Here is a 115,343-nt window from a genome sequence, read left to right on the forward strand (position 1 = left end):
TACCGCGGCGCTCGCTGAGGTGGCCCACTATCCGCTGACCGACGCCAGCCTCCTGGCCGACGTCGCCGCCATCCGCGACCGGTTCGCCGGGCGCAGCACGGCCCTGATCGAAACCACCCTGCTGCGGCGCAAGGCCGCCACCAAACTCGGTGAGCTGGGTGACGTGTCCGCGTGGCTGTTCACCGATGACGCCCTGCAGCAGGCCACCGCGGCGCCGGTGGCCCGGCACCGGGCCGCCCGGCTGGCCGGCGCGGTGGTGCACGACGCGACCTGCTCGATCGGCACCGAGCTGGCCGCCCTGCGCTCGACCGCGGCCGTGGTCATCGGCAGCGATATCGACGAGGTCCGGCTCGCCATGGCCAGCCACAACGTGCCCGACGTGGCGCTGTGCCGCGCCGACGCGCTGCACCCGGTCAGCCGCGACGCGGTGGTGCTGCTCGACCCGGCCCGCCGATCGGGCGGGCGGCGCCGCTTCGACCCGCGCGACTACGTCCCACCCCTTGACGGGTTACTCGAGGCCTATCGCGGGCGGGCCACCGTGGTGAAATGCGCGCCGGGAATCGATTTCGATGCCGTTCGCGAATTGGGCTTCGATGGCGAGATCGAGGTGACCTCGGCCGGCGGCTCGGTGCGGGAGGCCTGCCTGTGGTCGGCGGAGCTGGCCGCACCGGGGGTGCGCCGCCGCGCCTGCGTCCTGGACCGCGACGAGGTCGTCACCGACGCCGACCCCGACGACTGCGCGGCCGGCCCTGCCGGACGGTGGATCGTGGACCCCGACGGCGCGATCGTGCGCGCGGGGCTGGTCCGGCATTACGCCGCGCGGCACGGGCTGTGGCAGCTCGACCCCGATATCGCCTACCTCAGTGGCGATCACGTGCCGGCCGGGGTCCGCGGGTTCGAAGTGCTCGAGGAGCTCCCGCTGCGGGAAAAGGTGTTGCGGCAAGCGCTCTCGCGGCACGACTGCGGGCAGCTGGAGATCCTGGTGCGCGGAGTCGACGTCGACCCCGACGCGCTGCGGCGGCGGCTGCGCCCCGCGGGGCATACATCGATCTCGCTGGTGATCACCCGGATCGGCTCGGGCGCAGGCGAACGCACTTGTGTGTTCCTCTGCAGACCCGCCGCCGCAGTGCGTTAGCCGCGGGTACGCTGGCGGCGACGGCGCCGGTGCCGTCTTCACAGCGCGAGGACGATCGACGAATGCGCATTCTCACCCTGACCGCAGTGCTGGCAGCGAGCGTGCTGCTGGGCGAGCACACCATCGCGGTTGCCGGCGCGCAGACCGACTGCGTGACGCTGGGTGGCGCCGTCGAGGCTGACAACATCTGCCACGTGCACAGCAGCGCAGCCAGCTACACGATGGACTTGCGTTTCCCCACCAACTACGCCGACGAGCAGGCCGTCATCGACTACGTGACACAGAACCGCGATGGGTTCACCAACGTCGCGCAGATGCCGGCCTCGCGCGCCATGCCGTACGAAATGGACGTCACCACACAGTCATTCACCTCAGGGCCGCCGCCAGGCGCCACCCAGAGTGTGGTGCTCAAACTGTTCCAGGACATCGGTGGCGCGCACCCGACGACCTGGTACAAGACGTTCACCTACGATGTGGCGCAACGCAAACCGGTCACCTTCGACACCCTCTTCGCGCCGGAGGCGAAGGCCGTCAACGCGATATTCCCTATCGTGCAACGCGATCTCGAGCGCCAGACCGGTCTGACCGGCGTCATCGCCACCAGCGACGGGCTCGATCCGTCGCACTATCAGAACTTCGCCGTCACCGACGACGCGGTGATCTTCTTCTTCAGCCAAGGGGAACTGCTCCCATCGGATGCGGGCGCTACATCGTCCTCGGTGCCGCGCGCTGCGCTGCCGCCGCTGCAACTGTGAGCTACTGAGGGTCGAAGCCGTACAGCTGGCCCGCGCTGGTCGCCACCACCACCCGGCGATCCAGACCCACCGACACCCCCACCGGGAAGCCGTCGGCCTCCGGGAGCGGATAGCTGTTGAGAGTGCGCCCGTTAGCCGGATCGAACGCCAGCAGCGCCAGGCCCGACGGCGGGTTGGCGACCACCGCGTACGCCACCGGACCGGCCTGGCTCGACGAGCTCAGTGGTGTGACGTCGTCGCGGCGCCAGGCCAGGTCGGCGTGGTTGCCGGCGTCCTTGAGGGCGACAAGGTGGGTGTTCGGCCCGCCGCCGACGACGATCAGTCCATCCGGTGACACCGACGGCGGGGTCTGGGGCAAAAAGTCAAGCGGCGCAGACCATTTCACCTTGCCATCGGAGGTGTTCAGCGCCCACAGCTTTTGGTCGCGTCCGGTGACGTAGACGGTGGCGCCGTCGGCAGAGGACACCGGCGCCGCCAACACCCCGGCGGCAATGGCCTCGGTGGTCCACTCCCGAGTGAGCTGTGGGGTCTGGCCGGGGTGGTACTGCAGGCCGACGAGCGTCGATGCCTTGGCGCCCGGCTGCCACAGGCTCACCACGATCGTGTGGGTGGCCGCGGCGTACGCCGGCGGCGCCGACACCGGGCACTGCGGCAGCGCGTTGGCGCAGTCGGCCAGCCCGCGGGTGGAATCGGTCGGGTCGAGCCCGTCGACGAGATCGAGCGGGGTGCCGGTCACGTCGCCGCGGTGCGAGTCGAAGACCAGCACCTGCCCCAGATGGGTGACCACCAAGAGTTGCCCGCCGCCGAGAAACCTTGCGGTGGTGGGCATTCCGATGACGTTTTGGCGCCAGCGGATCCACTGCGTTGGCGGGTAGGCCTGCATTGCGCCGGGCTGGCCGATGAACAGGTTGTCGAACTGGTCGAACAGCGGGCTGGCGAATCCGCCGCCGAGTACCTGGCGGATGCACCAGCGTTGCCGACCGTTGTTGTCGTTCTCCCACACCATCAGCGAGCATCCGCCTGCGGTCTGACCGTTCACCGCGAGGTAGCCGATGTCGCCCAATGCGGCTCCGGCGCCGAGTTCACCCTTGACCGACCGGCTCCACTTCAGCCGCAGCGCCGAGGCGCCGCCGGTGGCGGTGTAGCTGCTATTGGCGGCATCGCCGTATTGGGCGGACCAGCCGTGGGCCGCGGTGGAGTCGACCCAGGAGTCGGTGTTGCCGCATCCGGCCAAGCCGGTCACGACCAGCGCGGCCGACGCCGACGCCAGCAATCGCCGCAGCACCCGTGTCCTTCCCATCGCGCAACCAGACAGTACAGGCGAGGGTAACTCGTGGCGCTGCTGGCGTTAGGCTCTCAGCCCATGACGTCGATGTGGGGTTCGCCGATCCACAAGCGGTGGGTGGGCTCCCGCCTGCGTGATCCGCGCCAGGCCAAGTTCCTGACCAAGGACTCGCTGCGCTGGGTCATCGCCAATAAGGCGTATACGCCCTGGTACCTGGTGCGCTACTGGCGACTGCTGAAGTTCAAGCTGGCCAACCCGCACGTCATCACCCGCGGCATGGTGTTCCTCGGCAAGAACGTCGAGATCCACGCCACCCCGGAACTGGCGCAGCTGGAGATCGGCCGCTGGGTACATATCGGCGACAAGAACACCATCCGCGCCCATGAAGGCTCGCTGCGGTTCGGCGACAAGGTGGTGCTGGGCCGCGACAACGTCATCAACTGCTACCTCGACATCGAGCTGGGTGACTCGGCGCTGATGGCCGACTGGTGCTACGTCTGCGACTTCGACCACAAGATGGACAACATCGAGCTGCCGATCAAGGACCAGGGCATCGTCAAGGGCCCGGTGCGCATCGGCCCGGATACGTGGATCGCGGCCAAGGTGACCGTGCTGCGGGGCACCACGATTGGGCGCGGTTGCGTCCTCGGGGCGCACGCCGTGGTCAAGGGCGACATCCCGGATTACTCCATCGCCGTCGGCTCGCCGGCCAAAGTGGTCAAGAACCGCAAACTGGCCTGGGACACCTCCGCCGCGCAGCGCGCCGAGCTGGCCGCGGCGCTGGCGGACATCGAGCGCAAAAAAGCCTCTCGTCTCGAGGCTTAGCAGCCGGCGCTACCAGTCGATAGCGAACGACTCGGCCAGCACCGCCCGGCCGGCGGCAGTCACCGTCACCGCGCGATTGCGCGGACTGCGGGCCAGCCAGTCCGCAGAGATGAACCGGTCCAGCAGCCCACGGCCGAGGCCGCCGGCGAGGTGGTGGCGCGGGTCCAGTCCACGCAGTAAAGCGAGTCGAACATCGTTGGTGAGATGATCGGCACTGCCCTTCTCGGGCGTTCGTCGGTTCAGGCCGCGGGTGCGGTGTGAACGTCGGTTTCCGCGTCATCCGGGCTGGTTTCACCAACACGAGGGTGTTGGTCAGCGCCGTCCCGTCGGCGGACATTGGTGGCCCGGCCTCCTGCTTGGGGGTCCGGGGATCGGTGGGAGTCAGGATGGTGTTCGGCCCAACGGGCCAGATTGACCGCGGCGTTGGTGTCTCTGTCGCCAATATGTCCGCAAACACAGCTGAAGATGCGATCGGCCAGCGTCATCGCATGGTTGACGGCCCCGCATGCCGGGCATAGGCGGGTCGAGGGAAACCAGCGGTCGGCTTCGATGACCTGTCCGCCGCGCCACGCTTGCTTGTAGCGCAGCATCCGGGCGAATTCCGACCAGCTGGCATCTGAGATCGCTCGGGCCAAACGGTGATTGGCTAGCATGCCTGCCACGTTGAGGTTCTCGATGACGAGCCGGTCGTGGGTCTTGACCAGTTCGCCGGAAACCTGGTGCAGGAAATGGCGGCGCACATTGGCGACGCGGTGATGATGCCGGCCCAGTCGGGCGACGGCGTCCTTGCGGTTGCGTGATCCTTTCCTTTTGCGTGACAACGACTTCGACAGCAGCCGTTGCTGTTTCATTCCAGTGGACAGCGCCTTGGGGGCGTCAACGACTCGGAGGAGCGTGGTGCCGTCTGTGCTGGCCGCGACCACGAACGCCGACAGGCCACGGTCCACACCCACCCAGCCGGCACCGTCGTCCACGCGGGAGGGGTGCTGGTGGGCCGGGTGCAGGTCAGCGGCCTCGATATTCACGGAGCACCACCACCGACCCCCGCGGTGGCTGATGGTGGCGAACAGGATTCTCGCGCGGTCTTTGGAGAGCATGCGCCGTAACCGGCGAGTGTCGTCATGCACCGCGACCTGGCCGATGCCGGGCAGTGTGACCGATCGGGGCCTGTTGTTATCCCCGATCCGGATCGCGGCGGGTTTTCCCTTGTGGTGCTTGTTGCGCAGCCGAAACGAGGGGATCTGCTCGATCTTCTTCTTGAACCGCGGGAACCCGACCCGTTTCCCTTTGCGCTTGCCCGACCGTGAATCCGACCACGCCTTCAAGCCTTTGCCGAGGTCCACGGCGGCTTCTTCGAACACCTGCTGGCACACCTCGCCGCGCCACGCCAGGCCTGTCACCGTCGTCTCGGCGTGGCCGTCTGCGTCGACGGCGAAGATCCGGCCGGCGGCCTCGGTCTTTTTCCACGCGTTGAACGCGTTGATCAGGTCGAACCCGGTCCACGGCACGTCACCATTCGTGAGGTTCGTACGTCCGGTGAGGGCGGTTTTCACGATCCGCAGGCACTGATTGAACGCGAACCGGGACGCTCCGGCGTGCCGGGTCAGTACTTCGCACTGCTCGACGGTCGGATCGAGGCAGAAGCGGAATGTGGTGTGCCGGCTCATCAAACGACAGCGTCCCATACGACACCGACAACACCCGGCCCGCGCGAACGCGTCGGCACTTTGTCTACCGGGTGCCCCTGGGAGGCACCTGCCGCACAACTCCACCGTGTCCTGGTCCGCTGCGCACAAAACACCTCCTGCATTGGTGCCGCAATGGCGCCTGGGCGCGAATCCTCACCACCGCCACAGCTGGCACCGGTGTCAGCATTGAGGTCGTTTCAGGGCCGAAACGCCGCAACGGCTTCATCTTCCAACCCAACGCTGGGCAGTCGAACACACCAACGGCTGGATCACCCACTGCCGCCGTACCGACCAACAATACGAAATCTTCCTGGCCGCGCGCGAAGGCTTCGTGTGGCTCAGTCAAATCGCCCTACTGCCATAATGACGCGAGTAGTCATTGTTCCGAACACTAGGTGCGGAATGATTCGATGCCCGTCGAACTATGAGCGGCCTGGCAGTGCGTGCTCGACGATCGGCCGGCGCGGCAGCGGATCACGTTCGTGACGCTTGGCGGCCAGATAGACCTGAGCTGTCTCGACGGCCACGGTGTGCCAGTCGAAGTCGGCGGTCAGTCGGGCTCGTGCGGCGTCCGCCCGCTGTTGTGCGGCAACGGGATCGTCGAGAACGCGGCGCACCGCGGCGGCCAGTGCCGCCACGTCGCGCGGCGGGAAGGAGACACCGGTCTCGCCGTCGATGACCGCCTCGCCGAGCCCGCCCACGTTGGAGGTCACCAAGGGTGCGCCCGCCGCGGCCGCTTCGAGCGCGGCGATACCGAACGGCTCGTAATGGCTGGGCAGCACCGCAGCATCGGTGCGATGCAGCAGGTGCAGCAGCTCGTCATGATCGACCCGGCCGGCGAAGTGAACCGCCTTGAGCACCTTGTGCTTTCGCGCCACCTCGACGAGCCAGTCCTGCTGGGTGCCGTCGCCTGCGATCGTCAGCGTGGTCCCGGGGTGGGTGCGCCGGATGCGGGGGAGCGCGGCGATCGCCTCGTGCACACCCTTCTCGTATTCCAGCCGGCCGATGAACAACAGCTCCGGCGGCCCGGTGCGCTCCCGGCGCTGCGCGAACGGCCAACGGCTCGAATCGATTCCGTTGCGGATGACGGCGATCTCGGCCAGGTCGGGACCGAACAGATCGGAGATCTCGTCCGACATCGACGCCGAGCAGGCGATCAGCGAATCGGACTCGCGGACGAACCATGACTCCACGCCGTGCACCTGGCGACTGATCTGCCCGGACACCCAACCGGAATGGCGGCCGGCTTCGGTGGCATGCACGGTGGAAACCATTGGTACATCGAAGAATTCGGCCAGGGCGATCGACGGGTGGGCGACCAGCCAGTCGTGGGCGTGGACGACGTCTGGCTGCCAGACCTTCGCGTGCAGGGTCAGTCCGGCGCGGGTCATGGCATGACCCATGGCCAGCGTCCAGGCCATCAGGTCACGGCCGAAGTCGAACTCGTGCGGGTCCTGCGCGGCCGCGATCACCCGCACGCCCTCATGGACTTCGTCGGTGGTCGGGTGCGTACTGGGATCGGTGCCGGATGGCCGCCGCGACAGCACCACCACGTCGTGTCCGTCGGCGGCCAGCGCGGTCGCCAGTTGGTAGACGTGCCTGCCAAGGCCGCCGATGATCACCGGCGGGTACTCCCACGACACCATCAGGATTTTCATGGCAGCCGCCTGGCATCCAGCGCACCGAACAAGCCGTCGGCGCGGTTCCAGCCGGCGGCCAGCCGCTCGGCGGCGTCGCGACGCCCCGATGCCAGCGCGTCGGAGATCTCCCGGGCGGCATGGGCATGCAGATGGGCGCGGTAGCGGGCGTAATCGGCCGCGGAATCCTTGCTGACCATGAACGGCCAGTCACTGGACACGGTCAACAGCGTCTCGCGCAAGATCTGGTCGGCGACGAAATCCCGGCTGGGCGCGCTGTGCGCCAGCGCCTTGTCCACGGTGGCCAGGGCGGTGTCGACGACCTCGGCGTTGAGCTGGACCAGATCGGCGACCTGCTCCCCGGACCACACCTGCCAGTCCTTGCCGGATCCCCATGAGCTGGGCGGCAATTCGACGGGCGCGCCGACGTACCCGGCCGACAGTGCATCGCTCAGGGTGCCGACTTGCACACCGGCCTCCGGCAGCGCGCGCAGCAACCGTTCCAGCCAGACCGGTCCCTCGTACCACCAGTGCCCGAACAACTCGGTGTCGAAGGCGGCCACCACATGTGCGGGCCGGCCGATGCGCTCGGATTCGGAGATCAGCCGCTGACGCACCACCCCGACGAAGTCGGCGACGTGGGCGTCGATCGCCTTGTCGGCGCGCTCCGGGTCGTAGGGCGCCTTGGCGTCGGAGTCCACGTTGCGGCCGGTGACGCGCGCCGGCTTGAGACCGGTGATGTGGTCGTAGGTGTGGAAGTCGCGGTAGGCGGCGTGCCCGGGGTAGCCCGACTTCGGCGACCACACCCGGTAACTGACCTGAAGGTCGCGGCCGAACGCCACCACGTCCGTCGACCCGACCGGCCGGCCCAGGCTGGTGTCGCCGTGCAGCGAGGGGCCGTCGACCATGAAGTGCCCGACCCCGGCGGCGGCGTAGTCGTGCTCCATGCCTGGGGCGTAAGCACATTCGGGTGCCCAGATGCCCTTCGGCGTGTGAGCGAAGCGCTGGCCGGCGTCGGCGAGTCCCTCGCGCAACGCGAACTCGCGCAGCCGGGGATTGAGCAGCGGCTGGAACGGGTGCGCCAGCGGGCCGCCGAGCAGTTCCACGGTGCCGGCATCGATCAGCTCGCGCAGCAGCGGGCTGGCGCCGTGCCGCCAGAGTGTGCCGAACTCCTCCAGCGCCCGCCCGGCTTCGTCGTACTCCCGAATACCGAACTCGCGCAACGCTTCCGGGGTGGTGGCGGTACCGGGTTCGGCACCGGTCGGGGTGCGCAGGGTGGCGGCCTCCAGCGCCCGCAGCTGCCAGTTGGCCAGCCAGCGCTGCATGCCGTCCAGACAGTAGGGATCGTCGAGCTGAGCAGTGACCACCGGCGTCATGCCGAGGGTGAGCACTCCGCGGCGGCCTTCGGCGGCCAGCGTGCGCAGCACCCCGATCAACGGGAGGTAGGACGCCGACCACGATTGGTAGAGCCATTCCTCGCCGACTGGCCAGCGGCCGTGATGGGCCAGCCACGGGAGGTGGGTGTGCAGGACCAGGGTGAACTGGCCGGGGATTGGGCGCACGCTCATGCGCGCACCGCGATCGCCACCAGATCCAGGCTGTCGTCGATATTGCGTGCGGCGGAGTCGAGCAGGTCGAAGTCCTCGCAGCGCACGGCGGCCACGTCGGCCAGCAGGTCATCGGGCCACGCGGCGTCGGCCAGCGCCCGGACGATCTGGGCGTCGATGATCGAGCCCCCGTGGCGCTGGTCCATCGCGACCAGGCCCGCGCCGTGAAACACCCCGCTCATCGAGCGCATCTGGAAGCCGCCGTCGGTCAGCAGCTCGGCCAGCTCGCCGGCGTTGAGCTCGCGGGTGTGGAACGGGTTGATCGGGGTGTCCAGGCCAGGGGAGAAGGTGATCCGATTCGGCGTCGACATCAACAACAAACCGCCAGGTCGCAGCACGCGCGCGCATTCGGCGACAAACTGTGGCTGATCCCACAAATGCTCGATGACCTGGAAGTTCACCACAACGTCAACCGAAGCACCGGGCAGGGGAAGCGCGGCCAGGTTGCCCGCGAGCATGGTCACTCGGGGGTAGCGCGCCTGCACGTGCGCGACCGTCGCTTCGTCGTAGTCGACGGCCACGACTCGGTCGGCCACCGAGGCGATCAAGTCGGCCCCGTAGCCCTCGCCACAGCCCGCCTCGAGTACCTCACGACCTGCGCAAAGGTCCAGCAGGCGGCGATAGACCACCTCATGGCGGCGGAACCAGTAGTTCTCTTCCGCCAGCCCGGGGATGGTCCGCTCGCCGGTCAGCGGCAAACCGCTGTCACCTGCGTCAGTCACGAATGCGCTCATTGCAAGGCAGGCTAACCCGAAGTTGGCAGTTCGCGAACTGCTCGGTACCGATGGGCTGCTAGAACACGAACTTCGACCAGCTATGGTGTTTCTGCGAACCACTCTAAGTTACTCGTCAGTAACATGATGTGAGTTGCGGAATGACCAAAAGTCTTGCGACCTTCCCTGGTCGCAGGACGCCTGCCAGGAGGACGTAGAAGACTCATGACGAACATCGTGGTCCTGATCAAACAGGTCCCAGACACGTGGTCCGAGCGCAAGCTGTCCGACGGTGACTACACGCTCGATCGCGACGCCGCCGATGCCGTGCTGGACGAGATCAACGAGCGCGCCGTCGAAGAAGCACTGCTGATCAAGGAAAAAGAGGGTGGCGAGGGCACTGTCACCGTGCTGACCGCCGGCCCGGAGCGCGCCACCGAGGCGATCCGCAAGGCGCTGTCGATGGGTGCCGACAAGGCCGTGCACCTGCTCGACGCCGGCATCCACGGTTCCGACATGGTGCAGACCGGCTGGGCCCTGGCCCGCGCGCTGGGCGCCATCGAGGGCACCGAGCTGGTCATCGCCGGTAACGAGGCCACCGACGGCACCGGCGGTGCGGTCCCGGCCATCATCGCCGAGTACCTCGGCCTGCCCCAGTTGACGCACCTGCGCAAGGTGACCGTCGAGGGCGGCAAGATCACCGGCGAGCGGGAGACCGACGACGGCGTGTTCACCGTCGAGGCTTCACTGCCCGCGGTCATCAGCGTCACCGAGAAGATCAACGAGCCGCGCTTCCCGTCCTTCAAGGGCATCATGGCCGCAAAGAAGAAGGAAGTGACCACCCTGACGCTGGCCGAGATCGGCGTCGAGGGCGACGAGGTCGGGCTGGCCAACGCCGGTACGACGGTGACGGCGTCCACGCCGAAGCCGCCGAAGACCGCGGGCGAGAAGATCACCGACGAAGGCGAAGGCGGCAAGAAGATCGCCGAGTACCTGGTCGCCCAAAAAATCATCTAATTCCTTCCCCCGGACCTGAAAGATTAAGAGGCTGAACAGCTATGGCTGAAGTACTTGTGCTCGTTGAGCACGCCGAAGGTGCGGTGAAGAAAGTCACCGCCGAGCTCATCACCGCCGCCCGCGCGCTGGGCGAGCCCGCCGCGGTCGTGATCGGTGCCGCCGGCACCGCCGCGCCGCTGGTCGACGATCTCAAGGCTGCCGGTGCGGCCAAGATCTACGTCGCCGAGTCGGACGACGCCGCGGGCTACCTGATCACCCCGTTCGTCGACGTGCTGGCGTCGCTGGTGGAGTCGGCCACTCCGGCCGCCGTGCTGCTGGCTGCCAACGCCGACGGCAAGGAGATCGGCGGCCGGCTGGCCGCCCGCACCGGTGCGGGCGTGCTGTCCGACGTCATCGAGATCAAGGAGGGCGGCACTGGCGTCCACTCGATCTTCGGTGGCGCCTTCACCGTCGAGGCCAAGGCCAACGGTGACACCCCGGTGATCACCGTGCGACCCGGCGCCATTGACGCCGCGCCTGAAGCCGGTGCCGGCGAGCAGGTCAGCGTCGAGGTGCCCGCACAGGCCGAGAACGCCACCAAGATCACCAAGCGTGAGCCCGCCGTGGCCGGCGACCGCCCGGAGCTCACCGAGGCCACCGTCGTGGTCTCCGGTGGCCGTGGTGTCGGTAGCGCCGAGAAGTTCTCGGTCGTCGAGGACCTGGCGGACTCGCTGGGTGCCGCCGTCGGTGCATCACGTGCCGCCGTCGACTCCGGTTACTACCCGGGCCAGTTCCAGGTCGGCCAGACCGGCAAGACGGTCTCGCCGCAGCTGTACATCGCGCTGGGCATCTCCGGGGCGATCCAGCACCGCGCCGGCATGCAGACGTCGAAGACGATCATCGCGGTGAACAAAGACGAGGAAGCGCCGATCTTCGAGATCGCCGATTACGGCATCGTCGGCGACCTGTTCAACGTCGCACCGCAGCTCACCGACGCGGTCAAGGCCCGCAAGGGTTAATTCGCAGCTCAACGGCTGTAGCTTCCAGCGGCCCCCGCACGTCATTGCGACGTGTCGGGGGCCGTCGCTTTTGTTCGTCATCGAGAGTGCACGAACACGTCACGCTCGCGTTGACATCCCGCCGAACGGCTCAGCAACCGTGCAGCTATGAGCACTGCCTCCGTACTCATAGCCCCTGACCAGAACGAGACCGCCGCCCTGCGCGGCCCCCGCTACTCGCTGCTGCTGTCCACCGACCCCGCCCTGATCGAGGCGGCCCAGCGGCTGCGCCATCAGGTGTTCACCACCGAACCCGGTTATGCGCTGCCCGCCGGCGGTGACGGCCGTGACGCAGACCGGTTCGACGAATTCTGCGACCACCTCCTGGTCCGCGAGGACCTCTCCGGCGAGCTCGTCGGGTGCTACCGCATGCTGCCGCCGCCCGGTGCAATCGCCGCCGGAAGCCTCTACACCGCAACGGAATTCGACGTCAGCGCGCTCGACGGACTGCGGCCGTCGCTGGTGGAGATGGGCCGCGCGGTGGTGCGCGACGACCACCGCAACGGCGCCGTGGTGCTGCTCATGTGGGCCGGCATCCTGGCTTACCTGGACCGCTGCGGATACGACTACGTCGCCGGATGCGTCTCGGTGCCCACCCACTCAGAAGACCCGGCGGGTGCACCTCCAGGCTCTCAGATCCGCGGGGTGCGCGACGTCGTGCTGCGCCGTCACGCCGCCCCGGCCGAGCACACCGTGTACCCCTACCGCCCGGTCGTTCTCGACGGGGTCGGACTCGACGACATCCCGCCGCCGACCAGGCCCACCATGCCGCCGCTGATGCGCGGTTACCTGCGCCTGGGTGCCCGCGTCTGCGGCGAGCCGGCCCATGATCCCGAGTTCGGTGTCGGCGATTTCCCGGCCCTGCTGAGCAAGCGGCAAGCCGACACCCGCTATCTGACCCGGTTGCGATCGGTGTCGGCGGCCAGCGAGATGGCCGGCGGGATGGGGGAGACCGCATGACCGCCCCGGATCACGCCTGGCTGCCCCGGGCACTGTGTGACGACAGCTGCGTGCGCGCCGGCGGCGCCCCGCCGTCGCGGCGGGCGATCGCGACGCTGCGCGCGACGCTGCGCATCTCGGCCACGCTGCTGCTGCTGATGATGGTGCCGCTGCTGGCGGTCCCGATGCCGGGCCGCGGACGTGTCCAGCGGCTCTACTGCCGGACGTTCCTGCGCTGCCTTGGCGTGCGAATCACCGTGTCGGGCGGCCCGATTCGTAACCTGCGGGGCGTGCTGGTGGTCAGCGGCCACGTGTCCTGGATCGACATCTTCGTGGTCGGTTCGGTGCTGCCGGGCGCCTTCGTCGCGCGCGCCGACCTGATCGACTGGCCTGCCGTCGGGCTGGCCGCCCGGATCATGAAGGTCATCCCCATCGACCGCGCCAGCCTGCGCAGGCTGCCGCAGGTGGTCGCGCTAGTGGCCGACCGGCTGCGCAACGGGCAGACCGTCGTCGCGTTCCCGGAGGGCACCACCTGGTGCGGGCTGGCCTACGGGCAGTTCCGCCCGGCGATGTTCCAGGCGGCCGTGGACTCGGGCCGGCCGGTTCAGCCGCTGCGGTTGACCTATCACCACCGCGACGGACGGCCGTCGACCGTGGCGGCGTTTGTCGGCGATGACACGCTCTGGCAGTCGCTGAGCCGCACGGTCCGGGCCCGGCTGACCGTGGTCGACGTCGAGGTCAGCTCTCTGGAGCTGCCCGGAACTGACCGGCGCGAACTGGCCAAGCGCTGCGAGGTGGCGGTGCGCGGGCAGATCGCACCGCGCTTCGAGCACGCCCACGCACTGGCGGGCTGACCGCCCCTTCTGGCGTGGCAGGGAGCCCCGGCTGCGGCCGGTATCCTGGTTTGGCTATGAGCCCGACCACCGGCCCGGTGTATCTCGACCACGCTGCCACCACCCCGATGCATCCTGCTGCCATCGAGGCGATGACGGCTGCGCTGGCCACCGCCGGAAATGCCTCCTCGTTGCACACTGCGGGCCGCGACGCCCGGCGCCGGATGGAGGAGGCCAGGGAGAGCATCGCGGCACGGCTGGGTGCCCGCCCGTCCGAAGTGATCTTTACCGCCGGCGGCACCGAGAGCGACAACCTCGCGGTCAAGGGCATCTACTGGGCTCGCCGCGACGTGGAGCCGACCCGCCGTCGCATCGTCACCACCGCGGTCGAGCACCACGCGGTCCTCGACGCGGTCACCTGGCTGGCCGAGCACGAGGGCGCCGAGGTGACGTTCCTGCCCACCGAGCCCGACGGCTCGGTCACCGCCGCGGCGCTGCGCGACATCCTGCAAGAGCACGATGACGTCGCGCTGGTCTCGGTGATGTGGGCCAACAACGAAGTCGGCACGATCATGCCGATCGCCGATCTGGCCGCCGTGGCCGCCGAGTTCGACGTGCCGATCCACAGCGATGCTGTCCAGGTCGTCGGTCATCTCCCGGTCGACTTCGCCGGTTCTAATCTGTCGGCCATGAGCATGGCCGCCCACAAATTCGGCGGCCCCACCGGCGTCGGCGCCCTGCTGTTGCGCCGCACCACCGCCTGTGTCCCCCTGCTGCACGGTGGTGGGCAGGAACGGGACATCCGTTCCGGCACACCGGATGTCGCCGGTGCGGTGGCGATGGCGGCGGCGGCCGACATCGCCGTCGAATCGCTCGAGGTCACCGGCTCCCGGCTGCGTGCCCTGCGTGAGCGGCTCATCAACGGGGTTTTGGACTCCATCGCCGACACCCATCTCAACGGCGCACTCGGCGATCGGCGACTGCCGGGAAACACCCACTTCACCTTCCGCGGCTGTGAGGGCGACTCCCTACTGATGCTGTTGGACGCCAACGGAATTGAATGCTCCACCGGCTCGGCGTGCACGGCCGGCGTTGCTCAGCCGTCACACGTGCTGCTGGCGATGGGCGCTGATGCTGACGCCGCGCGGGGTTCACTGCGATTCTCGTTGGGCCACACCAGCACCGAGGCCGACGTCGACGCGGCGCTGCGGGCGCTGCCCGCTGTCGTTGAGCGGGCGCGGCAGGCCGCACTGGCCAGTTCGGCACTGGGAGCGCTGCGATGAGGGTGCTGGCCGCGATGAGCGGCGGCGTCGACTCGTCGGTGGCCGCGGCCCGGATGGTCGACGCCGGCCACGAGGTCGTCGGCGTGCACCTGGCATTGTCCAAGTCGCCGGGCACCCTGCGTACCGGCTCGCGCGGCTGCTGCTCGAAGGAGGACGCCGGCGACGCCCGGCGGGTTGCCGATGTGCTCGGAATCCCGTTCTACGTCTGGGATTTCGCCGACAAGTTCGCCGAGGACGTCATCGACGATTTCGTCTCATCCTACGAGCGCGGGGAGACGCCGAACCCCTGTGTGCGGTGCAACGAGAAGATCAAGTTCTCCGCGCTGGCCGTCAAGGCGCTGGCGTTGGGTTTCGACGTGGTGGCCACCGGCCACTACGCCCGGCTGTCCGAGGGTCGGCTGCGCCGCGCGGTCGATGCGGACAAGGACCAGTCCTACGTCCTGGGCGTCCTGACCGCCAATCAGCTTCGCCACGCCGCGTTCCCGATCGGTGACACACCCAAGCCGGCGATCCGCGAGGAGGCCGCCCGCCGTGGGCTCTCGGTGGCCGAAAAACCGGACAGCCACGACATCTGCTTCATCCCGTCCGGTGACACCCAGGCCTTCCTCGGCGCCCGGATCGGCGTGCGGCGCGGCACGGTGATCGACGACGCCAGCGGTGCCGTGCTCGCCGAACACGACGGTGTGCACGGGTTCACCATCGGGCAGCGAAAGGGCCTCGGCATCGCCGGGCCCGGTCCCGACGGGCAGCCGCGTTATGTCACCGCGATCGACGCCGACTCGCAGACGGTGCGGGTGGGCGCGGTCGAGAACCTCAATGTGCGCTCGCTGACCGGCACCCAACCGGTGTTCACCTCCGGCGTCACGCCGACAGGGCCGGTGGAATGCGAGGTCCAGGTTCGGGCGCACGGCGGCGTGGTTCCCGCCGTCGCCGAAGTCGTCGGCGATGAGCTGAGGGTGGCGCTGCGGACCCCACTGCGTGGTGTCGCGCCGGGCCAGACGCTGGTGCTCTACCGGCCCGACCCGGCCGGTGACGAGGTCATCGGCAGCGCGACGATCCTCAACCGGGAATCTTGCTGACGATATTGGCCATCACGATCTCGGGGACCGACTCGGGATACGTACAGAACGTCACCTCCACCAGCACCGAGGCCTTCAGCCGGTAGTCGCGGCCGCACCGGCCTGGGCGGGTGCGCAGCGAGTCGGTGTCGGCGCTGACCTCGCCGACCAGATACGAACCCATCGGACCGTCGGCGCAGCGATGCGCCGTGGTCGAGAGGATGTTGAACGCCTGCCGTGCCGCGGCGTCGTCGCGGTAGGCGGCCGCCCCCTCGGAGATCAGCGCCCGTCGGGCCGGGTGCTGAAAGCTGGTCTTGTGGAAGTCTTCGACGTCGGTGCCGAAGGTGTCCGTCTCGGCGAACAGGAAGCGGCAATCCTGGGGGACCGATTCGGCGAGTTGCTCGACGTCGACCAGTGACTTGCCGTCCATCGTCGGAATGATGGTCACCTCCTGGCCGCCACCGGTGATCGCCTGCACCTGCGCCTGGGTCAGCAGCACCTGGTCGACGTCGACGATGCCCGGCGGGTGGTACGGCGGCTCGCTCAAGGCGCGCAGCGGATCACCGTCGACCCACTGGGTGCAACCGGTCAGCAGGGCCGCCATCGCGCAACAGGCCAGCCCCGCGCGCACCGTCATATCGATCACGTTAGGCCCCCGGCCGTGGGGTGTGCCCGGGCTGTCCAATACGGTTGGCCGGTGAGTGATTTCGCTGCGGGCACCGGGATGGGTTCGTGGCCGGGTTCGGCGCCGCGGGAAGCCGCCGAGATCATCGTCGGGGAACTGCACCGGCTGCCGCACCTGGTTGAGCTACCGGCCCGCGGTGTGGGTGCGGACATGATCGGCCGCGCCGGTGCGCTGCTGGTCGACATCGCCATCGACACCGTGCCGCGCGGCTACCGGATCGTCGCCAGGCCGGGCGCGGTCACCCGCCGGGCGAAGAGCCTGCTCGACGAGGACATCGACGCCATCGAGGAAGCCTGGGAGAAGGCAGGCGGCCCCGGTTCAGGACGGTCGGTCAAGGTCCAGGCACCGGGTCCGATCACCCTGGCCGCGCAGCTGGAGCTGCCAGGAGGTCACCGCGCGCTCACCGACGCCGGCGCGGTTCGGGACCTGACGTCCTCACTGGCCGAGGGGGTGGCGCGACATCGGGCCGAGCTGGCACGGCGGCTGGGGACGACGGTGGTGGTGCAGTACGACGAGCCTGTGCTGTTTGCCGCACTGGCCGGCCGGCTGACCGGAGTGACGGCCATGAGCCCGGTGCATCCGGTCGACGAGGTGGTGGCGATCGGGTTGCTCGACGAGTGTGTTGCCCGCGTGGGCACGGAGGTATTGCTGCACACGTGTGCGGCCGACGTTCCTTGGAATGTTGTGCAGCGCAGTGCGATCAACGCGGTGTCGGTGGACGTGGGCACGCTCGGCGACGCTGATTTCGACGGGCTGGGGGAGTTCCTGGACTCGGGTCGCACGGTGGTGTTCGGCTTGGTGTCGACGAGTGCGCCGGCGAAGCGGCCGTCGGCCGAAGAGGTTGCTGCGGCAGCCGTCGCGATCACCGACCGAATTGGCTTCTCCCGCAGTTCGGTTCGCGATCGCGTCGGCATCAGCCCGGCGTGCGGGCTGGCGGGCGCCAGCGCCGAGTGGGCCCGTGTCGCGATCGGCTTGTGCCAGCGGGCCGGCGACGCCGTCACCGAGGACCCCGAAGCGATCTAGCGGTATGTCCTTGTCGCAGAAACTCTCCTCACGATGGTTCCCGCTATTCGTGGTGAGCACGGGCGTCGTGTACGTAATCGGCTGCCTGGACTTCGTGAACATCGAGATCGACGATGTCTTCGTCACCCTGCGCTACAGCCGCAATGTCCTCGCCGGAAATGGTCCGGTATTCAACCCCGGCGAGGCCGTCGAGGGCTATTCGAATCCGACTTGGCTGCTGCTGGTCACTGTCGTTGCGGCGGTCACCGGGCTGACCACTCACCTCGCACTGTTCTACCTGTCCAAGGTTTTGTGCATGGTGTTCGGCGCATTGACCTTGGTCGCGATCTGTCAGCTCGCCAAGCTGCACGGCAACGGGACGCCGGCGATCGCGCTGTTGGTGTTCGTCATGGCATCGAGTCCGTTCCTCAACGCGTACAACATCTCTGGCATGGAGACGTCGCTGGTCACCTTCCTGCTGGCGCTTTCCTTCTTGTTTTACTATCTGTGGCGCGCGCATCGAAAGCTAGGCTGTGCCATCGGCTTCGCCGTCACGCTCGGCATTTTGAGTATCTCGCGACCGGAGGCGATCATCTATCCGATCGCGATCTATGCCGCGATATTCGCGAGCCGAGCACGCAGCAAGAACGAACGGATACCGTTCGTCTATGTGACGTTGGGCATTGTGGCTGCAATCATTGCCGCGTTCATCGCATTCCGGCTGTCCTACTACGGCGAATTTCTTCCCAATACCCTGTTCGCCAAGAACAATCCGGAGTTTCCTGCTTTCAAGGAAGGGCTGCGTTACGTCGCACTCTTCCTGGCCGTCGCCGCAGGTCCGTACGTCCTGCTGACGTTGTTCAAGAAGGCTTCGTTGTCGGTGGCCGCCCACCTGCCGATCTACCTGGTCATCGTGGCGCAGTGCGCGTTCGCGGTCTACGCGGGCGGCGACTGGATGCCCGCTTTCCGCCTGGCGTTGCCGGTACTTCCCTTACTTCTGTTCGTGTTGATCGACCAGATCGATCTCGGCGGCTTGCTCAACCAAAAGCTGCTCGCCACCGTCGCGGTCCTGGTCGTCGCGGTCGGTTGCGCAGGATTCGTCCAACGCAACTACGTGAAAACCTATAAACCCCTCGCGTCGGGCTTGCGCCTCGAATTTCAGCCGTTCAACGAGGACTACTACGACATAGCGCGGAATCTCGGCCGACTGGCCGCCCCGCACCAATCCGTGTTGATCGGGGAAGCAGGAGTAATCCCTTATCTCAACGATCACCTCAGATTCACCGACCTGTACGGGTTGGTGGACAAACACATGGCGAAAGAAGTCGGGGGAAGACATTTCGCGCGCATCGACAACGATTACCTGCTCGCAGGGGAGTACGACTACGTCGTCGTCGTGATGTTGCGAAGCAAGCGCGCCCCCGAAGCCGGCGGTAAGTACGACACGGGATTCGTCGCGCTGGATGCTCTGTTGAATGACCCCCGCTTCAGTGCGACTTACACGCCGGTCTACTACGAAAAGCGGGGCATCATCTTCCAGCGGATGCACGTGCCCGCGTAGCCACGTGATGCGGAAATCGAGTACCGCTCTACTCGACCCGCTGTGGATTCGCGCTCCTAGCGTTCAATCCATGACGATTCTCGGGGAACGCGCTGTTGTGCTGGGGGCGAGCATGGCGGGAATGCTCGCCGCACGGGTGGCCGCTGAGCATTACCGGACGGTGGTGGTGATCGACCGCGATGAGCCGCCCGAGCGGCCGACCACTCGTCGCGGAGTGCCCCAGGGCAGTCATGGTCACGTTCTGCAGGGTGGCGGGGTGGCCGTCCTCGACGAATTGTTTCCCGGTGTCCTCGAGGAGATGGCCGCCGACGGCGCCCCGACGTGGAATGACGGTGACCTCGCCAGGGTGATCCTCGAGTACGGTGGCCACCCGTTCCTGCATTCGGGCCGGCTACCCAACGCGGTGACGTCGTATCTGCCGAGTCGTCCGTTTCTGGATTGGCATGTGCTGCAGCGTGTTTTGGCGATTCCGAACGTCACCATGCTCGGCGGTCATGACGTGGTCGGCCTGACATCGTCGCGGGACCGCCGGCGGGTGACCGGTGTGATGACGGCCCGGCGCGACGCCACCGAAGCCGTCGTGCTGAGTGCGGATCTGGTGATCGATGCCACCGGCCGCGGATCTCGCGCCCCGGTCTTCCTCGAGGACCTCGGCTATGACCGGCCGCGCGAAGACGAGCTGGTGATCAACCTCTGCTACACCAGCCAGTGGCTGGCGATGCCGTCGGACGCGATTCACGAACACATGGTGGCGACGTTTCCCAAAGCCGGCGACGCAACCACCGTCGCCCTGCTCGGGCACGAGGACGGCCGTTGGCTGATGACCGTCGGAGCGATGGCGGGCCAGGAGTCGGCGGTGGATTTCGCCGACATGCTGGCTCTTGCGCGGCGGCGCCTTCCCCGACGCATCTGCGAGGCGCTCGAGGCCGCCGAACCCGTTGGGAAAACGGCGCACTACCGGACTCCGTCGAGCCGTTGGCGCCGCTACGACGAGATGGTCCGGCTGCCTGACGGGTTGGTTGTCACCGGTGACGCGGTGTGCAGCTTCAATCCGATCTACGGACAGGGGATGACGGTGGCCGCATTGGACGCCATCGCCCTGCGGGATTGTCTGCGTCGCGGTGACAAGGATCTGACCCGCCGGTTCTTCCGCGCCTCCGCCAAAACCATTCGGGTGGCGTGGCGCAACGCGATCAGCGCGGACCTGTCGTTGCCCGAGGTCGCCGGTGATCGCCCGCTCGGAGTGCGCATCAACAACAAGTTTTCCGACTGGGTGCTCACCGCCGTCGAGACAGACCTGGCCGTCAACGACCAGTTCTTCCGGGTACTCGGCATGCTCGATTCGCCCACGCGGCTGATGCGGCCCTCGATCCTGGCCCGGGTGCTACGCGCCAACATCACACGGGCGCAACAGGTTCAGGCCCCGGAGATGTCGCCGGCCGGTTAGCTGTCGAGCTGCTTGACGGCAGCGCGTGGTTGCAGCGGGTCATCGGGCCGCTGGGGTTCTTCTGGCTGCCGCCGTAAACCGCCCGCACGTTGGGGTTCAATTGCCGATGTGGAGGGTGAGAAGAGTGCAGGGCGCCCGCGGGACGCGTCGATCGACGAACGGGTCTTCGCGGTGACTCGGGAGTTACTTGTCGAGGTGGGCTGGGAAGAGCTGAGCATGCGGTTGATAGCCGCCCGTTCCGGGGTCAGTCGATCGAGTCTCGACCGCCGCTGGCTGTCAAAGGCAGAGCTCGTTCTGCATGCGATCCTTGGGGCGACCCCCGATCTTGCCCCGTTCGCGGGTACCGATCGACTCGGGTGGGTGGACTGGGTGGTGCGGGGCAGCCATCAGCTGTTCGCGCGCGCCGAGGTGAAGGCTGCGGTGCCCGGACTGCTGCTTGCGATGGCAGAGAACGAGCAGTTACGCCGCCGGGTGTGGTCTGGCTTCAGCGGACCGGCGGTTGCGCTGTTCACCGGCGCCGACGTGCGCGACCCGGGTGAGGCCGAACGCGATGCCCGATCCGTGATCGCGATGGCGGCCGGTGCCGCGCTGTTTCTGACCACGATTGCCGTCGAGGACGACACCGAGGCGCTACGGGCCCGCATTGTCGGCATCCTCACTGCCGCGGTGACGTCGCGGGGAATGACGTGACGATGGCGTCGATCGGAGAACGCCACGTCATGTTGAGGTCGTGCAGGGTGGCAGTGTCATCGGTCGGCGTCGCCGCAGTGAGCAGCAAGGCCGCTTCGTAGGTCAGGCCGTCACCGATCGACACGACTCCGCCCAGCGCGTCACCGATCCGGCCGATACCGCGGAAAGTGCTTGGGCTTAACGAGATTCGTGTGAACCGCCGACCAGAACCCCGCTCCAACGCCGACACCATCTCGTCGAACGGGATCATTACTCCGCCGCACATGTACCGTCGAGGACCGCGACCGGGTGTCATCACTGCGGTGTGAACGTCTGCGACATCGTGGACGTCGATCATTTGCATACCGCCCCGTAACCGGGGCGCGACACCGAACCGCACGATCGGCGCCCAGCCCCGCTCGGTGACACCGGGTGCGGTGTGAAACGCCGGACCCACCACGCTCGACGGGTAGGTGATGACCACCGGTGCACCCTGCGATTGCAGTCGCCGGGCCACGCGGTCGGCGTAACCCTTGGTCCTGGCGTACGCGCTGCGGCCTTTCGCGGTGGGAGTGTCGGGGCCGATCACGCCCGTCGGCGGCGGGAACAGGGAGCTGTAACTGCTCACCGACACCACCGGGTCGAGCCCCTTGTCGACGGCGTGCGTCAGCAGCCTCTCAGTGGCGTACGCGTTGACCTGCCACATCAACTCGCTGCGGCGGTTGTCAGTCCCCACCACGCCCGCAGCGTGCAGCACCGCATCACAACCGTCGAGCAGGGCGTCGACTGTCACGTCGTCCCGGATATCGCCGGATAGCGAGTCGACGTCGCCGTATTCGGCGAAGCGGTCCAGCACCGGCGCGCCCTGCGCGTCCGGGCCGACCAGCAGTCGGACCCGATGTCCACCTGCGAGCATGGCGCGCACACAATGCGCACCCACGTACCCGGTTCCCCCGGTGACGCCGATCAGCATGTTCCCTCCAGCGATTGCCTGTTGGTCGAGTGGCCGCGCGTGCTACCTTACGATGCCAATGGCATCGAAACATGCAGGCGGTCGAGCGGTCGCCTCCTCGGCGGCGTTCACTCCGATGACGCTGGGACCGCTCACGCTGAAGAACCGGTTCATCAAGGCCGCGACCTTTGAGGGTCGTATGCCGCGCGGCGAGGTCACCGACGACCTCATCGATTTCCACGTCGAAGTCGCGCGCGGCGGCGCGGCGATGACCACCGTCGCCTACTGTGCGGTCTCACCCGGCGGCCGGGTCCACCGAGACACGATGGTGCTCGACAGTCGGCGGGCCGAGGCGTTGCGCCGCTTGACCGACGCGGTACATGCCGACGGCGCGCTGGTGTGCGCGCAGATCGGCCATGCGGGTCTAGTTGCCAACACTCGTTCCAACCGCATGAGAACACTGGCACCGTCGACCCGATTCAGCGCTCCGGCAATGGGATTGGTACGAGGCGCGACTGTCGGCCAACTCGAAGAGGTCATCGGCGACTTCGGCGCCGCCGCGCGTCACGCCGTTGAAGCGGGTTTCGACGCCATCGAGGTGCATTTGGGTCACGGCTACCTGGTGAGCTCGTTCTTCAGCCCGAACCTCAACAAGCGCAAAGACCGCTTCGGCGGTGACATGCTGCGCCGTGCCGAACTGGCGCGCAGGGTCGTCGAGCGGGTGCGTCGGGAAGCCGGTGACGCCGTCGCCGTCACCGCGAAGTTCAACATGGACGACGGTGTGCGCGGCGGCTTTTGGCTCACCGACAGCCTGCCGACCGCACAGCTTCTCCAATCCGACGGTCACCTCGACGCGCTGGAGTTGACCGGTGGCAGCTCGTTGTTCAACCCGATGTACTACTTCCGCGGCGATGTCCCCATGGCCGAATTCATCGCCGCCCAACCCGCGATCGTCGGTCTGGGGCTGCGAGTCATCGGCCCCCGCATGTTCCGCACCTACCCGTTTGAAGAAGCGTTCTTCCTGCCGCTGGCACGCCAATTCCGTGAGGCGCTCACGATGCCACTGATCCTGCTTGGCGGGGTGAACACGATGGACACCGTCGAATCTGCGCTGGAAGAAGGGTTCGAATTCGTCGCGATGGCCCGCGCGCTGCTGCGCGATCCTGCGCTGGTCAACAAGTTTCGTGCGAATACCACCCGCGAGGGGCTGTGCGTGCACTGCACGAAGTGCATGGCGACGATCTACGACGGCACCCGGTGCGTATTGCGAACGCAACCACCGGCGGTCGCGGCGCGGCAGGCATGACTGACGGTCAGATGTCGCCGGTCGGTTAGCCGTCGAGCTGCTTGATCAGTCGCGCCGGGGCCTGCAGCCGAAATGAGGCGTCCACCAGTTCGGCAACCTCGTCCCAGTCGATCTTGGCGGCGTCGAAGTCCAGGCCCAGCCAGCCGTACGGGCCCAGGTAGGCCGGGTAGAAGAAGCGGGGATCCTGCTGCAGGGCGGTGCGCTCGCTGTCGTCGACCTTGACCAGCAGCGCGTGGTTGTAGCGGATCATCGGACCGCTGGGGTTCTTCTGGCTGCCGCCGTAGATCGCGAACATCTTGGGTGCGGAGAACGTGGGGCGGCCGTGCGAGATCTTCTCGATCGTCTCGGGGAAGGCCAGCGCGATCGTGCGCACCTTGGCCAGGATCGGGTCCGCGTCGTCGAACATGATGGGGTGCCCCATGGCGTCCACCCTGCCACGGCGGCGGCGTCGGTGGCCTCAGATAATCTGCGAGGGTGGCTCCAGAGACGTCCGATCCCGCGGTTGACCCCATCGATCCGGATGTGCGCCGGCGCTGGCAGGACCTCGCCGAAGAGGTGCGTGCGCATCAGTTCCGGTACTACATCAAGGACGCGCCGATCGTTTCCGACGCGGACTTCGACACGCTCTTCAACGAACTGCTCGCCCTCGAGGAGCGCTACCCGGAACTGAGGGTCGCCGACTCGCCGACCCAGCTGGTCGGCGGCGCCGGGTTCGCGACCGACTTCGCCGAGGCCGCCCACCTGGAGCGGATGATGTCGCTGGACGACGTGTTCAACACCGACGAATTGGCGGCGTGGTCCAACCGGGTGGAGGCTGAGATCGGCCACGACCCGACGTATCTGTGCGAGCTCAAGATCGACGGTGTCGCGATCGGCCTCGTGTACCGCAACGGGCGGCTGGAGCGCGCGGCCACCCGCGGTGACGGCCGGGTCGGCGAGGACGTCACCAACAACGCCCGAACCATCGACGACATCCCCGAAACCCTCACCGCGTCAAAGGAATTCCCGATACCCGCGGTCCTCGAAGTTCGTGGTGAGGTCTACTTCCGGCTCGCCGACTTCGAGAACCTCAACGCCGGCCTTGTCGAGGAGGGCAAGGCGCCGTTCGCCAACCCGCGCAACAGCGCGGCAGGCTCACTGCGGCAGAAGAATCCGGCGGTGACCGCCAAGCGCCGGTTGCGAATGATCTGCCATGGGCTGGGCTATACCGAGGGGTTCACCCCAGACACGCTGCACGACACCTACTTCGCCCTGAAGTCCTGGGGGCTGCCGGTCTCCGACCACACCACGCAGGTCGCCGGACTGGCCGCCGTCGAGGAGAAGATCACGTACTGGGGCGAGCGGCGCCACGAGATCGAGCACGAGATCGACGGAATCGTCGTGAAAGTCGACGACTTCACACTGCAACGGCGTCTCGGCGCCACGTCGCGCACCCCGCGCTGGGCGGTGGCCTACAAATATCCGCCCGAGGAGGCCCAGACCACGCTGCTCGACATCAAGGTCAACGTGGGCCGCACCGGCCGGGTCACCCCCTTCGCGGTGATGACCCCGGTGAAAATCGCCGGATCCACCGTAGAAATGGCCACCCTGCACAACGGCTCCGAGGTCAAGCGCAAGGGCGTGCTGATCGGCGACACCGTGATGATCCGCAAGGCGGGTGACGTCATCCCCGAAGTACTCGGGCCGGTCATGGAGCTGCGGCCTGATGACGCGTACGCGTTCGAAATGCCCACCCACTGCCCGGAATGCGGCACCAAGCTGGCCCCGGCCAAGGAAGCCGACGTCGACATCCGCTGCCCGAACGCCCGGTCGTGCCCCGCGCAGCTGCGCGAGCGGGTCTTCCATCTGGCCGGCCGCGGCGGGCTGGACATCGAAGGGCTGGGTTATGAAGCGGCGACCGCGCTGCTCGCCGCCAAGGTCATCGGCGACGAGGGGGACCTGTTCAGCCTTACCAGCGCCGACCTGCTGACCTCGGAATTCTTCACGACCAAAGACGGGGCGCTGTCGGCCAATGGCGCGCGGTTCCTGATCAACCTGCAGCAGGCCAAGGACCGTCCGCTCTGGCGGATTCTGGTGTCGCTGTCCATCCGGCACGTGGGGCCGACCGCGGCGCGGGCACTGGCGGTCGCCTTCGGCAGCCTTGAGGCCATCATGGCGGCGTCCGAGGAGCAGCTCGCCGATGTCGAGGGTGTCGGTCCGACCATCGCCGCCGCGCTCGTCGAGTGGTTCGCCGTCGACTGGCACCGCGAAATCGTCGACAAGTGGAAAGCGGCCGGCGTGCGGATGGAGGACGCCCGCGATGCCGCGATAACCCCGACGCTGCAAGGACTTTCGATAGTGGTGACCGGATCGCTGCCCGGCTTCTCCCGCGACGAGGCCAAGGAAGCCATCATCATCCGCGGCGGCAAGGCCGTCGGCTCGGTGTCGAAGAAAACATCGTTCGTGGTGGCCGGGGATGCGCCCGGATCGAAGTACGACAAGGCCGTCGAGTTGGGTGTGCCGATCCTCGACGAGGACGGCTTCCGCGCCCTGCTGGCCAGCGGCCCCCCGGAGGCGGTCCAGACCGACGGAAGTCCACCTCCGCAGGAGTCGACGGACGGCTAAAGTGCCGCGTCCACGTTCTGGAAAGCGAAGTCGCTCAAATCGATTGACACCATCGGGTCCTCGGCGATGACCCGGCCATCGGCGTCGGCGCGGTACGCTCGGCGCCTGGTCGGCATCCTGAACCCCGCGATGTCCACCACATCGTCGATGTACTGGATGGCCGCGAACCCGCCGGCAACATCGACCCGATAGTCGTGGCGGCGAACCACATGCCGTTCGTCGACGTAGAACTCCTGCACTGTGCTGTGGCTGGGAAAATCCGCGGGGAACTCGACCCGCAGGCCCGGCCAGCGCCGGCCGCCGTCGTCGACCGGTTCGATCTCGGTGACCCTGAAGCCCGGCAGCGCCATCAGGAACGGGGTGTTCAGGTAAGTCCACAGCGCGTAGCCGTTGAAGTAGGCCCGCTGCAACGGATCCCACGGCGTGGCGAGTTCATGGCCGGTGAAGGATTCGCGCGGGTTGCGTCGCTCGGCGACGACGGGGCCATCGAGTTTCTCGATCGCGATCCGTGTCGCGGTGAAGTCGGTCTTCTGGTCGTCCGCGCCGAACGGCCGCACCGACGCCCACGATTGCCGCGTGGCGACGGTCATCCGGCGCGGTGTCGGGTCCTGCGGCTGGCCCTTGATGTCCCACAACTTGCCGCCGCTGACGATGGTCGCCGCGACGGTGGTGACGGCGTTCCAACGCTGCAGCCCGCCGTGGGCGTCGAACACTGTGTCCAGCAGCCCGGCCATGGCGACTCAGCGCAGGATCGTCGCGACGATGCCGGCCAAGTAGCCCAGCCGGGCCACTTCCGACGGGCGGAACAGCGGCCCGCCGGGGCGGCCGAGCATGATCGCGATGTTGGGATCACCCAGCGGCGCCGCGGCCAGCGTGGTGTCGATGTCCCGCCACACTTGCGGAACCCAGTCGGCGGTGCCGTCGAGCGCCTCGGCGTGGGCCAGCGGCAGCCAGGGCGCCGAGGTCGCCTGGGTCTCCGGTGCGCCGGAGCTGCCTGCGATGCGCCGCAGACCCGACTCGGAGATGCCGGCGACCGTGCACCACCCCACCCGCAGCACACGCGGCGCCTCGTCGGCCAGGACCTGCAACCTGTCATCGCGGTGGGCGGCGGCAACGTGGTCGATCAGCTCCAGCTCGCGATGAGCCTCCAGCAGACCAGTGTGCGGCCGGATTGTGTCCACCCGCACGCCCTCGAGCCGTTCGGCAGCCGTGATCAGTGTGTCGGGCATCGCGCCGTGCGGCAGGTCGACCACCAGATCGTCGATCGCGTATCCCGATCCGCGCTCGACGACGTCGAGCGACAGGATGTCAGCGCCGACCGAGCCCAGGGCAACGGCGAGCGAGCCGAGGCTACCGGGCCGATCGACCAGCTGGACCCGCAGCAGATACGAAGGCACGTCGCCACCCTTTCATAGCCGCCTGGACTCAGCATTCCGGCAGGTTCGCCCGCTCAGCGCCGCAGATAGACCGTGCAGGGCTCGGGGCCGCAGCCGAAAACCGGCCGAAACCGCACGTCAGTGCGTGCGATGCGACCCGTGACCGAGCTGTCGCCGACCATCAGGACAGCGATGTCGGGGTCGGCGAGCAAAACCCGTGCCTGCACGGGTGTGACGTCATCGGGAATCCGGATCGCGCGGTGCGACAGATCGGCCGGCCAGGCCAGGTAGGGCAGGTCCATCGTCCTGTCGAAGGCCGTGACCGCCCCCGGCGGTAGGTGGTCAATGGTGGCCACGACATCGCCCGGTGGGCCGGCGGCGCCGACCGCTGTGCGTCGCTGCTCGGGCGTCATGTGCACATAGGCGCTGAGCGGCGGCCCCTCGCCGGTCAGGCCGGGGTAGGCCACCCACAATCCATGGGCGGCGGCGAGCGCGACAACGGTGAACACGGCCTTCCGCCAGCGCCGGTCAAGACGGTCGAGAGCGGGCACCGCGAACGCCAGCACCAGGCCGGCGAAGCCCAACACGTAGCGGGCCACGGCGGGATCCGGGGTGGCCAGTGCCGCCGCGGAGCACAGCCACACCGCCGGCGACCGGGTCCGCACGGCTCGCACCAGCGCGAACGGCAGCGCCACCAGGAACACCAGCCCCAGCCCGCCGATGCGCATGTCGAATACCGGAAGCGGCGGCACGATCGTCGTCCACGACCGGAGCACCCGGCTCAGCAGCGACCCGTCGAGGTGCGGTGCGGACGCCCCTGATTCCAGGAGTGCCGACATGGCCTTGCTGCCGGGTAGATGCAGCGCGCCGACGTCGATGCGGACCGGCCACACCGGGTTGTGGTGACGGGCGATGTTGAGCGCATAGGTCGGCGCACCGAGTAGCAGCGCGGCCAGCCAGGCCGGCGCGATCGCCCCCCGCCGTCCGGCGCGATGGGCGCGGACCGTCAGCACCACGAGCAGCAGCACGCCCGCGACGAGTGCGTTCGGTTTGGAGCCGAGGAACAGCCCGACGGCGGCGCCGGCCAGCAGCAGCTGCGGGCGCCGCATCGGTGTCAGGACGAACGCGATCGCGGTCAGCAGCAGCGCGGCCGACGCGACGTCGGTGTAGTTGGACGGCAGCTGCAGGAACACCGCGGGCAGGGTCAGCCAGGCCGCCCCGGCAGCCACCGCGTGCGCGGTACGGGCACCGGAGTGGCGGGCGATCGTCGCGATCGCCAGCGCGCCCAGCAGGCCGAACATCAGATGCGCCAGCTCCACCAGCCGGTCGTCGGGCAACAGTGCCCGCCACGCGATGAATACGTTCTCGACGATGTGCGGATAGCTCGATAGGTAGGGCACGTCGGCCGGGATATCGGCGAACGTGCCGCGCTGCAGCGCGAAGTTCACGTACGGCAGGTGATAGCCCAGCGCGTCCCACTGCCACACCGGCAACAAGTAGGCGGCCACCACGGCCAGCACCACCGCGGCCAGCCCGACCACCAGCATGGGCAGCGTCTCGACGCTGACGACGTCCCGCCACGGCAGCCGCCACCACGACACCTCGCGGCGACGAGCCAGCAGCAGTACGGCCAGCGTCGCCCACGCCAGCACCGCCAGCAGCAGTACGCCGGTCAACCGGCCCACGACGCCCAGCCCGACCACGGCAACCACCACGCCGGTCAGGGTCGCCACCGCTCCGGCGAGCAGCCGCTGCGAAGCGGGGCGGGGCAGGATCAGCGCGCCGCTGGCGAGGACCAGCAGCCCGCCGAGCGGCAGGCTGACCGGAAGCAGTCCCCACGGCACGTCACTGAGCCTTTCACCTAGGCTTGGGCACCGTGTCCCAGATCTCCCGCGACGACGTCGCCCGGCTGGCCAAGCTGGCCCGGCTGGCGCTGACCGACCACGAACTCGACAGCTTCGCCGGCCAGCTCGACGCCATCTTGGAGCATGTCGGCCAGATCCAGGCCGTCGATACCGGCGACGCGAAGCCGACCGGCAACCCCCTCACCGACGTGAACGTCACCCGCGCCGACGTGGTGCAGCCGTGCCTGACCCAGGAGGAAGCCCTCGCCGAGGCGCCGCACGCCATCGAGGGCCGGTTCGCGGTGCCCCAGATCCTGGGAGAGGCCGAATGAGCGAGTTGATCCGCCTCGACGCCGCCACGCTCGGGGAGAAGATCGCGGCCAAGGAGATCTCTTCGGTCGAGCTGACCCAGGCCTGCCTGGACCAGATCGCCGCGACCGACGAGCAGTACCACGCGTTCCTGCACGTCGCCGCCGACGCGGCGCTGGCCAGCGCGGCGCGCACCGACGCCGCCGTCGCCGCCGGGGAGACGCTGCCGTCGCCGTTGGCTGGTGTTCCGTTGGCGCTCAAGGACGTTTTCACCACCACCGACATGCCGACCACATGTGGGTCGAAGATCCTCGAGGGCTGGGTGTCGCCCTACGACGCGACGGTGACCGCCCGGCTGCGAGCCGCCGGCATCCCGATCCTCGGCAAGACCAACATGGACGAGTTCGCGATGGGCAGCTCGACCGAGAACTCCGCCTATGGCCCGACCCGTAACCCGTGGGACACCGACCGGGTGCCCGGTGGGTCCGGCGGTGGCAGCGCGGCCGCGCTGGCCGCGTTCCAGGCGCCGCTGGCGCTGGGCTCCGACACCGGCGGCTCGATCCGCCAGCCCGCGGCGCTGACCGCCACCGTCGGGGTCAAGCCGACCTACGGCACGGTGTCGCGCTACGGACTGGTCGCGTGCGCGTCGTCGCTGGACCAGGGCGGGCCCTGTGCCCGCACGGTCCTCGACACCGCGCTGCTGCACGCGGTGATCGCCGGGCACGACCCGCGCGACTCCACCTCGGTCGAAGCCAAGGTCCCCGACGTCGTCGCCGCGGCGAAGGCTGGGGCCGCGGGCGATCTGTCCGGGCTGCGGGTCGGTGTGGTCAAACAGCTGCGCAGCGGCGAGGGCTATCAGCCCGGCGTCCTGGAGTCGTTCAACGCCGCCGTCGAGCAGCTGGCCGCCCTCGGCGCGCAGGTCAGCGAGGTCGACTGCCCGCACCTGGACTATTCGCTGTCCTCCTACTACTTGATCCTGCCGTCGGAGGTGTCGAGCAACCTGGCCCGGTTCGACGCCATGCGCTACGGCCTGCGGGTCGGCGATGACGGCACCCACAGCGCCGAAGAGGTGATGGCGCTGACCCGGGCGGCCGGATTCGGCCCAGAAGTCAAGCGCCGCATCATCATTGGCACGTACGCATTGTCGGCGGGCTATTACGACGCCTACTACAACCAGGCGCAGAAGGTCCGTACCTTGATCGCCGGCGACCTCGACGCGGCCTACGAGAAGGTCGACGTGTTGGTGTCCCCGGCGACCCCGACCACCGCGTTCCGGCTGGGGGAGAAGGTCGACGATCCGCTGGCGATGTACCTGTTCGACCTGTGCACGCTGCCGCTGAACCTGGCCGGGCACTGCGGAATGTCGGTGCCGTCGGGCCTGTCACCCGACGACAACCTGCCGGTCGGACTGCAGATCATGGCCCCCGCCCTGGCCGACGACCGGCTCTACCGGGTGGGCGCGGCCTATGAGAGTGCGCGCGGTCCGCTGCCAACGGCGATCTGACGGGGCAGGATAGGGCCCATGCGAATCGGAGTGCTCACCGGTGGCGGTGACTGTCCCGGCCTCAACGCCGTGATCCGGGCGGTCGTGCGAACCTGCGACGCCCGCTACGGATCCACGGTGGTCGGCTTCCTCGACGGATGGCGTGGCCTGCTGGAGGACCGCCGGATCCAACTGCACAACGACGACCGCAACAACCGGCTGCTCGCCAAGGGCGGCACCATGCTGGGCACCGCCCGCACCAACCCCGACAAGCTGCGCGCCGGGCTCGACGACATCAAACAGACGTTGGAGGACAACGGGATCGACGTGCTGATCCCGATCGGCGGCGAAGGCACGCTCACCGCCGCGCACTGGCTCTCCGAGGAAGGTGTCCCGGTCGTCGGGGTGCCCAAGACCATCGACAACGACATCGACTGCACCGACGTCACATTCGGTCACGACACCGCCTTGCAGATCGCCACCGAGGCCATCGACCGGTTGCACAGCACCGCGGAGTCGCATCAGCGGGTGATGGTCGTCGAGGTGATGGGCCGGCACGCGGGCTGGATCGCGCTCAACGCCGGCCTGTCCTCGGGTGCGCACATGACGCTGATTCCCGAGCAGCCCTTCGACGTCGAAGAGGTGTGCCGGCTGGTCAAGAAGCGCTTCCAGCGCGGCGAGTCGAGCTTCATCATCGTCGTCGCCGAAGGCGCCAAGCCCGCCGAGGGTTCGATGCAGCTGCGCCAGGGCGGCACCGACGAGTTCGGCCACGAACGGTTCACCGGGGTGGCCCAGCAGCTGGCCTACGAGGTGGAGAAGCGGATCAAGAAGGAAGTCCGGGTCACCGTGCTCGGCCACGTGCAGCGCGGTGGCGTCCCGACGGCCTACGACCGGGTGCTGGCCACCCGGTTCGGCGTCAACGCCGCCGACGCCGCCCATGCCGGCGAATTCGGGATCATGGTCTCGCTGCGCGGGCAGGACATCGGCCGGGTGCCGTTGGCCGATGCGGTGCGCCAGCTCAAGCTGGTGCCGCAGACCCGCTATGACGATGCGGCCGCCTTCTTCGGCTGAGTTTCTGCTGGGCTCGGCGGGAAAACTGCGCCCACTAGGATTGACGACATGACTGCCGCAACGCAGGCCGACCTGCTCGATTACGACGACGTCGTCGCTCGCTTCGACCCGGTGCTCGGTCTGGAGGTGCACGTCGAGCTGTCGACGGTCACCAAGATGTTCTGCCCCTGCTCGACGACCTTCGGCGCCGAGCCCAACACCCAGGTCTGCCCGGTGTGCCTCGGGCTGCCGGGCGCGTTGCCGGTGCTCAACGAGGCCGCCGTCGAATCGGCCATCCGCATCGGCCTGGCGCTGAACTGCCAGATCGCGCCGTGGTCGCGCTTCGCGCGGAAGAACTACTTCTACCCCGACCAGCCGAAGAACTACCAGATCTCGCAGTACGACGAGCCGATCGCGTTCGAGGGGTACCTGGAGGTCCCGCTGGACGACGGCAGCACGTTCCGCGTCCCCATCGAGCGGGCGCATATGGAAGAGGACACCGGCAAGCTCACCCACCTCGGCGGCGACACCGGCCGCATCCACGGCGCGACCACCTCACTGCTGGACGTCAACCGTGCCGGGGTGCCGCTGATCGAGATCGTCACCAAGCCGATCGAGGGCACCGGTGACCGGGCCCCCGAGGTCGCCCGCGCCTATGTGACCGCGCTGCGGGATCTGCTGCGCGGGCTCGGTGTCTCCGATGTGCGGATGGATCAGGGTTCGCTGCGCTGCGATGCCAACGTGTCGCTGCGCCCGATCGGCCAAGTCGAGTTCGGCACTCGCACCGAGACCAAGAACGTCAACTCGCTCAAGAGCGTCGAGGTGGCGGTCCGCTACGAAATGCGCCGTCAGGCAGCAGTTCTCGAGGCCGGCGGCAGAATCCGCCAGGAGACCCGCCATTTCGACGAGGCGGGCTTCACCGCACCCGGGCGCGACAAGGAAACAGCCGAGGACTACCGGTATTTCCCCGAGCCCGACCTTGAGCCGGTGGCGCCGAGCGATGACCTGGTCGAGCGGTTGCGGACCACCATCCCCGAGCTTCCGTGGTTGTCGCGCAAGCGGATTCAGGACCAGTGGGGCGTCTCCGACGAGGTGATGCGTGACCTGGTCAACGCCGGCGCGGTCGAACTGGTGACGGCCACCGTCGCGGCAGGCGCATCGAGCGAGTCCGCTCGCGCCTGGTGGGGAAACTTCCTGGTGCAGAAGGCAAACGAGGCTGGTATCGAACTCGACGCGCTGGCCATCACGCCGGCCCAGGTCGCCAAGGTCGTCGCCCTGGTCGACGAGGGCAAGCTGTCGAACAAGCTGGCCCGTCAGGTCATCGAGGGTGTGCTGGCCGGTGAAGGTGAGCCCGACCAGGTGATGGCCGACCGCGGCCTCGCCATGGTCCGCGACGACTCACTGATCCAGACCGCCGTCGACGAGGCGCTGGCCGCCAACCCCGACATCGCCGACAAGATCCGTGGCGGCAAGGTGCAGGCCGCCGGTGCGATCGTGGGCGCGGTGATGAAAGCCACCAAGGGGCAAGCCGACGCCGCGCAGGTGCGCGAGTTGGTCATGGCCGCTTGCGGGCAGAGCTAGGCGCTCAGCCTGGAGTTGGTGATCCACCACTGCTCGTGGAGACGCCGGCAGCGTTCGGCCGACAGCGGCTCGACGCAGTCGTAGCGGTCCTGGACCGCGGCCGCTCCGACAAAATCGAGCGTGCGGGTGCCCAGGGTGGTGACGACGATCGTCGCCAGCCCCGCCGATCGCGCCGTGTGAAAGCCGGCTTTCGAATGCTCGACCGCCATCGCAGCCTCGGGGCTGACCCCGAGCTCGTGCAGCGCCCGCTGGTACACCTCGGGATGGGGTTTGGGCCGCACCACGTCGTCACCGGTGATCATGACCTCGATGACGCCGTCGCCGATCAGGTCCCGCACCAACGGCTCGACCCGTGCGCGTGACCCTGCTGCGGTGATGCCAACCCGGATATCGTCGCAATGCAGGCTCCAGATCAGATCCCGGAACATGTGCGCGTCGCGTTCGGTGGCTGCCAGCGGGGTATCGAAATCGAAAATAACGGCCTCGAGTACGGGCACGTCGGCGTGAGCGCAACGTGCTCGATCCCACCAGAAGGACTGGTTCCGGCTGATCGTGTCCAAGGTCATCGTGGCCACGGTCGAAGTATCACCCCGCTCACACCCATGGACATCCCCCGATCAGGGGAGTGGGGGTGGGGGAGCATCCCCCCGGGTGTTTGCGAACGTAATCATCTGTGGCCGCTGTGGTTACGGGACAATGCGGGGACGCTGGTCAGCGGCGGCACTACGGTGAAGCCCATGACGGTGCGGGTGGTGCTGGTCGACGACCACGAAATGGTCATCGAGGGCCTCAAGGCGATGCTCGCGCCGTTCGCCCAACGCGTCGAGGTGGTCGGCGAAGCCATTGGGGCAGAGAAAGCCATGGCCGTGATCGCCGAGCTGAATCCCGACATCGTGCTGTGCGACGTGCGGATGCAGGGCGCCAGCGGACTCGACCTCTGCCGGGAGATGCGGGAACGCGACCCCGGCCGCAAGGTCATCCTGTTGTCCGTCTACGACGACGAGCAGTATCTGTTCCAGGCCATGCGGGTCGGTGCGTCCGGCTACCTGCTCAAGGGCATCAGCAGTGACGAGCTGGTGCGCCAGCTGGAAGGCGTGCACGCCGGCTCGACGGCCATCGACGCCGGCCTGGCCGCCCGCGCGGCGGAGACCGCGGCCCGTTTGCAAAGCGACCAATTCTGGCCGGGCGCCCGGCAAGGGCTCACCCAACGGGAAAGCGAGATCCTGTCGCTGGTGGTGACGGGGCTGTCCAATCGGGGTATCGCCGCCAAGCTGGTGATCGGCGAGGAGACGGTCAAAACCCACCTCAGCTCGATCTATCGCAAGCTGGGTGTCAATGATCGCACCAGTGCCGCCGCAACCGCATTGCGCGAAGGCATCTTTCGATGAATCCCTCGAAGGGGGTCAGCCCGCACGCCGTACACGGCCTGGTCGACGCCGACCAGGAAGTCGCCCTGCTGCTGGACATCATCGCCGCGACGTCAACGGGTCCCGGCGTCGAGCCGATGGCCGCCGCGGTGGCCCGGATGATCACCGCCGCAACCGCATCCGACGTCTGCTTCGTGCACGTTCTCGACGACACCGACCGGTCGTTGACGTTGGCCGGCGCCACACCGCCGTTCGATGAGCAGGTGGGCCTCGTGCGGATGCCGTTGGGATCCGGGGTGTCCGGGTGGGTGGCCAGCCATCGCGAACCGGTGGTGATTGTCAGCGACAAGGAGGCCGACCCGCGGTACGTGCCGATTGCGGCGTTGCGCGGCAAGGACTTCGCCTCGATGGCATCGGTACCGATGGAGACCGAACCCGGCGGGTTGGTGGGGGTGCTCAACGTGCACACCATCGAGCGCCGCGACTTCACACCCCGCGACATCGAGCTGCTGACCGTCATCGGCCGGCTCATCGCCGGTGCGCTGCATCAGGCTCGGCTGCACCGCCAGCTCTCCGCGCGCGAACGCGCGCATGAGAATTTCGCCGAGCAGGTGATCGCCGCACAGGAAAGCGAGCGCCGCCGTCTCGCCGGTGACATCCACGATGGCATCTCGCAGCGGCTCGTCGGGCTGACCTATCGACTCGACGCCGCCGCACGCGCCGTCGACGACGGCGAGCAGAGCTCGGCCGCCGAACAACTCGAAAAAGCCCGTGATCTGGTGGATCTGACGCTGGCCGAAGCGCGTTCGGCGATCGGCGGCCTGCGTCCGCCGGTGCTCGACGACCTCGGCCTGGCCGGCGGGCTGGCCAGCTTGGCCACCTCGATCCCGGAAGTCGATCTGGACCTCGACCTCGTCGACGAGCGGCTGCCCGAACATATCGAGGTCGCGCTGTATCGCATTGCGCAGGAAGGGCTTCAGAACGTCGTCAAGCATTCCCGCGCGATGGTCGCCACGGTGCGCTTTGCCGTCAACGACGGGGTGGCCCTGCTGGAGGTCGCCGACAACGGGGTGGGCTTCGAGTCCGTGCCGGGGAACCCGTCGTCGGAGAGCTACGGCATGTTGTCGATGGCGGAGCGGGCCGAACTCGTGGGCGGAACGCTGAGCGTCATCTCTGCGCCAGGATCGGGTACGACTGTCCGGGTGACGATTCCGCTGGACTAGCCCTGACGAGGCGTCAACTCCTCGGCTTCTGTGGTTCGGGGAACTCGACGTCGGCACCACCCGGCATGGGACTCACGCCAAGGCGGTCGCAGACCTCCAAGACTTCGTCGACGATCGAGGTCGGCACGATGAACTTCTCGGTGGCCGATATCTGCTCAAGGTGCTCGGCGATGTCTTCGGCGGCCGGCGCGGAATCGGCGTCGGCCAGCCAGCCTTCGCTGAGCCCGACGAATGCGCGGGCGTAGCGTCCCGCGCAGGCGGAATAGTTGCGATGAGTGAAAGTGCAAGCCTGACTTGCCAAGAACACCACCAGCGGCACCACCAGTTCGGGCCGGATCGCGCGCATGAAGCCGGATTCGGCGAGGAACTTCTCGTCGCCGACGGTCTCGGTGACCATCCGCGAGAAGCCGGTCGGCAACACGGCGTTGGCCCGGATGCCGTGCGCTTCCCCTTCGATGGCTATGACATTCGTCAACCCGATGAGGCCGGTCTTGGCCGCCGCGTAGTGCGCCTCCATCGGCTGGCCGAATACTCCGGCCGAGGAGGAGATGAAGACGAATCGGCCGCCGCCGTTGGCCTTCATCACCCGGTAGGCGGGCTGGGACAGGTGGAAGCCGCCGTCGAGGTGGACCCGCAGCATCCGGGTCCAGTCGTCGGATGAGAGGTCCTCGAAGGCAACGCTGCCGAAGATGCCCGCATTGCTGACGACGGCGTCGAGGCCACCGAACGCATCCACCGCGGTCGAGACGATCGCCGCGCCGCCCGCCGCGGTGTCGACCGAGTCATGGGAGGCGACGGCCCGTCCGCCGGCGCTGGTGATCTCGTCGACCACCGAGTCGGCGACCGCGGCGTCCACTCCGTCCCCACGCATCGTCGAGCCGATGTCGTTGACGACGACGGAAGCGCCCCGTTTGGCCAAATCGAGTGCGTACAGGCGGCCGAGTCCACGGCCCGCGCCGGTCACGATCACCGCTTGGCCGGTGAAGTCGATCATGTCATCACCCTTGTCAATTCGGTGCCGATGCGGCTTCCCGGGCGCCGCGAACGGGCCAGTTGACTGCCCTCCGGCCGAACTCTACGGTGGAACAGATATTTGGTCAACAACGCCACAGGCGGTGACGAGAGGGTGGAGGTACTCGTTGGCTGACGACGATCGACTCGCTCGGCTGGCCATGGTCGCGTCGGCCGTAGCCGGCCACGTTGTGGTCGTCGTCCCTGCTGAGCCGGGCTCGCCGCCCTGGACGGACGGGCAGAGCATCTTCGTCGATCCGACGGCCGCCCAGCGCGCCACCATCGAGGCCATTGCCGTCCAGGCCTCGCTGATCGCGGCCGGCAGCCTCGACGCCGACATCGTCAAGACGCTGACGAGAAATCGGAAGGCGGCAGCGCGGTATCTCGCCATCGAGGGGCACCGCGCAGTGGTGGCCAACGCCGACATCCTGCCCGGCACCCTGGCATCTCTGGCCGACGCCGGCGTGGCGTGCCGAAGCCATTCCGCCGCCGAGTCACTGGTGATCGCGACGGGCTCGACGCCGATCGCGGACGCGCCTGCACACTTCGGCGTGATCCGGCCGAAGCAGTTGCTCGAGGTTATCGGGCGCGCGGCGAAGGCGGTGGACCACGACACGGTCGGGCACGTGCCGCGAAACGCCGGAAAACGCGAGCTCGAAGAGCTCGACGACGGCGAATTGCCAACGGGCGACACCGATCCTGACCTGTTCACCAGCCCGGTCGGTGGCGGGGGTTTCATCGGGAAATGGCTCAAGAAGCTACTGTCGTCCACACGTGCGAGCAGTTCGGGTGGCGGCCCACCGGGGGCGGACTCGCCGACCCACCGCACGAATTCGGCCAATCGCGGCGCCAACGCGGTCTCATCGACCGCCTCGGCCGCAACCGAAGACAGTGCCGATGCCAAGTCGGGCGGTGTGACCTATCCGGAGTGGGACGTCAATCAGAAGAAGTACCGCCCGGACTGGTGCACTGTGCGCGAGGTCGAACCGCGGATCGAACCGGCCGCATCACCCAGCATCGACGACGCCATCGCGTTCCGGCGACCGCTGGCCCGACTCGGCATGGGCCTGCACCGCAGGCATCGTCAGCCCCAGGGCGATGACATCGACATCGATGCCGCCGTGGCTGCCCGGGTACAGGTGAGGGCCGGCTCGACCCCCGACGAATCGGTGTATCTCGACAGCCTGCGTCGCCGCCGGGACCTTTCGGTGCTGGTGCTGCTCGACGTGTCGGGGTCGTCCGCGGAGGCCGGCACGGTCGGCAAGACGGTCCACGAGCAACAACGTGTCGCTGCGGCCAACCTGGTCGTCGCCCTGCACGACCTGGGGGATCGCGTCGCCCTGTACGCGTACAACTCGCAGGGACGCTCGGCGGTGAACGTCATTCCGATCAAACGCATGGACGACCACCTGGACAGCCAGGTGCTGCGCAAGCTCAACAGCGTGCAACCCGCGGCGTACTCACGCCTTGGCGCCGCCATCCGCCACGGCAGCCGGGTGCTGGAGGAACGTGGCGGCAGCTCGCGGCGACTACTCGTCGTGCTCTCGGACGGTTTGGCCTACGACCACGGCTACGAGCGCGGATATGGCGCTGCCGATGCGCGCCGGGCGCTGACGGAGGCGCGCAGGCGGGGCACCGGCTGTGTGTGCCTGACTGTGGGCGCCAACATGGATTCGGCGTCGCTGCGCAGCGTCTTCGGCAGTACCGCACACGCGATGGTCGGCCGCCCTGAGCAGCTCACCAGCGTCATCGGACCGCTTTTTCGGTCCGCGGTCCGCGCCGCCGAAGTCAGGCGGCGTGTGTCGTGACCCCATGCTTGAAACAAACATCTGTTCCGGGATACGCTGCCAATCACCGCAGCGACGCGGGGAAGGGAACGTTGAGTGGTCGCGGATAAGCTCGAACACCAGAATGGGGCCGCCTACCTCCCTGAGGGGGAGCGGCCCTATTACCAGCCCCTCGGAAACGAGGAGACCGTCTTCAAGGCGGCCTATCGGCAAGGGCTTTCGCTGCTCCTCAAGGGCCCCACCGGATGCGGCAAGACGCGGTTCGTCGAGGCGATGGCCCACGATCTCGGCCGCCCCTTGATCACGGTGGCGTGCCACGACGATCTCACCACCGCGGATCTGGTCGGGCGCTACCTACTGCAAGGCGATGAGACGGTGTGGGTCGACGGCCCGCTGACCCGTGCGGTGCGCGACGGTGCGATCTGCTACCTCGACGAGGTCGTCGAGGCGCGCCAGGACACCACCGTGGTCCTGCATCCGCTCGCGGACTACCGTCGCCAATTGCCCATCGAGCGGCTCGGCGTGACGCTCGACGCCGCGCCCGGTTTCGGCCTGGTCGTGTCGTACAACCCCGGTTACCAGAGCGTGCTGAAGGATCTGAAGGACTCCACCCGTCAGCGCATGGTGGCCATCGAATTCGGCTTTCCCGCAGCCGAAGTCGAAGAAGGCATCGTGACTCACGAGGCCGGCGTCGAACGCGTGGTTGCCGCCGAGCTGGTTCGCTTCGGCCAGGCGGTGCGCAGGCTGGAGACCGGTGGACTCCGCGAAGTGGCATCGACGCGGGTATTGATCGCGGCAGGCCGGCTCATCGCAGAAGGATTGTCGATGCGCGAAGCGGCTCTCGCGGCCATCGCGGGTCCGCTGACCGACGATGCCGTCGTCGGCCGCGGCCTCGCCGAAATGATCGACGTGTACCTCGGCGCATCCAACTAGACGACCCAGGAGACTCCAATGTCCTACGAAAGCACCGCGGAGCCGATCAAGGTCGGCTATCTGATGGACTTCACGCTGCCCCCCGGCTTTCCCGAGGACCTGTTCACCTCCTTCACCCGATGCTTCGACATGATCTTCGAAGAGGCTGTCGAGCAGGGTGTGATGGACCGGCCCGTGCACATGATCTACAAGGAAGTCGAGGGCCTGCCCAAGGGTTCGGTCAAGGCCGTGATCGACGCCTACGGCGAACTGGTCGACGAGGGCTGCCTGGTGGTGTTCGGACCGAACATCACCGACAACTGCGTGCCGGTACGCGAGGCGATCGAAGAGCGCTTCAAGGTGCCCGCGATCAGCGTGACCGGCACCGATGACTGGCTGGGCGAGTGGACGTTCGCCTTTCCCCAGGGCTCGATGACCGACGAGCCAATCTTCATCGCCGATCTGGTCGCCAAGCGTGGACTCACCGAGATCGGCGTGTTGGTCGAGCAGAGCCTGATCGGCGAGAGCTATGTGAAGAACTTGCGAATCGCATGCCGTCGCAAGGGCATTCGGATCGTCGCGGAAGCCCAGATCGCCCAGACCGCGCAGGACATCAACGCCGCGGTCCAGACCCTGCACGAGGCGAAGGCCGAGGCGATCGTGCACCTGGGTTTCGGTTTCGGAATCGTGTTCGTCAACCCAGCACTGAAGGCGCTCGACTGGGACCCGCCACGGTTCACCACCACGGCCTTCCAGAACGCCTGGGTCAACCCGATCATGTGGGACGCGTTCCTGGGCTGGATCGGCGTCGATCAGTACGACGAGGGAAACCCGATCGGGCAGGACTTTCTGGACAGGTACGCCGCCAAGTACGACGGCAGCCGTCCGGAGTTCTGCGTGACCGTGGTGAACCGCGATGTCGCAGCCACGCTCGTGCGCGCCTTCGCGGACTCGCACCCACTCAGCCCGCGCGGGGTCAAGGAGGCGCTGGAGCGCGTCAAGATGCTGCCCGCCGCATCCGGCGCCCCGGGAACCCGCGTCTCCCTTGGCAAGTGGACTCGACGGGCCTGGATGGGCGCCGGTTACCTCGTCGCGCGCAAGCTCGACACCGACGGCGTCAACTCGCATCTCGTCGATCGCTTCGGAGAGGAAGGCTGATTCGATGACCACGCAGGAATCCCCACCATCGCCGGCACCCACCGATTCACCGAATCTTCCTCGCACCGGCCCGAATTGGGGCCGAGTGATCGCCCTACTTGCCTGGCTCGGCTTCCTCGGGTTGTTCGTCGCCGTAGGGCGTACCGATGTCGACCCGCGAGTGGCCAACCCCAATGTCGAGGGACGGCCACGCCCGGTCGAGTTCCTGACGAGCTGGGATCACTGGCAGCTGATCCCCCAGATCGGCGCCGCGATCATGGTCGTGGCGCTGACCATCGTCTTCATCCGCGGCTGGCGAAAGAACCCCGGCAGCCCGGTGCTGATGATGGTCCTGGTCACCACACTGATCGTGTGGCAGGACCCGATCATGAACTGGTCACCGTACGCGGTGTACAACCCGGCCCTGCTGCACTGGCCCGAGTCCTGGTACCTGATCATGATGTCGCCGACCGTCGAACCCTTCATCGTGTTCGGTTATGTGACTTTCTATTTCGGCCCGTACTTCCCGGCGATCTGGATTCTGCGCAAGCTCCAGGCCAAGCGGGGTCCCGAAGCGTTCGTCACCCGGCACCCCCTGATCAGTCTGGGCTTGCTGACGCTGGTGATCGGTTTCATCTTCGACGCAATCCTGGAGATCAGCCTGGTGCGCACCGGGCTCTACATCTACTCGCAGGCGATCCCGTTCGGCACGATGTTCGGAGGCAGCACCTTTCAGTTCCCATTGATCTGGGAATCGCTGGCAGTGACGTTCGTGATGATCCCGGCATCGATCCTCGTCTACCGCGACGACACGGGGAAGTCGGTGGCGGAGAAGCTTGCGGCGAAGGCGAGGCTGTTCCCGAAGAAGCCGGTGCTCGGCACGTTCCTGGTGATGTTCGCGATCATCAACGTGGCGTACTTCGCGTACGGCGGGTGGTTCTGGGTGATCAAGGCAAGCGGCGCCGCCACCTCAGTGGCGTGCCCATGGCCGTTCCCGGAGGCCAAGGTCTACGACCCGCAGGGCTATTACGAGAAGGCCGGCGCGCAGGGGCCTTTCTCGGTCGGCAAGTGGTCCACCTGGCAGCAGGGTCTGCCGGACGGCCGGCCCGAGGTCACGCCGCCACCGCCCGGTGAAGGCGCCTGTGCACCTGCGAACGCGAATGGATAGCCGGCGCACCGTCGTGATCACCGGCGCGGCCCGCGGTTTGGGGTTCGCCTCGGCGGTACGGCTTTACCGCGAAGGCTGGCGGGTGGTGGCCGCCATGCGCACCCCGGATCGTGGCATGCCGTTGCTCCGCGCAGCGACCGGTGCGGGCGAGGACGACGATCGGCTGATCGGTGTTCAGCTCGACCTGACGGACATCGCGTCGGTTTCGGCTGCCGCCAAGGCCATTGACGAACGGGTCGGCGCACCGTATGCCCTCGTGCACAACGCCGGCATCTCCTCGGCCGGGATGGCCGAGGAGACCGACATGGCTCTGTGGCAGCGGATGTTCGCCACCCACGTGATAGGCCCGGTCGCGCTGACCAATGCGCTGTTGCCGTCGATGCGGGCCGCGGGGGAGGGACGGATCGTTCTGGTCGGCAGCTCGGCAGGGGTGCGCGGGCAGCCGGCGACCGCGCCATACTCGGCCAGTAAGGGCGCCATGGAACGCTGGGGGGAATCGTTGGCTGCCGAGATCGCCCCCTTCGGTCTGGGCGTGACGGTCCTGATCACCGGCACCTACGACACCGAGATCATCACCGACGCGGGCACCACCGATGACCGTGACTTCGGCGGCCCGTACGCCCGGCTTCACCAGACGATGAACACCCGTGGCCGGTTCGCCATGAAACTTGCCCGATCGCCCGAACGGTTCGCCGACGGGTTGGTCAAGGCGCTGGCCGATCGCGGCCCGTTCCGGCGGCACGGGGTCGGACCGGATGCGTCGATGTTGTTGGTGTCCAACAGGTTCCTGCCGGCGTCAGGAATGCACCACATGTCCAGGGTCGTGCTCGGCATCCCCCGGCAAGGCTCGATGCGCAACGGGGCGTACCCGCTGACCACAGCCCAGAAGGCGATGGTGCTCGCCATGAAGGTCATCCCGCAGCCGGTGATGCAGCGCATCGTCGCGGCGGCAGCCAAACGGTCAGCGGCGAAACAGGCACCGCAGCAACCAGACTGACTTATCACCAATCTCAAGGAGCGGTAATGGAACAACTTTTCGATGACCTCGACGACTTCGGCTCGTTCGATGACGTCGTGTCCGGCAATGTGCGCGATCCGTTCCCGGAGCTGGCCCGGATGCGCCGGGAGGAGCCGGTCCAGCGCATCGAAGGTTCCGCGATGCCCGGTGAGGCCGGTCTACCTGTTTTCATTGTGTACCGGTTCGAGGAGGCGCAGCAGATGTTGCGCGACAACGAGACATTCTCGTCGTCGGGTGTGATCGCCGCCTTCGGTCCGGTTCTGGGTGAGCGCGTGATGCTCGGCATGGACGAACCGGTGCACGGCCGACTGCGCGCCCTGATCTCGAAGGCGTTCTCGCAGAAGTCGCTTGCGCGGTGGCAGGACGAACTGGTCGCGCGGGTGGGCAACGAGTTGATCGACGCCTTTGTCGCGAATGGCAAGGCCGATCTGGTCAAGGAGTTCACGTTCACCTATCCGAGCCGGATCATCGCCGGGCTGTTGGGGTTGCCGGAGCAGGACTACCCGCAGTTCCAGCGGTGGTCGATCTCGCTGCTGAGCTGGATTATGAATCCCGAACGCGGCCTGGCCGCTTCGGCTGCGCTGGTCGAGTATTTCAAGCCGATTCTGGCGGCACGGCGGGCCGAGCCACGCGACGACCTGATCAGTCTGCTGGCCGCTGCGGAGATCGACGGCGAGAAACTCGAAGACGAGGAGATCTTCTCGTTCCTGCGGCTACTGCTTCCGGCCGGTGTCGAAACCACCTACCGGTCACTGGGTAATCTGCTGTTCGCCCTGCTGTCAGATCCCGCTCAGCTGGAGGCGGTGCGCAACGATCGCGCGCTGATTCCGCAGGCGATCGAGGAAGGTGTGCGGTGGAATCCGCCGCTGCTCACCATCACTCGCGTTGCCACCCGGGATACCGAACTGGGTGGGGTGGCGATTCCGGCGGGCGCGTCGGTGATGCCGATGCTGGGTGCGGCCAACCGGCAGGACGAGCGCTTCCCGGATCCCGACGCGTTCAATCTGTTCCGCGAGCCACGGAGCAACCTCGGCTGGGGATACGGCGTGCACGTCTGCCTCGGTATGCATCTGGCGCGTCTGGAGATGCGCACGGCCGTCAACCTGTTACTCGACCGGCTGCCCAACCTGCGGATGGACCCCGACGGGGACGACCCGCACATCCGCGGACAGGTGTTCCGGTCGCCGACGGCGCTGCCCGTGCTGTTCGATCCCCAGTAGGGATCGTCACAGTAGGGACCGTCACGTGACGACGACGCCGCGAAGCGTCGTGTCGCGGACGCACAACAGAGAGGCGCGGGTGCCCAGCTCGCGCAGGATGCTCTCGGGGATCCAGCCGACGCCGATCACCGAACGCGCCAGCAGGTCGTTCGACGGGCTGTCGATACTGATCTCGCCGGACTTGATGCCCTCAGCGAGAAGACCTTTCATCTGCCGCACCCGTTTGGTGAACAACCAGCCAGGGTTGGGAGTATCCGGGGGAGACTGGCGCATCCACGCCAGCTGAATCCGGAATTCGTCGGCGAAGCGATCCATCGCATTGGTGTTGATCCAGCTCAATGCGTCGAGCTTCTCGATGATCGTGGAATCCGCCTCGAGCACCTCGGACCAACCCATCGCGACCTTCTCGCCGAAGGACTGCATGATCGAGGCCAGCAGTTGATCTTTCGAGCCGATCAACCGGTAGACGGTGCCGGTGCCCATTCCCGCCGCCGACGCGATGTCACGGACAGTCGTGACCTCATAGCCCTTCTTGCCGAATTCTGTTCTGGCGACGGCACGTACGTGGGCCGCTTTGTCATCGGGCTCGGCGTCCGCGTCGTCGGTCCAGGAACGGACGACGGCGTCGGCAGCCAGGAAAGCAGCCGATCGATCCAGCTGTTCGTCGGTGGGTGCGCCGGTCGCCAAGCCTTCGAGAAGGATCCGGCACAGCAGGACGGCCGACTTGTCCGGGCCGGCGTTACCCCGAATGACGTCGAGCCCGATCTGCAGCATCGTCTGCACGATCCGGTCGGCCAGCACGGCCACATCGACATCGGATCGCAGGTATCCGCTCCACCGGGCCGCCCGCAGCGTCTCCAACATCGACTGAAGCAACGCGGTCGGGCGGCGTGCGGCCAGAGCGGTCAGTTCATGACTGGAGCTGGGACCTTCATAGAACGACATCTGCAAGGCGGCGCGATGGGTGACCGCGCAGTGCGCAATCGCGGTGGACAATTCGGCGATCTGGTCGAAGGCCGGATGAAATTCCGGATCGTTCAGCCTGCTCTGCGCTTCGTCGGCAATGCGATCCAGGTCCTCGTGGTAGCGGCCAAGCAGCTCGACGAGGATCGCTTCCTTCGAGTCGAAGTGGTGGTAGAGGCTGCCGGGCAGAATGCCTGCCGCGTCGGCGATTTCCTGCAGCGAGGTCCGTAGGCCGGACGTGGCGATGATCGACGCGGCCGTCTGAAGAATCTCGGTTCGCCTGGTGCCGTCGTCGTAGGCATGGCCGGTGCCCCGCTTCGGCGTCATGCCCGAACGCGCCACGACTCCTCCAACGGCTGAACTGCGGTACCCGGCTGACCCGATATTTGGTAGACGCTACCAGAAAGCCGGGTGCACACGAGGCCCTCACCTGCGACTGTCGGCCCCCGGCGAGGGCTAACAGGAGATCCGTTTGGTAAATGCCTCAGGTGTTGTCGGCGTTGCTGCGCGGGAAGCCGCCACCCTGCGGGAAGAGCGGGAAGACCACGTCGTCCAGCTTCTCGGCGTCGCCGGCGGTGCGGTTGACCGTTGCGCCCCAGATGTTTCCGTCCGGGGCTACTTGCAATGCCCAGGCGTGGCCATGGGTGTCCTGGCGCACCACCTCGGGCTCGCCGGTCACCGAGCCGGTGCCCTGCGCAAGCCGAACCGCCACGGTCTGTTTGAGGTTGACGAGGTTCACCAGCACCGTGCCGTCCAGCGCCGCGCATCCGGCCACGCCGGGCTTGTCCGGCCACGTCCACACCGTCGTGGTCTTCGCGTCCGGGCCGATGCGTTGCAGGCGATCACCGGCGGGGTTGCGGTCGGTGATGTAGAGCGACTTGTCGGTCGGGTCGATGCACATGCCGCCGGCGGGACCCATCCCCGACAGTGCGGTGGTCGGCGGTGCCGGGTGGACCGTCGTGGGCTGCTCGAGGCGGACCACCTTGCCCGCCAACGACTTCGGATCTGCCGCCAGGGCTGGGTTGCCCGCGTCGCCGGTCTGCACCACCAGGGTCGTCGGGCTGGTGAAGATCAGCGAACCGGAATTACCGGTGGCGCCCTTGGGAATCCCGGTCAGGATCGGCTTGGGGATATCGCCGTCGGCCACCCGGATCACCTGGTTGTCGGTCGGCGTGCTGATGTAGGCGTACATCAGGCGGTCTTGTGAGTACGTGGGCGACAACACGATGTCCATCAGCCCGCCGTCACCGCTCGGGTCGACCGGGATGACGGTGTGGATCTTCGGTTCGGCGCTGACGGACACGTCCTTGACGGCGCCGGTTGTCCGTTCGGCCACCAGGGCGGTCTTGCTGTCGGGACCCATGATCAGCCCACTGGTGCTCTCCAGGCAGCCCTGCATGACCCCGGGCGCGGGGCAGGCCTTGGGGAACGGCTTGGGCGGCAGGGGAGGTGGGGGCGGTGGTGTCGAGCTCGGTCCGGGTCCCCGCTCCGGGGCGGTGGTGAACGGCTGCGAGATGTCGTTGTTGAACTTCGCGCAACCCGCCGAAGACCCGGCCACGACCGTCGTCGCACAAATAACGGCCAGCACCCCACGGACCGACCGGCGTAGCTGCATGCCCGCCAGGTTACGGATAGGGCGTCGATGTTCGCCACGACGGTCCATGCGCGGCGCGAAATCCAGGCAATATTGGCCGCCAGAAGCGCCGCCCAAATCCCCGATTTGCGGGCAGTTGCACTTACTCTGACTTTCGTGACCAGTCAAGGCCCCGATCCGCACTGGCAGCGACCCGACGACTCCTCGGCCCGACCGTCGTCGGCCCAGCTAGTCGACCCGGAAGACGATCTGCCCTCGTCCACCTATGGTGGCGACTTCGAGACCACGACGATCCCCCATTACAGCTCGGGGATACCTGGTTCTGCGCCGTCGACCGGCTATGGCCTGCTGCACGATCCTGAACCGTTGCCGTACGTGCAGCCCCATATCGATCCGACGCCTTCGCAGGCCGCTCCGATGGAGATCGAGCCCATCGACGCCGAGGAGCGCGCCAAGGCCGCCGGCCGCAGGGGCACCCAGGACCTGGGTCTGCTGCTGTTGCGGGTGTTCGTCGGCGCGGTGTTCATCGGCCACGGACTGCAGAAGGCGTTCGGCTGGTGGGGTGGTCAGGGCCTGGACGGCTTCAAGACCGCGCTTGCGGACGCCGGCTACCAGCATGCCGGTGTGCTGACCTACGTCGGTGCCGGCGCCCAGATCCTGGTGGGTGTCCTGCTGATTCTCGGGCTGTTCACGCCGCTGGCCGCCGCCGGTGGGATCGCCTACCTGGTCAACAGCCTGCTGACGATCGTCTCGGCGCAGCGCCAGGACGGCTACCTCGCGGTGTTCGGCCCCGACGGCATCGAATATCTGCTGGTGCTGATCGCGGCCGCGTCCGCGGTCATCCTCGTCGGCCCGGGTCGCTACGGATTCGACGGCGGACGCGGTTGGGCCCGTCGTCCGTTCATCGGCTCGTTCATCGCACTACTGCTCGGTGTCGGTGGCGGCATCGCGGCGTGGTTCTTCCTGCACGGAAACAACCCACTGGCCTAGCGGCTCACTTGTAGGGGTTGGGCACTCGTCCGTTGCTGGCCTCGGTGAGTTGCGGCAACGTCGCGAACGTGACCGCGGGCAGCATCATTTCCGAACTGTCGCGCAGTCGCGCCCGAGCCCACGAACTGCGGTCGAAGCGCAGGCCATCGATCTCATCCCAGCCCACGGTGCGGCTGCTCAACAGCGTGCGCGCGGTCAGTGTTTCCCGGTCGGCCACCGTGCGCAGCCGCACGATCGCGACCGACGCCAGGACGGGGAGCACCATGAACACCGCACCCCAGGCGGGGAAGATCGTGATCATCACCAGCAGGCCCAGCGCCAGGAACCCCGAGGCGAAATGCGCCATCGGCGATATCCGGATCACGGTGGGCTTGGCGGTGGACGCATCAGGTGCGCGACGCGAGGGCATGGTTGCATCATCCCATCACCAGCGCGGGGACCTCGGTGGCCGGGATCGGGATTTGACGCTTGACCTGTGCGGAGGCTACCGTCGCAGGTTATGAAGTCCGGCGGAATTCTCGTAGTACTTGGCCAGCGCGTTGGTGTCGCGCTTGCCCCGTCCCGGGCATAGCCACACGCACCAGCGCGCAACCCTCGTACAGCCGCCGAAGCTGACGGGGGTTTTTTCTTGCCCGAAGAATGAACAGGACCGAAAAGGACGACATCGTGAGTGCACCCACCACTCGACCACCCGAGCCAACGGCGCCCGCCGACGGCGGAGTCGCAGCCCACACCGGTAAGGCCGGCACGACCGCCGCCAAGCGCGTCGCCCCGCAGCAGCTCACGGGCGCCCAGGCGGTAGTCCGCTCGTTGGAGGAACTCGGCGTCGACACCATCTTCGGAATCCCCGGCGGCGCGGTGCTTCCGGTCTACGACCCGCTCTACGACTCGAAGAAACTGCGCCATGTCCTGGTTCGCCACGAACAGGGTGCCGGACATGCGGCCAGTGGTTATGCCCACGCCACCGGCAAGGTCGGCGTGATGATGGCCACCTCCGGCCCCGGCGCCACCAACCTGGTGACCCCGCTGGCCGACGCGCAGATGGACTCGATCCCCGTCGTCGCCATCACCGGGCAGGTCGGTCGCGCCTTGATCGGCACCGACGCCTTCCAGGAAGCGGACATCTCCGGCATCACAATGCCGATCACCAAGCACAACTTCCTGGTGCGCAACGGCGACGACATCGCCAGGGTGATGGCCGAGGCGTTCCACATCGCCTCGACCGGCCGTCCCGGCGCAGTGCTGGTCGATATCCCCAAGGACATCCTGCAGGCACAGTGCACCTTCGCGTGGCCGCCGCAGATCGACCTCCCCGGCTACAAGCCCAACACGAAGCCGCACAGCCGTCAGATCCGTGAGGCCGCCAGGCTGATCGCCGCGGCGCGCAAGCCGGTGCTCTACGTCGGCGGCGGCGTGATCCGCGGCGATGCCACCGAAGAGTTGCTGGATCTGGCTGAGCTGACCGGGATTCCGGTGGTGACGACGCTGATGGCGCGCGGCGCCTTCCCGGACAGCCACCCGCAGAACCTGGGCATGCCGGGCATGCACGGCACCGTCGCCGCGGTGGCCGCCCTGCAGAAGAGCGACCTGTTGATCACTCTGGGTGCACGGTTCGACGACCGGGTGACTGGCAAGCTGGATTCCTTTGCGCCCGAAGCCAAGGTGATCCACGTCGACATCGACCCGGCCGAGATCGGCAAGAACCGCAATGCCGACGTGCCGATCGTGGGTGACGTGAAGCTGGCGATCACGGATCTGACTGAGTCGCTGCGCAAGACCGGCGGCACACCGAGGGCCAACCAGGACAACTGGTGGGAATACCTCTCGGGCATCCGGGCCACCTATCCGCTGAGCTACGACCCGCAGCACGACGGCAGCCTCAGCCCCGAATACGTGATCTCCCAGCTGGGCAAGATCGCCGGGCCGGACGCGATCTACGTCGCGGGCGTGGGCCAGCACCAGATGTGGGCCGCGCAGTTCATCTCCTACGAAAAGCCGCGCACCTGGCTGAATTCCGGTGGTCTTGGCACCATGGGCTTCGCCGTCCCGGCGGCCTTGGGCGCCAAGATGGCCCGGCCCGACGCCGAGGTGTGGGCGATCGACGGCGACGGCTGCTTCCAGATGACCAATCAGGAGCTGGCCACCTGCGCGGTCGAAGGCGTGCCGATCAAGGTCGCGGTGATCAACAACGGCAATCTGGGCATGGTGCGCCAGTGGCAGACGCTGTTCTACGAACAGCGGTACAGCCAAACCGATCTGGGCACCCACAGCCGCCGGATCCCGGACTTCGTCAAGTTGGCCGAAGCCTACGGATGCGTCGGATTGCGTTGCGAGCGTGAAGAAGACGTCGTCGACGTGATCAACCAGGCCCGAGCGATCAACGATCGCCCGGTGGTGATCGACTTCGTCGTCGGCGCCGACGCCCAGGTGTGGCCGATGGTGGCCGCGGGTTGCGGCAACGACGAGATCATGGCGGCACGCAATATCCGCCCGCTGTTCGACGACAACGAGGAAGGTCGAGCCTGATGGCCGGCAACACTGTCACCCATACCCTTTCGGTGCTCGTCGAAGACAAGCCCGGTGTTCTCGCTCGCGTCGCGGCACTGTTCTCCCGGCGCGGCTTCAACATCGAGTCACTGGCCGTCGGCGCCACCGAGCAGAAGAACATGTCGCGGATGACGATCGTGGTCACCGCCGAGGAGACCCCGCTCGAGCAGATCACCAAGCAGCTGAACAAGCTGATCAACGTGATCAAGATCGTCGAGCAGGACGGCGACAACTTTGTGGCGCGCGAGCTGGCGCTGATCAAGGTTCGAGCCGACGCCGGTACCCGCAGTCAGGTGATCGAGGCGGTGAACCTGTTCCGCGCCAAGGTGATCGACGTGTCCACCGAGTCGCTGACCGTCGAAGCCACCGGCACCCCGGAGAAGCTCGAGGCGCTGCTTCGGGTGCTGGAGCCCTACGGCATTCGTGAGCTCGTGCAATCCGGTGTGGTGGCGCTGTCGCGCGGGCCGCGCGGGATGACCAACAACAAGTAAAGACCCCACCGAAGTAACCAAACAGCCGAAGTAACCAAACAGAAGGAAAGTTCAATCGTGTCAGTTGAGATGTTCTACGACGATGATGCCGACCTGTCGATCATTCAGGGTCGCAAGGTCGGGGTGATCGGTTATGGCAGCCAGGGCCACGCCCATTCGCTGAGCCTGCGCGACTCGGGTGTGCAGGTGAAGGTCGGCCTCAAAGAGGGTTCCAAGTCGCGCGAGAAGGTCACCGAGCAGGGCCTCGAGGTCGATACTCCTGCCGAGGTCGCCAAGTGGGCCGACGTCATCATGCTGCTGGCGCCCGACACCGCGCAGGCCGAGATCTTCAAGAACGACATCGAGCCCAACCTCGAGGCCGGCAACGCGCTGTTCTTCGGCCACGGCCTGAACATTCACTTCGGCCTGATCAAGCCGCCGGCCAACGTCACCATCGGCATGGTCGCCCCGAAGGGCCCCGGCCACCTGGTCCGCCGCCAGTTCGTCGACGGCAAGGGCGTGCCCTGCCTGATCGCCGTCGAGCAGGACCCGACCGGTGAAGGCCAGGCGCTGGCACTGTCCTACGCCAAGGGCATCGGCGGCGCCCGCGCCGGCGTGATCAAGACCACCTTCAAGGACGAGACCGAGACCGACCTGTTCGGTGAGCAGGCCGTGTTGTGCGGTGGCACAGAGGAACTCGTCAAGACCGGCTTCGAGGTCATGGTCGAGGCGGGCTATGCCCCCGAGCTGGCCTACTTCGAGGTGCTGCACGAGCTCAAGCTGATCGTCGACCTGATGTACGAGGGCGGCATTGCCCGGATGAACTACTCGGTGTCTGACACCGCGGAGTTCGGCGGTTACCTGTCGGGGCCGCGCGTCATCGACGCCGACACCAAGGAGCGCATGCGCGCCATCCTCAAGGACATTCAGGACGGCAGCTTCGTCAAGGAGCTCGTCGCCAATGTCGAGGGCGGCAACAAGCGCCTGGAGAAGCTGCGCAAGGAAAACGCCGAGCACTCGATCGAGGTCACCGGTAAGAAGCTGCGCGACCTGATGAGCTGGGTCGACCGGCCGATCACTGAGACCGCCTAGTTAGTCGACTTCGGCGCGTTAACAGTCGCTCAGCGACGGTTAACGCGCCGAAATCGCGTTCAGGGGGCGTTCAGGGGCGGGTGAACGGATGCGCCCGCCACATCCGGGCGGTCAGCAGTATCGGCACGATGATGTAGGGCAGGTTGTAGGCGAGCGCCTTCGGCACGTTGGTGAAGGTGTAGTCGTAGGCCGTGTTGCAGACCGCCTGGAAAAGCCGTGCGTCACCGGCGAATCCGACCATCACCACGATGAAGGTCGTCTGGACGACCATGCCCGTGTAGATGAATGATGGCTTGCGGATCCACTCTCGTCCCCTGATGAAGGAGTAGACGAGCAGCACGTAGAAGGTGCCGAACACCACCGCGGACACACTCGCGCCGACCTGCAGGAAGCGGGGGTTGGCGATCAGCAGGGGATCGGTGCCGCCGGCGTAGACGTGATACACCACGCGGGCCAGGAAGAAATCGGAATCCGGGTCGGGGCGGCCCACCATGTTGACGATGTCCCCGGTGAACGAGGACCCGATGAACACGGTGAACACGACGATGAAGAACCAGTCGTAGCGGCGCTCGCGCAACGGGATCGGACTGCGCACGGCGCCCGGCTCGGCGGTGGTTGCGGCCGGGGAGATGGTCATGGCCGCTGATGTTAGGCGCTGGCGACACTCCGGAGAGCGGATTCCCGAAATTACAACAGTAAGGCCATCTGTATCGCCGGGGCTTGCTGCTCGGCCGATGGGGTACTCCGTCGTATGCAACGCTTCAAGGGATTCACAGCAACGGCGAAGGAGTTCGGCAATGACAACGTCCAGAGGTAGCGCGCTCGGTGCGCTGATGGTGGGTGCCGTCGGGGTCGCGGCCTTCGTGTCAATGCCGACCGCGGCGGCGGCACCCTGCAGTGCCAGCGGATTGGCCACCACATCCAGCGGTGTGCTGGCCGCCGCCGGCGGATATCTGGCCAATCATCCCGGGGCCGACGATGTGCTGACCACCGCCGCCAGTCAGTCTGCCGAGGACGCGAGGGCCTCGGTGCGGGGGTATTTCATCGGACATCCCGGTGAGTTGATCGACCTGCAGAACATCGCGAGCCCGCTGCGCGATCTGCGCAACCAGTGCGGAGTGGCGATCTCGCCAGGCCAGCTTGCGCTGCTGTTCGACCAGGTTTCCTAGGTTTCTAGCGATTTCGGCGCGCTTTCGAGCGCACAGCGCACGAAACCGCGCCGAACTACGGGGCCAGCGACGGCAGCGGCAGCCCGAATTCACGCTTGAGTACCGTGCGCGCGGCGTAGTAGCCGGACATTCCGTGCACGCCGGTTCCCGGCGGCGTCGCCGACGAGCACAGATACGCCTTCGGGATTGGCGTGGTCCACGGGTTCCAGCGCAGCGTGGGGCCGACCATCGCGGCGAACAGCGTGGCGCCGCCGACGATGATGTCCCCGCCGACGTAGTTGGCGTTGTGGCTCGACATCTGCGCTGCGGTCACGCAGCGCGAGGCCAGCACCAGATCCCGGAACCCTGGCGCGGCCTTCTCGAACAGGCCGGTGATGGTTTCGGTCAGGTCCTCGGTCGAGTGCGCCGGGACGTGCGCATAGGTCCACAGTGGCCGCCGCCCCGCGGAGTCGATGCGCGACGGATCGGACACATGCGGAAGCGCTGCCAATGTCATCGGCCAGTCGGGGTGCCGGCCGGAGGCGATCTCCTTCTCGGAGTACGCCATCTGCGCTCTGGTCCCGCCCATGTGCACGGTCGGCGACGCTGCCAGCCGCGGGTCGCGCCACGGAATCTCGCCGGCGAGCACGAAGTCCACCTTGCACACGCCCGGGCCAAACCGATAGCGCTGCAACGACTTTACGTAGCCATCGGGCACCGCGGAACCGTAGATGTCGAGCAGCGCCGTCGGTGCGGTGTCGTAGATCGCCACACCAGGGGGAGGGGACGTCACCGGCTGGCCGACGACCAACTCGCCACCGTGGGCCTGCAGATCGGCGAGCATCGCGTCGACGATGGCCTGGCTGCCGCCGACCGGAACCGGCCAGCCCGCGGTGTGTGCCAGCGTGCCCAGCATGATGCCGGCGCCACTGTTGACCGGCGAAGGCATCGTCGAAATCGCATGTGTGCCAACGCCGGTGAACAACGCACGGGCATCGTCGCCGCGCAGCACGTTCCATGCCGGGCTGCCCTGGGTGAGCACCCGAAGGCCGGCGCGCACGGTGGTGGGTAGATCGGGCGGCAGCGAGCGCTTGTCGCCGAGGAAGAAGCCAACGACCCCGTCGGGATGCTCGGCGAGCGGACCGAACAACCGGCGCCACGAGCGCCCGTCGTCAAGCTCGGCGCAGGTGCGCTCCAGCGAGTGGTACGCGATCGCGGCGGGCCGGTTCGGCAGCGGATTGGCGTAAGAGATCTCCGGGACCGCCAACTGCACCCCGCGCGCAGGCAGGTTGTACTCGGCGAAGAACGGCGAGGCCAACGCCAGCGGATGGACCGCGGAGCACACGTCGTGGCGGATGTCGGGGTATTCCGGGTCGGCCGCGGTGCGGGCACCACCACCGAACGTCGGCTGGCCCTCGATGACGCGCACCTTCAAACCGGCTCGCGCGCAGATGACGGCAGCCGCCAACCCGTTGGGACCACTGCCGACGACGGTCACGTCCACCCGGTAAGTAGACCGCACCACGGCCGCTGATCGTCCACCGGGCAACAACCACTAGGCTGACCGGCGTGAATCTGCCCGTTGTATTGATTGCAGACAAGCTTGCCGAGTCGACCGTCGCGGCGCTGGGCGACCAGGTCGAGGTCCGCTGGGTCGATGGCCCGGACCGGCCGAAACTGCTGGCCGCTGTCGCCGACGCCGACGCGCTGCTGGTGCGTTCGGCCACCACGGTGGACGCCGAGGTCATTGCCGCCGCGCCCAAGCTGAAAATCATCGCCCGCGCCGGAGTCGGCCTGGACAACGTCGACGTCGACGCCGCCACCGCCGCCGGGGTGCTGGTCGTCAACGCGCCCACCTCGAACATCCACAGCGCCGCCGAGCATGCGCTCGCGCTGATGCTCTCGGCCGCGCGGCAGATCCCCGCCGCCGACGCCACGCTGCGCGAGCACACCTGGAAGCGCTCGTCGTTCTCGGGCACCGAGATCTTCGGCAAGACCGTCGGTGTGGTGGGCCTTGGCCGCATCGGGCAGCTCGTCGCTGCGCGGCTGGCCGCGTTCGGCGCCCACATCGTGGCCTACGACCCTTACGTGTCGGCCGCCCGCGCCGCCCAGCTCGGTATCGAACTGCTCAGCCTCGACGACCTGCTGGCCCGCGCCGATTTCATCTCGGTGCACCTGCCCAAGACCAAGGAAACCGCCGGCCTGATCGGCAAGGAAAACCTGGCCAAGACCAAGCCCGGTGTGATCATCGTCAACGCGGCCCGCGGCGGCCTGATCGACGAGCAGGCCCTGGCCGACGCGATCACCAGTGGCCACGTGCGCGGTGCCGGACTGGACGTGTTCAGCACCGAACCCTGCACCGATAGCCCGCTGTTCGAGCTGCCGCAGGTGGTCGTGACTCCGCACTTGGGGGCGTCCACCGAAGAGGCCCAGGACCGGGCGGGCACCGATGTTGCGGCGAGCGTGAAGCTGGCGCTGGCCGGCGAGTTCGTGCCCGACGCGGTCAATGTCGCCGGCGGCGTGGTCGGCGAGGAGGTGGCACCGTGGCTGGACCTGGTGCGCAAGCTCGGCCTGCTGGTCGGTTCTCTGTCCGACGCTGCGCCGGTATCGCTGAGCGTGCAAGCTCGCGGCGAGCTGGCTTCTGAAGATGTTGAGGTGCTTAAGCTTTCGGCACTGCGCGGGCTGTTCTCGGCTGTAGTCGACGAGCAGGTCACCTTCGTCAACGCCCCGGCGCTGGCCAAGGATCGTGGCGTTGCCGCCGACATCTCCACTGCCACGGAGAGCCCCAACCACCGCAGTTTGGTCGACGTGCGCGCGGTGTATGCCGACGGAAGCTCGTTCAACGTGGCGGGCACGCTGTCGGGTCCACAGCAGGTGCAGAAGCTGGTTCAGATCAACGGGCGCAACTTCGATCTCCGCGCCGAGGGTTTCAACCTGGTGGTCAACTACTCCGATCAGCCTGGCGCGCTAGGCAAGATCGGCACCGAGCTTGGCGGAGCGGATGTCAACATCCTGGCCGCGCAGCTCTCCCAGGACGCGAGCGGTGAGAGCGCGACCATCATCCTGCGCGTGGACACAGATGTCCCCGAAAACGTGCGCGCCGCGATCGCCAAGGCGGTCGGTGCCACCACACTGGAAGTGGTTGACCTGTCGTGAAACTAGCTGTCATTGCCGGCGACGGCATCGGCCCTGAGGTCATCGACGAGGCACTGCAGGTGCTCGACGTGGTGCTGCCCGGCGTGGACAAGACCGAGTACGACCTCGGCGCGCGTCGCTACCACGCGACCGGTGAGCTGCTCACCGCGGAGACCATCGAGGAGCTGAAGGGCTACGACGCCATCCTGCTCGGCGCGATCGGCGATCCGTCGGTGCCCAGCGGCGTGCTGGAGCGCGGGCTGTTGCTCAAACTCCGGTTCGCCCTGGACCACCACGTCAACCTGCGGCCGGGCCGGCTATACCCGGGTGTCAGCAGCCCGCTGTCCGGGGTGACGAGCATCGACTTCGTCGTGGTCCGCGAGGGCACCGAAGGTCCCTACACCGGTAACGGCGGCGCCCTGCGCGTCGGCACACCACACGAGGTAGCCACCGAAGTCAGCGTGAACACCGCGTTCGGCGTCGAGCGGGTGGTGCGCGACGCCTTCGCCCGCGCGCAGGCCCGGCGCAAGCACCTGACCCTGGTGCACAAGACCAACGTGCTGACCTTCGCAGGCAGCCTGTGGTCCCGCGTGGTCGCTGAAGTGGGGCGGGAGTTTCCGGACGTCGAGGTCGCCTATCAGCACATCGATGCCGCGACGATCCACATGGTCACCGACCCCGGCCGGTTCGACGTCATCGTCACCGACAACCTCTTCGGCGACATCATCACAGACCTTTCCGCGGCGGTCTGCGGCGGGATCGGACTGGCCGCCAGCGGCAATATCGATGCCACCCGGACCAATCCGTCGATGTTCGAGCCCGTCCACGGCAGTGCGCCCGACATCGCCGGACAGGGCATCGCCGACCCGACGGCAGCGGTGATGTCGGTGGCCCTGCTGCTGCGCCACATCGGCGAGGACGCCGCGGCGGCCCGCGTCGACAAGGCCGTTGACGCTCATCTGGCCAGCCGAGGCGACGCGACGTACTCGACCCGTGAGGTCGGCGACCGCATCCGCGCTGCGCTCTAGTGCTTGATCGGCGGGTCGACCGGCACCAGCGGTAGCGCCACCACCGGGAACAGCGCGCACACCGCGAACGCCACTGGGTAACCCAGCACGCCGATCAGCGCACCGAACAACGGCGGGGCGAGTCCGCACGCCAGCAACTGGCTGGTGTTCTGGGCGCCCAACGCCCGCCCGCTCCAGAACGGTCCGGCGATCTCAGCGATCGCGGTGAACGCCAACCCGTTGTCGACGACCGTGATCACCGAGGCCGCGACGATCACCGCGATGCTCAGCGGGGAGTGCAGCGCGTCGGTCAGCGACAGCGCGAGCATGGATACCGCCGCGGCGCCGGCGATCATCCGGACCGGCCGCAGCCGTGACCCCATATGGTCCGACCAGCGTCCGGCGGCGATCCGGCCCAGCGCGCCGAGCACCTGGGCGGCCATCACCAGCACGCCCGCGGATTCCGCCGACCAGCCGCGGTCGGCGATCAACCACACCAGGGTGAACGTCCACACCACGCACTGCGGCACGACCAGCAACACCGACACCGCGTGGATCCGCCACAGGATCGCCGACCCGCGGTACGGGTTGGCCAGATGCTCGGCCGGTGCCTCGGCGCGCGGCGGACGGGGCGGGTCGGCGACGGCGATCGCACACACCACCGCCGCGATCCCACACACGATGGCCGGGAACAACAGCGCCAGCCCGACTCCGTGCGCTTGGGCCAGGCGGGGAATGGCCAGCGCGCCGACCGCGACGCCCAGCGGTTGGGCGGTCTGGCGGATACCCATCACCAGTCCGCGCTGGTGTGGCGGAAACCACCCGACCACCAGCCGCCCGCTGGCCGAATTGCTGCTGGCGGCGGCCATTCCGCCGAGAAACAGGAAGACGGCGACCAGGATCAGCGAGTGTGACGAGGCCGCCGCGAGCGCCGCAGCCGCGGTCAACGCGGAGCCGACCGACAGCACGAGGCGCTCGCCGACGCGGTCCACCACATAGCCCCAGAGCAGCAGGGTCAACACCATGCCGAAGCTCGGCATGGCCGACACCAGGCCGGCTTTGGCCAGGTCGAGGCCCATCGTGGTGTGCAGGGTGGGGATGAGAAAGGCGGCGCCGTTGATGAAGACGTTGGCGGACAACGTGGCGAACAAGGCGATCGCGAGCATCGTCCAACGCCGCACGGTGCTGATCGTGTCGACGGACATGAGCCCATAATTCCACGACGTGTCTCACAATGCTGAATCAAAATCTCATAATGTGAGAGCCCTGGGCGATGACGAGGAACGCGGCCACGGCCACTAGCATTGGTCCAATGCGCCTGGGTCGAATCGCCAGTCCCGACGGGGTCGCCTTCGTCAGTATCGAAGGGGACTCGGGGAGTGAAATCGTTCGTGAGATAGCCGAACATCCATTTGGTTCGCCGACGTTCACCGGCCGGGTCTGGCCGCTGGACGACGTGCGCCTGCTGGCGCCGATTCTGGCCAGCAAGGTGGTCTGCATGGGCAAGAACTACCTGGCCCACATCGAGGAGATGGGCGGGGAGGCGCCGGAGGATCCGGTCATCTTCCTCAAGCCCAACACCGCGATCATCGGGCCAGGTTTACCAATTCAGCTGCCCGCCAATGCTTTCCCGGTCCATCACGAGGGTGAGCTGGCCGCCGTCATCGGCCGACCGTGCAAGGACGTTCCGGCCGCCCGCGCCGCCGAGAACATCCTCGGCTACACGATCGCCAACGACGTGTCCGCGCGTGACCAGCAGAAGGCCGATGGTCAGTGGATCCGGGCCAAGGGGCACGACACGTTCTGCCCGGTCGGTCCGTGGATCGTCACCGACCTCGACCCGTCCGACCTGGAAATCCGCACCGAGGTCAACGGCCAGGTGCGTCAACTGAGCCGGACTTCGCTGATGATCCACGACATCGGGGCCATCATCGAGTGGATCTCGGCCGTGATGACCCTGCTGCCCGGTGATCTCATCCTGACCGGCACACCGGAAGGTGTCGGGCCCATCGAGCACGGCGATACCGTCAGCGTCAGCATCGAGGGCATCGGCACATTGACGAATCCCGTGATCCGAAAGGGCAATTGATGACCGCGGCGGCCAATGATCCAGTGCGCGTGCGGTTCTGCCCGTCTCCGACCGGCATTCCGCACGTCGGCATGGTGCGCACCGCGTTGTTCAACTGGGCCTACGCCCGCCACACCGGTGGCACGTTCGTGTTCCGCATCGAGGACACCGACGCCCAGCGTGACTCCGAGGAAAGCTATGCCGCACTGCTCGATGCGTTGCGATGGCTGGGGCTGAACTGGGACGAGGGACCCGAAGTCGGTGGCCCCTACGAGCCCTACCGGCAGTCCCAGCGCACGGACCTGTATCGCGATGTGCTTCAGCGGCTGCTTGAGTCCGGGGAGGCTTATCTGGCCTACTCCACACCTGAAGAGGTGGAGGCGCGGCACCTGGCCGCCGGGCGCAATCCCAAACTGGGCTATGACAACTACGACCGCGACCTGACCGACGACCAGCGCGCCGGCTATGTCGCCGAGGGCCGCAACGCGGTGCTGCGGCTGCGGATGCCCGATGCGGATATCACCTGGCACGACCTGGTCAGGGGCACAACGACATTCGCCGCCGGCACAGTTCCCGATTTCGCCCTGACCCGCGCGACCGGAGAACCGTTGTACACCTTGGTCAATCCGGTCGACGATGCGCTGATGAAGATCACCCACGTCCTGCGTGGTGAGGACCTGCTGTCGTCGACGCCGCGCCAGATTGCGCTGTACCAAGCGCTCATTCGCATTGGCGTGACCGATCGGGTGCCCGAGTTCGCGCACCTGCCACCGGTGTTGGGGGAGGGCACCAAGAAGCTGTCCAAGCGCGACCCGGAGTCCAACCTGTTCCTGCACCGCGACCGCGGGTTCATCCCCGAGGGCCTGCTGAACTACCTGGCTCTGCTGGGCTGGGGCATCGCCGACGACCACGACATCTTCAGCCTCGACGAGATGGTCGCGGCCTTCGACGTCAAGGACGTCAACTCCAATCCGGCGCGCTTCGATCAGAAGAAGGCCGACGCGATCAACGCCGAGCACATCCGCCGGCTCGACGTCAGTGACTTCACCGCGCGGCTGCGTGACTTCTTCGTGGCGCACGGTCATAGCACCGGGCTCGACGACCGCGGCTTCGCCGAGGCCGCGGGATTGGTGCAGACCCGCATCGTCGTGTTGAGCGACGCGTGGGAGCTGCTGAAGTTCCTCGACGACGGGTCCTACGCGCTGGATGAGAAGTCCGCGGCCAAGGAGCTCAAGGCAGAGGCCGTGCCGGTGCTCGACGCGGCGATCACCGCACTCGAGGGGGTGACCGACTGGACAACGCCGGCCATCGAGGACGCACTCAAGGTCGCACTGCTGGAGCGGCTCGAGCTCAAGCCGCGCAAGGCGTTCGGGCCGATTCGGGTTGCCGTCACGGGTGCCACGATCAGCCCGCCGCTGTTCGAGTCGCTGGAGCTGCTGGGTAGCGACCGCAGCCTGCGGCGACTGCGGGCCGCGCGCGATCATGCGGGGTGCGGTGAAAAAGATGGCGGAAATCTTTGATACTGTGCTCGTCGGCCCGCGAACCTCGGCAGAGCGGCCCTAGTCCCTTAGCTACACGGGGGATTATGGCTTCTGACCAGCGGTTATAGGCAGCCAATGGGGTATGGTGTAATTGGCAACACTAGGGATTCTGATTCCCTCATTCTAGGTTCGAGTCCTGGTACCCCAGCAATTATGTCGGCAACGGCCTCTGGGCTATGCTGGCTAACCGGTGAGCCGCAAGGCCCGCCATGGATTTGGTTCTGGCCCCGTCGTCTAGCGGCCTAGGACGCCGCCCTCTCACGGCGGTAGCGTGGGTTCGAATCCCATCGGGGCTACCAATTCCAAGTCGCCCGGTCATCGACCGGGCGATTCGTCATTTCGGCAACCATTCAGGCTGAGCCCAGCAAATAACCGCGCGGTCGAGAACCTTGTCGCAGCGTTGTTAGCTGTGCGATGATTTTCCCTGGTAGAGACACATTCGCCACCGTGAGGCTGGCAGTGGTGTTTGCCCAGTATTCCTGTATCGAAAGGATTCTCACGATGAAGGCGCGAGGCTCGGACTCTCGCCTCGCCGGCGTTGCCGGTGACGCGGTGATGACCGGGCGCGTCGTGACAGTCGTGGGAATCGGCAACGAAAGGCCGCCCGGCACATCCGGCGGCCGTCGTTAGCCGCTACGGCCACACCATGATCCGCTACCGACCGGCCGTGTTCATCGCCACACTGGTGCTGGTGCTGGTCGCCGCATCCGGTCCGTCGGCGTGGCGGATCGCGCAGGGCGGCTCGGTCATCACCGGCCCGTACGCATCGCTGCTCGCGGCATCGACCAACTTGGGTCCGTCGCACGCCAGCGATGTTCAGCTCACCGTCGCCCTGAGTCGGGCCGCGCGCCCGTCGACGCTGATGGATTGGGCCGAAACACATCACCTCGCCGTCCGCTGGCAACCGGGCACGAACTTCGCGTTCGTCACCGGAGCCGCCGAAGGCATCGCGGCTGCGTTCGATGTGCCCGTTCGCGACTACCGGGGCCGACAGGGCCAGGTGTTCTACGCCTCACCCCGCCAGCCGGTCCTGCCCGCGGCGCTGCGCGACGACGTCACCGGCGTCGGACGCATCCTGAGCTATCTCCCACACCGGATGGCTCGGCCCGTGCCGCCGCTGGACGTGCCGCTACCCGGTTTGACGCCGCGTCACCTATTGACCGCCTACAACGCGACACCCCTGGTCGACGCGGGTTACCGCGGTGCCGGCCAAACCGTGGTGTTCTTCGGGTTCGACGGTTACGACCAGCACGATCTGGACATGTTCGCGGACATGTCGGGGCTGCCCAGGTTTACCCCGGTGGTGATCGGCGGCCCGCTGACCCGGCCCGAGGGCGAGACCACGATGGATTTGGAGGTGGTCCACGCCATCGCGCCGGATGCCCGGCTGGTGGTCGTCAACGCCCGTCACACCGTCGAGGGCGACGGTGCCTTCGAGAAGATCGGCCGGATGTTCGACGATGCGGCGCAGCGGTTTCCCTCATCGATTTGGAGTCTGTCGATCGGGTGGGGGTGTGAAGCCCTGGTCAACGCGACCGACGTCGCACCCGTGCGGGCCGCTCTGACCAACGCGCACCGCCGCGGCATCACGGTTTTCGACGCAAGTGGTGACACCGCGGGACTGGAATGCAAAGGCGGCAAGGACTGGTCGTCGGCGCCGGGTCCCAACGACGTCGGTGTGGACACCATCGCGTCGCTGCCGGAGATCACCTCGGTGGGCGGGACCACATTGTCGACGGACATGGAAGGCAGGTGGCTGGAGGAGCGGGCCTGGATCGACGTGCCGATGTCGCAGGGCTCCAGCGGTGGAGTCTCGCGATTGTTCGCGCGCCCTGATTATCAGCGTGCGGTGGTCGTCGCCCGGGATACCGATCACCGGCTCGTTCCTGATGTGTCCGCGGTGGCCGACCCGTTCACCGGTGTGCAGATCGTGTTCAACCAGGCCAAGCGGATCGGCGGCGGAACCTCTCAGTCCGCACCGATATGGGCCGGCATGGCCGCGTTGATGAATCAGTACGTGATCGCCCGCGGCGCCCCGCCGCTTGGCGATATCAATCCGCTGCTCTATCGGGTCGCCCTCGGCTCGCGGCTGCCCGGGTTCCGCGACATCACGGCGGGCGGCAACGCCGTCGACAACCCCACTCCCGGATATGACCTCGTCACCGGCCTTGGCAGCCCGAACGTCGACAACCTGGCGCGGGATCTGTTCGATGCGCAAATGGCGCAGTCAGTGGCCGCTGGCTTTGCCCCCGGCGGCGGGTAGTCGGTGCCGACCACGCATTGCCCGGCATGCGGAAACGACGTCCCCGCAGGCGAATTCTGCGGGTCCTGCGGCGTGCAGCGATCCGCGGGTCGGCGCGGCCGGCGGCTTCGGGCCGGTGCCTATGTGGTCGCGCCGGGGGAGCGCGTTCTTCGTCCCTGGGTGACGAGTTCGCTATTCCCGGGGCTGCCGCCGAGCTCGCGCAAGGGTTTTCGTGCCGCGCTGATTGTGCTTGTGGTGGCGGTCATCGGATTCGCCGTCCTGCGATGGCAAGCGCCGATGATCGCGACCGCCGCGCTCGGCCTACCTGTGCTGCTCGTGATCTATCTGCGCCAGATCGGCATTCGCCGTTTCATCGGGGCGCGCAATGTCGCCCTGTCGGTGATTCTGGGCCTGGGGTTGGGCGTCGCGTGGGCGCCGGTCGCGGGCGCGATCGTGGCCCGTGCCTACTCCGCCGCACTCGGGGCGGAGACGGACGTGGTGGAGGTATTGCTCTACGGCGTGGCCGTGCCGGTCAGCGAGGCACTTCTGATGATCGTGCCCGCAGCCGTCGTGTGGCTGCTGGACCGCTCGCGCCGGCGGGTACTGGACGGTTTCGCGATAGGGGCCCTCGGCGCGACGGCGTTGACCGCGGCCGCCACCGTCACGCTGCTGGTGCCGCAGTTGGCGATGGGGGTGACCGCCCCCGACAGGTCGGTGGGCAGCCTCGTCATTGAGGCGCTGGTCGAGGGGGTGGCGTGGCCTCTGGTGGGCGTCGCCGCCGGCGGCATTGCCGGAATCGCGCTGTGGTTCACCCGCTCTGCCAAGACTTCTCGCCGCCGTCGTTGGGTGATTCCCGCCGCGGTGCTGATCGTGCTGATCTTGGTGGGCTCGATGGGCGTGGTCGATATCATCCCGCTCCCATCGATCTGGTACGGCGCGCTGCACCTACTGAACGCGGCAGTCGCGGTGTTCGTTCTACGGATCGTCGTCGCGGCCGCGCTATTTCACGAAGCGCACGAAAATACCGGCGACAGCGGGCAATTGGAGTGCCCCGAATGCCACCACACGGTTGCCCCGTTGGCGTTCTGTACCGACTGTGGTGTCGTCATCTCCGCGATGCCGCAACGGGCGGCGAGCTATGCCGGTGTGCTGGGTCCGCTGGCCGCCGGGCTGGTGGTGGCGGTTGCGGTGGGCGTCGTCGTGTCGATCCGAATCACTCCGGTGCCGGAAATCTTTGTGTGCCCGCCGGATTGCGGCAGGCCGCCGCTCGGCACCCCGGTCGAGTCCAACCCCCGCTTCAGCGGCGACAATGGCGCGTTCTCGGTCGCCTATCCCGCTGACGGCTCCGCCTACGAGGTCACCTTCGACCCACCCGGGGTGAAAGGGGTCGAGCTCACATACATCGGCGGGGATACCGGCACGCTGACACTTTTCGGTGAGCACGCCGACGGTCGTACCGCCAAGCAGATCGCGCAGCAACTCGTCGAAAGCCGGTACCCCGGTGCCGCGGTCGACTACGAAATCCCCAACGCGTCGGTCGGTTATCAGCCCGGCTTCGGTGTCGTCGCCGACGTCTTTCCCACCGGCTCGACGGCGACCTACACCCGCCTTCGGGTGATCGTCATGGCCGCGGTCAAACACGACTACGCGCTGATCGCGGCCGCCGTGGGCCCGTACCACCAATTCAGCCCGGACTACGGCAACGGCCATCCGTCGGGGGCCAACGTCGAGCTGGCCATGGATATGGGCAAGTACGTCAACAGCTTCAAGTGGTACGGCGACCGGTACGGGCGCCCTTAACTATGCCCCGTGTTGTGCCCAGTTATTCAGCGGGTGCGGTGGACCCGGCCAGCGGCATCGGCGGCATGCCGAGCTTGCCGTGGTCCCAGGACCGGGTGCGGCTGGCCGCGATGCGTACCGCCACACGCTTGTTCATCATCATGTCGACGGCCGGCTTGAGGTCGTCGGTGTAGGGGCCGTTGTAGCGCTCCCACACACTGACGCCGACTTTGAAAATCGTGTCGGGATCCTCAACGATCTCGCCGATCCCCTCGAACGAGACACCCCGCAGCGTGTCGTAGGTCATCCCGCCCTCGATGAGGAAGCTCACCCGCGGGTCGCGACGCAGGTTGACTGCCTTCTGGGACTTGGCCTTCGTCTCGATCCAGATCTCGCCGTCCAGGACGCCGTACCACATGGCGACGAGGTGCGGCTGGCCGTCGGGCCCGATGGTCGCCATGGTGCCGGTGCGGCTGCGTGCCACGAAATCGGCGATCTCGGCGTCCGACATGACGATCTGGTTGCGTTGATTGGTTCCCATGGCGTCAGTTTGTCAGGCCGTCGCGCGGGGTTGTCGCGGGGATCACAGTCTGCGAGTGAGGGCGTCGGCGGCGGCCAACAGGTCGGCGGCCCAGCGCGCGCCGGGCCGACGGCCCATCCGGTCGATCGGGCCGGACACCGACACCGCCGCGATCACCGTGCCGCTGCGGTCGCGCACCGGGGCGGAGACGCTGGCCACCCCGGGTTCGCGCTCGGCGGCGCTTTGCGCCCAGCCGCGACGCCGGACCTCGGCCAGGGTGCGTTCGGTGAACTTCGCCGTCGGCAGCACGGCCTGCTGGGTGGTGCTGTCGCTGAACGCCAGCAGGACTTTGGCGCCCGAACCGGCCGTCATCGGGAGGCGTGCCCCGACGGGGACGGTATCGCGAAGCCCGGCAGGGGGTTCCAATGCGGCGACGCAGATCCGGCTGGTGCCCTCGCGGCGGTAGAGCTGCACGCTCTCGCCGGTGATCTCCCGCAGCCGGGGCAATACCGCTGCGCCCGCCGCGAGCAGCGGATCGTTGACCTGGGCGGCCAATTCGCTGATCGCCGGTCCGAGTCGCCAGCGCCCCGCGCTGTCCCTGGCCAGCAGCCGATGAACCTCAAGGCCGGCGGCGAGCCGGTGCGCGGTGGCGCGGGGCAGGCCGGTGCGCTCACAAAGTTCGGCCAGCCCACAGGGCGAATCGGCGATCGAGTGCAGTACGCCCACGGCTTTGTCGAGGACGCCGATGCCGCTATCCTGTCTCATATCGAGATACTAGCGTCCCGGAATGTGAGATATCCAGACTTATGTTCCGGGAATCGAAAAACGAATTGAGACGTCATGGCCCCGTCCGACAAGCCCAGGACATTGCCCGAGAAGGTGTGGGACGACCACGTTGTGGTCGCCGGCCCCGGAATCGGCGCATCGCGTGAACCCGATCTGATCTACATCGATCTTCACCTCATCCACGAGGTGACCAGCCCGCAGGCATTCGATGGGCTGCGGTTGGCCGGCCGGCCGCTGCACCGTCCCGATCTCACGATCGCGACCGAGGACCACAACGTGCCGACGGTCGACATCGACAAGCCGATCGCAGACCTGATCTCGCGCACGCAGGTCGAGACGTTGCGACGCAACTGCGCCGAGTACGGCGTCCGGCTGCACCCGATGGGTGATGCCGAGCAGGGGATCGTCCATGTGATGGGCCCGCAGCTCGGACTCACCCAGCCCGGGATGACGATCGTGTGTGGCGACAGCCACACCTCCACCCACGGCGCCTTCGGCGCGATCGCGATGGGGATCGGTACGTCCGAAGTGGAGCATGTGCTTGCCACCCAGACACTTCCGCTGCGGCCGTTCAAGACGATGGCGGTCAATGTCAACGGTGCGCTGCCGCCGGGAGTGAGTGCCAAGGACATCATCCTGGCGGTGATCGCCAAGATCGGGACCGGTGGCGGCCAGGGCTATGTCATCGAATACCGCGGCAGCACCATCGAATCGCTGTCGATGGAAGGCCGGATGACCGTGTGCAATATGAGCATCGAGGCCGGCGCCCGCGCGGGACTGGTGGCTCCCGACGAGACGACCTATGAATATCTGCGCGGTCGTCCATACGCGCCCTCGGGTGCGGACTGGGACGCGGCAGTCGCCACGTGGGAGGCGCTGAAGACCGACGAGGGCGCCGAATTCGACACTGAGGTCTACATCGACGCGACGACCCTGAGCCCCTTTGTCACGTGGGGTACCAACCCCGGCCAGGGTGTCCCACTGTCCGGGGCGGTGCCCGACCCGGAGCTGATGACCAGCGACTCCGAGCGGCAGAACGCGGAGAAGGCGTTGGCATACATGGATCTTCGGGCGGGTACTCCGATGCGCGATGTCGCCGTCGACGCGGTGTTCGTCGGCTCGTGCACGAACGGGCGCATCGAGGATCTGCGGGTGGTGGCCGACGTGCTGCGCGGCCGCAAGGTCGCCGACAGTGTGCGGATGCTGATCGTGCCGGGGTCGATGCGGGTGCGCGCCCAGGCCGAATCCGAAGGGCTGGGCGAGATCTTCACCGCGGCCGGTGCGGATTGGCGTCAGGCCGGCTGCTCGATGTGCCTGGGAATGAATCCCGATCAGCTGTCACCGGGCGAGCGCTGCGCGGCGACGTCCAACCGGAATTTCGAAGGTCGGCAGGGCAAGGGCGGCCGGACGCACCTGGTTTCGCCGGCCGTCGCCGCCGCGACCGCGGTGCGCGGAACCCTGTCCTCGCCCGCCGATCTCAACAACTAGATCTGCTAAGGAGAACCACGATGGACGCATTTCACACTCACACCGGCATCGGTGTTCCGTTGCGGCGGTCCAATGTCGACACCGACCAAATCATTCCGGCGGTGTATTTGAAGCGGGTCACCCGAACGGGTTTCGAGGACGGGCTGTTCGCCGCGTGGCGCAACGACCCCTCATTCATTCTCAATCTGAGTCCGTTCGACCGGGGTTCGGTCTTGGTCGCTGGCCCCGATTTCGGGACGGGATCGTCGCGCGAGCATGCGGTCTGGGCGCTCATGGACTTCGGATTCCGGGTCGTCATCTCGTCCCGGTTCGCCGACATCTTTCGGGGCAACGCCGGCAAGGCCGGGCTGTTGGCGGCCGAAGTCGCTCAAGATGATGTTGAACTTCTCTGGAAGCTCATCGAGCAGAATCCGGGGCTGGAAATCACTGTCAATCTTCAAGATCGAAATATCACCGCGGGAACGGCGGTGGTGCCGTTCACGATTGACGATTACACAGCTTGGAGATTGCTGGAAGGCCTCGACGATATCGGCCTTACGCTGCGGAAACTCGCTGAAATCGAGGCGTTCGAAGCGGCCCGGCCAAGCTGGAAGCCGCGCATTTCGACGGCCTCCTGAAGGGCGCGGGACGCCGAATTGCCGCCCCCCTAGGGGGGTTCAGGCTCGCTGGAATCACCGCCCTAGGGCGGCAACCGGATTGCTGAAATCCTCCTAAGTAATGCCCCAAATTGGGCGTGGCTCTTGGAATTCTGCAGCTCTTGGGTTTACCGTGTTCTTCAGTCGGTCCAAAGTGGACCACTGGCTTCCGGAGGAATTGAATGAACAAAGCAGAGCTCATCGACGTACTCACGGAGAAATTGGGCTCAGATCGTCGGCAGGCAACTCTGGCGGTGGAGAACGTTGTTGACACCATTGTGCGCGCAGTGCACAAGGGCGACAGCGTGACCATCACGGGCTTCGGCGTTTTCGAGCAGCGGCGCCGTGCCGCTCGCGTGGCGCGCAACCCGCGCACCGGCGAAACCGTCAAAGTGAAGCCGACGTCCGTTCCCGCTTTCCGTCCTGGCGCTCAATTCAAGGCCGTGGTCTCTGGTGCACAGAAACTTCCGTCGGAAGGCCCCGCCGTCAAGCGCGGTGTCGTCGCCGGCGCGGTCAAGAAGGCCGCCGTCAAGAAGGCCGTCCGCAAGGCGGTCGTGAAGAAGGCTGTGGCCAAGGCCGTCGTCAAGAAGGCTGCCGTCAAGAAGGCTGCTCCGGCGGTCAAGAAGGCGGCCGTCAAGAAGGCCGTCAAGAAGGCCGTCGTCAAGAAGGCCGTCGTCAAGAAGGCTGCTCCGGCGGTCAAGAAGGCAGCGGTCAAGAAGGCTGTGGCCAAGGCCGTCGTCAAGAAGGCTGCCGTCAAGAAGGCTGCTCCGGCGGTCAAGAAGGCTGCGGTCAAGAAGGCTGTGGTCAAGAAGGCTGTGAAGAAGGCCGCCGTCAAGAAGGCCGTCGCCAAGGGCCGTCGCTAAAGTTTCACCGTCGAATACGCCGCGGGCTCAACGCCCGCGGCGTATTTGCGTGTCAGGGCCCAATTGCGTGTCAGGGCCCAATCGCGTTTTAAGGCCTAGTCGCGTCTTAAGGCCTAGTCGCCAGTGGGCTGCCGATGTAGTCAGCCGCCACGATCCGGTCACCGTCAAACGACAGCACCCAGGTGCTGCCCTTGCGGTTGCGTGACTTGTCCGGCTTGTCGGTGCCCCGCCACCACGCCAGCAGGTAGGGAATCACCTTGCCCTGTGTGCAGATGACGGGTGTGCCGCCGCCGGCGGCGATCTCGGCGATGCGCTTGTGCGCGACATCCGGGTCGTCGGCGTAGGCCTCTTCGGTGAGATCGGCCTCGGCGGCGACCTTCACGCCCAGCTCCTGCGCCAGCGGCTCGACGGTCTGAATACAGCGGACGCGATCGGCTGCATAGATATCGGTGGCACCGAACGCCAATAACTGTCCGACCAACGACTCGGCTTGTGCGCGACCGTTCTTGTCCAGCGGGCGGCTCCGGTCGTCGCCCTTGTAGCGGGATTTGATGCCCGCGGTGCCGTGCCGGACGATCAGCACCGTCGCCGTGTCTGCGGGTTCTTTGGTGAACGCCGTGAGCACTTCCCGGTCGTGCGGGTAGGTGAGCCGTTCCATGGCGTCGTCGACTGAGAGCCACTCCAGCCGGTCGACTTCGGAGCCGGGGGTGAACTCACCACCGAGCGCTCGAGCCGCCCAGTAGTGAACGACCTTGGCGCCCTGCGCGACCTGATAGTGGGTCTGGATCAGGCGCCGGCCCAGCTGCGATCGCTGACCGGTCTCCTCCCAGATTTCCCGCACCGCGGCAACGGGCTCGTTCTCGCCGGGATCGACTTTCCCCTTAGGCAGGGACCAGTCGTCGTAGCGGGGTCGATGGATCAGCGCGAGGCGCAGCTCGCCGCTATCGGGGTCGGGGCGCCACAGTGCCGCGCCGGCCGCGACGATCACCCGTTGGGGTGGCTTCCCCTTCTTCGTCGTTGTCTTCTTCGTCGCCTTCGACCTTGAGCTGTCACGTGACGCTCTCTTGGCCACATCAACTCCCGCAGATGAATTCGGGTCCCATCAATTCAGGACCGGGCGTGGGACCGGACTTGGTGGGTCGCAATGGAGGGAGCACCTAGTGCTGCCGGTGACGTTCCATCAGCCACACCTGATGGTCACGGACTTGGCGGCCGTCTTGCGGCGCCGCCGTCCAGTAACCATCCGGGCCGAGTTCCCAGCATCGCGTCGAGGGATCCATCGCCGACTCGAAGATGTCGTCGATGTAGGCGGTGAGCCGGGGGTCCTTGACCTGAGCCATCACTTCGACGCGACGATCGAGGTTGCGGTGCATCATGTCGGCGCTACCGATGAAGAATTCGTTGATCGCATTGAAGTGGAAGATCCGCGAATGCTCCAGGAAGCGGCCGAGAATCGAGCGCACGACGATGTTCTCGGAGAAGCCCTCAGCGCCCGGCTTGAGTGCGCAGATGCCGCGGACGACGACCTCGACCCGAACCCCGGCCTGCGATGCCCGGTACAGCGCGTCGATGACCTGTTCGTCGACAAGGGCATTGGCCTTGAGCCGGATCCGGCCGTTGCCGCCCTGCTGGTGCGCGTCGATTTCCCGCTCGACGCGTTCGACGATGCCCCGGCGCACGCCGTACGGCGCGACCAGGAGATTGCGGTAGGACACCTTGCGCGAGTAGCCGGTCAGCGAGTTGAACAGGTCTGTCAGGTCGGCGCCGATATCGGGGGCAGCGGTGATCAAGCCGACATCTTCATACAGCCGGGCGGTTTTGGGGTTGTAGTTGCCGGTGCCGATATGGCAGTAGCGCCGAATCGTGGAACCCTCGCGGCGCACCACCAGACAGGTCTTGCAGTGCGTCTTCAGCCCGATCAACCCGTAAACGACATGCACGCCGGCATCTTCCAGCGTGCGGGCCCACTTGATGTTGGCCTGTTCGTCGAAGCGCGCTTTCAGCTCGACGAGGGCAACCACCTGCTTGCCGGCCTGAGCCGCGTCGATGAGCGCGTTGACGATCGGCGAATCACCGGAGGTTCGGTAGAGCGTCTGCTTGATAGCCAACACATTCGGATCGGCGGCAGCCTGCTCGATGAAGCGCTGCACACTCGTCGAGAACGAGTCGTAGGGATGGTGCAGCAGCACGTCACCATCACGCAGCGTCGAAAAAATGCTCTTGGGTGTCTCGCGCTCGGCGAAGGCCGGGTGGGTGGCCGGCACGAACGGGCGGTCCTTGAGTGCCGGGCGGTCGACGCCGTACACCTGCCACAGCGACGAAAGGTCAAGCAGCCCCGGCACCTGCACCACGTCACCGGGGTGGACGTCGAGCTCGCGCAGGAGGAGTTCGAGCATGTGCTCGGTCATGTCGTCGGCGACCTCGAGGCGCACCGGAGAGCCGAATCGCCGCCGTGCCAACTCACGTTCCAGCGCCTGGAGCAGATCTTCGTCGCGGTCTTCCTCGACCTGCATGTCGGCATTGCGGGTGATGCGGAAGACGTGGTGCTCAACAATCTCCATGCCGGGGAACAACACCGGCAGGAACGCCGCGATGAGTTTCTCCGTGGGCAGGAACCGGACGACATCGCCATCCCCGTTGGTTCCCTTGAGCTCGACGAACCGGTCGACGTTGTCGGGAACCTTGATTCGGGCGAAGTGCTCGCCGCCGTCGTCGGGCGACTTGACGGTGATCGCCAGGTTCAGGCTCAGGCCGCTGACGAACGGGAACGGGTGGGCCGGGTCGACGGCGAGCGGGGTGAGGACCGGGAATACCTGCTCGTGAAAGTAGGTCGACAGCTCACGGCGTTCGGCGTCGGTGAGCTCGGCCCACGTGACGATGCTGATGCCTTCTTCGGCCAGCGCGGGGCGCACCGACTCGATGAAGACCTCGGCTTGGCGCAACGAGATCTGCCGGGTGCGCTCGCCGATGCGGCGCAGCTGTTCGCGAGGGGAGAGCCCGTCGGCCGAACGGACCGAGAGTCCCATCTCGTCGCGGCGTTTCAGCCCGGCCACCCGGACCATGTAGAACTCGTCGAGATTGGAAGCGAAGATGGCCAGGAACTTCGCCCGCTCCAGAAGAGGTAGTGAGGTGTCGGCCGCCAGGGCCAACACTCGGGCATTGAAATCCAGCCAGCTCAGCTCGCGATTGAGGTACCGATTCTCCGGCAGCTCGTTGTCGACCGCGGTGTCCGTGGCCGCGGGCGGGGCCTCCGGCGCGTCACCGGGCTGCCAGTGGTCATCCGTGGATCGGGCTTCGGCTTCGGTCTCGGTCACGGTTTCGATCATCCCCCATCGAGAGGGTGCTTGGACCTCGGCAGCCGAAAGTCGAAGGCCGTTCAGGCGTTGTTAACCATCAGCGATTCGCGATTGCCCTGGTTGTCGCGGCGCCGACACCGAGCAGCTCTGCTGACTGCAGGTCTTCGACAGTGTCGATATCGCAACGCAGCCCTGGCCACCCGCCAGTCAGTTCGACCGCCCCGGAGTCGCGGTGCCGACGGGCCGAGTCAGCGCCGAGCAGTGGCTCCAGCGCAGTGCCGAACGCGAACAGCGCCGCGGTGCCCGTGCCGTGGCGGTCGGCCACGAAACTGCGCGGGAATGACCGCGCCTGCGCCAGCGCCTCGGTCAGCTCGGCAGTTTGCAGAGCGGGTAAATCTCCTTGCAGCACAATGGTATTGGGTGTTTGGTTGGTGACGGTGGACCAGGCGAACCGGACGGCGGTGTTCAACGGGTCGGGATCAGTCGATGGCGTGGTGTCGAACAACACCGCCGCGCCGAGTTCGCGGGCGGCGGCGGATGCGGTGTCATCGGGGGTCACGACGGTGATCGATTGGACCGCGCTGACCGCCCGGGCCGCGGTGATGGTGTCGATCAGCATCGCGAGTACGACCTGTTCGCGCATGCCCGCTTCGAAGACCGGACTCAGCCGGGTTTTCGCGGCCGTCAGACGCTTGACTGCGATGATCACGCCCACATCGGCTGCGCCGCTCATGTTCACCATCCTTCCAGCGTCGTCGGGGCCGGCTGCATTCCTGGTCGGCGAGTAGTCGCAGCGGCGTGGGCTACGTTAATCACCATGACCAGCACGGTGGGCACCGCGGCGGTGATGGGCGCCGGCGCCTGGGGGACCGCACTGGCCAAGGTGCTGGCCCAGGCCGGTTCCGAGGTCCGGTTGTGGGCGCGCCGCGGCGAGGTGGCCGATGAGATCAACGCCACACACATCAACACTGCTTATCTCCCGGGTATCGAGCTGCCGGGCGCGATCCGCGCCACGACCGATGCGGCCGAGGCCCTCGACGGGCTGACCACCGTGCTGCTGGCCGTCCCGTCCCAGACCTTGCGTGCCAATCTCGAACAGTGGCGTCCGCTGATCGCCGACGGCGCCACCCTGGTCAGCCTCGCCAAGGGCATCGAGTTGGGCAGCCTGATGCGGATGAGTCAGGTGATCGTGCAAGTAGCCGGCGTAGACGCCAATCAGGTGGCTGTGGTGTCCGGCCCCAACCTGGCCGATGAGATTGCCGACGAACAACCCGCCGCAACGGTGGTGGCCTGCACCGATTCCGGTCGCGCGGTGGCACTGCAGCGCTCACTGAGCACCGGCTACTTCCGGCCCTACACCAACGCCGACGTGATCGGCACCGAGATCGGTGGGGCCTGCAAGAACGTCATCGCGCTGGCCTGCGGCATGGCAGCGGGAGTGGGGCTGGGGGAGAACACCGCGGCTGCGATCATCACCCGCGGACTGGCCGAGATCATGCGGTTGGGAATCGCGGTGGGCGCCAAGCCGGCGACGCTGGCCGGTCTTGCCGGCGTCGGCGATCTGGTCGCCACCTGCACATCGAGCCAGTCCCGCAACCGCACCTTCGGCGAACGACTCGGCCGGGGCGGCACCATCGAGGCGGCTCAGCTGGCCGCGGGCGGCCACGTGGCCGAAGGTGTCGCGTCGTGCGAGTCGATCCTGGCGCTGGCGTCCAGCTATGACGTCGAGATGCCGTTGACCGATGCGGTCCATCGGGTGTGCCACAAGGGCTTGTCGGTCGACCAGGCGGTAGCACTGTTGCTGGGCCGTAGCACCAAACCGGAGTGATCAGGCCCGGAGTGATCAGACAATGAGCGATCGTTATGGCGATTCCACCCGCGCTGTCAAAGCGGTGAGTTCCCAGCCGATTCCGGGCGAGCCGGTCGGGCCGGGCCCGGTTCTGGCGTCGGCGTTCCATCTGTCCGACGACGAGGGCAGCGAGGCCAACACCTATGGCCGCGGCTCGAATCCGACCTGGCGTCAGCTGGAGTCGGCGCTGGCCCAGCTGGAAGGCGCCACCGCCGCGCTGAGCTTCGGGTCTGGGATGGCGGCCATCACCGCGGCGTTGCGGGTGACGGCCAAACCTGGTTCGGTGCTGGTTGTTCCGGCTGACGGCTACTACCAGGTGCGCCGATATGCCGCTGAAAGCCTTGCGCCACTTGGTGTCACGGTTCGCGAGTCGAGCGCTGAGCAGATCTACCGGGCCGCCGAGGACGCCGATGTGGTGCTGGCTGAGACCCCGACGAACCCGGCGCTGGACGTGGTGGATCTGCACCGGCTGGCCGAGATCTGCCACCACCGGGGAGCGCGGCTGCTTGTCGACAACACCACCGCAACCCCGTTGGGGCAGCAACCGTTGTCGCTGGGCGCCGATCTTGTGGTGGCCAGCGCCACCAAGGCGTTGTCCGGTCACAGTGACTTACTGGCGGGTTACGCCGCGGGCAGCCACCCCGAACTGATGGCGGCGTTGGAGCGCGAGCGGTTGCTCTCCGGCGCGATTCTCGGTTCGTTCGAAGCGTGGCTGGTGTTGCGCAGCCTCGGCAGCGTCGGACTGCGCTTCGAGCGGCAGTGCCAGAACTCGCTGGCTCTGGCGACCGCAGTGATGAGCCACCCGAGAGTCCGGTCGGTGCGCTACCCGGGGTTGCCCGGCGACCCGTCCTACCCGGTAGCGGCCGCCCAGATGCGCCGCTTCGGCGGACTGGTGTCCCTCGAACTCGCCGACGCGGCGGCGGTGCACGCCTTGGTGCGACGCAGCGAGTTGTTGGTCGCCTCGACGAGCTTCGGCGGTATCCACACCTCGGTGGACCGCCGGGCTCGGTGGGGCGATCCGGTGGCGGACGGGTTTGCCCGGATTTCGGCCGGCATCGAGGACACCGACGATCTGGTCGCCGACGTCCTGGCCGCCCTCGACGCCTGAAATGCCTGTGCACGGCGTCGGATCGTGCCGATAACACCCGCGCTGTAGCCTCTCTAGGTTGTGACTTCCCGTCTGCCCTCCGACCGGCCTCGTGTCCGTGTCGCCGTCATCTACGGGGGCCGTAGCTCCGAGCACGCGATTTCGTGTGTATCGGCAGGCAGCATCCTGAAGAACCTCGACCCGGAGCGCTTCGAGATCGTCGCCGTCGGCATCACCCCGCAGGGCTCGTGGGTGCTGACCGACGGCAGTCCCGAGACCCTGGCCATCACCGACCGGCAGCTGCCGGAGGTCACCGGCGAGTCGGGGACCGCGCTGGCCCTGGCCGCCGATCCGCTGCGCCGCGGCGAGCTGGTGTCGCTGGGCCAGACCCCCGGTCAAATGCTGACGTCGGTCGATGTGGTCTTCCCGATCCTGCACGGCCCTTACGGCGAAGACGGCACCATCCAGGGTCTGCTGGAATTGGCGGGCATCCCCTACGTGGGTGCCGGAGTGTTCGCCAGCGCGGCCGGCATGGACAAGGAATTCACCAAGAAGCTGCTGGCCGCCGCCGGGCTGCCGATCGGCGACCACGTTGTGCTGCGCGCACAGCAGCAGGCGCCGACGCTGGACGATGTTGACCGACTGGGCTTTCCGATGTTCGTCAAGCCGGCCCGCGGTGGCTCGTCGATCGGGGTGAGCCGGGTCAACAACGCCGACGAGCTGACGGTGGCGATCGCCGACGCCCGTCGTCACGATCCGAAGGTGATCATCGAGGCCGCCATCGGAGGCCGGGAGCTCGAATGCGGAGTGCTCGAATTCCCGGACGGCTCAGTGCAAGCCAGTGCCATCGGCGAGATTCGCGTTGCCGGAGTCCTGGGTCGTGAGGACGGATTCTACGACTTCGCCACCAAGTACCTCGACGACGGCGCCGAACTCGACGTGCCGGCCAAGGTCGACGACGATGTGGCAGAAGAATTGCAGCGCTTGGCAATTCAGACGTTCAAGGCGCTGGACTGCCAAGGCCTGGCCCGGGTGGACTTCTTCCTCACCGACGACGGTCCGGTGGTCAACGAGATCAACACGATGCCCGGCTTCACGACGATCTCGATGTACCCGCGGATGTGGGCTGCCAGCGGTATCGACTATCCGACGCTGGTGAGCACCATGGTCGAGACCGCGCTGGCCCGGGGAACCGGTCTGCGCTGACTCAGCGCGCCGGGTTCGGATCGATCGGAACCGCAGGCGTGGTGCTCGCGATCAGATCCGACAAGGTCTGGATCGGGGTCGGTCCCGACTCGGTCGGCAGTGTGAGTGCCACGTAGACAGGGCGATCCACGGTGACCCAGGTGCTGTGGTCGGTGTCGGGATCGTCGAGCCGGAACCACTGCACCGCATTGACCATCTGGATGGGGGAGCCGACGACGAACTCGGCAGGTCGGTCGATCCCGCACCGCATGATCACCGGGTAATTGTCGGCCTCGCCGCGCCATGCCGCGGCTCCCTGCGGCACCGGGTCTGCCGCGACCACCCGATGGAATTCACCGAGGTTGGCGGGCAGTGCGTCGATCAGGGCCCGGCAGGTCGAGGAATCGGCTTGGGGTGCCGGCGCGGCCGCGATGACCACCGGCTGGACCGGCGCCTGCCGGGTGGCGGCGATCGCCAGGACGGCGCCGATCGAGACGACCCCCACCACCACACCCGCAATCAGCAGGGCGCGGGGCGGACCGTCCGGCGGGCTTTCTTCGGTGGCGCTCACTGCCTCGTTATTACACGAGTGTGCGGTGTACTACGCCAAACTCGGCGCGTCGCGGATGAAACCGCACACTCGGCGCACTGTCGCTCAGTCGGCATCGGCGATGGGGCAGGTCAGGGTTCGAGTGATCCCGGTGATCTGCTGAATGCTGGGCACGACAGTGGCGGCGAGGTCGTCTTCGCTGGCGGAGCCGACCCGCACCACCACGTCGTACGGTCCGGTCACGTATTCCGACGACAGCACACCTGGCAGCGCGGCCACCTGCTTGGCGACGAGCTCGGCGCGGCCGACCTCGGTCTGGATCAGCATGTAGGCCTCCACCACCCGTCGCCTCCTCGTCTCGATGTTCGCCCGTGCGCGGTGCCGCCCTAGACTGACGTGTCCTAGACCGGCAGGGAAAACGTACCGCAGGTTGCCGCACCGATCAGCGTGTGCGACAGGAGGGGAGGCGCCGTGGCCGACGCTGGCGAACCCACCTTGCGTGAGTTGGGCGAATTCCCGGTGATCGACCGACTGGTGTCGGGGCGCCGTCAGCCCGCCGGGGTGAGCGTCGGGCCCGGGGATGACGCGGCGGTGGTGAGCGCGCCCGACGGGCGGATCGTCGTCACCACCGACATGCTGGTGGAAGGGCGTCACTTTCGGTTGGACTGGTCGGCGCCCTACGACGTCGGCCGAAAGGCCATCGCGCAGAACGCTGCCGACGTCGAGTCGATGGGCGCGCGGTGCAGCGCGTTCGTCGTCGGGTTCGGCGCCCCGCCGGACACCGCGGTGTCGCGGGTGCAGGAGCTGTCCGACGGGATGTGGCAGGAGGCTTCGGCATTGGGCGCCGGGATCGTTGGCGGGGATCTGGTATCCAGCCCGCAGTGGGTGGTGTCGGTGACCGCGCTGGGTGATCTCGGTGGACGTGCCCCGGTGTTGCGCAGCGGCGCACGGGCGGGTTCCGTGGTCGCCGTCGCCGGTGAGCTTGGCCGCTCGGCGGCCGGATATCTGTTGTGGCACAACGGCATCGAAGGGTTCGACGATCTGCGCCGCTGGCATCTGGTGCCGCGACCGCCGTACGGGCAGGGGGTCGTGGCCACGGAGGCCGGCGCGCAGGCCATGACGGACGTCTCCGACGGGCTGCTCGCCGACCTCGGCCATATTGCCGAAGGATCCGGGGTGGCCATCGATCTCGCCTCCGACGCGCTGCGGCCCGACGTGGACGCCGTCGCCGCCGCGGCCACGGCCGCTGGCGTCGAGCCGGTGTCGCTGGTGCTCTCCGGTGGTGAAGATCACGCGCTCGTCGCGTGCTTTCCCGGTGCGGTGCCGGCGGGTTGGCGGGTGATCGGCACGGTGGCCGACGGTCCACCCGAGGTTCGGCTGGACGGGCGGCCCTGGGCCGGCTCGGCGGGTTGGCAATCGTTCGACTGAGCCCACGAGTTAGGTTGGCCCCCGTGACTTCCACCGCCCGGCCGCTGACCGAACTCATCGACGACGGCTGGGCGCAGGCGCTGGCCCCGGTCAGCGATCAGGTCTCGCAGATGGGTCAGTTCCTGCGTGCTGAGATCGCCGCCGGCGAGCGCTATCTGCCCGCCGGGCCGAACGTGCTGCGCGCGTTCACCTTCCCGTTCGCCGAGGTGCGGGTGCTGATCGTCGGCCAGGATCCCTACCCGACACCGGGCCACGCGGTGGGCCTGAGCTTCTCGGTGGCCCCCGACGTGCGACCGCTGCCGCGCAGCCTGTCCAACATCTTCAGCGAATACACCGCCGATCTCGGCTACCCGGCGCCGTCCAATGGTGATCTGACGCCATGGTCGCAGCGCGGCGTCATGCTGCTCAACAGGGTGCTGACCGTGCGGCCCGGCACCCCGGCATCGCACCGGGGCAAGGGCTGGGAAGCGGTCACCGAATGCGCCATCCGCGCGTTGGCCGCGCGCGATCAGCCGATGGTGGCGATCCTGTGGGGGCGTGACGCGTCGACGTTGAAGCCGATGCTGGATGGGACTCGCAACCCGGTGATCGAGTCGGCACATCCGTCGCCACTGTCTGCGTCGCGGGGATTCTTCGGCTCGCGGCCGTTCAGCCGGGCCAACGAACTGTTGACCGGGATGGGTGCCGAGCCGATTGACTGGCGGCTGCCCTAACCGACGCCGAGATCGACGTTCTGCAGGGATCTACTCGAACTTTTGCGCCCAAACGTTGGTTTGGGCGCAAGAGAGGGGCAATTAGCCGCGGGTGACCTTGCCGGCCTTCAGGCACGAGGTGCAGACGTTGACGCGCTTCTTGTTGCCGCCGGGACGGCTCACGGCGTGCACGGTCTGGATGTTCGGGTTCCAGCGACGGCTGGTCCGGCGGTGGGAATGCGACACCGACTTGCCGAAGCCGGGGCCCTTTCCGCAAACGTCGCACACGGCAGCCATGTAGAACTCCTCTAAATCAGTAGTCAAACTTTGTCCAGGGGGCCAGCGACCGCGCGACGGGTGACCCGACAACCTGACCAGAATAGCGGTCCGGTGAACCGAACGCCAAAATGCTCCGCCGCCCGTCCGGTTGGCGACTGCGCAAAGGTCACTGACCTGCGGTGATCGTAACATCCCACCGTGGTGGCCGCCGGTGACGTCGCACTGTCGGGTGGACTGGTTAGGCTGGCGCGACGGAGCCGTGTGGTGTGCCAGGGATCGCGAGGAGGTGCCGATGCCGGACCGGCGGCTGGACGCATCAGCCCTGCGCGATTGGGCTCACACCGCCGTCGGCGACCTGATCACCCACACCGACGAGATCAACCGGCTCAACGTGTTCCCGGTGGCCGACGCCGACACCGGCACAAATCTGCTCTTCACCATGCGCTCGGCGCTGGACGAGGCGAAATCGGCGGCCGGCTCGGGCGACGTCAGCCTGATGACCGCCGCGTTGGCCGACGGCGCGCTGCACGGCGCCCGCGGAAACTCCGGTGTGATCCTGTCGCAGATCCTGCGCGGCCTGGCCGAGGTGACGGCATCGGCGGCCGACGACACCGACGGGTCCCTCGCCGATATCGACGCGGTTCTGCTCGGTGCTGCGCTGCGGCACGCCGTCGGGCTGGTGGTGTCGTCGATGGGCGGCGAGCTGGTGGCCGGCACCATCGTGTCGGTGCTGCAGGCCGTCGCCGAAGCGATCCAGCACGCCGCCGCCGAGGGCGCGGGACTGGCCGCGGCGCTGGCCGCCGGCGGCGACGCGGGGGTCGCGGCGCTGGAACGCACGCCCGATCAGCTCGACGCGCTGGCCGCGGCGGGCGTGGTCGACGCCGGCGGGCGTGGCTTCCTGGTCCTCATCGATGCGTTGACCGCCACCGTCACCGGGCATTCGCCGCATCGGGATGCCTACGAGCCGGGACCGCCGCGACTGGAAAGTGCTGCTGCTGCACCCCGTCCGCCGCAATTCGAGGTGATGTATCTGCTCGCCGACTGTGACGCGACCGCACTCGACCCGCTGCGCGCCCGATTGGAGCAGCTCGGCGATTCGGTGGCGATCGCCGCAAGCGCTGATGCGGATCGCCACTCGATCCACGTCCACACCGACGACGCCGGCGCCGCGGTGGAGGCCGGGCTGGCGGCCGGTGCGGTCAGCCACATTCAGATCTCGGTGTTGAGCGCCGGCCCGGCCCGGGTTTCGCCGGGTAGCTGGAGTCGCGACCGCGCGGTACTGGCCATCGTCGACGGTGACGGCGCCGCAGAGCTTTTCGACCAGGAGGGCGCCTGCGTGTTGCGTCCGGGCGCCGCGCTGGCCGACCCGGCCAACGGCATCTCCGCCCGGGAGCTGGTGCGCGCCCTCGTCGACACCGGAGCCGCTCAGGTGCTGGTGCTGCCCAATGGTTACATCGCGGCCGAGGAACTGGTCTCCGGCTGCACGGCCGGAATCGGTTGGGGCATCGACGTCGTCGCGTTGCCCACGGGATCGATGGTGCAGGGGCTGGCCGCACTCGCCGTCCACGACTCGACCCGGCATGCCGTCGACGACGGCTTCTCGATGGCCAGGGCGGCAGCCGCGGCCCGGCACGGTTCGGTGCGCACCGCCACCGAGCAGGCGCTGACGTGGGCCGGTACCTGCGAACCCGGTGACGGCCTTGGCATCGCCGGCGACGAGGTGCTGGTGGTCGCCGACGATGTGACCGGCGCGGCCACCGGGTTGATCGACTTGCTGTTGGTCGCCGGCGGGGAATTGGTGACGGTGCTCGTCGGCGACGGCGCCGATCCCGCCGTCGCCGCCGCACTCGCCGACCACATCCATCGCCGCCATCCCGGTATCGAATTCGCGACCTATTCCACCGGCCATCGCGGCGACGCACTGCTGATCGGGGTGGAGTAACCGTGGTCGGCCTCAGCGACCGGCTCGACGGCATCCTTGGTGGCAAGGCCGCCGGTCTGCTCGACGACGTGTTCGGCATCCACACCGTCGACGACCTGCTGCGGCACTACCCCCGCAAGTACATCCACGGGATGTCGGTATGGGGCGAGGACGAGGTGCTGCCGGAGGCGGGTGAGCACGTCACTCTGGTCGGGGAAATCGAGAAGGCCGACGTCCGTTGGACCAACCGTCAACCCAAGCGTGAATACCTGGTGATCACGCTGGGCAAGGGGCGACGCAAGGTCACCGCGACGTTCTTCAACGCCAAGTGGCTCAAGAAGGAATTGATCGAGGGCGTCCGGCTGATGCTGTCCGGGGAGGTCGGCTTCTTCAACGGCAACATGCAGCTGACTCATCCGGATTTCCTGGCGCTGAACTCGCCGAAGGGGCGGGTATTCGGCAGCAAGTCGCTCAAGACGATCGCCGACACCTCGACCTCGCCGAGCGGCGAGCTGTCCATGGCGGCGTTCGAGCGTGACTTCTTCCCGATCTACCCGGCCAGCTCCAAGCTGCAGAGCTGGGATATCTACGCCTGTGTGCAGCAGGTTCTGGCCGTGCTCGATCCGATCGCCGATCCGCTGCCGAAAGCTGTTGTGGATCAACGTGGTCTGATATCTGAAGGCACCGCGCTGCACGATATTCACCTCGCCGAGCGCGAACCCGAACGGGAGGCTGCCCGTGAGCGGCTGAGGTTCGACGAAGCCGTCGGGATGCAGTGGGCGCTGGCCCAGCGGCGACACGGTGAACTCGGCGAATCCGGGCCGCCCGCACCGCATCGTGACGACGGGTTGGCCGCCGGTCTGATGGGCCGGCTGCCGTTCGACCTGACCGCGGGGCAGCAGGAAGTACTCGGCGTTGTCACCACGGAGTTGGCTGCGACCAAGCCGATGAACCGGCTGTTGCAGGGTGAGGTCGGCTCCGGCAAGACGATCGTGTCGGTGCTGGCGATGCTGCAGATGGTCGACGCCGGCTACCAGTGCGCGCTGCTGGCCCCGACGGAAGTCCTTGCTGCCCAACATGCGCTGTCGATCCGCGCTGTCCTCGGACCGCTGGCGATGGCCGGCCAGCTCGGCGGCGAGGAGGGCGCGACCCGGGTGGCGTTGTTGACCGGCTCGATGTCGGCGGCCCAGAAGCGTCAGGTGCGTGACGAGGTCGCCGCGGGGGAGGCCGGCATCGTCATCGGCACCCACGCTCTGCTGCAGGAGGCGGTGGAGTTCCAGCGATTGGGTTTCGTCGTCGTCGACGAACAGCACCGGTTCGGTGTGGAGCAGCGAGACCGGTTGCGCGCCAAGGCTCCTGCTGGTCTGACGCCGCACCTGCTGGTGATGACGGCGACGCCGATCCCGCGCACGGTGGCGTTGACGGTGTACGGCGACCTGGAAACCTCGACGATGCGCGAACTTCCGCGCGGGCGCCAGCCGATCACCACCAACACGATCTTCATCAAGGACAAGCCGCAATGGCTGGCCCGGGCGTGGCAACGGATCATCGAGGAGATCGGCGAGGGCAGGCAGGCCTACGTCGTCGCGTCCCGCATCGATGAGGATGACAAGACGGCTGCGGCAACCGATGGTCCGCCCGCCGAGACCGTCCTGACGTTGTTCAAGCACCTGGGCCACGGACCGCTGGCCGGACTGCGGCTGGGCCTGATGCACGGCCGGCTGTCCGGCGACGAGAAGGATGCGGTGATGGCCGCGTTCCGGGCCGGGGACATCGATGTCCTGGTGTGCACCACAGTGATCGAGGTGGGCGTGGATGTGCCGAACGCGACGGTGATGGTGGTGATGGACGCCGACAGGTTCGGCATCAGCCAGCTACACCAGCTGCGCGGGCGTATCGGGCGCGGCGCGCATGCCAGTCTGTGCCTGCTGGCGACAAAACTTCCGGAAGGCTCCAAGGCGGGCGAGCGGTTGACCGCGGTGGCAGGCACTCAGGACGGGTTCGCGCTCGCGGATCTGGATCTGCAGGAGCGCCGCGAGGGAGATGTGTTGGGGCTCAACCAATCCGGTCGACCGATCACGTTGCGCTTCCTGTCGCTGGCCGAACACCTTGAGGTCATCGTTGACGCGCGGGAAGTGGCACAGTCGATGCATGCCCGCGACCCCGCCAACCGGGGGATGGCCGTACTGGCCGGGCAGTTCACCGGCGGTGACCGCATCGACTTCCTGGACAAGTCATGAAGCGCCGTCCGCTGATCTGGCTGGCGGTGATCGCGGCGCTGTCGGTGATCGTCTCGGTGCAGGTGATCTCGTCGACCGGTGAACCGGATCGGATGGTCGCGCGTGCCGATGTGCCGACCGTGGCGCCGGGAGCCGATGTGCTCGCCGGCATTGTGATCGTCCCGCAGCGGCTGCGGGGGTACGACTATCAGCGCGCGGCGTTCGGCGATGCCTGGGACGACCAGAACTCCGCTCCGGGTGGACACAACGGCTGCGACACCCGCGACGACATCCTCGACCGTGATCTCGTCGACAAAACCTACGTCTTCACCAAGCGCTGCCCGCAGGCCGTCGCCACCGGCGAGCTGCACGATCCCTATACCAGCGCGACGATTTCGTTCACCCGGGGCGCGCAGGTGGGGGCGGCCGTGCAGATCGACCACCTGGTGCCGCTGGCCTACGCGTGGGACATGGGGGCGCGAGACTGGCCGGACGCCATGCGGATTCGGTTCGCCAACGATCCCGCCAACCTGTTGGCGGTGGCGGGGCAGGTCAACCAGGACAAGGGCGATCAGCCGCCGGGTGCCTGGATGCCGCCCAATCACGCCTTCTGGTGCCAGTACGCCGTGCAGTTCATCGCCGTGCTGCGCGGCTACTCATTGCCGGTGGACCAAGCGTCGGCCGACGAGCTGCGTGAGTCCGCGGCCACCTGCCCCAAGGGTTGATCGGCGGCGAATCCGCGATCACCGCAGGTCAAAAAACCGCACGATTCGTAGTATTCAAGCCCACACCCGTTAAATGCGCATTCTGGATGCGCAATAAACTAGCGTCGCATTCATGCAGCTCACACGCTTCACCGACCTGGGACTCCGGGCCATGATGCTGCTGGCCACGGGCCAGGCCCGCGAACAGCGGGTCACCACCAGAACGGTCGCTGCCGCCGCCGGAGCGTCGGAGAACCACGTCGCCAAGGCGGTCTCGCGATTGACGGAGATGGGACTGGTGTACGCCCGCCGCGGACGGACAGGCGGGCTGGAACTCACCGACGCCGGCCGGGAGGTCTCGCTGGGTTGGCTGGTGCGCCAACTCGAAGGCGATCGCGAAGTCGTCGATTGCGTGGGGCAGTCTGCCTGCCCGTTGATCGCGGCCTGCCGATTGCGACGGGTACTCGCCGACGCCAAAGAGGCGTTCTACACCGAACTCGACCGCTATACCGTCACCGATCTCGTCGGCAGCAGATCGCTGCCCGTCGTATTGCAACTCACCACCGAAAGGAAACTGGGATGACCACCACCGCAGGCGGCCTGGTTGTGCAGGAACTGGAGCCGGACCACGCCGAGATCATCAGGGCGACACTGCCGCTCGTCGGTGCGCATGTGGACGAGATCACTCATGTGTTCTACGGCCGGATGTTCGCTCGTCATCCTGAACTTCTGCGGACTCTGTTCAACCGGGGCAACCAGGCGCAGGGATCGCAGCAGCGTGCCCTGGCCGCATCGATCGCGACATTCGCCACCCACCTGGTGACTCCGGATCTGCCGCATCCAAGTGAACTGCTTTCGCGCATTGGCCACAAGCATGCGTCGCTGGGGGTTACGGCCGACCAGTATCCGATCGTGCACGAGCATCTGTTCGCGGCGATCGTCGAGGTGCTGGGCGCCGACACCGTGACCGCGGACGTCGCCGCGGCCTGGGACTGCGTGTACTGGATCATGGCCGACACGTTGATCGCGTTGGAGCACGATCTCTACCGCAGCGTCGGCGTCGCGGACGGAGACGTCTTCCGCCGGCTGCGGGTCACCGCCCGTGAGGACGACCCCTCCGGCACCGTGCTGCTGACGGTTGCTGCCGACGGGATCTCTAACACGGTTGCAGCACAGTATGTTTCGGTTGGTGTGACGTTGCCCGACGGGGCGCGTCAGCTGCGCCAATACAGTCTGGTGAACGCGCCGGGTGCAACCGAGCTGACCTTCGCGGTCAAGCCGGTGGACGCCGATAGGCAGCACCCGGTAGGAGAGGTGTCCAGTTGGATTCGCTCATGCGTCCGGGTGGGTGATCTGCTCGATGTCACCGTGCCGTTCGGCGATCTGCCGCAACCGCGCAGTGGGGCACCGGTGGTACTGATCTCCGCCGGTATCGGCATCACGCCGATGATCGGGATCCTGGAATACCTTGTTGCACAGGGGCACCGCACGCCGGTGCAGGTTCTGCACGCCGACCGCAGCGCGGAGAGCCATCCGTTGCGCAAGCGGCACCAGGAACTGGTGGACATCCTGCCCGGCGCCGATCTACAGCTGTGGTACGCCGACGGTGTCGACGGCGATAGCACCGGGATTCACGAGGGCTTGATGAACCTCGATGACGTCGAAATCGCCGATGACGCCGAGATCTACCTCTGCGGAAACGCTGGATTCGTGCAGGCGGTGCGTGCTCAGCTGACCGGAAGCGGTATCGCGCTGAGCCGCGTGCACTGCGAGCTGTTCAGCCCGAACGACTGGCTGCTCGACTAGCGGGCGCCGCCGCGTCAGGCCGGTGACTTTCGCGCCGCCGGTGGACTGATGCGGCGGATGGCGGCTGCCGACAACGCCCCGGCGGCGATGAGCGTGATCCCGAGCCAGGTGGGAATCTCGTCGATGATCAAGCCGATGATGCCGATCGTCACCACGTACGAAGGCAGCCAATCGACAATCGGCAGCAGTGACGGCAGTGGCTCGTCCGACAATCCCGCCTCCCGTTCCCATTTGAGGCCCGCGTAGTCGGGATAGGCCCCGGTGAAGGACAACGCGAAGAAGGTCGCGGCGAGCTGAAGCACCCAGCCGGTCCAGAAGTTGTCGGGGTCGTGCAGCCAGACGATTCCGACGAAGCCCACCACGGCGGCGAACGCGAATGAGCCGGCCCACACCGCCGAGACGGCGTAGTTGATGCGAATGAATGCCGGTGCGTCCCAGAACTCCTCCGGCGTGGTCTCCTTGGCGTAGGACAGCGTGAACGGTCGGCGGATCAACAGCGTGGCCACCGCGAACACCGTCAGCGCGATGTTGGACATCTCGCCCGTCCAGGTACTCAGCCACTGGTCGGCCTCGACCCCGGTCAGCGCCCGTATCACCAACAGCACGCCGAAGTAGGCGGCGCCGAAGACGGTCAGCGAGTGCATCCGGTCGCCACGGCGATATCCCGCCCACAGGGTAAAGAGGGTGAGGCCGAAGACGATCGCGATCGCCGTTCCGAACCGGCCCGGGCCGCCCAGCACCGACACCAGGATCCACGGCGCCAGGCCGGACAACGGTGAATCCAGATAGCTGTCGAGCAACCTCGACGCGCCGAATCTCGGCTTTCTCGGTGCCGGGGGCTCGTGTCCCTGCTCGTCGGACATGCGGACACCCTAATTGCGTTCGGCCGCTGACGCGGCTCGAACCGCGAGACCTTAGGTGCCGGTGTAGGTTTCCGGGTTCGGCCGGAACCGGGTGCCGTCGTCGAGCCCGCTGAGGGTTTCCACCTCGGCCGCCGTCAGCTCGAAGTCGAACACGTCGGCATTCTCGGCGATCCGCGCCGGATTGGCCGAGCGGGGGATGACGATATTGCCCAGCTGCAGGCTCCACCGCAGAAGCACCTGGGCGGGCGACTTGCCATGTGCCGCAGCTACTTCGGCGACCGCAGGAAGCTCGAGCGCCTTACCCACGCCCAGCGGGCTGTACGCCTCGGTGACGATCGAATGCTCGGCGTGCACGGCGCGCAGCTCGGCCTGATTGAGCAGCGGGTGCAGTTCGATCTGGTTGATCGCAGGCGTGAAGAAGCTGAGATCGATGATGTTCGAGAGATGCTCAGGGGTGAAGTTCGAGACGCCGATCGACTTGATCAGGCCGTCCTGGCGGGAGCGCATGAGGCCGCCCCAGGCATCGACGTACTTGCCGTTCTGCTCGGCGGGCCAGTGGATCAGGTAGAGGTCCACGTAATCCAGGCCGAGCCGTTCGAGGCTGGCCTTGATGGCGTCCTGCGCGGCCTGGAAGCCCTGGTCCTCGGTGGCGAGCTTGGTAGTGATGAACAGCTCGTCGCGGGGGACGCCCGAGGCGGCGATGGCGCGGCCGACGATTTCCTCGTTTCCGTGTGCTGCGGCGGTGTCGATCAACCGGTAACCGGCCTCGAGCGCGGTGGCCACCGCGTTCTCGGTCTCCTCGACGGACAACTCGGCGACGCCGAGACCCAGCGCCGGGATGGTGTTGTCGTCGTTGAGCGTGACGGTGGGGATCGGGGCCGCCGGTGTCATGTCACCTGCCTGTGGAATAGGAGTTTGTCCAGGTCCGAACCCGGGCAATGATCGGTTGTCGAGTCACCGACTTCGGGATGACGATAGTACGGACGGCGATAGGTGAGCTGAGCAGGCCCGGCGCGCCGTCGCGGGTCGGCACCGAAATTTGCGGGCTGGTAAGCGACCGGCCCGGGCCGGAGGCTGACAGACCGCTGCCAGCGCGGGTCCCGTACGCTGCGGCGATGCCGACCACACACCGGAAGTGAGGGGTGCAGTGATGGCGGAGAGCCGGTTTTCCAAACGTGCGCTGGCGGTGAGTGCCAGGGCGGGAGTGAAGATCATCCCGCGGCTGCCGAACGCCCTCAAGCGGCTGATCGGAGGCGGCCGGGCGATCACCATCGACGGGAACACCCTTGATCCCTCGATCCAGGCGATGCTGGCCGCGCAGCGAGCGATCGGCATGAGCAGCCTGGCGGTCTTCGGCGACCCGATCGCCACCCGCCGGCAGAACCGGGAAGCCACCGCCAGCCTCGACGAGCCCAATATCCACGCCGCCAGCGTCGAGCCCGTCGCGATTCCGGGACCGGCCGGAACCATCGCGGCCCGGCACTACCGTCCAGCTGACGACGGCGCGCCGCTGCTGGTGTTCTTCCACGGCGGTGGATTCGTCTTCGGCGATCTGGAAACGCACGACTGCGCGTGCCGGCTGATCTGCCGCGATGCCGGGGTGCATGTGCTGGCCGTCGACTATCGGCTTGCACCCGAACACAAGGCACCCGCCGCCGCCGAGGATGCCTACGCCGCGTACCTCTGGGCCCTCGATCATGCCGCCGAGCTGGGCGCTGATCCCGAGCGGATCGCGGTCGGCGGTGACAGTGCCGGAGGCTGCCTGGCCGCCCTGGTGGCTCGTCAGGCCCGCGACGCCGGCGTGGCACAGCCTGCCCTGCAATGGCTGATCTATCCGGTCACCGACCTGCGCGGTAACACCACATCGCGCACCCTGTTCGGCGACGGCTTCCTGCTGACGAAGCGCAACATGGACTGGTTTGAGGCCGCCTACATCGAGGGATCGGGTCTCGACGTCAGCGATCCGCGGGTCTCCCCGTTGCTGGCCGACGACCTCGCCGGGTTGGCGCCTGCGCTGGTGATCACGGCCGGGTTCGACCCGCTGCGTGACGAAGGCGAACAGTATGCGGAGAAGCTGCGCGCGGCCGGTGTCACGGTCGACGCCCGCCGGATGGGCCCGATGACCCATGCATTCCTGAACCTGAATGCGCTCGGCGGGCAGGTCAGCCAGTGCAACGCCGAGATGATCTCGGCGTTGCGCGCCCACCTTGCCCGCGGCTGACCCTCCGGGGAAGGAACAGGCCCGAATTCGCCGCCGGTACTCTAGAGGCGCTAACACCGAGTCTTGACAGCGAGGATCCACCGACCCGTGGCCACCAATAAGAAAAGCGCCCCCCGCTACGACCTGAAAGCTCAGGATCGCAAGCGCAACCTCTTCATCCAGCTAGGCCTGACTGCGATCGTCGTCATCTTCGCCGTCGGCCTCGTGCTCTTCATCGTGACGGGCCATGACAAGAAGACGGCCGGCGGCACTGCCCAGGCGGTGCGGATCACCTCCGGCGCGCTGATCAAGAAGGACGGCACCGACGAGCCCAAGGCCGTCTTGTCGCTCTATGAAGACTTCCAGTGCCCGCACTGCCGTGAGTTCGAGAAGGCCTTCGGCCCGACCATCACCAAGCTGGTGGACAGCGGCGCAATCGCCACCGACTACTACATGGTCGCCATCCTGAACTCGCCGATCAACAAGAACTACTCGACGCGCGCCGCCAACGCGGCCTACTGCGTCGGCGACGAGAACAAGGACGCCTTCCTCCGGTTCCACGGCGCGCTGTTCGCCCAGCAGCCCGACGAGGGCTCCGGCGCTGCGCCGGACAACAACTCGCTGATCGAGACCGCCCGGCAGGCCGGTGCGGGTGGCGGCGTTCCGCAGTGCATCAACTCCGGCAAGCACAGTGACATGGTCGAGGGGCTGGCCGCGGCCGCCAAGATCCAGGCCACGCCGACCATCCGGCTCAACGGCGAGGACATCAGCCCCGCGTCGCCCGACGAGCTGATCGCCAAGGTCAAGGCCATCGTCGGCAATGTGCCCGGCCTGGATTCCGCGACGCCCCCGCCGCCGGCTGCGCCGGCTTCGGCCCCGGCTGCACCTGCTGCCCCGGCACCGGCCGCTCCGGCCCCGGCACCGGCTGCTCCGGCCCCGGCGACACCGACCCCGTGAGCGTGGCGACCCCGGCGCCGGTGGAACCGACGGAACCCGCTGAGGCGGGGACCGCGCCGGGTGGGGTCGCAGTGCGGGCGACCAGCGCCTGGTGGGTGCTGATCGCCGGAGTCGTCGGACTGATCTCCTCGGTCACCCTGACGATCGAGAAGATCGAGATTCTGGTCAACCCGGCCTACGTGCCGAGTTGCAGTATCAACCCGATCCTGTCGTGCGGCTCGGTGATGATCACCGAGCAGGCGTCGGCATTCGGCTTTCCCAATCCGTTGATCGGCATCGCCGGCTTCACCGTCGTCGTCGTCACCGGCGTGCTCGCGGTGACCAAAGTCCCGTTGCCCCGGTGGTACTGGGTGGGTTTGACGATCGGCACGGGGCTGGCTGTCGTGTTCATCCACTGGCTGATCTTCCAGACGCTGTACCGCATCGGCGCGCTGTGCCCGTACTGCATGGTGGTGTGGTCAGTCACCATCCCGCTTCTGGTTGTGGTGTCCTCGATCGCGTTTCGTCCGCTCGCCGGCAACGCAGTCGCCAGCGTTCTGTACACCTGGCGCTGGTCGATTGTGGCTCTTTGGTTCACCGCGATAGTGCTGCTGATCCTGGTTCGGTTCTGGAACTACTGGTCAACGCTCATCTAAAGCGTGTCGTATCGGCAACGGAGGTAGGGTCCGTCTGTGATTTCCAAAGTCCTTGTCGCCAACCGCGGTGAGATCGCGATTCGTGCTTTTCGCGCTGCCTACGAGATGGGCATCGGCACGGTCGCGATCTATCCCTACGAGGATCGCAACTCACTGCATCGGCTGAAGGCCGACGAGTCGTATCAGATCGGCGACATCGGGCATCCGGTGCGGGCGTATCTGTCGGTCGACGAGATCGTCGCCACCGCGCAGGCCGCCGGCGCCGACGCGATCTATCCGGGGTACGGCTTCCTGTCGGAGAATCCTGAACTGGCGGCGGCCTGTACGGCCGCGGGCATCACGTTCATCGGGCCCGATGCCGAGATTTTGGAGCTCACCGGCAACAAGGCACGCGCGATCGCGGCGGCTCGTGAGGCAGGCCTGCCGGTGCTCGCCTCCTCGGAACCGTCCTCGTCGGTCGAGGAACTGGTCGAAGCCGCCAAGACCATGCATTTCCCGGTGTTCGTCAAGGCTGTCGCCGGCGGCGGTGGGCGGGGGATGCGCCGGGTGAGCGACCCGGCCGCGCTTGCCGAGTCCATCGAGGCGGCCAGTCGCGAGGCCGAATCGGCGTTCGGTGACCCGACGGTGTTCCTCGAGCAGGCCGTGGTGAATCCGCGCCACATCGAGGTGCAGATCCTCGCCGACACCCACGGCAACGTCATTCACCTCTACGAGCGCGATTGCAGTGTGCAACGCCGCCACCAGAAGGTCATCGAACTCGCGCCCGCGCCAAACCTGGATCCCGCTCTGCGGCAACAGATTTGCGACGACGCGGTCGCGTTCGCGCGCCAGATCGGCTACACCTGCGCGGGCACCGTCGAGTTCCTGCTCGACGAGCAGGGCCGGCACGTGTTCATCGAGATGAATCCCCGGATCCAGGTGGAGCACACCGTGACCGAGGAGATCACCGACGTCGACCTGGTGTCGGCGCAGCTGCGGATCGCCGCGGGGGAGACGCTGGCGGACCTGGGCCTGAGCCAGGAGGCGATCCAGCCACACGGCGCGGCGCTGCAATGCCGCATCACCACCGAGGATCCGGCCAACGGGTTCCGGCCCGACACCGGGCGGATCACCACCTACCGCTCACCGGGTGGGGCGGGGATCCGCCTCGACGGTGGCACGCATCTGGGTGCCGAGGTCGCCGCGCATTTCGATTCGATGCTCGTCAAGCTCACCTGTCGGGGTCGTGACTTTCCCACCGCGGTGGCCCGGGCCAGGCGTGCGGTCGCGGAGTTCCGCATCCGCGGTGTGTCGACGAATATCCCGTTCCTGCAAGCGGTTCTGGACGACCCGGATTTCCAGGCCGGACGCGTCACCACGTCGTTCATCGACGAGCGCCCGCAGCTGCTGACCTCACGCACGTCAGCCGACCGCGGAACCAAGATGCTGAAGTTCCTTGCCGAGGTGACGGTCAACTCGCCCTACCGCGATCGCCCCCGGTACTACCCCCAGGACAAACTGCCCCCCATCGACATCGCGTCGACCACCCCGCCGGCGGGAAGCAAGCAGCGGCTCGTCGAACTGGGACCCGAGGGATTCGCCCAGTGGCTCAAGGATTCTGATGCCGTCGGCGTGACCGATACGACGTTCCGGGACGCGCACCAGTCACTGCTGGCGACGCGGGTGCGCTCGTCGGGCCTGCTGTTCGTCGCCCCCTACATCGCCAGGATGATGCCGCAGCTGCTGTCGATCGAATGCTGGGGCGGCGCGACTTACGATGTGGCGCTTCGCTTCCTGAAGGAAGACCCGTGGGAACGGCTCGCCTCGCTACGCGAAGCGATCCCCAACATCTGCCTGCAGATGCTGTTGCGCGGCCGCAACACCGTGGGGTACACGCCCTACCCGGAGGCGGTGACGCACGCGTTCGTCGACGAGGCCGCCCGCACCGGCGTCGACATCTTCCGCATCTTCGATGCACTCAACAACGTCGAATCGATGCGGCCCGCCATCGACGCGGTACGCCAAACCGGTTCGGCGGTAGCCGAAGTCGCGATGAGCTACACCGGCGACCTGTCCGACCCCGCCGAGACGCTCTACACGCTGGACTACTGGCTGCGGCTCGCCGAGCAGATCGTCGACGCCGGGGCGCATGTGCTGGCGATCAAGGACATGGCTGGCCTGTTGCGTCCGCCGGCGGCGGCCACTCTGGTGTCGGCGCTGCGCAGCCGCTTCGACCTGCCGATTCACGTGCATACCCACGACACCCCCGGCGGCCAACTGGCCACTTACACCGCGGCGTGGCATGCGGGCGCGAGCGCGGTCGACGGGGCGGCGGCGCCGCTGTCGGGAACCACCAGCCAGCCGCCGCTATCGGCGATCGTCGCTGCCGCGGCACACACCCCGTTCGACACCGGCCTCGACCTGCAAGCGGTGTGCGACCTGGAGCCGTACTGGGAGCTGCTCCGTCGGGTCTACGCGCCGTTCGAGGCCGGTCTGCCCGCGCCGACCGGGCGGGTCTATCACCACGAGATTCCCGGCGGCCAGCTGAGTAACCTACGCACGCAAGCGATTGCGCTCGGGCTGGGTGAGCGGTTCGAGGACGTCGAGAACGCCTACGCCGGCGCCGACCGGATCCTGGGCAGGCTGGTCAAAGTCACCCCGTCGAGCAAGGTGGTCGGGGACCTGGCACTGGCGCTCGTCGGTGCGGGGATCACTGCGGAGGAATTCGCCGAAGACCCCGCGCGCCAAGACATCCCCGACTCGGTGATCGGGTTCCTGCGCGGCGAGTTGGGCGACCCGCCCGGCGGCTGGCCGGAACCGTTGCGCACCAAGGCGTTAGAGGGACGCGGGCCGGCCAAGCCCGAGGAGCCGGTGTCGGTCGAGGATGAGAAGGTGCTCGGCGAGCCCGGCCCGATCCGCCAGGCCACCTTGAACCGGCTGCTGTTCCCCGGTCCCACCAAGGAATTCGAGGCGCACCGCGAGGAGTACGGCGACACATCGGGCCTGTCCGGCAACCAGTTCTTCTGCGGGCTCCGCCACGGCGACGAGCACCGCATCATGCTCGAGCGCGGCGTCGAACTCATCGTCGGGCTGGAAGCCATCTCCGACGCCGACGAGCGCGGGATGCGCACGGTCATGTGCATCATCAACGGCCAGCTGCGTCCGGTGTTGGTGCGCGACACCAGCATCGCCGAAACCGTGCCGACCGCCGAGAAGGCCGACCGCGGCAATCCCGATCACGTCGCCGCCCCGTTCGCCGGGGTGGTCACCGTCGGGGTGGCCGTTGGCGACCAGGTGGACGCCGGCCAGACCATCGCCACCATCGAGGCGATGAAGATGGAAGCCGCGATCACCGCACCCAAGGCCGGGACCGTCAATCGCGTCGCCGTCGGCAGCACCGCCCAGGTCGAAGGCGGCGATCTGCTGGTCGTGATCGGTGGGGGAACAACCTGACCCGCATCGTCGGGGGCACCGCCGGCGGCAGGCGTATCGATGTGCCGGCGCGCGGAACACGGCCGACCACGGATCGGGTTCGCGAGGCGTTGTTCAATGTCCTTGCCGCACGGCGGGATTTCGACGGACTGCGGGTACTGGACCTCTACGCGGGGTCGGGTGCACTCGGGCTCGAAGCGCTATCCCGCGGTGCGGTCTCGGCGCTCTTCGTCGAAAGTGATTCGCGCGCAGCGGCGGTCATCAAACGCAATATCGAGACCCTCGGGCTGACGGGTGCGACGGTGCGGCGCGGTGTGGCCGCCGCGGTGCTGGCGGAAGGGGCCGAGCAGCCGGTGGACCTGGTGCTCGCCGACCCGCCCTACGAGGTGTCGACCGCCGAGATCGAGGCGCTGCTGGACAGTCTGGCGCGCAACGGCTGGTTGGGTGCGGACAGCGTCGTGGTGGTGGAACGCCCGGCCTCCTCGGCCGAACTGGCCTGGCCGGCGGGTTGGACGGCGTGGCCGGTGCGCCGTTACGGAGATACCCGAGTTGAACTGGCCGAGTGCTAGCGTTTTCGCTCATGAGTGGCGCGGTATGTCCGGGGTCCTTCGATCCGGTGACGTTGGGCCATATCGACATCTTCGAGCGGGCCGCCGCGCAGTTCGACGAAGTGATCGTCGCAGTGTTGATCAACCCCAACAAGAAGGGGATGTTCGACATCGACGAGCGCATCGCGATGATCGACGAAGCCACCGCCCACCTGCCGAACCTGCGGGCCGAGTCGGGGCAGGGCCTGGTCGTCGACTTCGTCAAACAGCGTGGATTCACCGCGATCGTCAAGGGTCTGCGGACGGGCACCGATTTCGAGTACGAGCTGCAGATGGCCCAGATGAACAAGCACATCGCCGGGGTGGACACGTTCTTCGTGGCCACCACACCGCAGTATTCGTTCGTCTCGTCGTCGCTGGCCAAAGAGGTGGCGATCTTCGGCGGTGACGTCGCGGCGTTGCTGCCGGAGCCGGTGAACCGCCGCCTGCAGGCCAAGCTCGCTCAGCGCGCTGACTGACGTTTTGGGCATAGGTGGCCCGGGTATCGCCTGGTTGGCGCACAGCCCCGCGCCGATAAGCCCGAAAGCAGCGGAGGCATTGCTGTGGTTGAAACATTCGTGCAATCCACGACCGACGTCGTCGATTTCCTCAAGCACCAACACAACCTGATCAAGGACATGTTCGACGAGGTTCTGCACGCCTCCGATCCCAAGGCCAGGGAGAAGGCATTCGTCGATCTGCGCCAGCTTCTCGCTGTGCACGAAACCGCGGAGGAGATGGTGGTTCATCCTCGCGCGCGTCGCGACGTGACCGACGGCGACAACATCGTCGACACCCTGCTGAAGGAGGAGCACGAGGCCAAAGAGCAGCTGTCCGCACTCGAAAAGATGGACATCGACTCCGCAGAATTCCTCAACGCGCTCACCACGTTTCGCGATGCGGTGATCCAGCACGCCGAGCACGAGGAGAACGAAGAGTTCAGCGAGCTGCAGGCAGAGCTGGACGCCGCGGATCTCAAGCGGATGGTCGGAGCGGTGCGTGCGGCCGAGGCGATCGCGCCGACCCGCCCGCACCCCGGCGTCGAATCGGCGACCCTCAACTTCGCGGTCGGCCCGTTCGCGTCGATGCTCGACCGTGCCCGCGACGCGATCTCGGCGGCGATCACGTAACAAGCCCAACCCCTCGGATTGCCCGCCAGCCGGCGCGTCAGCCCGACATAATCTTTGGCGAGACGCCCTCTGACCGGTGCGCTTGCCAAAAACGTCTTTCCGACACACCGGGCCGCCACCACAGTCACAGGCGTAACACCAGGCACACTAGTCACTACCAACTACGCCCAGGAGGGTGGCGCCGTGTACCGAGTTTTTGAAGCGCTCGATGAGCTGAGCGCGATTGTCGAAGAGGCCCGCGGCGTCCCGATGACTGCTGGCTGCGTGGTCCCGCGCGGCGACGTACTCGAACTCATCGACGACATCAAGGACGCCATCCCCGGCGAGCTCGATGACGCCCAGGACGTACTGGATGCCCGTGATTCGCTGCTGCGGGAGGCCAAAGAGCACTCCGATTCGATGGTCTCCAACTCCACCGCCGAGGCCGACTCGCTGCTGAGCCATGCCCGCGCCGAGGCCGACCGGCTACTGGCCGAAGCCAAGTCGCAGGCCGACCGGATGGTTGCCGAGGCCCGCCAACACAGCGAGCGCACGGTTCTCGAGGCTCGTGAGGAGTCCAGCCGCCTGGCGGCGACGTCCAAGCGCGAGTACGAGGCGGCCACCAGCCGAGCCAAGGCCGAGGCCGACCGGCTGGTCGAGAGCGGCAATATCTCGTACGAGAAGGCCGTGCAGGAGGGCATCAAGGAGCAGCAGCGGCTGGTCTCCGACACCGAAGTCGTGCAGTCGGCCCACGCCGAGTCGACTCGGCTGATCGACACCGCCCACGCCGAGGCCGACCGGCTTCGTGGAGAGTGCGACATCTACGTCGACAACAAACTCGCCCAGTTTGAGGACTACCTCAACGGCACCTTGCGTTCGGTCAGTCGGGGCCGTCACCAGCTGCGGACCGCCGCGGGTACCCACGACTACGTTCAGCGCTGAACGGCACGGCCCACGCCTATTGGCTGAATCGGGCCGCGCCGGGTTTTAAGATTGGATTCATGTCGACGCGACGAAGTGGCCGAACCCAACGCCGACCGCGATCGTCGCTCGTCTTCGACATCTCCCGGTTGGGGCGCCGCCCCGGCTCCATGCTGGAGCTGCACGAGACCGTGCCCAGTCCGTCCCGAATCGGGTTGGACCTGATCGCGATCGAACGCGGTGCGGATCTGAACCTGGACCTGCGGCTGGAATCGGTGTCCGAGGGCGTGCTGGTCACCGGCACCGTGGACGCGCTGACCAGCGGTGATTGCTCCCGGTGTCTGACGCCCGTCACCGGCGACGTCGAGATCTCGCTGACCGAGTTGTTCGCCTATCCGGACAGCGCAACCGAATCCACCACCGAGGAAGACGAAGTCGGCCACGTCGTCGACGACGCGATCGACCTCGAACAAGCGATTGTCGACGCCGTCGGCCTGGCCCTGCCGTTCGCGCCGGTGTGCACCGAGGATTGCGCCGGGCTGTGCACGACGTGCGGTGTCTCGCTGGCCGACGCCGAACCGGATCACCACCACGAGGGGATCGACCCGCGCTTTGCCAAGCTGGCGAAGATGTTTCCCGCCGCAGACGAGGAGAACACCCCCGAGCCGGGGGCTGGCGCTTCGTGAGCCCGCCACGTGAGCATCTGCTGGACGCGTTGGGCGTCGAGATGACCGAAGAATTGCTGACGCTGGCGTTGACCCATCGCAGCTACGCCTACGAACACGGCGGGCTGCCCACCAACGAGCGCCTGGAGTTCCTCGGCGACGCGGTACTCGGACTGACGGTGACCGACGAGCTCTACCACCGCCACCCGGACCGATCCGAAGGCGATCTGGCCAAGCTGCGCGCCAGCATCGTCAACACCCACGCGCTGGCCGACGTCGGGCGCGGCCTCACCGCCGAGGGGCTGGGGGCGCATCTGTTGTTGGGCCGCGGCGAGCTCAACACCGGCGGGGCCGACAAATCCAGCATCCTGGCCGACGGGATGGAGTCGCTGCTGGGCGCGGTGTACCTGGAGCACGGCATCGACACCGCACGCAAGGTCATCTTGCGGCTGTTCGGCAATCTCATGGATACCGCGCCGACACTGGGCGCCGGACTGGACTGGAAGACAAGCCTTCAAGAACTCAGTGCGTCAAAGGGTTTGGGGCCGCCGACCTACCTCGTCACCTCGACGGGACCCGATCACGACAAGGAGTTCACCGCGACCGTCGTGGTGGGGGAGACCGAGTACGGCACCGGTGTTGGCCGATCCAAGAAGGAAGCCGAACAGAAGGCCGCAGCCAAGGCGTGGCAGGCCATCATGGATCAACAGCCGGATGCCTGAACTGCCGGAGGTCGAGGTTGTCCGGCGCGGTCTGCAAGCCCACGTGGCGGGCAAGTCGATCACCGCGGTACGGGTGCACCATCCGCGCGCGGTACGCAGGCATGAGGCCGGCGCCGCGGACCTGACCGCGCGGCTGCTCGACGCGAAGATCATCGGCACGGACCGGCGCGGAAAGTACTTGTGGCTCAGTCTTGGTGACGATCAAACCGCGCTCGTCGTGCACCTGGGGATGAGCGGGCAGATGCTGCTCGGCGAAGTCCCCAACACCAACCACCTGCGCATCGCCGCACTGCTCGACGACGGCACCACACTGAGTTTCGTCGACCAGCGCACGTTCGGCGGGTGGCAGCTGGCCGACCTCGTCGACGTCGACGGCAGCCGGGTGCCCGAGCCGGTGGCCCACATCGCCCGGGATCCGCTGGACCCGCGCTTCGACCGCGACGCCGTCGTTACGGTGTTGCGCCGCAAGCATTCCGAGATCAAGCGGCAGCTGCTCGACCAGACCGTCGTCTCCGGCGTCGGCAACATCTACGCCGACGAGGCATTGTGGCGGGCCAAGATCAACGGCGCCCGGCTCGCGGCTGGCCTGACTCGACGCCAGCTCGGCGAGCTGCTCGACGCCGCCACCGAGGTGATGCGCGAGGCGCTGGGGCAGGGCGGCACATCCTTCGATTCGCTGTACGTCAACGTCAACGGCCAGTCCGGCTACTTCGACCGGTCGCTGAACGCGTACGGCCGCGAAGACCTGCCCTGCCCGCGCTGCGGGACGGCGATCCGGCGGGAGAAGTTCATGAACCGCTCCTCGTACTACTGCCCGAAATGCCAGCCCCGCCCTCGGCGTTGAACCGGGCGCCGAGATCGACGTTTTGGCGTGATTTACTCGCACTTTCTCGGCCGTTTGTCGGTTTGGGCGCAAAGAGGAGAGACAGATGACCGACCTGTGGGTGGAACGGACCGGCGTGCGGCGCTATACCGGGCGCAGCAGCCGCGGCGCGGAGGTGCTGATCGGCTCGGAGACCGACGAGGGCGTCTTCACCCCCGGCGAGCTGCTCAAGATCGCGCTGGCCGGCTGTAGCGGGCTGAGCAGTGACCAGCCGCTGCGCCGCCGCCTCGGCGACGACTACCCGGCGGTGATCAAAGTCTCGGGGCCCGCCGACCGTGAGCAGGAGCGCTACCCCCTGCTGGAGGAGAAGCTCGAGATCGATCTATCCGGGCTGTCCCCGGAAGAGGTCGAACGCCTGGTGGTGGTGGTCAGCCGGGCGATCGAGCAGGTCTGCACCGTGGGGCGCACCCTGAAATCCGGCACCGAAGTCCATTTCGAGGTGACGGACGTTGGCCGCGCCTGACACTCGGCTGACCGCCTGGGTGCACGGCCACGTCCAGGGCGTGGGTTTCCGCTGGTGGACGCGGTCGCGGGCGCTGGAGCTCGGGCTGACCGGCTACGCGAGCAACCAGGCCGACGGCCGGGTGCTCGTCGTCGCGCAGGGACCGCGCGCCGACTGCGAGCGATTGTTGGAGCTGTTGCGGGCCGGCACCACCCCCGGATCGGTGGACAACGTCGTCGCCGACTGGTCGGCGGCAGGCGAGCCGATGCGCGGTTTCGTCGAAAAGTAAACCCCAGAGGTAACATTCGTCACTTCAGCCCCGCCTGTTTGGTAGCAACTGCCGGGCGATGAACGTCCGGCAAGACACCCGTTAACCACGCTGCACGGTTGCGCTACCTGCCCCTCATCCGCCGGTAAGGTGGCACCCCGTGTACCTCAAGAGTCTGACGCTGAAGGGCTTCAAATCCTTCGCGTCGCCGACGACTCTGCGCTTCGAGCCGGGTATCACCTGCGTGGTCGGTCCCAACGGCTCCGGCAAGTCCAATGTCGTCGACGCGCTGGCCTGGGTGATGGGCGAGCAGGGCGCCAAGACGCTGCGCGGCGGAAAGATGGAGGACGTCATCTTCGCCGGCACCTCGTCGCGGGCGCCGCTCGGGCGCGCCGAGGTGACGCTGACCATCGACAACTCCGACCACCTGCTGCCCATCGAGTACACCGAGGTGTCGATCACCCGCCGGATGTTCCGCGACGGAGCGGGCGAGTACGAGATCAACGGCAGCAGCTGCCGGCTGATGGACGTCCAAGAGCTGCTCAGCGACTCCGGCATCGGCCGCGAGATGCACGTCATCGTCGGCCAGGGCCGGCTCTCGCAGATCCTCGAGTCGCGGCCCGAAGACCGCCGGGCCTTCATCGAAGAGGCCGCCGGTGTGCTCAAGCACCGCAAACGCAAGGAAAAAGCGGTCCGCAAGCTCGATTCGATGTCGGCCAACCTGGCCCGGCTCACCGACCTGACCACCGAGCTGCGCCGCCAGCTCAAGCCGCTGGGCCGACAGGCCGAGATGGCGCGCCGTGCCCAGACCATCCAGGCCGATCTGCGCGACGCCCGGCTGCGGCTGGCCGCCGACGATCTGGTGGTCCGTCGGACCGAGTTCGCCGGGGCCGACAACACCGAGACCACGCTGCGCCGCGAGCACGACGAGGCCGCCGACCGCCTTGGGGTGGCCACCGAGGCGCTGACCGCCCACGAGGCCGCCGTGGCGACGCTGTCCGAACGCACCGACGCCGCTCAGCAGGCCTGGTTTCGCCTGTCCGCGCTGGCCGAGCGGGTCAGCGCCACCGTCCGCATCGCCACCGAGCGGGCGCAGTACCTGGACGCCGAACCCACCGCGAGCACCGGTCCGGACCCGGACGCCCTGGATGCCGAGGCCGACGAGGTCGCCGCGCGGGAGCAGGAGCTACTCGTCGAGCTGACCGAAGCCCAGTCCCGGCTGGAGATCGCCAGGGCCGAGCTGGGCGAGCGCGAACGCGCGGCCACTGAGGCCGAACGTGCGCACATGGCCGCCGTGCGCGCCGAAGCCGACCGCCGCGAGGGCCTGGCCCGGCTGGCGGGGCAGGTGGATACGTTGCGCGCCCGGGTCGAGTCCATCGACGACGGGGTGGCGCGACTGACCAGCGGGATCGAAGATGCCGGGGCCCGTACCCAGCACGCCAGGGCCGAGTTCGAGACGGTGCAGGGCCGGGTCGGTGAGCTCGATCAGGGCGAGCTCGGGCTCGACGAACAACACGACCGCACCGTCACCGCGCTGCGGCAGGCCGACGAGCGGGTGGCCGAATTGCAGTCCGCCGAGCGCGCCGCCGAACGCCAGGTGGCCTCGCTGCTGGCCCGCATTGACGCACTGTCGGTCGGGTTGGAACGCAAGGACGGCTCGGCCTGGCTGACGCAGAACCGCAGCGGCGCAGGCGTTTTCGGGACAATCGCCAAACTGGTCAGGGTGCACTCGGGCTACGAGATTGCACTGGCCACGGTGCTGGGTGCCGCCGCCGATGCGGTGGCCGCCGATGACTCCCACGCCGCCCGCTCCGCGGTACACGCACTCAAGGAATCCGACGGCGGCCGGGCCGCAATCGTGTTGGGGGACTGGCCGATAGCGGCGCGGCAAGGCGGCTCGTTGCCCGACGGTGTGGCCTGGGCGCTGGATCTGATCGAGGCGCCGGGACGCCTGCAGGGTGCGATGACCGCGATGCTGTCCGATGTCGCCGTCGTCCAGGACCTTGGTGCGGCCCTCGATCTGGTTGCCGCGCGGCCAAACCTGCGCGCGGTGACTCGTGAAGGTGATCTGGTGGGCGCGGGATGGGTCAGCGGTGGCTCGGATCGAAAGCCGAGCACCCTGGAGATCGCCAGCGAAATCGACAAGGCCAGAAGGGAACTCACCGCTTCCGAGACGCAGGTCGGCGAGCTGTCGGCCGCACTGGCCGGGGCACTCACCGAGCAGGGTAACCGCCAGGACGCCGCGGAAGAGGCGCTGGCCGCACTCAACGAATCCGATGCCGCGATCTCGGCGATCTACGAGCAGCTCGGCCGGCTCGGGCTGGACGCCCGAGCCGCCGAGGAGGAGTGGCGCCGGCAGCTGGCCCAGCGTGGCGAGTTGGAGGCCAGCCGGCTGCAGACGGTAGAAGAGCTCACCGCGCTCGAGAACCGCCTGGCCGCAGCGCAGGACACGCAGACCGTCGTCGACGACGAGCCGGAGGACCGCCAGTACATGCAGGCGGCCGCCGAGGAAGCCCGTGCCGTCGAGGTGGAGGTGCGGCTGGCGGTGCGCACCGCCGAAGAGCGCGCGAATGCCGTTCGCGGGCGCGCAGATTCGCTACGCCGCGCGGCGACGGCCGAGCGGGAGGCGCGGATCCGCGCGCAGCGCGCCCGCGCCGCCCGCGCGCACGCCGCCGCGGTGGCGGACGCGGTGGCCGATTCCGGCCGCCGCATCGCCGAGCGACTGGCCGGCGTGGTTGCGGCGGCGTCGCGCCGCCGCGACGGCCTGGCCGCCGAACGCCAGGAGCGGGCCACCGCGATGGCCGCCGCGCGTGAAGAAGTCACCGCGTTGAACAGCCGGATCACCGCGCTCACCGACTCGCTGCATCGCGACGAGGTGGCCAAGGCGCAGGCCGCCATGCGCATCGAGCAGCTCGAGCAGATGGTGCTCGAGCAGTTCGGCATGGCCGCCGACGATCTGGTCGTCGAGTACGGGCCCGATGTGTCGTTGCCGCCTTCAGAGCTGGAGATGGCCGAGTACGAGCAGGCCAAGGAGCGCGGCGAGCAGGTCACCGCGCCCGCACCGATGGTGTTCGACCGCCCGACCCAGGAGCGCCGTGCCAAGCGGGCCGAACGGGAGCTGGCCGAGCTCGGCCGGGTGAATCCGCTTGCGCTGGAGGAGTTCGCGGCGCTCGAGGAGCGCTATAACTTCCTGGCCACCCAACTCGAGGACGTCAAGGCCGCGCGCAAGGACCTGCTCGACGTGATCGCCGACGTCGACGACCGGATCCTTCAGGTGTTCGCCGAGGCCTACGCCGATGTCGAGCGTGAGTTCGGCGAGGTCTTCTCGGCGTTGTTCCCCGGCGGTGAAGGCCGGCTGTTGCTGACGGATCCCAACGACATGCTCACCACCGGCGTCGAGGTGGAGGCCCGCCCGCCGGGCAAGAAGGTCAAGCGGCTCTCGCTGCTGTCCGGCGGCGAGAAGTCGCTGACCGCGGTGGCGATGCTGGTGGCCATCTTCCGGGCCCGCCCGTCCCCGTTCTATGTCATGGACGAGGTCGAGGCCGCCCTCGACGACGTGAACCTGCGCCGGCTGATCGGGTTGTTCGAGCAGCTGCGGGCGCAGTCACAGCTGATCGTCATCACCCACCAGAAGCCGACGATGGAGATCGCCGACGCGCTCTATGGCGTCACGATGCAGGGCGACGGCATCACCACCGTCATCTCGCAGCGGATGCGCGGCGAAGAGTTGGTGTCGGCCAGAACCTAGCGCGCGCTCAAACCCGTTGCTGGTCAGGCCGATTCGAGAACGAAGTGCTGCACGACCAGTTCGCGTGCCAGCGGGAATTCGTCAAGATCCGCAGCAAGCAGGCGCGCCAACTCGGCAACCGCGGCGGGATCGAGATCGCGCGCCCGCAACACGTCGGCGATCCACCAGGCGGTCTCGGAAATCGGTCGGCTGTCCCCGGTGAGCAGCGCCGCGGACACCGCATGCAACGCTTGGTTCACGGTGTCGGCCCCCAGGTTCGCCAGGGCCGTACTCGGATTGGGCTCACGAGTCAGGGACCATCGCTGGCACAGCGAATCGACGATCCGGCGGTGACGCAGATCCAGCAGAGCCTGTTCGGCGGTGGCCGCCACCGGAAGCTCGGGTAAGGCGCCGACCACCGTCGGCAAGGTGTCCATGGCCGCGAGCGCCGAGCGTGCGTCGGGTGCCCAGGCAGTTGCGCCGAGTGCACGTGCCCGCACGTCGTCGTACCCGAACGCCGGACCACCGACGAGGGTCGGCACGCCTGCCGCGGTGGCCGCCTCGATGAACCGGCGAGTGGTCGGCAGTGCGCCCAGCACCGAGCAGCTGATCGCCACCGCGTCAGGTCCCCGATCGGCCAAATGCTGGCTGAGCCGCATCGGCGAGGTCGCCGCCCCCAACACGGTGGTGTCCCAGCCGCGGGAGCGCAACGCGCAACCGATGATCATGGCCGGCAGTTCGTGCCATTCTCGCTCGGCGCAGGCCACCAGAACCGAGCCGCGCAGAAGAGGTCCCGCACTGACGTAGTCGGCGACGGTCTGGGTCGCGGCGACCGAGATCGCCGTGGAGGCGTGCTCATCGGCGACCGTCCATTCGCCTCGTTGCCAACGCATTCCGACATCCCGCTGGGATACGGCTATCACCTCGGTCAGAACGATGATCGGGTCCGCACCGTCGGCGAGCATCTGCGTGACGACGCCGGTCGCCTGCACCCGATTCCTGGCCGCCAATGCGTCTCGATAGTCCGAGAGCAAACTCACCTCTCGCATGTGATTGCCAACAACACCATGTCGTCGTGCGGCTCACCGTCGAGATAATCCAACACATCGCGTTCGACGGCTTCACAGATCACGTCGCCGCCGGCGCCGGCGTAGGCGGGAAGCAGGCCGAGCAATCGGGGCAGGCCATAGAGTTGCTTGTCACGGCGGGCCTCCTCGACGCCGTCGGTAAACATCAGCATGGTGTCGCCGCGATGCAGCCGCAGCGTTGTAGCGCGGTACAGCGCACCGCGTTTCACGCCGGCCGCAATCCCGGAAACTTCGACCTCATCGATATCGCCGTTGGCGCGCACCACGATCGGGGCCGGGTGTCCGGCAGCTGCGATGTCCGCCTCGGCGCCCTGACCATCTGGCCCATTGCGCACCCTGGCGCACAGTGCGGTGACGAATCCGCTCACTTTCTGCTCGCACAGTACCGAATTCAGTGCATCGAGTACCGAAGCGGGCCGGTGGTCGAAATGTGCTGCGGTACGGACGGTTTGCCAGGCCTGCGAAGTAAGCGCTGCGGCGTCGACACCCTTGCCGCACACGTCGCCCAACGTGACGAGCAAGTCGTCCTCCGCACCGACGACATCGTAGAAGTCGCCCCCGATTTCGAGGTGCTCGACAGCCGGCCGGAAGCGCGCGGCGATTCCGAGACCGGTGAGTCGGGGCAGAGTCGGTGGCCGGAGCGAGCGCTTCAGCACCGCGGCCAACTGGCCGCTCTCCTCGTAGATCCGGGCAGAGTCGAGCGCGACGGCGGCGATCGCGGCCACCCGTTCTGCCTCGCCGACGGTGGCATCGTCGAAGTGCCGGCCCCCTGAGCGGGCGAGGACCAAGGCTCCTATCGTCGTTCCGCGCGCCGTCAGCGCCAGTGTCAACACGTCAACGGGACGCAGTCGCGCGAGCTCGTGCGCGAGTCCGGAATGGCGTAGCCGGATGGCGATATCGGCCGCCGATTCGTCCGGATCGATGAGGCGGTGCAGTGGTTGACCGGTGCGCAACACCTGATCCAATCCGCGCTCGGTTGCTGAGGACCGCGCTATGACAGAGGAGAATGTGACATCGGCGCCGCCGTAGAGGGCGAGCCCCCCAGTGCGGTGATCGGGCATGGCAAGCAGCGCCCAGTCCGCAAGCACGGGTCGGACGGTACTGAGCAACCTGAGCACGGTCCGTCGCAGATTCAGTGATCCGTGGAGCACAACCTCGACATCGTCGTCCCGGAGCGAGACACCGGCTTGCGCTTCGTTTGCCATTGCACCCCACGCTAGCCCTCTATCGAGACCCGCTTACGGGCCTTGAAGCGGAGCGCCCAGATCGCGGAGTGCAGCCAGGTCGGCCACCCCGCAGCCGTGTAGGCAGATCCGCAGTTCCTCGATGAGCCGGTGCAGGGTGTCCAATGCCGCGGCGGGTGACTCGATTGCCGCGGCCAGCAGCGGGCGGGCCAGCGCCACCACGTCGGCGCCCATCATCAACGCCTTGGCGGCGTCCAGTCCGGTGCGAATGCCACCAGAAGCCACCAGCGGCATGCCCGGCAGCGTCACACGCACCTCGGCAAGAGCCTGGGCGGTCGGGACGCCCCATTCGGCGATCGCCGGATCGCGCACTTCCCCGTAGCGCACCAGCTGCTCCACCCGTGCCCACGAGGTCCCGCCTGCCCCGGCGACGTCGACCGCGGCGATCGGCATGCCGCGTAACCGCTCGGCGGCCGCGGCGCCGATGCCGTGACCGACTTCCTTGACCAGCACCGGGTAGGGGAGATCCTCGGCCAGTTGGCGCAACCGCGCCAGCGAGCCGCTGAAATCGGTGTCGCCGTTGTCCTGCATGGCCTCCTGCAGCGGGTTGGTGTGCACCGCCAGCGCGTCGGCACCGATCCGATCCAGTGCGGCAACCAGTTTGGGCACCAACGCGTCGGAGAGCTGCGCCAGCCCGATATTGCCGATCAGCAAGACGTCGGGTGCCAACTCGCGGACCTCGAAGCTGGCCGCGGCGACGCTGTTGTCGAGCATGATGCGCTGCGAGCCGAGCATCATGCCGATCCCGAGCTTCTGGGCGGCCTCGGCCAGGTTGCGGTTGATCGTGCGGGACAGCTCGGCTCCGCCGGTCATCGCCCCGATGAGAACGGGTGCGCGCAGCGGGGCGCCCAGGAACGTGGTGCTCACGTCGACGGCATTGATGCTGGTCTGGGTCAGGGCGTTGTACGGCAGCCGGTAGCGCTCGAAGCCGGTCGTCACCGTTTCATAGGAGACCGGCCCGTGCAGGCACGCGTCGATGTGGCGCAGCTTGCGGCTCGCCATTGCTGGGGTCTCGTCCATCGTCACTAAGTACCCCGTTGTCCAGGGGAAGCGCAGGCCCGCTCAGCGCCCTGAAACAATGGCACGGTGTCAGAGGGTCTCTGGATCGCTATCGCGGTCATCGCCGTCCTGGTCATCACTGCAATCGTCGTCGGGCTGGTGCGGTTCCGGCGGCGTCAGATCAGTCTGCGCCCCAGCTCAGAGAGTCCCACACCGATCGACCGATCCGGTGGATACACCGCCTCGACGGGCATTTCGTTCAGCCAGACGCCCACGGTGGACACCGTCGGGCTGGAGCGAAGCGACCCGGGAATTGACACCGTCGGGCAGGACCCGGGAATTGACACCGTCGGCCTGCCGGGGGTCGGCGATGACGCCGCGGTGCCGCGCGACTCGGTCAAGCGGCCGATCGCCGATGTGCGGCTGCCCGAGCCGCCGGTGGTCGAGGAGCCGAAGGCCGAAGTAGCCCCCGAGCCCCCAGCAGTCCCATCGGAAGCCCCGAAAGCTCCCGGGGCACCAGACCTCGACGCCATTGCCCCCGCTGAAGGCCGTCTGGAGCGCCTGCGCGGGCGCCTCGCCAAATCCCAGAACGCGCTCGGCCGCAGCATGCTGGGCCTGCTCGGCGGTGGCGACCTCGACGAGGCGTCCTGGGAAGAGGTCGAGGACACGCTGCTGATCGCCGACCTCGGACCGGTGGTCACCGCCTCGGTGATCGAGCAGCTGCGCAGCCGGCTGGCCAGCAGCACCGTGCGGACCGAGGCCGATGCCCGCGCGGTTCTGCGCGAGGTGCTCATCGCCGAGCTGAACCCCGAACTGGACCGCTCGATCAAGGCGCTACCGCATGCCAACAAGCCGTCGGTGCTGCTGGTCGTCGGCGTCAACGGGACCGGCAAGACCACCACCGTCGGCAAGCTGGCCCGGGTCTTGGTCGCCGACGGGCGCCGGGTCGTCCTCGGTGCGGCCGACACCTTCCGGGCCGCGGCTGCCGACCAACTGCAGAGCTGGGGGTCGCGGGTCGGTGCCGTGGTGGTCCGTGGCGCCGAGGGCGCCGACCCGGCCTCGGTGGCCTTCGATTCGGTGGACAAGGGCATCGAGACCGGTGCCGACGTCGTCGTCATCGACACCGCGGGCCGGCTGCACACCAAAACCGGCCTGATGGACGAGCTCGGCAAGGTCAAGCGGGTGGTCAGTAAGCGCGCCGCCGTCGATGAGGTGCTGCTGGTGCTCGACGCGACGATCGGCCAGAACGGTCTGGCACAGGCTCGGGTGTTCGCTGACGTCGTCGAGATCACCGGCGTGGTGCTGACCAAGCTCGATGGCACGGCCAAGGGCGGCATCGTGTTCCGCGTGCAGCAGGAACTGGGCGTCCCGGTCAAGCTGGTCGGACTGGGCGAGGGTCCCGACGATCTGGCGCCATTCGAGGCGGCGGCCTTCGTCGACGCGCTGCTCGGATAGCCCGCAAATCGCTTCTGAGCGCTGCGAATTGCGGGATGTAACACCAGCGAAACGAAGACTGCCAATCCGTTCACACGCGCGAAACACCCAGGCGTCTCAGCTGAAACAACCACTGCGCATTGTCTTGGCCTAGGTCAACGGTGCCTAACCGTGGCATGGGTGAAGGAGATACTGCGAGTGGATGGATTTCCCGTAATGGGTGTGCCGGACACCGGCGACACAGCATGGATGCTTGCGAGCTCCGCGCTCGTGCTGCTGATGACGCCGGGCCTGGCCTTTTTCTATGGCGGCATGGTGCGTGCCAAGGGCGTACTCAACATGATCATGATGAGCGTCAGTGCCATGGGCCTTATCACGGTGCTGTGGGTTCTGTACGGCTACTCACTGGCGTTCGGCGACGACAAGTTCAACTTGTTCGGCGATCCCACCCAGTACTTCGGCCTCAAAGGCCTGATCGGTGGCACCTACCTGCAGCTCACCCCGGACGCAGCGGCCGTTTCGGTCCCGCTGGCCGGAACCATTCCGCAGGTCGTCTTCGTGGCCTTCCAGCTGATGTTCGCGATCATCACCGTCGCCCTGATCTCCGGTGCGGTCGCTGACCGCCTGAAGTTCGGTGGCTGGCTGGTGTTCGCCGGTCTGTGGGCCACCTTCGTGTACTTCCCGGTCGCGCACTGGGTGTTCGCCTTCGACGGCGTCACCGGTGCGCATGGCGGCTGGATTGCCAACAAGCTCAAGGCAATCGACTTCGCCGGTGGCACCGCGGTGCACATCAACTCCGGTACCGCCGGCCTGGTTCTCGCCCTCATCCTTGGCAAGCGCCTCGGCTGGCCCGGCACCCCGATGCGGCCGCACAACCTGCCGTTCGTGATGCTCGGCGCCGGTCTGCTGTGGTTCGGTTGGTACGGCTTCAACGCGGGTTCTGCGGTGGGCTCCAACGGAATTGCCGGTGTCACGTTCATCACCACCACGGTCGCCACCGGTGCGGCAATGCTGGCCTGGCTGCTCACCGAGCGGATTCGTGACGGACACGCCACCACCCTGGGTGCGGCATCGGGCATCGTGGCCGGCCTGGTCGCGATCACCCCGTCCTGCTCGTCGGTGAATGTGGTTGGCGCACTGGCGATCGGCGTGGGCGCCGGTGTCCTCTGTGCGCTGGCGGTCGGCCTGAAGTACAAGCTGGGCTTCGACGACTCGCTCGACGTGGTCGGCGTGCACCTCGTCGGCGGTCTGTTCGGCACCCTGATGGTGGGCCTGGTGGCCACCGCGGAGGCGCCGGCGGCGGTTTCCGGCCTGTTCTACGGCGGCGGCACCGACCAGTTGGTCAAGCAGGCCATCGGTGCCTTCGCGGTTCTGGGGTACTCGGCCATCGGTACGGCTATCTTGGCCTTGATCGTCAAGTACACCATCGGACTGCGGCTTGATCGAGAAGAAGAGGCAGGCGGCATCGACGAAGCCGAACACGCGGAGACCGCGTACGACTTCGCCGTGGTCGGCAGCACGGGCTCGGTTCTCGGTCGTCACGGCGCGGAGGAATGAGGAAAATGAAACTGATTACTGCGATCGTCAAGCCGTTCACGCTGGAAGACGTCAAGACCGGTCTCGAACAGGCGGGTATCCTCGGGATGACCGTCAGTGAGGTGCAGGGATACGGACGCCAGAAGGGCCACACCGAGGTATACCGAGGTGCGGAGTACTCCGTCGACTTCGTGCCCAAGGTCCGCGTGGAGGTCGTCGTCGATGACTCTGCCGTCGACAAGGTCGTGGACGTCATCGTGCAGGCCGCACGGACCGGCAAGATCGGCGACGGCAAGGTGTGGGTCAGCCCCGTCGAGACCGTTGTTCGGGTCCGCACGGGCGAGCGGGGGTCCGACGCTCTCTGACGCATCCGATGTGACGTCTTCGTGCGGCCTCACCGAATAAGCGTTAGTTGGCGTCGGCCGTAGGAGGACTGAGATGACAAAGCAATCAAGAGATCCCGCCGCCGGCGCTTCCCGATGGGAGGCACCGGCGGCGGGCTCGTCTAAGCCGGCCAAGGATCTGGCGATGGCGTCCCAACAGCTTCTGGAAGGTGGTCAGCGCCAACTCGATTCGGTCGCCCTGCGCGACGCCCTGCTGGATCTGCACGACTTCTGGTTGTCCACCAAGGCCACCGAGATCGGGATCACGCCCACCAGTGGATTTGCCATTGTCGCCACGGGCGGGCTGGGCCGCCGGGAATTCGTGCCCTACTCCGATCTCGACCTCATGCTGGTGCACGACAACATGCCCGCCGACATCGTCACCCAGGTGGCCGAACTGTTGTGGTATCCGTTGTGGGACGCGAATATTCGCCTCGACCACAGTGTCCGCACCGTGCCCGAGGCTCTCACGGTGGCCAGCGAGGACATCTCAGCGGGTTTGGCGATGCTCGAGGTGCGGCACATCGCCGGCGACTCCGAGTTGTCCCAATTGCTGGTCGGCGGGGCCAGGCGCCAGTGGCGCACCGGAATCGCCTCCCGCTTCGACGAACTCGTCGAGCTCACCCGGGCACGCTGGGAACGCAGCGGGCAGATCGCGCATCGCGCCGAGCCCGACCTCAAATGCGGCCGCGGCGGCCTGCGTGACGTCCAGCTGCTCAATGCCCTGGCCATCGCCCAGCTGGCCGATGTGTACCCGAGCCACTCGCTGGCGTCGCCGACCGGATCGCTGGGTGAGGCGCATCTGGCGCTGCTGAACGTCCGCACCGAACTGCACCGGACCTCCAAGCGTGGCAGAGACCAGTTGCTGGCCCAGTTCGCCGACGAGATCGGCGCCGCGCTGCGCATCGGTGACCGTTTCGATCTGGCCCGGGTGCTCTCCGACGGGGCGCGCACCATCAGCTACTACGTCGACGCCGGGCTGCGGACGGCGGCGAACGCCCTTCCCAAACGCGGGCTTTCGGTGTTGCGCCGCCCGACGCGTCGTCCGCTCGACGAAGGCGTGGTGGAGTTCGCCGGCGAGGTGATCCTGGCCCGCGACGCCCGCCCCGAGCGAGATCCTGGCCTGATCCTTCGGGTCGCCGCCGCCTCGGCGACCACCGGATTGCCGATCTCGGGGTCGACGTTGAGCCGGCTGGCGGCGTCGGCTCCCGAGCTGCGCACGCCGTGGCCCCGGGATGCCCTCAAGGACCTGCTGGTGCTGCTGGCCGCCGGCCCGACGGCGGTGGCCACCATCGAAGCGCTGGACCGCACCGGATTGTGGGGCCGGCTCTTCCCGGAGTGGGGAGCTGTGCGCGACCTTCCGCCGCGCGATGTCGTCCACATCTGGACCGTCGACCGGCATCTTGTCGAGACTGTCTCGCGGGCAAGCGCTTTCACTACCCGCGTGTCGCGTCCTGACCTGCTGATGCTCGGCGCTCTGCTGCACGACATCGGGAAGGGTCGCGGCGGAGACCACAGCGTGATCGGTGCCGATCTGGCCGTGCAGGTTGGTACTCGGCTGGGTTTGTGGCCTTCCGACATCGACCTGCTCGCCGCGATGGTGCGCTATCACCTGCTGCTTCCCGACACCGCGACGCGCCGTGATCTGCAGGACCCGAAGACCATCGCCCGTGTCATCGACGCGCTCGGTGGCGACCCGGTGCTGCTCGAATTGCTGGATGCCCTGGCCGAGGCGGACTCGCTGGCCACCGGGCCCGGGGTGTGGGGCGACTGGAAGGCCTCGCTGATCGGCGACCTGGTCCGGCGCTGCCGGCTGGTGTTGGCCGGCGAATCATTGCCACAGGCGGATCCCATTGACCCGCATCATCTTTCGCTTGCCGCCGATCGCGGGGTGCATGTCGAGATGATGCCGGGGGAGAGCGCGCACACCTTCAACGTGGCGATCATCGCACCCGACCGGCGCGGCCTGCTGTCCAAAGCGGCCGGCGTGCTCGCGCTCAATTCGCTGCGGGTGCATTCGGCATCGGTCAACAGTGCCGGTGGTTCGGCGATCAATACCTTTGTGGTGTCACCGCATTTCGGGGCGCCACCCGCTGCCGAGCTCTTGAGGCAGCAGTTCATCCTCGCCCTGGACGGCGAGCTCGACGTCATCGCCGCATTGGAGAAGCGCGACCGGGAGGCCACCCAGTACGGCACCGGCCGGGTGGGGGAACACAAGCCGGCGGTGCCGATCAACGCCGTGCCGGCCCCGCCTCGCATCCTGTGGCACGACGGCAGCGGCGAGGGCCAGTTGATCGTCGAGATTCGCACCACCGACCGCACCGGTCTGCTTGCGCTGCTCACCGCTGTATTCGAACGCACCGAAGCAGATATCGCATGGGCCAAGATCACCACCCTGGGCTCGTCGGTGGTCGACGCGTTCGGAATCTCGGTGCCTGCGCTGGATTCCGTAAACGACATTCGCAAGCAGCTCGAAAGTGAGCTCTACGCGGTACTACCGGCTCCGCCGGTGGCTGCGCCCATCGTGGAGGCGAGTTAGCGGCTGCTCTTCGGGATCAAGCCGAGTGTGCCGTTACCCGCTGTGGTGCCAAGGTAATACACGACGTCGTAGTCGTAGAACAACGAGATGCCGGTGTTCAAGTAGTAGACGTCCTTGGCCTCAACGTCGTCTGCGGGCACGTCCTGAACCTTCACCTTGCCGGCATTGAGGTCATCGGTCGTGACGAACTGGAAATACCGAACCGGGGTTTGGCCCGTCGTAGTCCCGTTGAGCCAGAACAGCATGTCGGTTTTCAGCTTGCCCTTGGTGTCCGTCGAGTCGTCCCAGTCGATGATCGAATCGTATTTGTCCGGATGCGGACTCAGGTTGGTGTTGTGCAGCGTGGTGTTCGCGCCGGTATCGGGAGTGATGCCGACGTTCGGATCGTTGATCAGCAAGGTGCCACTGCGATCGATGATGTTGATCGCCGCGTTGAACAGCTGCAGCGCGTAGAAGTGCAGGTGGCTGTTGTTGAAGGTATTCGTGCCCGCCTTGTCGTCCGGCAGCATTGGGAAGTACATGCCCTGCGAGTTCGCAATGTTGCTGTTGGTCAAGCCAATCTGCATCCACGCCGCGCCGGTGTCCGGATCCACGTGCACGAGGTAGCCGGGCTTGGCGCCCCAGCCAAAGGTCAGCTGGGCGATCACCTGGTCGATTGAATTCGCTTGGAATGTCGGGGCCATCCCGAAGTCGCCGTAGAACGCGTTGTCGATGGGTGCGGGCGAACTTGGTGTTGGAAGACCGTTCGGCGTCCAGAACACGTCGCCGGTTTTGCTGTCTGTGATCGAATTCATTTGGCCGACAACAACTTGACCACTGGTGACCAGCGGGGTGGAGCTCCCAATCGAATACAGCGACACGGTTCCCGTCGCCGCGTAGCCGGTGTAATCCAGGCCGCTGTCGAACTTGTCCTGCACCTGTTGTGTGGAGGTGGTGACATTGCTGCCCCACCACGGCGACAACGAGGGGTCATCCGAGGCGTAGGCCGCATAGAAGCCGCCCGCGCCGGTGTCGAACTCGAACAGCTGCGGCGGCGCACCGTAGCCGAGTGAGACGTAGATGCCGAGTTTCTGGGTGCCTGCGTTGTCGATGGCCTGGAAGTAGAGCGGCACCTTGATCGGCCGGGTGATCACCCCGACGCTAGCCGGGAACAGGGTGCGGCGCACCAGGTACAACGTGCCCTGCAAGAAGTCGGTGACCGGGTTGGCCGGCAGCGCGGAGAGCCGGTTCGCGGCGCCGGCGAGGATCTGCTGCACCTCATCGGAGATCGACTGCAGGGCTTGACTGCCGCCGATGCGCTCGGCGCTCGCTAGCCGCGGGGTCTTTTCGACGCGGCCCGTGACGTTGCGGGTATTGGCCGCCACCGGTGCCTTGGCTCGCGCGGCACTGGCCTGCGCAGCCGGGCGTGAGGAGCGTCCAGACGTTGCGGTGGTGTGCTTGGCAGGACCGGTGTGCGCCGAACTATGCGACGAATTCGCCGTGGCCGAGCCCCCGCTCGCGTCCGCCGTGGCGATGCAGGGTGCTGCCAGCAATGCCATCCCGATTCCGGTGGCTGCCGTACCCAGCTGAAGCCAGCGCACGACCGGCACTGTCCGGCGTTTGCCACGATCGGCCGCGGACCTTCTGCCGCGCACAGAATGACCCACCCGACCTCCAAGCCCGACCCTTGGGAGCGCATTTGCTGCACTCCCGAGAAGGGATATCACATGCCCGGGGTCCGAGCGGGATATTCGCGGCGGTCCGCGAAGTCGACACCAGGGTTGCGATTCGCGGCGCGGGCACGACCATGGTGGCGATCTCGCTCCTGGGCTGCGCCAGATAGGCTTGCGTCGTGTTTGAATCCCTGTCCGACCGGTTGACCGGTGCGCTGGCCGGCCTGCGTGGCAAGGGCCGGCTCACCGACGCCGACATCGACGTCACCACGCGTGAGATCCGGCTGGCGCTGCTCGAGGCCGATGTCTCGCTGCCGGTGGTCCGCGCCTTCGTCAATCGCATCAAGGAGCGGGCGCGCGGCGCCGAGGTCTCCGGTGCGCTGAACCCCGCCCAGCAGGTCGTCAAGATCGTCAACGAGGAGCTCGTCGGCATCCTCGGCGGTGAGACCCGTCAGCTGGCGTTCGCCAAGAACCCGCCGACGGTGATCATGCTGGCCGGCCTCCAGGGCGCCGGTAAGACGACGCTGGCCGGCAAGCTCGCCAAATGGCTCAAGGGCCAGGGCCACACCCCGCTGCTGGTGGCCTGCGATCTGCAGCGCCCCGGCGCGGTCAACCAGCTCAAGATCGTCGGCGAGCGGGCCGGCGTCAATGTCTTCGCCCCGCACCCGGG

General features: G+C 67.3%; 103 protein-coding genes and 2 tRNA genes (2 of these 105 running past the window's edge). 72 read left to right on the plus strand and 33 right to left on the minus strand.

What is annotated here, in order from left to right; translation table 11 throughout:
* Both SLQ31_RS09955 and SLQ31_RS09960 read left to right on the plus strand, forming a co-directional pair.
* Positions 1-1,135, plus strand: the 3' portion of a protein-coding gene (locus SLQ31_RS09955; RefSeq protein ID WP_413641943.1) for a THUMP-like domain-containing protein. It extends 86 nt beyond the left edge of the window; only the last 1,135 of its 1,221 coding nucleotides appear in the window; the start codon falls outside the window, past its left edge; it ends in the stop codon at positions 1,133-1,135.
* A 62-nt stretch (positions 1,136-1,197) separates the two neighbouring features.
* Positions 1,198-1,890 (plus strand): esterase, encoded by a 693-nt coding sequence (locus tag SLQ31_RS09960; RefSeq protein ID WP_319431893.1) that lies wholly within the window; start codon positions 1,198-1,200, stop codon positions 1,888-1,890.
* 1 nt (position 1,891) lies between these two features.
* On the opposite strand, the gene SLQ31_RS09965 is transcribed toward SLQ31_RS09960, so the two are convergent.
* Positions 1,892-3,190: a PQQ-binding-like beta-propeller repeat protein gene (locus tag SLQ31_RS09965; protein ID WP_319431895.1), complete on the minus strand. Its 1,299-nt coding sequence runs from the start codon at positions 3,188-3,190 to the stop codon at positions 1,892-1,894.
* 63 nt (positions 3,191-3,253) lie between these two features.
* Here SLQ31_RS09965 and SLQ31_RS09970 point away from each other — a divergent pair, with 63 nt between their 5' ends.
* Positions 3,254-4,000 (plus strand): acyltransferase, encoded by a 747-nt coding sequence (locus SLQ31_RS09970; RefSeq protein ID WP_319431897.1) that lies wholly within the window; start codon positions 3,254-3,256, stop codon positions 3,998-4,000.
* Positions 4,001-4,239: 239 nt separating this feature from the next.
* Here SLQ31_RS09970 and SLQ31_RS09975 read toward each other — a convergent pair whose 3' ends face one another.
* From SLQ31_RS09975 to SLQ31_RS09990, 4 genes are all read right to left on the minus strand, one after another.
* Complete coding sequence (locus tag SLQ31_RS09975; RefSeq protein WP_319431899.1) at positions 4,240-5,667, minus strand: RNA-guided endonuclease TnpB family protein; 1,428 nt, start codon at positions 5,665-5,667, stop codon at positions 4,240-4,242.
* Between the two features lie 443 nt (positions 5,668-6,110).
* Positions 6,111-7,346, minus strand: coding sequence for a glycosyltransferase family 4 protein (locus SLQ31_RS09980; RefSeq protein ID WP_319431900.1), 1,236 nt, complete (start codon positions 7,344-7,346; stop codon positions 6,111-6,113).
* On the minus strand, positions 7,343-8,893 hold the full coding sequence (locus SLQ31_RS09985; RefSeq protein WP_319431902.1) for a glycoside hydrolase family 57 protein: 1,551 nt from the start codon (positions 8,891-8,893) through the stop codon (positions 7,343-7,345). Before SLQ31_RS09985 ends, SLQ31_RS09980 begins: the two co-directional genes overlap by 4 nt.
* A complete protein-coding gene (locus SLQ31_RS09990) occupies positions 8,890-9,666 on the minus strand; it encodes a class I SAM-dependent methyltransferase (RefSeq protein ID WP_319431904.1) in 777 nt (258 codons plus the stop codon). Before SLQ31_RS09990 ends, SLQ31_RS09985 begins: the two co-directional genes overlap by 4 nt.
* Before the next feature lie 204 nt (positions 9,667-9,870).
* Between SLQ31_RS09990 and SLQ31_RS09995 the strand changes: the two genes are divergently transcribed.
* The 6 genes from SLQ31_RS09995 to mnmA all read left to right on the plus strand — a co-directional run bounded on the left by SLQ31_RS09995 (position 9,871) and on the right by mnmA (position 15,833).
* Positions 9,871-10,662, plus strand: coding sequence for an electron transfer flavoprotein subunit beta/FixA family protein (locus tag SLQ31_RS09995; protein WP_319431906.1), 792 nt, complete (start codon positions 9,871-9,873; stop codon positions 10,660-10,662).
* Between the two features lie 41 nt (positions 10,663-10,703).
* Positions 10,704-11,660 carry an electron transfer flavoprotein subunit alpha/FixB family protein gene (locus SLQ31_RS10000; protein ID WP_319431908.1) on the plus strand — a complete coding sequence of 319 codons (957 nt, stop codon included), beginning with the start codon at positions 10,704-10,706 and terminating at the stop codon, positions 11,658-11,660.
* A gap of 147 nt (positions 11,661-11,807) precedes the next feature.
* A complete protein-coding gene (locus SLQ31_RS10005; protein ID WP_319431910.1) occupies positions 11,808-12,659 on the plus strand; it encodes a GNAT family N-acetyltransferase in 852 nt (283 codons plus the stop codon).
* Complete coding sequence (locus SLQ31_RS10010) at positions 12,656-13,492, plus strand: lysophospholipid acyltransferase family protein (RefSeq protein ID WP_319431912.1); 837 nt, start codon at positions 12,656-12,658, stop codon at positions 13,490-13,492. Before SLQ31_RS10005 ends, SLQ31_RS10010 begins: the two co-directional genes overlap by 4 nt.
* A 56-nt stretch (positions 13,493-13,548) precedes the next feature.
* Positions 13,549-14,754 carry a cysteine desulfurase family protein gene (locus SLQ31_RS10015; RefSeq protein WP_319431914.1) on the plus strand — a complete coding sequence of 402 codons (1,206 nt, stop codon included), beginning with the start codon at positions 13,549-13,551 and terminating at the stop codon, positions 14,752-14,754.
* Positions 14,751-15,833, plus strand: coding sequence for a tRNA 2-thiouridine(34) synthase MnmA (gene mnmA / locus SLQ31_RS10020; RefSeq protein WP_319431916.1), 1,083 nt, complete (start codon positions 14,751-14,753; stop codon positions 15,831-15,833). Before SLQ31_RS10015 ends, mnmA begins: the two co-directional genes overlap by 4 nt.
* Here the strand turns inward: mnmA and SLQ31_RS10025 are convergent.
* Positions 15,814-16,449 (minus strand): sensor domain-containing protein, encoded by a 636-nt coding sequence (locus tag SLQ31_RS10025; RefSeq protein ID WP_319431918.1) that lies wholly within the window; start codon positions 16,447-16,449, stop codon positions 15,814-15,816. The two genes, mnmA and SLQ31_RS10025, sit on opposite strands and share 20 nt — an antisense overlap.
* 60 nt (positions 16,450-16,509) lie before the next feature.
* Here SLQ31_RS10025 and SLQ31_RS10030 point away from each other — a divergent pair, with 60 nt between their 5' ends.
* From SLQ31_RS10030 to SLQ31_RS10045, 4 genes are all read left to right on the plus strand, one after another.
* Positions 16,510-17,520 carry a methionine synthase gene (locus SLQ31_RS10030; RefSeq protein ID WP_319431920.1) on the plus strand — a complete coding sequence of 337 codons (1,011 nt, stop codon included), beginning with the start codon at positions 16,510-16,512 and terminating at the stop codon, positions 17,518-17,520.
* A gap of 4 nt (positions 17,521-17,524) precedes the next feature.
* Positions 17,525-19,060, plus strand: a complete 1,536-nt coding sequence (locus SLQ31_RS10035) for a hypothetical protein (RefSeq protein ID WP_319431922.1) — start codon at positions 17,525-17,527, stop codon at positions 19,058-19,060.
* Positions 19,061-19,130: 70 nt separating this feature from the next.
* Positions 19,131-20,507 (plus strand): FAD-dependent oxidoreductase, encoded by a 1,377-nt coding sequence (locus SLQ31_RS10040; RefSeq protein WP_319431924.1) that lies wholly within the window; start codon positions 19,131-19,133, stop codon positions 20,505-20,507.
* Positions 20,508-20,615: 108 nt separating this feature from the next.
* Entirely contained in the window at positions 20,616-21,197 is a 582-nt protein-coding gene (locus SLQ31_RS10045) for a helix-turn-helix domain-containing protein (protein ID WP_319431926.1), read from the plus strand.
* Here the strand turns inward: SLQ31_RS10045 and SLQ31_RS10050 are convergent.
* Positions 21,163-22,149 carry an NAD-dependent epimerase/dehydratase family protein gene (locus tag SLQ31_RS10050; RefSeq protein WP_319431928.1) on the minus strand — a complete coding sequence of 329 codons (987 nt, stop codon included), beginning with the start codon at positions 22,147-22,149 and terminating at the stop codon, positions 21,163-21,165. The two genes, SLQ31_RS10045 and SLQ31_RS10050, sit on opposite strands and share 35 nt — an antisense overlap.
* A gap of 52 nt (positions 22,150-22,201) precedes the next feature.
* On the opposite strand from SLQ31_RS10050, the gene SLQ31_RS10055 reads away from it, so the two are divergent.
* On the plus strand, positions 22,202-23,434 hold the full coding sequence (locus SLQ31_RS10055) for an NADH:flavin oxidoreductase (protein WP_413641674.1): 1,233 nt from the start codon (positions 22,202-22,204) through the stop codon (positions 23,432-23,434).
* 25 nt (positions 23,435-23,459) lie between these two features.
* Here the strand turns inward: SLQ31_RS10055 and SLQ31_RS10060 are convergent, their stop codons facing one another.
* Complete coding sequence (locus tag SLQ31_RS10060; protein ID WP_319431930.1) at positions 23,460-23,855, minus strand: MmcQ/YjbR family DNA-binding protein; 396 nt, start codon at positions 23,853-23,855, stop codon at positions 23,460-23,462.
* A gap of 89 nt (positions 23,856-23,944) precedes the next feature.
* On the opposite strand from SLQ31_RS10060, the gene ligA reads away from it, so the two are divergent.
* Complete coding sequence (gene ligA, locus SLQ31_RS10065; protein ID WP_319433008.1) at positions 23,945-26,038, plus strand: NAD-dependent DNA ligase LigA; 2,094 nt, start codon at positions 23,945-23,947, stop codon at positions 26,036-26,038.
* Here the strand turns inward: ligA and SLQ31_RS10070 are convergent.
* Genes SLQ31_RS10070 through SLQ31_RS10080 form a run of 3 tightly spaced genes read right to left on the minus strand, consistent with a single transcriptional unit; the run spans position 26,035 to position 29,258 of the window.
* A complete protein-coding gene (locus tag SLQ31_RS10070) occupies positions 26,035-26,772 on the minus strand; it encodes a hypothetical protein (protein WP_319431932.1) in 738 nt (245 codons plus the stop codon). The genes ligA and SLQ31_RS10070 overlap by 4 nt on opposite strands.
* 6 nt (positions 26,773-26,778) lie before the next feature.
* Complete coding sequence (locus SLQ31_RS10075) at positions 26,779-27,435, minus strand: amino acid-binding protein (protein ID WP_319431933.1); 657 nt, start codon at positions 27,433-27,435, stop codon at positions 26,779-26,781.
* A gap of 53 nt (positions 27,436-27,488) precedes the next feature.
* A complete protein-coding gene (locus tag SLQ31_RS10080) occupies positions 27,489-29,258 on the minus strand; it encodes a hypothetical protein (protein WP_319431935.1) in 1,770 nt (589 codons plus the stop codon).
* Positions 29,259-29,290: 32 nt separating this feature from the next.
* Between SLQ31_RS10080 and gatC the strand changes: the two genes are divergently transcribed.
* Genes gatC through gatB form a run of 4 tightly spaced genes read left to right on the plus strand, consistent with a single transcriptional unit; the run spans position 29,291 to position 33,681 of the window.
* Positions 29,291-29,590 carry an Asp-tRNA(Asn)/Glu-tRNA(Gln) amidotransferase subunit GatC gene (gatC, locus tag SLQ31_RS10085; RefSeq protein ID WP_319431937.1) on the plus strand — a complete coding sequence of 100 codons (300 nt, stop codon included), beginning with the start codon at positions 29,291-29,293 and terminating at the stop codon, positions 29,588-29,590.
* Positions 29,587-31,071 (plus strand): Asp-tRNA(Asn)/Glu-tRNA(Gln) amidotransferase subunit GatA, encoded by a 1,485-nt coding sequence (gene gatA / locus SLQ31_RS10090; RefSeq protein WP_319431938.1) that lies wholly within the window; start codon positions 29,587-29,589, stop codon positions 31,069-31,071. Before gatC ends, gatA begins: the two co-directional genes overlap by 4 nt.
* Positions 31,072-31,089: 18 nt before the next feature.
* Positions 31,090-32,121, plus strand: a complete 1,032-nt coding sequence (locus SLQ31_RS10095) for an ATP-dependent 6-phosphofructokinase (RefSeq protein ID WP_319431940.1) — start codon at positions 31,090-31,092, stop codon at positions 32,119-32,121.
* Between the two features lie 48 nt (positions 32,122-32,169).
* Positions 32,170-33,681, plus strand: coding sequence for an Asp-tRNA(Asn)/Glu-tRNA(Gln) amidotransferase subunit GatB (gatB, locus tag SLQ31_RS10100; RefSeq protein WP_319431942.1), 1,512 nt, complete (start codon positions 32,170-32,172; stop codon positions 33,679-33,681).
* On the opposite strand, the gene SLQ31_RS10105 is transcribed toward gatB, so the two are convergent.
* The gene (locus SLQ31_RS10105; RefSeq protein ID WP_319433010.1) at positions 33,678-34,247 is read right to left on the minus strand and encodes an HAD-IA family hydrolase; all 570 of its coding nucleotides are present in this window, start codon (positions 34,245-34,247) and stop codon (positions 33,678-33,680) included. The genes gatB and SLQ31_RS10105 overlap by 4 nt on opposite strands.
* Positions 34,248-34,418: 171 nt before the next feature.
* Between SLQ31_RS10105 and SLQ31_RS10110 the strand changes: the two genes are divergently transcribed.
* Together SLQ31_RS10110 and SLQ31_RS10115 are read left to right on the plus strand one after the other, a co-directional pair.
* Positions 34,419-35,069 (plus strand): response regulator transcription factor, encoded by a 651-nt coding sequence (locus SLQ31_RS10110; protein ID WP_319431944.1) that lies wholly within the window; start codon positions 34,419-34,421, stop codon positions 35,067-35,069.
* Complete coding sequence (locus SLQ31_RS10115) at positions 35,066-36,271, plus strand: GAF domain-containing sensor histidine kinase (RefSeq protein ID WP_319431945.1); 1,206 nt, start codon at positions 35,066-35,068, stop codon at positions 36,269-36,271. Before SLQ31_RS10110 ends, SLQ31_RS10115 begins: the two co-directional genes overlap by 4 nt.
* 13 nt (positions 36,272-36,284) lie before the next feature.
* Here the strand turns inward: SLQ31_RS10115 and SLQ31_RS10120 are convergent, their stop codons facing one another.
* A complete protein-coding gene (locus tag SLQ31_RS10120) occupies positions 36,285-37,265 on the minus strand; it encodes an SDR family NAD(P)-dependent oxidoreductase (protein ID WP_319431946.1) in 981 nt (326 codons plus the stop codon).
* A gap of 178 nt (positions 37,266-37,443) precedes the next feature.
* Between SLQ31_RS10120 and SLQ31_RS10125 the strand changes: the two genes are divergently transcribed.
* From SLQ31_RS10125 to SLQ31_RS10150, 6 genes are all read left to right on the plus strand, one after another.
* A complete protein-coding gene (locus tag SLQ31_RS10125; RefSeq protein WP_319433012.1) occupies positions 37,444-39,090 on the plus strand; it encodes a nitric oxide reductase activation protein NorD in 1,647 nt (548 codons plus the stop codon).
* 75 nt (positions 39,091-39,165) lie between these two features.
* Complete coding sequence (locus SLQ31_RS10130; protein ID WP_319431948.1) at positions 39,166-40,002, plus strand: CbbQ/NirQ/NorQ/GpvN family protein; 837 nt, start codon at positions 39,166-39,168, stop codon at positions 40,000-40,002.
* Positions 40,003-40,020: 18 nt separating this feature from the next.
* Entirely contained in the window at positions 40,021-41,139 is a 1,119-nt protein-coding gene (locus tag SLQ31_RS10135; protein WP_319431950.1) for an ABC transporter substrate-binding protein, read from the plus strand.
* 4 nt (positions 41,140-41,143) lie between these two features.
* Complete coding sequence (locus SLQ31_RS10140; RefSeq protein ID WP_319431951.1) at positions 41,144-42,286, plus strand: spirocyclase AveC family protein; 1,143 nt, start codon at positions 41,144-41,146, stop codon at positions 42,284-42,286.
* Positions 42,279-43,283, plus strand: coding sequence for an SDR family oxidoreductase (locus SLQ31_RS10145; protein ID WP_319431953.1), 1,005 nt, complete (start codon positions 42,279-42,281; stop codon positions 43,281-43,283). The genes SLQ31_RS10140 and SLQ31_RS10145 overlap by 8 nt, the downstream gene beginning before the upstream one ends.
* A gap of 26 nt (positions 43,284-43,309) precedes the next feature.
* Entirely contained in the window at positions 43,310-44,524 is a 1,215-nt protein-coding gene (locus SLQ31_RS10150) for a cytochrome P450 (protein WP_319431955.1), read from the plus strand.
* A gap of 21 nt (positions 44,525-44,545) precedes the next feature.
* On the opposite strand, the gene SLQ31_RS10155 is transcribed toward SLQ31_RS10150, so the two are convergent.
* Positions 44,546-45,814, minus strand: coding sequence for a TetR/AcrR family transcriptional regulator (locus SLQ31_RS10155; RefSeq protein ID WP_319431957.1), 1,269 nt, complete (start codon positions 45,812-45,814; stop codon positions 44,546-44,548).
* Positions 45,815-45,971: 157 nt separating this feature from the next.
* Positions 45,972-47,102, minus strand: coding sequence for a PQQ-dependent sugar dehydrogenase (locus SLQ31_RS10160; RefSeq protein WP_319431959.1), 1,131 nt, complete (start codon positions 47,100-47,102; stop codon positions 45,972-45,974).
* Between the two features lie 135 nt (positions 47,103-47,237).
* Between SLQ31_RS10160 and SLQ31_RS10165 the strand changes: the two genes are divergently transcribed.
* Positions 47,238-48,071 (plus strand): DoxX family protein, encoded by an 834-nt coding sequence (locus tag SLQ31_RS10165; protein WP_319431961.1) that lies wholly within the window; start codon positions 47,238-47,240, stop codon positions 48,069-48,071.
* A 4-nt stretch (positions 48,072-48,075) separates the two neighbouring features.
* Here SLQ31_RS10165 and SLQ31_RS10170 read toward each other — a convergent pair whose 3' ends face one another.
* Positions 48,076-48,480 carry a PH domain-containing protein gene (locus tag SLQ31_RS10170; RefSeq protein ID WP_319431963.1) on the minus strand — a complete coding sequence of 135 codons (405 nt, stop codon included), beginning with the start codon at positions 48,478-48,480 and terminating at the stop codon, positions 48,076-48,078.
* Between the two features lie 257 nt (positions 48,481-48,737).
* On the opposite strand from SLQ31_RS10170, the gene SLQ31_RS10175 reads away from it, so the two are divergent.
* From SLQ31_RS10175 to ilvC, 3 genes are all read left to right on the plus strand, one after another.
* A complete protein-coding gene (locus tag SLQ31_RS10175) occupies positions 48,738-50,597 on the plus strand; it encodes an acetolactate synthase large subunit (protein ID WP_319431965.1) in 1,860 nt (619 codons plus the stop codon).
* Positions 50,597-51,109, plus strand: a complete 513-nt coding sequence (gene ilvN, locus SLQ31_RS10180) for an acetolactate synthase small subunit (RefSeq protein ID WP_319431966.1) — start codon at positions 50,597-50,599, stop codon at positions 51,107-51,109. Before SLQ31_RS10175 ends, ilvN begins: the two co-directional genes overlap by 1 nt.
* A 69-nt stretch (positions 51,110-51,178) precedes the next feature.
* Positions 51,179-52,180: a ketol-acid reductoisomerase gene (gene ilvC / locus SLQ31_RS10185; RefSeq protein WP_319433015.1), complete on the plus strand. Its 1,002-nt coding sequence runs from the start codon at positions 51,179-51,181 to the stop codon at positions 52,178-52,180.
* Between the two features lie 70 nt (positions 52,181-52,250).
* Here ilvC and SLQ31_RS10190 read toward each other — a convergent pair whose 3' ends face one another.
* Positions 52,251-52,817 (minus strand): hypothetical protein, encoded by a 567-nt coding sequence (locus SLQ31_RS10190; protein WP_319431967.1) that lies wholly within the window; start codon positions 52,815-52,817, stop codon positions 52,251-52,253.
* A 160-nt stretch (positions 52,818-52,977) separates the two neighbouring features.
* Between SLQ31_RS10190 and SLQ31_RS10195 the strand changes: the two genes are divergently transcribed.
* Positions 52,978-53,349 carry a heme-binding protein gene (locus SLQ31_RS10195; RefSeq protein ID WP_319431968.1) on the plus strand — a complete coding sequence of 124 codons (372 nt, stop codon included), beginning with the start codon at positions 52,978-52,980 and terminating at the stop codon, positions 53,347-53,349.
* Positions 53,350-53,404: 55 nt separating this feature from the next.
* Here SLQ31_RS10195 and SLQ31_RS10200 read toward each other — a convergent pair whose 3' ends face one another.
* Positions 53,405-54,832, minus strand: a complete 1,428-nt coding sequence (locus tag SLQ31_RS10200; RefSeq protein WP_319433017.1) for an NAD(P)/FAD-dependent oxidoreductase — start codon at positions 54,830-54,832, stop codon at positions 53,405-53,407.
* A 65-nt stretch (positions 54,833-54,897) separates the two neighbouring features.
* Between SLQ31_RS10200 and serA the strand changes: the two genes are divergently transcribed.
* Positions 54,898-56,484, plus strand: coding sequence for a phosphoglycerate dehydrogenase (gene serA / locus SLQ31_RS10205; protein ID WP_319431969.1), 1,587 nt, complete (start codon positions 54,898-54,900; stop codon positions 56,482-56,484).
* Positions 56,481-57,491 carry a 3-isopropylmalate dehydrogenase gene (locus tag SLQ31_RS10210; protein ID WP_319431970.1) on the plus strand — a complete coding sequence of 337 codons (1,011 nt, stop codon included), beginning with the start codon at positions 56,481-56,483 and terminating at the stop codon, positions 57,489-57,491. Before serA ends, SLQ31_RS10210 begins: the two co-directional genes overlap by 4 nt.
* Here the strand turns inward: SLQ31_RS10210 and SLQ31_RS10215 are convergent.
* The gene (locus tag SLQ31_RS10215) at positions 57,488-58,675 is read right to left on the minus strand and encodes an MFS transporter (protein ID WP_319431972.1); all 1,188 of its coding nucleotides are present in this window, start codon (positions 58,673-58,675) and stop codon (positions 57,488-57,490) included. The genes SLQ31_RS10210 and SLQ31_RS10215 overlap by 4 nt on opposite strands.
* Positions 58,676-58,782: 107 nt before the next feature.
* Between SLQ31_RS10215 and SLQ31_RS10220 the strand changes: the two genes are divergently transcribed.
* From SLQ31_RS10220 to SLQ31_RS10245, 6 genes are all read left to right on the plus strand, one after another.
* Entirely contained in the window at positions 58,783-59,559 is a 777-nt protein-coding gene (locus tag SLQ31_RS10220; RefSeq protein ID WP_319431974.1) for a fumarylacetoacetate hydrolase family protein, read from the plus strand.
* Positions 59,559-61,058, plus strand: coding sequence for a glutamate--tRNA ligase (gene gltX / locus SLQ31_RS10225; protein WP_319431975.1), 1,500 nt, complete (start codon positions 59,559-59,561; stop codon positions 61,056-61,058). Before SLQ31_RS10220 ends, gltX begins: the two co-directional genes overlap by 1 nt.
* Positions 61,059-61,155: 97 nt before the next feature.
* Positions 61,156-61,227, plus strand: a tRNA-Gln gene (locus SLQ31_RS10230).
* Between the two features lie 75 nt (positions 61,228-61,302).
* Positions 61,303-61,378, plus strand: a tRNA-Glu gene (locus SLQ31_RS10235).
* Positions 61,379-61,725: 347 nt separating this feature from the next.
* A complete protein-coding gene (locus SLQ31_RS10240) occupies positions 61,726-63,342 on the plus strand; it encodes a S53 family peptidase (RefSeq protein WP_319431976.1) in 1,617 nt (538 codons plus the stop codon).
* Between the two features lie 159 nt (positions 63,343-63,501).
* Positions 63,502-65,121 carry a zinc ribbon domain-containing protein gene (locus tag SLQ31_RS10245; RefSeq protein WP_319431978.1) on the plus strand — a complete coding sequence of 540 codons (1,620 nt, stop codon included), beginning with the start codon at positions 63,502-63,504 and terminating at the stop codon, positions 65,119-65,121.
* A 22-nt stretch (positions 65,122-65,143) separates the two neighbouring features.
* On the opposite strand, the gene SLQ31_RS10250 is transcribed toward SLQ31_RS10245, so the two are convergent.
* Positions 65,144-65,641: a PPOX class F420-dependent oxidoreductase gene (locus SLQ31_RS10250; protein WP_319431980.1), complete on the minus strand. Its 498-nt coding sequence runs from the start codon at positions 65,639-65,641 to the stop codon at positions 65,144-65,146.
* A 42-nt stretch (positions 65,642-65,683) separates the two neighbouring features.
* On the minus strand, positions 65,684-66,385 hold the full coding sequence (locus SLQ31_RS10255; RefSeq protein WP_319431982.1) for an IclR family transcriptional regulator: 702 nt from the start codon (positions 66,383-66,385) through the stop codon (positions 65,684-65,686).
* A 75-nt stretch (positions 66,386-66,460) separates the two neighbouring features.
* Between SLQ31_RS10255 and leuC the strand changes: the two genes are divergently transcribed.
* From leuC to SLQ31_RS10270, 3 genes are all read left to right on the plus strand, one after another.
* A complete protein-coding gene (gene leuC / locus SLQ31_RS10260; RefSeq protein WP_319431983.1) occupies positions 66,461-67,894 on the plus strand; it encodes a 3-isopropylmalate dehydratase large subunit in 1,434 nt (477 codons plus the stop codon).
* 20 nt (positions 67,895-67,914) lie between these two features.
* Complete coding sequence (gene leuD, locus SLQ31_RS10265) at positions 67,915-68,511, plus strand: 3-isopropylmalate dehydratase small subunit (protein WP_319431985.1); 597 nt, start codon at positions 67,915-67,917, stop codon at positions 68,509-68,511.
* A gap of 200 nt (positions 68,512-68,711) precedes the next feature.
* Positions 68,712-69,392, plus strand: a complete 681-nt coding sequence (locus tag SLQ31_RS10270) for an HU family DNA-binding protein (RefSeq protein WP_319431987.1) — start codon at positions 68,712-68,714, stop codon at positions 69,390-69,392.
* A 106-nt stretch (positions 69,393-69,498) separates the two neighbouring features.
* Here SLQ31_RS10270 and SLQ31_RS10275 read toward each other — a convergent pair whose 3' ends face one another.
* The 3 genes from SLQ31_RS10275 to cofC all read right to left on the minus strand — a co-directional run bounded on the left by SLQ31_RS10275 (position 69,499) and on the right by cofC (position 73,421).
* A complete protein-coding gene (locus SLQ31_RS10275; protein ID WP_319431989.1) occupies positions 69,499-70,464 on the minus strand; it encodes an NUDIX hydrolase in 966 nt (321 codons plus the stop codon).
* Between the two features lie 85 nt (positions 70,465-70,549).
* Entirely contained in the window at positions 70,550-72,718 is a 2,169-nt protein-coding gene (locus tag SLQ31_RS10280; RefSeq protein ID WP_319431991.1) for an RNA degradosome polyphosphate kinase, read from the minus strand.
* A gap of 67 nt (positions 72,719-72,785) precedes the next feature.
* On the minus strand, positions 72,786-73,421 hold the full coding sequence (cofC, locus tag SLQ31_RS10285) for a 2-phospho-L-lactate guanylyltransferase (RefSeq protein WP_319431993.1): 636 nt from the start codon (positions 73,419-73,421) through the stop codon (positions 72,786-72,788).
* 84 nt (positions 73,422-73,505) lie between these two features.
* On the opposite strand from cofC, the gene SLQ31_RS10290 reads away from it, so the two are divergent.
* The 3 genes from SLQ31_RS10290 (at position 73,506) to SLQ31_RS10300 (ending at position 76,830) form a co-directional block, all read left to right on the plus strand.
* A complete protein-coding gene (locus SLQ31_RS10290) occupies positions 73,506-74,516 on the plus strand; it encodes an NAD(P)H-dependent glycerol-3-phosphate dehydrogenase (RefSeq protein ID WP_319431995.1) in 1,011 nt (336 codons plus the stop codon).
* Positions 74,517-74,538: 22 nt separating this feature from the next.
* Positions 74,539-75,645, plus strand: coding sequence for a cystathionine gamma-lyase (locus SLQ31_RS10295; protein ID WP_319431996.1), 1,107 nt, complete (start codon positions 74,539-74,541; stop codon positions 75,643-75,645).
* Positions 75,646-75,717: 72 nt separating this feature from the next.
* Positions 75,718-76,830, plus strand: a complete 1,113-nt coding sequence (locus SLQ31_RS10300; RefSeq protein ID WP_319433019.1) for a D-alanine--D-alanine ligase family protein — start codon at positions 75,718-75,720, stop codon at positions 76,828-76,830.
* A 1-nt stretch (position 76,831) separates the two neighbouring features.
* Here SLQ31_RS10300 and SLQ31_RS10305 read toward each other — a convergent pair whose 3' ends face one another.
* Complete coding sequence (locus SLQ31_RS10305) at positions 76,832-77,380, minus strand: DUF3515 domain-containing protein (RefSeq protein ID WP_319431997.1); 549 nt, start codon at positions 77,378-77,380, stop codon at positions 76,832-76,834.
* 84 nt (positions 77,381-77,464) lie between these two features.
* On the minus strand, positions 77,465-77,701 hold the full coding sequence (locus SLQ31_RS10310) for an Lrp/AsnC ligand binding domain-containing protein (RefSeq protein WP_319431998.1): 237 nt from the start codon (positions 77,699-77,701) through the stop codon (positions 77,465-77,467).
* Positions 77,702-77,830: 129 nt separating this feature from the next.
* Here SLQ31_RS10310 and SLQ31_RS10315 point away from each other — a divergent pair, with 129 nt between their 5' ends.
* Together SLQ31_RS10315 and SLQ31_RS10320 are read left to right on the plus strand one after the other, a co-directional pair.
* Positions 77,831-78,787, plus strand: coding sequence for a thiamine-phosphate kinase (locus SLQ31_RS10315; RefSeq protein WP_319431999.1), 957 nt, complete (start codon positions 77,831-77,833; stop codon positions 78,785-78,787).
* A gap of 23 nt (positions 78,788-78,810) precedes the next feature.
* The gene (locus tag SLQ31_RS10320) at positions 78,811-79,500 is read left to right on the plus strand and encodes a uracil-DNA glycosylase (RefSeq protein ID WP_319432000.1); all 690 of its coding nucleotides are present in this window, start codon (positions 78,811-78,813) and stop codon (positions 79,498-79,500) included.
* A gap of 81 nt (positions 79,501-79,581) precedes the next feature.
* On the opposite strand, the gene rpmB is transcribed toward SLQ31_RS10320, so the two are convergent.
* Positions 79,582-79,776, minus strand: coding sequence for a 50S ribosomal protein L28 (gene rpmB / locus SLQ31_RS10325; protein ID WP_319432001.1), 195 nt, complete (start codon positions 79,774-79,776; stop codon positions 79,582-79,584).
* A gap of 274 nt (positions 79,777-80,050) precedes the next feature.
* Here rpmB and SLQ31_RS10330 point away from each other — a divergent pair, with 274 nt between their 5' ends.
* From SLQ31_RS10330 to SLQ31_RS10350, 5 genes are all read left to right on the plus strand, one after another.
* The gene (locus SLQ31_RS10330; RefSeq protein WP_413641691.1) at positions 80,051-81,700 is read left to right on the plus strand and encodes a DAK2 domain-containing protein; all 1,650 of its coding nucleotides are present in this window, start codon (positions 80,051-80,053) and stop codon (positions 81,698-81,700) included.
* Between the two features lie 2 nt (positions 81,701-81,702).
* Positions 81,703-83,919, plus strand: coding sequence for an ATP-dependent DNA helicase RecG (gene recG, locus SLQ31_RS10335; RefSeq protein WP_319432002.1), 2,217 nt, complete (start codon positions 81,703-81,705; stop codon positions 83,917-83,919).
* Complete coding sequence (locus tag SLQ31_RS10340; protein ID WP_319432003.1) at positions 83,916-84,623, plus strand: HNH endonuclease family protein; 708 nt, start codon at positions 83,916-83,918, stop codon at positions 84,621-84,623. The genes recG and SLQ31_RS10340 overlap by 4 nt, the downstream gene beginning before the upstream one ends.
* 112 nt (positions 84,624-84,735) lie before the next feature.
* Positions 84,736-85,185, plus strand: coding sequence for an Rrf2 family transcriptional regulator (locus SLQ31_RS10345; protein ID WP_319432004.1), 450 nt, complete (start codon positions 84,736-84,738; stop codon positions 85,183-85,185).
* Positions 85,182-86,408, plus strand: a complete 1,227-nt coding sequence (locus tag SLQ31_RS10350; RefSeq protein ID WP_319432005.1) for a globin domain-containing protein — start codon at positions 85,182-85,184, stop codon at positions 86,406-86,408. Before SLQ31_RS10345 ends, SLQ31_RS10350 begins: the two co-directional genes overlap by 4 nt.
* 14 nt (positions 86,409-86,422) lie before the next feature.
* Here SLQ31_RS10350 and SLQ31_RS10355 read toward each other — a convergent pair whose 3' ends face one another.
* On the minus strand, positions 86,423-87,271 hold the full coding sequence (locus tag SLQ31_RS10355) for a hypothetical protein (protein ID WP_319432006.1): 849 nt from the start codon (positions 87,269-87,271) through the stop codon (positions 86,423-86,425).
* Between the two features lie 51 nt (positions 87,272-87,322).
* The gene (locus tag SLQ31_RS10360; RefSeq protein ID WP_319432007.1) at positions 87,323-88,162 is read right to left on the minus strand and encodes an aldo/keto reductase; all 840 of its coding nucleotides are present in this window, start codon (positions 88,160-88,162) and stop codon (positions 87,323-87,325) included.
* Between the two features lie 259 nt (positions 88,163-88,421).
* Here SLQ31_RS10360 and SLQ31_RS10365 point away from each other — a divergent pair, with 259 nt between their 5' ends.
* The 14 genes from SLQ31_RS10365 (at position 88,422) to smc (ending at position 103,819) form a co-directional block, all read left to right on the plus strand.
* Complete coding sequence (locus tag SLQ31_RS10365) at positions 88,422-89,492, plus strand: alpha/beta hydrolase (protein WP_319432008.1); 1,071 nt, start codon at positions 88,422-88,424, stop codon at positions 89,490-89,492.
* Between the two features lie 87 nt (positions 89,493-89,579).
* Positions 89,580-90,428, plus strand: coding sequence for a DsbA family protein (locus SLQ31_RS10370; RefSeq protein ID WP_319432009.1), 849 nt, complete (start codon positions 89,580-89,582; stop codon positions 90,426-90,428).
* A 2-nt stretch (positions 90,429-90,430) separates the two neighbouring features.
* Positions 90,431-91,063, plus strand: coding sequence for a vitamin K epoxide reductase family protein (locus SLQ31_RS10375; protein ID WP_413641946.1), 633 nt, complete (start codon positions 90,431-90,433; stop codon positions 91,061-91,063).
* A 36-nt stretch (positions 91,064-91,099) separates the two neighbouring features.
* Entirely contained in the window at positions 91,100-94,495 is a 3,396-nt protein-coding gene (locus tag SLQ31_RS10380) for a pyruvate carboxylase (protein WP_319432012.1), read from the plus strand.
* The gene (gene rsmD / locus SLQ31_RS10385; protein ID WP_319433022.1) at positions 94,492-95,043 is read left to right on the plus strand and encodes a 16S rRNA (guanine(966)-N(2))-methyltransferase RsmD; all 552 of its coding nucleotides are present in this window, start codon (positions 94,492-94,494) and stop codon (positions 95,041-95,043) included. Before SLQ31_RS10380 ends, rsmD begins: the two co-directional genes overlap by 4 nt.
* Before the next feature lie 11 nt (positions 95,044-95,054).
* Positions 95,055-95,540 (plus strand): pantetheine-phosphate adenylyltransferase, encoded by a 486-nt coding sequence (gene coaD / locus SLQ31_RS10390; RefSeq protein WP_319432014.1) that lies wholly within the window; start codon positions 95,055-95,057, stop codon positions 95,538-95,540.
* Between the two features lie 84 nt (positions 95,541-95,624).
* Entirely contained in the window at positions 95,625-96,191 is a 567-nt protein-coding gene (locus SLQ31_RS10395; RefSeq protein ID WP_319432016.1) for a hemerythrin domain-containing protein, read from the plus strand.
* A gap of 183 nt (positions 96,192-96,374) precedes the next feature.
* The gene (sepIVA, locus tag SLQ31_RS10400) at positions 96,375-97,112 is read left to right on the plus strand and encodes a cell division protein SepIVA (protein ID WP_319432018.1); all 738 of its coding nucleotides are present in this window, start codon (positions 96,375-96,377) and stop codon (positions 97,110-97,112) included.
* 59 nt (positions 97,113-97,171) lie between these two features.
* On the plus strand, positions 97,172-97,777 hold the full coding sequence (locus tag SLQ31_RS10405) for a DUF177 domain-containing protein (RefSeq protein ID WP_319432020.1): 606 nt from the start codon (positions 97,172-97,174) through the stop codon (positions 97,775-97,777).
* 41 nt (positions 97,778-97,818) lie between these two features.
* Positions 97,819-98,478, plus strand: a complete 660-nt coding sequence (gene rnc / locus SLQ31_RS10410) for a ribonuclease III (RefSeq protein ID WP_413641948.1) — start codon at positions 97,819-97,821, stop codon at positions 98,476-98,478.
* Complete coding sequence (gene mutM / locus SLQ31_RS10415) at positions 98,471-99,322, plus strand: DNA-formamidopyrimidine glycosylase (protein ID WP_319432023.1); 852 nt, start codon at positions 98,471-98,473, stop codon at positions 99,320-99,322. The genes rnc and mutM overlap by 8 nt, the downstream gene beginning before the upstream one ends.
* Positions 99,323-99,407: 85 nt before the next feature.
* The gene (locus tag SLQ31_RS10420) at positions 99,408-99,824 is read left to right on the plus strand and encodes an OsmC family protein (protein WP_319432025.1); all 417 of its coding nucleotides are present in this window, start codon (positions 99,408-99,410) and stop codon (positions 99,822-99,824) included.
* Positions 99,811-100,092: an acylphosphatase gene (locus tag SLQ31_RS10425; RefSeq protein ID WP_319432027.1), complete on the plus strand. Its 282-nt coding sequence runs from the start codon at positions 99,811-99,813 to the stop codon at positions 100,090-100,092. The genes SLQ31_RS10420 and SLQ31_RS10425 overlap by 14 nt, the downstream gene beginning before the upstream one ends.
* Positions 100,093-100,231: 139 nt before the next feature.
* The gene (gene smc, locus SLQ31_RS10430) at positions 100,232-103,819 is read left to right on the plus strand and encodes a chromosome segregation protein SMC (RefSeq protein WP_319432029.1); all 3,588 of its coding nucleotides are present in this window, start codon (positions 100,232-100,234) and stop codon (positions 103,817-103,819) included.
* 23 nt (positions 103,820-103,842) lie between these two features.
* Here the strand turns inward: smc and SLQ31_RS10435 are convergent, their stop codons facing one another.
* Genes SLQ31_RS10435 through fni form a run of 3 tightly spaced genes read right to left on the minus strand, consistent with a single transcriptional unit; the run spans position 103,843 to position 107,150 of the window.
* On the minus strand, positions 103,843-104,838 hold the full coding sequence (locus SLQ31_RS10435) for a B12-binding domain-containing protein (protein ID WP_413641698.1): 996 nt from the start codon (positions 104,836-104,838) through the stop codon (positions 103,843-103,845).
* Positions 104,835-106,091 carry a PP2C family protein-serine/threonine phosphatase gene (locus SLQ31_RS10440; RefSeq protein ID WP_319432032.1) on the minus strand — a complete coding sequence of 419 codons (1,257 nt, stop codon included), beginning with the start codon at positions 106,089-106,091 and terminating at the stop codon, positions 104,835-104,837. The genes SLQ31_RS10435 and SLQ31_RS10440 overlap by 4 nt, the downstream gene beginning before the upstream one ends.
* A 33-nt stretch (positions 106,092-106,124) precedes the next feature.
* Positions 106,125-107,150 carry a type 2 isopentenyl-diphosphate Delta-isomerase gene (gene fni / locus SLQ31_RS10445; RefSeq protein ID WP_319432034.1) on the minus strand — a complete coding sequence of 342 codons (1,026 nt, stop codon included), beginning with the start codon at positions 107,148-107,150 and terminating at the stop codon, positions 106,125-106,127.
* A 66-nt stretch (positions 107,151-107,216) separates the two neighbouring features.
* Between fni and ftsY the strand changes: the two genes are divergently transcribed.
* The 4 genes from ftsY to SLQ31_RS10465 all read left to right on the plus strand — a co-directional run bounded on the left by ftsY (position 107,217) and on the right by SLQ31_RS10465 (position 113,021).
* The gene (gene ftsY, locus SLQ31_RS10450) at positions 107,217-108,584 is read left to right on the plus strand and encodes a signal recognition particle-docking protein FtsY (RefSeq protein WP_319432036.1); all 1,368 of its coding nucleotides are present in this window, start codon (positions 107,217-107,219) and stop codon (positions 108,582-108,584) included.
* A gap of 177 nt (positions 108,585-108,761) precedes the next feature.
* Positions 108,762-110,120, plus strand: a complete 1,359-nt coding sequence (locus SLQ31_RS10455) for an ammonium transporter (RefSeq protein ID WP_319433023.1) — start codon at positions 108,762-108,764, stop codon at positions 110,118-110,120.
* Positions 110,121-110,125: 5 nt separating this feature from the next.
* Entirely contained in the window at positions 110,126-110,464 is a 339-nt protein-coding gene (locus SLQ31_RS10460; RefSeq protein ID WP_174398689.1) for a P-II family nitrogen regulator, read from the plus strand.
* A 73-nt stretch (positions 110,465-110,537) separates the two neighbouring features.
* Positions 110,538-113,021 (plus strand): [protein-PII] uridylyltransferase, encoded by a 2,484-nt coding sequence (locus SLQ31_RS10465; RefSeq protein ID WP_319432039.1) that lies wholly within the window; start codon positions 110,538-110,540, stop codon positions 113,019-113,021.
* Here the strand turns inward: SLQ31_RS10465 and SLQ31_RS10470 are convergent.
* A complete protein-coding gene (locus SLQ31_RS10470) occupies positions 113,018-114,601 on the minus strand; it encodes a hypothetical protein (RefSeq protein WP_319432041.1) in 1,584 nt (527 codons plus the stop codon). The genes SLQ31_RS10465 and SLQ31_RS10470 overlap by 4 nt on opposite strands.
* 251 nt (positions 114,602-114,852) lie before the next feature.
* Here SLQ31_RS10470 and ffh point away from each other — a divergent pair, with 251 nt between their 5' ends.
* On the plus strand, positions 114,853-115,343 hold the beginning of the coding sequence (ffh, locus tag SLQ31_RS10475) for a signal recognition particle protein (protein ID WP_319432043.1). It continues 1,075 nt past the right edge of the window; 491 of the gene's 1,566 nt are visible here — the first part of the coding sequence; it begins with the start codon at positions 114,853-114,855; the stop codon falls past the right edge of the window.

Origin of the sequence: Mycobacterium sp. RTGN5 (assembly GCF_033804465.1) — a bacterium.
GTDB lineage: Bacteria > Actinomycetota > Actinomycetes > Mycobacteriales > Mycobacteriaceae > Mycobacterium.

What these genes read in the sequence shown, in the direction of transcription:
- SLQ31_RS09960 (WP_319431893.1), top strand. Translation starts at nt 1,198, where the DNA reads ATGCGCATTCTCACCCTGACCGCAGTGCTGGCAGCGAGCGTGCTGCTG.
- SLQ31_RS09965 (WP_319431895.1), bottom strand. Translation starts at nt 3,190, where the DNA reads ATGGGAAGGACACGGGTGCTGCGGCGATTGCTGGCGTCGGCGTCGGCC.
- SLQ31_RS09970 (WP_319431897.1), top strand. Translation starts at nt 3,254, where the DNA reads ATGACGTCGATGTGGGGTTCGCCGATCCACAAGCGGTGGGTGGGCTCC.
- SLQ31_RS09975 (WP_319431899.1), bottom strand. Translation starts at nt 5,667, where the DNA reads ATGAGCCGGCACACCACATTCCGCTTCTGCCTCGATCCGACCGTCGAG.
- SLQ31_RS09980 (WP_319431900.1), bottom strand. Translation starts at nt 7,346, where the DNA reads ATGAAAATCCTGATGGTGTCGTGGGAGTACCCGCCGGTGATCATCGGC.
- SLQ31_RS09985 (WP_319431902.1), bottom strand. Translation starts at nt 8,893, where the DNA reads ATGAGCGTGCGCCCAATCCCCGGCCAGTTCACCCTGGTCCTGCACACC.
- SLQ31_RS09990 (WP_319431904.1), bottom strand. Translation starts at nt 9,666, where the DNA reads ATGAGCGCATTCGTGACTGACGCAGGTGACAGCGGTTTGCCGCTGACC.
- SLQ31_RS09995 (WP_319431906.1), top strand. Translation starts at nt 9,871, where the DNA reads ATGACGAACATCGTGGTCCTGATCAAACAGGTCCCAGACACGTGGTCC.
- SLQ31_RS10000 (WP_319431908.1), top strand. Translation starts at nt 10,704, where the DNA reads ATGGCTGAAGTACTTGTGCTCGTTGAGCACGCCGAAGGTGCGGTGAAG.
- SLQ31_RS10005 (WP_319431910.1), top strand. Translation starts at nt 11,808, where the DNA reads ATGAGCACTGCCTCCGTACTCATAGCCCCTGACCAGAACGAGACCGCC.
- SLQ31_RS10010 (WP_319431912.1), top strand. Translation starts at nt 12,656, where the DNA reads ATGACCGCCCCGGATCACGCCTGGCTGCCCCGGGCACTGTGTGACGAC.
- SLQ31_RS10015 (WP_319431914.1), top strand. Translation starts at nt 13,549, where the DNA reads ATGAGCCCGACCACCGGCCCGGTGTATCTCGACCACGCTGCCACCACC.
- mnmA (WP_319431916.1), top strand. Translation starts at nt 14,751, where the DNA reads ATGAGGGTGCTGGCCGCGATGAGCGGCGGCGTCGACTCGTCGGTGGCC.
- SLQ31_RS10025 (WP_319431918.1), bottom strand. Translation starts at nt 16,449, where the DNA reads ATGACGGTGCGCGCGGGGCTGGCCTGTTGCGCGATGGCGGCCCTGCTG.
- SLQ31_RS10035 (WP_319431922.1), top strand. Translation starts at nt 17,525, where the DNA reads ATGTCCTTGTCGCAGAAACTCTCCTCACGATGGTTCCCGCTATTCGTG.
- SLQ31_RS10040 (WP_319431924.1), top strand. Translation starts at nt 19,131, where the DNA reads ATGACGATTCTCGGGGAACGCGCTGTTGTGCTGGGGGCGAGCATGGCG.
- SLQ31_RS10050 (WP_319431928.1), bottom strand. Translation starts at nt 22,149, where the DNA reads ATGCTGATCGGCGTCACCGGGGGAACCGGGTACGTGGGTGCGCATTGT.
- SLQ31_RS10055 (WP_413641674.1), top strand. Translation starts at nt 22,202, where the DNA reads ATGCCAATGGCATCGAAACATGCAGGCGGTCGAGCGGTCGCCTCCTCG.
- SLQ31_RS10060 (WP_319431930.1), bottom strand. Translation starts at nt 23,855, where the DNA reads ATGGGGCACCCCATCATGTTCGACGACGCGGACCCGATCCTGGCCAAG.
- SLQ31_RS10070 (WP_319431932.1), bottom strand. Translation starts at nt 26,772, where the DNA reads ATGGCCGGGCTGCTGGACACAGTGTTCGACGCCCACGGCGGGCTGCAG.
- gatA (WP_319431938.1), top strand. Translation starts at nt 29,587, where the DNA reads ATGAGCGAGTTGATCCGCCTCGACGCCGCCACGCTCGGGGAGAAGATC.
- SLQ31_RS10095 (WP_319431940.1), top strand. Translation starts at nt 31,090, where the DNA reads ATGCGAATCGGAGTGCTCACCGGTGGCGGTGACTGTCCCGGCCTCAAC.
- gatB (WP_319431942.1), top strand. Translation starts at nt 32,170, where the DNA reads ATGACTGCCGCAACGCAGGCCGACCTGCTCGATTACGACGACGTCGTC.
- SLQ31_RS10105 (WP_319433010.1), bottom strand. Translation starts at nt 34,247, where the DNA reads ATGACCTTGGACACGATCAGCCGGAACCAGTCCTTCTGGTGGGATCGA.
- SLQ31_RS10110 (WP_319431944.1), top strand. Translation starts at nt 34,419, where the DNA reads ATGACGGTGCGGGTGGTGCTGGTCGACGACCACGAAATGGTCATCGAG.
- SLQ31_RS10115 (WP_319431945.1), top strand. Translation starts at nt 35,066, where the DNA reads ATGAATCCCTCGAAGGGGGTCAGCCCGCACGCCGTACACGGCCTGGTC.
- SLQ31_RS10120 (WP_319431946.1), bottom strand. Translation starts at nt 37,265, where the DNA reads ATGATCGACTTCACCGGCCAAGCGGTGATCGTGACCGGCGCGGGCCGT.
- SLQ31_RS10125 (WP_319433012.1), top strand. Translation starts at nt 37,444, where the DNA reads ATGGTCGCGTCGGCCGTAGCCGGCCACGTTGTGGTCGTCGTCCCTGCT.
- SLQ31_RS10135 (WP_319431950.1), top strand. Translation starts at nt 40,021, where the DNA reads ATGTCCTACGAAAGCACCGCGGAGCCGATCAAGGTCGGCTATCTGATG.
- SLQ31_RS10140 (WP_319431951.1), top strand. Translation starts at nt 41,144, where the DNA reads ATGACCACGCAGGAATCCCCACCATCGCCGGCACCCACCGATTCACCG.
- SLQ31_RS10145 (WP_319431953.1), top strand. Translation starts at nt 42,279, where the DNA reads ATGGATAGCCGGCGCACCGTCGTGATCACCGGCGCGGCCCGCGGTTTG.
- SLQ31_RS10150 (WP_319431955.1), top strand. Translation starts at nt 43,310, where the DNA reads ATGGAACAACTTTTCGATGACCTCGACGACTTCGGCTCGTTCGATGAC.
- SLQ31_RS10155 (WP_319431957.1), bottom strand. Translation starts at nt 45,814, where the DNA reads ATGACGCCGAAGCGGGGCACCGGCCATGCCTACGACGACGGCACCAGG.
- SLQ31_RS10160 (WP_319431959.1), bottom strand. Translation starts at nt 47,102, where the DNA reads ATGCAGCTACGCCGGTCGGTCCGTGGGGTGCTGGCCGTTATTTGTGCG.
- SLQ31_RS10170 (WP_319431963.1), bottom strand. Translation starts at nt 48,480, where the DNA reads ATGCCCTCGCGTCGCGCACCTGATGCGTCCACCGCCAAGCCCACCGTG.
- ilvN (WP_319431966.1), top strand. Translation starts at nt 50,597, where the DNA reads ATGGCCGGCAACACTGTCACCCATACCCTTTCGGTGCTCGTCGAAGAC.
- ilvC (WP_319433015.1), top strand. Translation starts at nt 51,179, where the DNA reads ATGTTCTACGACGATGATGCCGACCTGTCGATCATTCAGGGTCGCAAG.
- SLQ31_RS10190 (WP_319431967.1), bottom strand. Translation starts at nt 52,817, where the DNA reads ATGACCATCTCCCCGGCCGCAACCACCGCCGAGCCGGGCGCCGTGCGC.
- SLQ31_RS10195 (WP_319431968.1), top strand. Translation starts at nt 52,978, where the DNA reads ATGACAACGTCCAGAGGTAGCGCGCTCGGTGCGCTGATGGTGGGTGCC.
- SLQ31_RS10215 (WP_319431972.1), bottom strand. Translation starts at nt 58,675, where the DNA reads ATGTCCGTCGACACGATCAGCACCGTGCGGCGTTGGACGATGCTCGCG.
- SLQ31_RS10220 (WP_319431974.1), top strand. Translation starts at nt 58,783, where the DNA reads ATGCGCCTGGGTCGAATCGCCAGTCCCGACGGGGTCGCCTTCGTCAGT.
- gltX (WP_319431975.1), top strand. Translation starts at nt 59,559, where the DNA reads ATGACCGCGGCGGCCAATGATCCAGTGCGCGTGCGGTTCTGCCCGTCT.
- SLQ31_RS10240 (WP_319431976.1), top strand. Translation starts at nt 61,726, where the DNA reads ATGATCCGCTACCGACCGGCCGTGTTCATCGCCACACTGGTGCTGGTG.
- SLQ31_RS10250 (WP_319431980.1), bottom strand. Translation starts at nt 65,641, where the DNA reads ATGGGAACCAATCAACGCAACCAGATCGTCATGTCGGACGCCGAGATC.
- SLQ31_RS10255 (WP_319431982.1), bottom strand. Translation starts at nt 66,385, where the DNA reads ATGAGACAGGATAGCGGCATCGGCGTCCTCGACAAAGCCGTGGGCGTA.
- leuC (WP_319431983.1), top strand. Translation starts at nt 66,461, where the DNA reads ATGGCCCCGTCCGACAAGCCCAGGACATTGCCCGAGAAGGTGTGGGAC.
- leuD (WP_319431985.1), top strand. Translation starts at nt 67,915, where the DNA reads ATGGACGCATTTCACACTCACACCGGCATCGGTGTTCCGTTGCGGCGG.
- SLQ31_RS10270 (WP_319431987.1), top strand. Translation starts at nt 68,712, where the DNA reads ATGAACAAAGCAGAGCTCATCGACGTACTCACGGAGAAATTGGGCTCA.
- SLQ31_RS10280 (WP_319431991.1), bottom strand. Translation starts at nt 72,718, where the DNA reads ATGATCGAAACCGTGACCGAGACCGAAGCCGAAGCCCGATCCACGGAT.
- cofC (WP_319431993.1), bottom strand. Translation starts at nt 73,421, where the DNA reads ATGAGCGGCGCAGCCGATGTGGGCGTGATCATCGCAGTCAAGCGTCTG.
- SLQ31_RS10290 (WP_319431995.1), top strand. Translation starts at nt 73,506, where the DNA reads ATGACCAGCACGGTGGGCACCGCGGCGGTGATGGGCGCCGGCGCCTGG.
- SLQ31_RS10295 (WP_319431996.1), top strand. Translation starts at nt 74,539, where the DNA reads ATGAGCGATCGTTATGGCGATTCCACCCGCGCTGTCAAAGCGGTGAGT.
- rpmB (WP_319432001.1), bottom strand. Translation starts at nt 79,776, where the DNA reads ATGGCTGCCGTGTGCGACGTTTGCGGAAAGGGCCCCGGCTTCGGCAAG.
- SLQ31_RS10330 (WP_413641691.1), top strand. Translation starts at nt 80,051, where the DNA reads ATGCCGGACCGGCGGCTGGACGCATCAGCCCTGCGCGATTGGGCTCAC.
- SLQ31_RS10340 (WP_319432003.1), top strand. Translation starts at nt 83,916, where the DNA reads ATGAAGCGCCGTCCGCTGATCTGGCTGGCGGTGATCGCGGCGCTGTCG.
- SLQ31_RS10345 (WP_319432004.1), top strand. Translation starts at nt 84,736, where the DNA reads ATGCAGCTCACACGCTTCACCGACCTGGGACTCCGGGCCATGATGCTG.
- SLQ31_RS10350 (WP_319432005.1), top strand. Translation starts at nt 85,182, where the DNA reads ATGACCACCACCGCAGGCGGCCTGGTTGTGCAGGAACTGGAGCCGGAC.
- SLQ31_RS10355 (WP_319432006.1), bottom strand. Translation starts at nt 87,271, where the DNA reads ATGTCCGACGAGCAGGGACACGAGCCCCCGGCACCGAGAAAGCCGAGA.
- SLQ31_RS10360 (WP_319432007.1), bottom strand. Translation starts at nt 88,162, where the DNA reads ATGACACCGGCGGCCCCGATCCCCACCGTCACGCTCAACGACGACAAC.
- SLQ31_RS10365 (WP_319432008.1), top strand. Translation starts at nt 88,422, where the DNA reads ATGGCGGAGAGCCGGTTTTCCAAACGTGCGCTGGCGGTGAGTGCCAGG.
- coaD (WP_319432014.1), top strand. Translation starts at nt 95,055, where the DNA reads ATGAGTGGCGCGGTATGTCCGGGGTCCTTCGATCCGGTGACGTTGGGC.
- SLQ31_RS10405 (WP_319432020.1), top strand. Translation starts at nt 97,172, where the DNA reads ATGTCGACGCGACGAAGTGGCCGAACCCAACGCCGACCGCGATCGTCG.
- rnc (WP_413641948.1), top strand. Translation starts at nt 97,819, where the DNA reads ATGACCGAAGAATTGCTGACGCTGGCGTTGACCCATCGCAGCTACGCC.
- mutM (WP_319432023.1), top strand. Translation starts at nt 98,471, where the DNA reads ATGCCTGAACTGCCGGAGGTCGAGGTTGTCCGGCGCGGTCTGCAAGCC.
- SLQ31_RS10420 (WP_319432025.1), top strand. Translation starts at nt 99,408, where the DNA reads ATGACCGACCTGTGGGTGGAACGGACCGGCGTGCGGCGCTATACCGGG.
- SLQ31_RS10440 (WP_319432032.1), bottom strand. Translation starts at nt 106,091, where the DNA reads ATGGCAAACGAAGCGCAAGCCGGTGTCTCGCTCCGGGACGACGATGTC.
- fni (WP_319432034.1), bottom strand. Translation starts at nt 107,150, where the DNA reads ATGGACGAGACCCCAGCAATGGCGAGCCGCAAGCTGCGCCACATCGAC.
- SLQ31_RS10460 (WP_174398689.1), top strand. Translation starts at nt 110,126, where the DNA reads ATGAAACTGATTACTGCGATCGTCAAGCCGTTCACGCTGGAAGACGTC.
- SLQ31_RS10465 (WP_319432039.1), top strand. Translation starts at nt 110,538, where the DNA reads ATGACAAAGCAATCAAGAGATCCCGCCGCCGGCGCTTCCCGATGGGAG.